The following is a 115,343-nucleotide window of genomic DNA, read 5'->3' as shown; positions in this document are numbered from 1 at the left end:
ATCAGGTGGATTGAAGTGGGTCTGAGCTATCGTCTCTGAAAGACCATACCCTTCAACAAATTCGAGGCCAGTCAGTTGATAGAGTTTTTCACCTAACGCTTTAGGAAAAGCTGCTCCTCCTCCTGAAATGGCGTATAAGGAATGCAGGTCTTCTGCTTTCACTTCCTGATTGGCAAGGAAATCGACCAGCATCGTACTGATCGTCACCCAGTGGCTGCATTTCTGATCACGGATCAGCTGGCGAGCGGTTTCACGGTTCCACCTTGTCATGACGACAATTTTATTCCCGCTGAAAATCGGCATGTGCATACTATGAACCATGCCTGTGACATGAAAGTAAGGTAAGGTAGCAAGCGTCCTCGAATCCGTCGTCGCACGTGCCCAATAGAATGCCCCCACGATATTTGCCTGGACCGTCCGATTGGTATGCATACATCCTTTCGGAAGTCCGGTCGTTCCAGAAGTGTAGGGTAAGACTGCCAAATCATCTGCAGAAACTTCCCGATCCTGAGTCTCTGTCCAAACATTCATTGCATCTGCCCACGGATGGATATGGACGTCTTCAAAGCTTACCCTCGGTTCCGCAACTTCCGGCGGCAAAAATTGGTCATGATCTTCACCTTTATAATCGGAATAAGCAGCAACTACCAGATCATTCAAGGTTGTGTGCTCAAGGAGAGGGGTAACTACATCAGCAAGTTCTTGCCCAACAATGGCCGTTTTAATCGAGCAATCTTTCACATAAAATTCGAGTTCAGCTGTCTTCAGCATCGGGTTGATGGGGACTACGACTGCTCCAGACTGTAAAATTGCGTAATAGCCGATGATGAACTGTGGTGAGTTCTGCATAAACAACAGCACCTTCTCACCCTTAACGACACCCAAATAATGCTGAAGGTAGCCGGCTAAATGATCGACTTCCTCTAATAACTCACGATAGGTCAAGGTCTGTCCGTAATAATAGATAGCTTCGTGATCCGGGTATCGAGTTGCCGAAACCTTCAAGTTGTCGTAGATAGACGTTTCCGGAACAGTTATGGACTTCGTCAACTTCGGCCAAAACTCATAATGTTTCGTTTGCAAGAGACCACTCCTTTTAATTTAAATAGCCATTTGTAAGCGTTATCATTAATTGCCAAAAAAATTTCTCCTACTTAATCATCCATCCTCCATCGACAAGTAAGTCCGAACCTGTCATATAGGAAGCTTCTTTTGAAGCAGCAAAGGTGATGACTTGGGCAATTTCTTCTGGCTTCCCTACCCGCCCTAAAGCAGTGTTTCTTTGAATCGCTTCTTCAAATTTTTTATTTCTTAACCCTTCCTCAGTTAGCGGGGTTGCCGCGAATCCTGGAGAAACGGAATTGACCCGGATGCTATAAGGAGCAAATTCCAATGCAAGAGACTTAGAAAAATTGATGACCGCCGCTTTTGAAGAACTGTAGTGTGGAATCTTGGCTCCCGCTTTATGGCCAGAGAGGGAAGCGACATTGACGATCGCTCGATTCCCCTCTTTCTCTTCCTTTTCACTTGCTTCAGCCATCACACGACCGAGAACTTTCGATACGAGATAGACACTTTTCAAATTCGTATTCTGGATGCGATCCCATTCTGTTTCTTCCATTTCCATTATGGTGGATTTCCCTGATGTGCCCGCATTGTTCACAACGACATGCAGGTCCCCATAAGTTCTTTGAACAAAATCTGCAAGCTTATTAACCTCGTTTTCTTTTGTTACATCCGCTTGAAAAATATCAGCTGCAGGCTCAGTTATGCCTTCGTTTATTCGGTCAGCCACCTTTTCCAATTTTGAAACGGTTCTGCCCACTAAGACGATTTTTCCACCCTCTCGAGCCATTTGAAAAGCTGTCTGTTCACCGATTCCACTCCCGGCACCTGTTACCACAGCTACCGTATTTTCGAATCTAGTCACGCGATCGATCTCCTTTCTTATCTAGTTCAATGCTAAGTGTGTTTCCAATATCGCCCTAAGTTCCTCAGAGATTGACTCACTCTTTTGCTCTTCATAATTGAAATGAACAATCGTCGCCTCCGCTTCAGCAATGTTCTCTCCTGTTTCCTTCACTCGGATATTATGATTAAAACGAAAGCTTTTGTTTCCGATGTTCGTAATCCAGGATTGGATGACTAATTGTTGTCCGAAATAGGCTTGACTTACATAATCACATTTCGTCGAAGCCAAAATGAATCGGCCGACTGTATTCAAGTGCTCAGGAAAGATATCACGGAAGAACTTTCCTCTTGCTTCCTCTAAGTAAATAAAGTAACTGGTATTATTCACATGACCAGCCATATCAGTTTCACAAAACCTCACTCTTATTTCTGATTCATGTGTCAATGAGACTGCCCCCATTCCGACCGGTCAGTATCTAATCCAGATGGCCCGATTGAAAAGGACCTTACCGATCAATCAACCTTTTTATTGATACCATTCAAAATCATATCGAGGTAAATCGTTGTCAGCTCATCTGCAGAGATGTCCCCTTCAGGATCGAACCAATAGTAGCTCCAGTTCGTCATGCCAAGGATGCCCCTTGTCACCATGTCAGGGTCCATTCCAGCTTGGAATTCACCTTTTTCGATACCCTCTTCGATGAGAGTTTGGAAGTTTTTTCTGAACTGGTCTCTTTTTTGAACGTTCTGTTCCAAGTAGGCTTCCTCAAGATTCCGCATTTCCCTGAAGAAGATGCGAGCACTTTTCTTTCGATCCTTGATGCTGTTGATAACCATGAAGATCATTGCCCGCAGCTTATCCTGGCAGCTTTTAGACTCATCGTGTAGGATTTCCTGCTGATTTCTCAATAAAAATTCGATGAAATTCAAGTGGATATCTGTCAAAAGCTCCTGCTTATTTTTGAAATAATAATAAAAAGAACCCTTTGTTACATCAAGCGCTTCAACGATTTCTTGCACGGATGTTTCTGTGAAGCCCTTTTTATCAAATAGATGAATGCTAGTATCCAGTATTTTCTGTTTCATAGATTGATGTTCCTCTCATTTAGGGGATGATGTAACAGTATAACATTCCTAAAGTCCCCCAAAGTGATGAAATCCTATCACTCTCGCTCAAGGATCATGGCAATCCCTTGACCGCCACCTATACAAGCAGTAATCAATGCATACCTCCCCTGGCGTCGCTGTAATTCATAAATCGCTTTTGCAGCGAGGATTGCACCGGTGGCTCCCAGAGGATGACCGTGAGCAATGGCACCACCATTGACATTCACCTTTTCCATGTCCATGTTCAATTCTACCTGACAGGAGAGGACTTGAGCGGCGAAGGCTTCATTGATTTCGATGATGTCCATTTCTTCAAGGGTAAGCCCAGTACGTGCCAAAACTTTTTGCGTTGCTGGTACTGGACCGATGCCCATGATATTTGGATCGACCCCTGATACCGTGCAGGCTCTTACTGTTGCGAGCGGTGTTGCTCCTACCTGCTGGGCTTTTTCTCTAGACATCAATCCAACAGCCGAGGCTGCATCATTCAGTCCAGAGCTGTTCGCAGCTGTGACAGACCCATTCTCCTTGAAAGCAGGGTGCAGTTTGTCCATCCCTTCTACGGTAGACTGTGGTCTGGGATGTTCGTCTGTGTCGAAAACGATCGGCTCTCCTTTTCTGACTGGAATGGTTATAGGCACGATTTGTTCATCAAAACGCCCCTCTTCCATGGCAAATGCCATTTTCTCCTGGCTGCGTTGGGCGAAATGGTCTTGCTTTTCTCTTGAGATCCCGTATTGTGCTGCCAGATTTTCTGCCGTGATTCCCATTGGCGGATCCCCGATTTCCTTCGGTGATAATTTGGATTTTCTGAATTTTGGAGGAGCGGGACTATAAGGACGTTCGGGTCGTTCCATCAAGTAAGGTGCACGGCTCATGCTTTCTGTCCCCCCAGCGATATACACGTCCCCGCTCCCTGCCTGGATCGCTTGCGCCGCTAAATGAATTGCATTCAATCCTGATCCGCACTGCCGATCCACGGTCAACCCTGGGATGCTCATCGAGAGACCCGTCTGCAATGCAGATAATCGCGCAATATTTCCCCCGCCACTCAATACGTTTCCGAAAATGACATCCTCAATCATGCTTGGTTCTATTCCTGAACGGGACACCGCTTCTTTAATGACTTCAGCGCCTATTACATGAGGAGGTACGGCAGCCAGTGCGCCCCCTTGCTTCCCGATCGCTGTCCGGACCGCAGATACAATAACAGCATCTCTTTGTGTCATTTTTCCACTCCTTTCTTTTCCTTACATTGCGTGGGTGCCTCCATCGACAATCACTACATCCCCTGTAACATGGTTCGATGCAGCTGAGCTTAAGAAGATAGCCGCCCCCTTCAAGTCATCCTCACTTCCGAATTTCCGTAATGGTGTCCCTTGTAGAAATGCTTCCTCCCCTTTATCCATCAAAGCTTTGGACATTTTCGTAGGGAAAAATCCTGGAGCGATGGCATTGACATGAATGCCTCGTGGACCCCATTTAACAGCAAGATCTTTAGTAAAAGTGAGCACAGCCCCTTTACTCGAATTGTAGCCGATCGTATCCATATACTTCGGATCAGATCCCTTCATGCCAGCAACGGATGAAATATTGACAATCTTTCCTGATCCTTGCTCCAGCATCACTTTTCCTACCATTTGCGACATAAGGAACGTCCCTGTCACATTGACATTGAACACTTTCTGCCATGCTTCAAGAGGCATCTCCTCAACAGGAGCTCCCCACGTTGCCCCACTGTTATTGATCAGTATGTCGATACGCCCAAAATGCTCGACGGTTTGATCGACGACCTTTTGCATACTATCCGGATTCGTCACATCACATTCGAACGCGAGAGAATCGACTCCGATCCGTTTCAGCTGCTCGCTTACCTCCTGGCATGCCTCCACTTTTCTTGAGCAAACCACGACATGGGCTCCTGATTCAGCTAAGCCTTCTGCGATTTGTTTACCAAGCCCTCTCCCACCGCCGGTGACGAGTGCAACTTTGCCAGTCAGATCAAAAAGTTCTTTAGCGTGCATACACTTCCCTCCGGTCTTGAGATTTGGCAAGCTCATATTTAGCAATCGCTCTTCGATGTACCTCATCAGGTCCGTCAGCTAGACGCAGTGTACGGATATTCGCCCATTTGGCTGCAAGTCCTATGTCAGCACTGACTCCCGCAGCACCGAACGCTTGGATCGCCCGATCAATGACTTTCAAGGCCATATTCGGTGCCACAACTTTGATCATGGCAATCTCTGATTTCGCTTCTTTATTTCCAACCGTATCCATCATATAAGCTGCTTTCAAAGTGAGTAAGCGTGCCTGCTCGATTTCGATACGGGAATCTGCAATCCATTCACGGATGACACCTTGATCAGCAAGCTTCTTACCAAAAGCCTCCCGTTCACTTACACGTTCACACAATTCTTCCAGAGCTCGCTCAGCCGCTCCTATTGTCCTCATACAATGATGAATCCGGCCTGGCCCCAGGCGGCCTTGTGCGATGGCAAACCCTTTCCCTTCCCCCCATATAAGATGAGAAGCAGGCACGCGGACATCCTTAAATTCAATTTCAGCATGGCCGTGCGGAGCATGATCATAACCAAATACCGAAAGCATTCGCTTGATTGTGACACCTGGTGTGTCCAGAGGTACGAGAATCATAGATTGCTGCTCATGCCTCGAAGCATCCGGATCCGTTTTACCCATCACGATACTGATCTTACACCGGGGATCTCCAGCTCCAGACGACCACCATTTCGTTCCATTGATGACATATTCATCTCCGACTTTTGTGATACTTGTCTGGATGTTTGTAGCATCAGAAGAGGCAGCATCAGGCTCTGTCATAGAAAAACAAGAACGGATATCACCATCCAGGAGAGGCTGCAGCCATTGCTCTTTTTGATTATCTGTTCCATAGCGGACGAGCACTTCCATATTCCCTGTATCAGGGGCTGCACAGTTGAAAACCTCTGGTGCCATTGTGGAGCGACCCATGATTTCACAAAGGGGTGCATATTCTGTATTGGTGAGTCCGGCACCATATTCACTTTCTGGTAAAAATAAATTCCATAAATCAGCTTCTTTCGCTTTCTGCTTCAGTTCATTCAGAATCGGTGGGATAACAGCAAAGCGGTCATGCCCGTCAAGCTGCTCTTCATACAAAGCCTCATTTGGATAAATGTGTTCATCCATAAATCGAGTCAATTTTTCCTGGAGATCTTTCACTTTCGGTGAATATTCAAATTGCATATCATCCCTCCTAATATGTAACCACTTCTGTTAAGCGCTTACAAAAAACGACATGACCTTCGATTACATTTTTTCCATCTTGATTTTTTGCACTGACGTCAAAAGTGATTACCTCTTCCTTGTTGGATTCAACGACTGCGTGTAAGGTGAGGATATCATTCAAGAACACCATCCCTTTGAAACGGATGGAATAGTCCTGGATAAATCCTTCCTCATAATAAGGGGTGAACAGTTTCGCAAGATTTCCCATCGTCCACATCCCATGGGCAATCACACCTGGAAGGCCAGCTTTTTTCGCCTCTTCGTCGATTGTATGAATCGGATTATAATCACCAGATGCCCCTGCATATTTAATCAAATCAAGCCTTGTAACCGCAGGAAGGGTGACAGTCTTAAGCGACTCTCCTGCTTGCAATTCTCCTAGCAGCGTCATACACGTATCTCCTTTCTTACAGCTTCGGTAATGATGACAACCTGCTCTTCAGAGAAAATCATCTTTCCTTCCAAATCTTCTCCGTACCGTTTCACCTTGAGAAAACCCATGTCTCCACTTTTCCCGCTTCTTTCAAAATAATCTTCCACAACTGCATAACAAAGGATGTCTTCTCCGACGAGCAGCGGACGTTCATAATGATAGTTCTGTTCCCCATGGATCAACCCTTTTTTCGGTAAATCCAGACCCTGGATCTTTCCATAATCAAACACGCGCGGAAAAGTAGGGGGAGCTATATTCCTGAAGAAGTTCACATCATCAATGAAAACAGGATGAGAATCCCCGATTGCTTCAGCAAATTTTTTGACCGCTCCCGCTTCGACCGTGTTTTTCACTTTGTTGGACCTCTTCCCAATAGCATGTTCAAACATCAGAAAGCCTCCTTTTCGATCAGTTTTTTGGACCGCCAGCGACATATAACACTTGGCCATTCACAAATGATGAATGTTCATCAGCGAAAAATGCGACCGCATTAGCGATATCTTCAGGTTTCCCACTTCGTCCGACCGGGATTTTATCAACGCTTGCTTTGACGAGGTCTTCAAAGGAAATGCCGATGCGGGAGGCGGTCTCTTTCGTCATTTCTGACTCGATAAAGCCAGGAGCAACTGCGTTTGCAGTAATTCCGAACTTTCCAAGCTCGACCGCCAATGTTTTCGTGAACCCTTGCAAGCCAGCTTTTGCTGTTGCATAGTTCGCCTGTCCACGGTTCCCTAGTGCAGATGTCGAGGAGATGTTGATGATTCTGCCATATTTATTTTCGACCATATACTGTTGCGCCGCACGAGCAGCGTTGAATGAACCTTTGAGGTGGACATCCATCACAGTACTCCAGTCTTCACTCGTCATTTTGAATAACATGTTGTCCCTGATGACCCCTGCATTGTTTACTAAAATGTCGAGAGAGCCGAATCGCTCGAAAGTCTCCTTCATAGCTGCTTCGACTTGATCGAATTCCACCACATTAGCTACTTTACAAAAAACATCAAAACCTTCTTCCCTGAATTCAGCTTCTGCTTCTTGTAAAGCCTCTTCATTCACATCGATGATGGCGACCTTTGCTCCTTCCTGCGCAAAGCGTCTTGTAATTCCTTTTCCGATTCCACGACTTCCACCTGTAACGAATGCGACTTGATTTTCAAACTTACCTGCCATGTTCTCATTCCTCCTTAAAATGACTACCCGATTTTCACATGTCCTTTTAATAGATTACGAGAGATGATCAGACGTTGAATTTCATCTGTACCATCGTAAATTCTCCAAAGTCTCGCTTCACGGTACCACCGTTCAATCGGTAATTCTCTGGTATACCCCATCCCGCCGTGAATCTGAAGGACACGGTCGATAACGTTATTCCCCATATTCGCTCCATACAACTTCGCCATTGAAGCGTAGTGACGGTTATCTTCGCCCTGATCCAGCGTAAAGGCTGCATTCAGTACAAGCCACCGCGCCGCTTCAATTTCAACAGCTGAATCTGCGATTTGCCATTGGATCGCCTGTCGTGTGGCAATCGGCTTCCCAAATGTTTCGCGCTCATTGGCGTAATCGATTGCCATATTGAGGAGACGTTCTGCAGCTCCGACCGCACGGGCACCAACAACCCAACGAGCAAAACCGATCCACTCGAGACCAAGATCATAACCATGGTTGATTTCTCCTAAAATATTTTCTTCAGGAACCCGGACATTTTCGAAAATAAGTGCCGCAGGTCCCCATTCACCCATCGTGTGGATATATTCGGATTCCCAGCCCATCGCACGGTCCACGATAAAGCAGGTTACGCCTTTTCTGCCATTTGAAGACTTATGAAGTTCTTTGTCAGTGATAGCAATAGCCATGACGAAATCAGCTTCGTTTCCACCAGTTATAAATGTTTTCTCACCGTTCAATACCCACTCATCGCCGTCTTTCACAGCGGTCATACGGAGGTTTCGCGTATCTGACCCAGCTCCAGGCTCTGTCATCGCAAAGCAGGATTTCTTTTCCCCGTTGATGGTTGGAATCAAGTATTTCTCCTTTTGTTCTTTATTTCCATAGTACAAAATATTATCTGCTGAACCTCCAAATTGGAACGGAACGAACGTGCGAGCCACTTCCATTTGCACGATGGCGAGCATCATTTGCCCCAAATCAGCCCCCCCATATTCTTCAGGTGTATTGATTCCCCAGAAACCAGCTTCTTTGGCTTTTTGCTGCAATTCGTCCATCTTACCTTCCGGGAGACTTGGTTTACCTTCTCTTTCGTTCCTTAATACATCATTTTCAAGTGGAATCAATTCTTTCTCCACGAATTTTCGTATCGTCTTTCTTACCATTTCTTGTTCATCAGTCAACCGCAAATGCATCCCATCATCCCCATTCTAATTTTTCGTGTAGGATCTTCCTCATTTTACATACCTACCGGTTGGTATGTTTGTTTTTATATTATTGTAAATTTTCTAAAAATACAACACCTATTGATAAATTATCCATATTTGTTAGATTGATCAGGGAGACCGTACCGTCGAGTTAACCGTTTTACAATCGGTTGTTACGCAGAGAATCGATAACATCTTCAGAAGATAGAAATAGAACCATTCACCAAGCAATAATTTCTAAAGCTGCAATAAAAAAATCATTGACGAAACATGTCCATACATTTGGAAACACACAGATAAAATTTACTACTAAAAGTCAAATGGTGTAACCCACACAATCATCAGAACTCCAGTCACGCTCAGCCTCCCTCCTATATGTCAATATGCGCAAAAAAAGCGCAACACCAAAGGGAAACCCCTTGGTGTTACGCTATCCTTTAATTCTTAGTAATTCACGATCAAGCCTCATCAAACTGGTTTCTTCAATACCGAATACATCTCATGTTCTTTTTCTTGATTGGAAGCTAACGTAATCGTCACTACAGTAATAATCGATATAGGCAGCCCTATGAAAACAGGGTGAAGTCCGAATGGATGACCGGCAATTTGCCATCCGACTGCGATAATGAGTCCTGTCCACATTCCAGCAAGACCTGCCGTTTTCGTAGTCCTTGGCCAAAACAAACCGAACATAACCGGTGCCAGCATGCCAGATACAAGCATGGCACTACCAGTGATCCATAGTGTGACAAGCTGAGGGATATAAAGGGCCAGCAGAAGAGAAATGACAGAGACGGCCACTACAGAAAATCTACTGTAAAGCAGCATTTTTTTATCGGTCACATCTCCAAGCCGAGGTTTGACAATATCATTGACTACAGAAGATGATGCGGCCAGAAAGAACGAATCCGCACAGGAAATGATTGTAGCCAATAAAGCAATCAGCATCACGATGACAAGCGAGAATGGTAAAATCTGACCTATGATTTCATAATAGATTAAAGCGGGGTCCGCGACAGTGATATTCAACCCGAATTTTCCAAGAAAACCAATAACGACCGTTACTGCTGCAGTCAGAAATCCAAGAACGATCGCTATCCAGAAACCTGTCTTTGCGACCTTATCATCTTTGGCTGCCCAGAACCGCTGCCATACGTCCTGTCTGACAAACTGATAGGCACCAATGGTAAACATATAGACAAGGAATTCTGAAGGGCTGATATTGAAGATGCTTAACATATTCCCGTTTTCAGCATTTCTTGCCTGATCAGCAAGTGCACCCCAATCCCCGACCATGAACATGATGACGATCAGCAGAAAGAAAATACCGACAGTCTGGATCGTTCCATGAATGGCATCCTGCAGCATGACAGACTTCAACCCGCCAAAGTAGGTCTTCAATGTTAAAAGCACCCAGCTGATAAGGATACCTGCCGTCATGCTCAGTCCAATGGTCAGTTTCAAGATGGTGGCAATAGCAACGAACTGCATCCCGGTGATAGCAGAATATGCACAGAGGATACTGAGTACTGTCGGCACCCTGGCCCCTTCACCGAACCGGAGTGCAGTGAAATCTCCCATTGTGACCATGTTATATTTTTGACCAAGAAGACGAATTTTCTTTAATAAAAATGCCGCGATAACAATGGAGGTAAGTGTAAATCCGATAGCCAGCCACTGCTGACCCATCCCGAATTGGTAGCCTTTCGTCATATACCCGAGCAGGATCGAGCCGCCTATGGCTGTTCCGACAAATGTCAGGACGAGCGGCATCAGTTTCGTAGAGCGGCCGGCTACATTGTAATCTTCATAGGTTTTGACATTTCGATTTACAAATAAAGACAATCCGAATAAAAATACGAAGTAAATGGCTATGATCGTAATCAATATGATCTCTTCCTGGTTACTGAACAATAGATTCACCCTTCCTGTTTGTTTGATTGTGATAGATTCTTCTGCCTTCCAGATAGGTACTCACAGTTTCTATTTCGAGCAGCTTTTCCACCTTGATTTCCAGCGGATTATCGGAAATGATCATTAAATCCGCCTTCGTTCCCGGCTTGATGACACCAAGTGTCTCTTCTTCAAAAGAACTGTAAGCGGCATCAACAGTAAACGCTTTCAGAGCATCATATACACGGATGCTTTCATCATCTCCTATTACTTGGCCGTTCGAAGTTTTTCTCGTGACTGCTCCATAAATTCCCGTCCAGGGGTTGCCATCGGTGACAGGCAAATCGGAATTACCCGGAGCTGTTACTCCAGCTTCCTTGAAAGAACGATGCGGGAAAGCATGCTCCATACGTTCTTCTCCTAATTTGTTCATATAATTGTCACCAATGTGGTAAAGGAATCCCACGGATGAGCCTGCCACCAGTTCTAAGTCTTTCATTTGTCTGATTTGTTGAAAGGTAGGAAAAATGCAGTGTTCAATGCGATTACGCATGTGTGTGATCGAGGTGGATCGATTGATGGCGGCATAGGAATTGATGGCTACGTCAATGGCTCGATCGCCGATGGCATGGATCGCTGTTCTTAAGCCGGCATCTATTGATTTATTGAGCAATGGAGCGATTTCCTCCATTGTATTATAGAGGATCCCTGATTCCTGAGTACCGAGATAAGGTTCGGAGACAGCCGCTGTTTTTCCACCAACACTGCCATCGAGCATGAATTTGAGCCCCTGGATTTTTACCATGTCGTTTCCAAAACCGCTTCTTAAGCCGACTTTTAGCACTTCATCCATCGCCCCGTCGAAACCATTCTGGTCGATCGCCCACAGCCATGGCCGCACCCGGACGTTCAGTTCTTTTTGTTCTAAAAGAGATTGATATAATTGCAGATCGGCTGTTTGGGTGGACATGCAGTGGACAGTCGTGACTCCCCATGAGGCAAATTTATCCTGGGCTAACTTCATTCCTTTGACCATATCGTCATGAGTGTACTCAGGGGCTTTCAGTAACCCTTGTGCTTTCTCCTGGAGCAGACCTGTCAACCTGCCTTGTTCATCCCGCTCGATATTTCCCCCATCAGGATTTAACGTATCTTCGGTAATTCCACTTAAAGTAAGGGCCTTCGTGTTCGCAACCGCCATATGGGCACAAGCCCTTTTTAAAACAACGGGGTGGTCGGGTGCTGCTTCATCGAGGTCCCAGCGTGTAGGATTACGCTTGTCCTCCATTTTGCTATCGTCCCAGCCCGATCCCATAATCCACTCTTCTTTTTCAGTAACTTCTGCTATTCTGCTGATTTTTTCCTTAATAGCAGAAATAGAAGGGGTGGTTTCCGGCTTACAATCGACTTCCAGTAGTGTTACACCATAAATAGACGGGTGGATATGACTCTCGATGAAACTCGGCATGAGAGTCTTTCCTTTTAAATCGACGATCTCCGTCTGTTCATTTTTCAGCAAAAGCGCTTCTTCAGAATCTCCGGCAAAGACTACTTTTCCACCTTTTACAACTACCGCTTGTTTTGGAGGTGTGTCATCTTCCATCGTGAGTACATGGCCGTTGATAAATATCAGATCTGCATCGTTCACAATGACTCCTCCTCTTAAATTGTTTTCAGTTGTTCTTGTACGGCAGAAATAGACTGATGCAATTGGTCTATGATTTCTTCGACTTGTCTCTCATTAATGATCAATGGGGGTGCAAAGCAAATAATATCGGTAGATTCATACGTGACCGACCGGCAAATGACACCGCGCTGATGCAATTCTTCAATCACTCTCGGCGCAACCTTCTGCTCTTGGGAAAAACTTTCATTCGTCTCCGGGTTTTTCATCAATTCAACAGCACCGAGTAAGCCCTTCGCCCTCACTTCGCCTACTATTTCCAAATCATCTTTAATCCGTTTAAACCCTTCTAACAGTTTCCCGCCCATTTTTCTTGAATTCTCAACTAGTCCCTCTTTTTCTATCAATTCAATATTCTTTAGTCCAACAGCAGCTGCTGTTGGATGACCACTGTAGGTGAAACCATGGAATAACGTTCCTTTGGATTTTTCTTTCAGGACATTATGGATGGCATCTGAAACGACCACACCGCCAAGAGGAATATACCCACTTGTCACCCCTTTGGCGAAAGTGATCACATCCGGCACAACCTCCCAGTTTTCCAGCCCGAACATGGTGCCCGTCCGGCCAAAACCGGTGATCACTTCATCTGCGATAAACAATATGCCATATTCATCACATAGCTTTCGCACTTCTGTGAAGTAATCATCCTGCGGAATCAAAACTCCCCCCGCACCCTGGATGGGCTCTGCCATAAAGGCAGCGATCGTCTCAGGACCTTCTGACTCGAATTTTTCACGGAGCGAGGCAATCGCCTCTTGAGTCGTGCTTCGGTAAGGAGTGGCTGCATGAAAAAAATCGTCTTTCATATGACCAGCCATCTCCCAGAACTCCGGGATGCCGGTAGCACTGGTCGATGCTGATGCTACTCCATGATAGCCACGCTTCAACGCCACGATTTTCCTGCGGTTTGGCTTTCCCTGGACTTTCCAGTAATGCCGTACCAGTTTAATCGCCGTGTCGTTGGATTCAGAACCACCAGATGTGAAGAAAACGGCGTTCAAATCCTTCGGTGCGAGTTTGGCTATTTTTTCAGCCAGGCGAATCCCCGGCTCATGACTGAATGAGGAAAAGGCTGAACTGAACGCCAGTTTTTTCATTTGAGCAGCAGCCGTGTCTGCCAACTCTTCGCGGCCATGGCCAATATGTACGTTCCATAGAGAAGACATGGCATCGATATATGTCTTGCCATCCCTATCTTTCAAATAAATCCCTTGTCCGCTTTCAGCTAGCAGCTTTACGCCTTGTTCCTGCTGCTGTTGAATAGATGTAGTCGGATGCAAAAAATGTTTTTTGTCGAGTTCAATTAGATTGTCCAAAGCGGCTCCCCCTGTTCTGTTATTGATCATACCCCTCCCCCGATGTTCGAACATAACATCCTAATATCATTCTAGTAATCATCCGGGGATGGAGCTGGTTGTATTAAAGAAACTTGGCTTCTCAACATTAGATCCTTATGGTGAGAGCATTTCAAACAAAGATAAGTTGAATAAAAAAACCAGCATTATGCATGGGATAGTATTAAACATACTTATCTCTGGGCATAAAACTGGTTACTTTCTAATGGTTCGCTCCACCTTGAGCCAGTAAAGTCGATTAGAATAGACAGTTTTCAACAATTACTCTGTAGTTTTTATAATTGTAGCAAGAACCAATAATAATATCAAACCATTATTCTAAATCTTCTAATAACTTTAGGGGACACAAGGTATTTGTTTAAAAAATGCTATGAATTGTTTACGCCTCCATTACGCTTGTATAATTCCCAGACCCTGTAGCCACAGCCACTTCTTTTATCATGGATAATAAAAGACGCAGCACCAACTGAAAAAACTTAGTGCTGCGCCGTCCCTTTAGTCCGATAATGTTTCGGGTACCTCTTGTTTGGTGGTTTTTTTTATATTTTCCAAAAGAAATAAAGGCTCCTTTCTCATGAGAGAGAAAGAAGCCTTTATTCATTGAGTTGATCTGAATTCAATTCATCAGAGCCAGTCCTAATACTTAAGGTGAAAATTCCTTAATCAGTCCATCTGTAATGGCTCTGGCTACTTTATCCGAATATCCATCCTTTTCTATGACAGCTAAATCAGAAGAGGTTGAAAGAAAACCTAATTCTACAAGAATGGAATTGTCGATGTTTTCCCTTAGGACATGGAAATTCCCGAATTGAGCACCATCATTTTGCAGGGAAACTTCTTGCGATAGCTCTTGTTGAATATTCCTGGCAAGACCTTCGCCTGAATCATGATAGAAATATGTACTTATTCCTTTTGCATAAGGGCTGCTTGCAGAATTAAAATGGACACTGACAAATGCGTCAGGGTCGGAAGAACGAGTGATTCGAACACGATCTTGTAATGAAACGTAGCGATCATTTTCACGCGTGAGTATCACAGTAGCCCCTGACAGACGCAGCTTCCGGGCAATATGATCCACCGCTTCTATGGTTGATCGTTTTTCCAACAGACCGTTCACGGCAACAGCCCCGGGATCATAACCCCCATGTCCAGCATCTAAAACAATGTTAACCCCTTGTAATGGAAGTTCTGAAGAAGGAGTTGTATCACTAGCTGTTACTAGCCAACCAGCAATCCATCCCACTTGCCCATTTTCAAGCCGGACTTTTATCCATTCGCCTTCTTCCTCTATCTTCTCTAAAGAATCCCCGTAATAACTTCCTGCAATAATTTCATGGTTTACACTTGGCCCAGACCGTATGTAGACGCTTTCTGCATTGACATGGACTTCTTTTGATGAAGAGGACTGTTCCCCATCTGTTTTATTAAGGTATTGGGAAGCCACCCAACCCTTTCCTCCTGAGTAATTCACATAAGCCCATCCATGTTTCTTTTCTTGCACTTCAACGTCCGTTTGTGCCGAAAGAGAACCGACTATACGTGACTGGAGAGTTGGTTCGCTTCGAACATTCAGAGAGGGGACGTCAACACGATAGCTTTCCTTCTCATGAGCAAAGACGATATTGGATGTCGACAAAAAAATAAACATAACAATGAATGAAACAGATAATTGAACCGTCCGAAGAATTCCGACTTTGACATGGTTAACAAACATAAAATCCTCCTTAATAGCAATGGTGTGATATATGAGATCGGTACCTAGACCGTTTTTTGGCAGCATATATATTTTTTTATATCCATAATTATTTCCTGAAGTATTTATCCATGAAGGATTTTTTAGTTTAGACTGCGGGAGTCCAAAGGGAAAATGGAGTTGTCCACTATTCGACAATATATACATCATTCTACGTTCCTCTCCCCATAGTGTATATAGGAAAAATGCTGTTAACCTACCTTACCTATAGAAGGAATAATACCTATAAATGATGTGTTTTCTTAAGGCTTTAAGCCCCTCCTCTATGACAAATCCGTTTTTCTTCTGTCCTCCAATATTCACTCTGTTGGATAGTGTGCGGAACACCGTGAAATGATAGATGGTTTGTGGACGCATGCAGATCCCCCCTGTTGTCGTAGCCCCCCCGACCAGCTTTGCAGTAATCTTCATGATATAAAAAAGCGTAGGATTAACCGTTACATGTTAATCCTACGCTTTTCTTTAATTCGCTGACGCGGTGGGCCAGTCACCATAGCTTATGTAATGGAAGAGGTGCCAACAGCTGCATCAAACAAGCTATCCATCTCCCAACCCTTGACCTTCCCAAGTGACACTTCCCCCTTTAATCAGCGTTATTCCCAAGGCGATCCGATGAATAAATGTGTACAAGCACCATTCCATTTACTGATTTAGCCTGGATTAAGACAGGCTGGTTGAATTCATTTTTGAAAGTGAAGTCAGGCCCGTACCAACTGACCGTCGCATCCCTTCCTGGCGGCACATAAGGGACTTCCTTACTGTGAGAATAGCGTGCCACAATGGTAAGACCAGCGTGATCGACGGCATTATATAAAGTAGAGGAGACTTGGCAAATCCCTCCCCCGATGTCTTCTGACAATTCGCCCCTGACAATGACAGGCGCACGGACGTACCCTTTTTCTTCTGTCCGTTTTCCAACCACCTTATTAAAAGAAAATACTTCTCCCGGGAAAACCACATGGTTATTAATCGCTTCAGTCGCTAGAGAGATATTATTCGTCCTTCCTTTGTTGGTCTTTTTATAGTATGTCAGATAATTACCGATTTGCTGTGTTCTTATGTCTGTCAGAAGTTCCGCATCTACTTGAGGATAAACAGGAGACATAGGTATGTTGGTGCTTCTTAAACGACTTGTATAGAAATATTGGTAAAATTGCGCTTTCAATTTCGCTCGGTCTACCCTGGTGCCATTTTCCCCCTGGACGATGCTGCCATTTTCATCAATGATTGCATTTTTGGGTGCTCTAGCCATTTTATCGTCTAATTCATCAAGGAAGGCATCAAACTTCTGTTGATCCACCATCCTTTCATCAAGATAGGGAATAATAAAATCTTCTTTATCGATCTGCTCAATGACTTGCCCTTCATGCTTAAATTCAAAAGTATCAGGTACATCTTCCTGTGGCATGATAAACAATAACAAAAAAGGTATATACATGAACTTCATTGCTGATCACCTCTACAGGTAGTATGAATGAAGCCTATGAATTCATGCATTGTAATCGGTGTGATTTGGAGTGGCTGCCTCTTAAAAATTATGCTTGATTTCGAATAATGACCAATAGTATAAAAAGCGCACTACCCAGCCTCCTTGCGCATATTCACCCATGGGAGAATAAATGATAAAATCCTATAAATGCGCTCCATTGATAAACTTCCCGTACTCCTTCACGAACTCAAGTTTCACACTTCCCACCGGACCATTCCGCTGCTTGCTGATGATCAGCTCCACCTCGTTCTCCTCGCCTCCATCGCGATTGTAGTAATCCTCACGGTATAAAAAACCGATAACATCAGCGTCTTGTTCGATGTTTCCGGATTCTCTCAAATCGGCCATCATCGGGCGCTTGTCTTTGCGCTGTTCGACCCCTCGGGAAAGCTGGGAAAGCAGGATGATCGGTACTCCAAGTTCGCGGGCTAACAGTTTCAGTTCCCTTGTCATCGCACCGACTTCAAGGTCGCGGCGTTCATAGCGGCTGCTTGAAGCTAATAGCTGCAGATAGTCGATGATGATCATCGGCTTCTGTTCGCCGTCTTTGCGGATCGACTGCCTGACTTGGGCACGAATGTCAGCAACCGTGCGGGCGTTCTCATGGACGTGGAGGTTCCAGTCGGCGATTTCCCCGACAGCGGTGAAGCATTTCTCATAATCTTCCCGGGAAAAATTCAGCGTGCGCCACTTTTGGCCATCGATGCCTGCTTCACAGGAAAGCATCCGTTTGAACAGTGATTTCCGTCCCATCTCCAAGCTGAACAAGTGAGCACTGCCGTTGTTCTTGCAATGGTGTGCGGCGAGGTTCAAGGCGAACGCCGTTTTTCCCATCGATGGTCGACCGGCGAGGATGATTAGATCGCCGCCCTGGGTGCCGCCTGTCATGTCATCGATTTCCTTGTAACCGGTGGCAAAGCCTGTCATCCCATCAGTTGGTGGATTTTTCAGTTCGCGGGTGATTTCGATTAACGTTTCGTAGGTGGTGGCCTCTTCACTGACCGTTCCTTCGCCGCGATAGTCTTCCAGCTGAGCCATCAGTTGATCGAGGGTTTCTTCATTGGGGTTTTGGACGTAACGGGTCGCTTCTTCCTTCGTCTTGCGGTTGCGGTAGGCATCGAGAACGAGGCGTTGATGATGCTTGAGGTTGGCTGTGGTGGGGATCGAACCCGCAAGATCCGTTAAATAACTCACACCTCCCACTGTTTGAATCTCCTTATTCAACTCGGTCGTGACGGTCACAAGGTTGACCATCTCCCCGGCTCGCTCAATTTTGCGCACCGCTTGATAAATCAACCGGTGGCGCTGGTCAAAGAAGTGCTCTCCCCTTAATGTCACGTCCTTGGCCAGTTCTCCTTCCAACAGCAATGTTCCAATGACGGACTGCTCGGCTTCCTGGTTATAAATCATTCGCCCTTCCTCCTGATCAGCTCTTCAAACTTCTCCAGAAATCGCTGCTTCGTCTCTTCCGGCACATTGGCGGCTTCTTCATCCCAGCGCCGCATCTTCTCCAAATAGTCGTTTTCCTTCGGTGGGTAAACCGCAATATCCGCAAGCGTCGGGGGATAGGGATATTGAGAGGCATAATGATAGAGCTTGTCCATCACAGGCGAGTATTCCATCTTTTCAAGTTCGGGCACAAACACCGTGAGCTTCCGCTTCGTAATCGTAAACTTCCCTTCAAACAGTTCCTCCATCGTCTCCAGCACATCTACCGCTTCTTCATACTTCATGCCTGACGCTCCTTCCGATACTCATTGACCATCCGCTTCAGTTCTGACGTCCGTTCTTCCTTTTTCCGCTTCTTGTTCGGTGTCTTCGCTTCCACCCGTTCGACATCGGCAAGCGTCTTCACCTGCTGGTTCTCCCAGCGTTTCAGAATCCCTTCACAATAGTTGAAAAACAGCTTGTTGTGCTGAGTGGCGATCTTCATCGCTTCCATCACCAGCTCATCGGAAATCCGGCGGCACCAATCGGTGAGCTTTTCGGCCATGAACGGTGTGAGCATCCCGAAATTTTGTTCGTAAAACGCAAACGGATTCCTCCCGCCCCCTTCACCTTCTTTTCTCTTCCTTTCTTTTCTTTTAAAAGAGTCCGTCGCGCTATCCTCCGTCTCATCCTTCACTTCATCCGCCGCCCCTTCCTTCACGATATCCTCCACTTGCCCGATCTCTTTGTCTTTTACTTGCGAAATCATCTGATAGCCAGGTGTCTGATGGCGACTCCCCGATTGGAAAAGGATGTACCTTTTCTCCTCCAATTCTTTTCGTGCTCGAAGAAACGTGCTCTCACTCAAGCCTGACTTCACTAAAATCGCAGCTGTCGGGACCGTAAACTCTTTCTTCCATCCTGTCTTGTTGTTGAACTGCATGAGCACATACCAAAGCAGCGAAGCAGAAGCCGAAAGTGAATTCAGTTCTACCTCATCATGAAATGCATTGATCTCTTTTAAATAATTCATCTCAAAACGCCTCCTTGAAAATTAAGAGCAATAAAAACACTCCTTCATATCAATAATCGAAAGTTTGGAGGGTTTTGGTGTCAAAGAAATTGAAATTTCTACAAAAAAAATTTATAGAAATCAAAAAAGCGAGGGAATTTTTCTCTTTATGAATATCTCAGCTCCCGAAAAATTTATTGCACAAAAAAAAGAACCCGAGAATGTCGAGTCCTTAACTTATGATTCAATATCATCTGTCGGATCAAAAATTTCATCTTGAACTGAAGCCCTTCATAGGATTCCATCATTTCACGAACCTCATCTATTACAATCTTAGTTACTAATAACATTCCAGTTCTAATACCTTTGGATAAAGTCGATTAGAAACCAATAAAAAGTAACCAAAATTCCACTTCTTCTTCAAACGACCCATCAAAGGTCACAAATGGTCGTTCATTTATAAGTAGCAATCCAAAGAATAAGGGGATTAAAGCAATATTGTAAATCGCAAAGCGGTTAGAGACAGATTTATATTTATCTTTACTGATGATTGCAATGATAAATACGGGGATTAATAATCCTATCGTTATACCAAGCATATTAGCAACAGCATCTAAAAACTCAGCACTCCTATCAGGCACCATATATTGTCTATACTCTTCAAGGATACCGATGAAAACCAATACCACCCATGCAAATTTTATCCTTCTTTTGAAAGACTGTTCATTAGAAAAAATGATAATGACGATCCCTGAAAATACTGCCATCATTGCATAACTGAAAAAGTGCATCTGCTTATCCATACCTAAAATCAGTCCATAATCCAGTTCCATATTCATCCCCCTTCATTAAAAAGGCTTGCCCAAATGAAGGCGGCCTAGACTTTAAATTACGAATGATGTTATTTTGCTCTGTCGCCCCTCCTCCTGAACTTCGAATGTTCCATCCACCTGCCAGAAGTGCTTCTACTACTACAATCGTCACCATAACTCGAATCGGTTCGTAATTCCTCATGGTTTGTAATAAAATGAGGGCGTACACTTAATTCAGAAAATGAGCCAAGCCAAAAAAACTAAAGGAGAGGTTCAAATGAAAAAGATCGTCAACGATCCAGAATATGTTGTACGGGATATGCTCGAAGGGTTGATCGCTGCTCACCCTGACACACTTAAGCAAATCCCCGAAACGACAGTCGTCGCGAGAAAAGATGCTCCCTTACAAAATAAAGTAGGGATTGTCAGTGGCGGAGGAAGTGGACATGAGCCTGCTCACGCCGGATATATCGGGGATGGAATGCTCGATGCAGCGGTTTGCGGGGAAGTATTCACTTCACCGACCCCAGACCAGGTACTTGAGGGCATTAAAGCGGCCGATGGTGGCGCAGGGGTGTTCCTGATCATCAAAAATTACACGGGAGATGTCATGAATTTCGATATGGCTGCTGAAATGGCGGAAGCAGAAGGTATAGATGTCGAGAAAGTCGTCGTCAATGATGATGTCGCCGTTGAAGACAGTTCTTCCACAACTGGACGCCGTGGCATAGCTGGTACCATTTTTGTTCATAAAATTGCTGGAGCTAAAGCTGCAGCTGGCGGATCATTGCAAGAAGTCAAAGACATTGCAGAAAAGGTTACAGGTAATGTACGCTCCATGGGCATGGCCCTTACTCCTTGCACTGTGCCTGCTGCCGGTAAACCAAGCTTCGTCTTAGATGAAGACGAAATGGAAATCGGCACCGGAATCCACGGGGAGTCGGGAATCGAGAGGAAAGAAGTGACTTCTGCAGACGAAATCGCTGAGGAACTTACGAACAAAGTCCTTGAAGACATTGAATTCAACCAAGGCGATGATGTAGCCCTTATCGTCAATGGCATGGGTGCTACACCTGAAATGGAATTGTATATTTTAAATAAAAAAGTGAATGAAATTTTAGTGGAACGCGGTTTGAATATTCATAAAACCTTAGTAGGGAATTACATGACTGCCCTTGAGATGTCGGGTTGTTCTGTGACACTCCTGAAACTGGACGAGGAAATGAAATCTTTGCTTGATGCTGAATCAAGTGCACCTGCTTACCATATCTGATAGGAAAGGAGAATCATTATGGAACTTACTGCGAATGACATCATTACATGGGTGAATAAAACCAATGAAAAAATTCAAAACAACAAGGAATATTTGACCTCTCTGGATCAGGCAGTCGGAGACGGGGATCACGGGATCAATATGGCCCGCGGTTTTAAAGAAGTCGTGGTGAAACTCGACGATAACAGTTACGTGAGTGCATCCGATGCTCTTAAAGATACAGCGATGACATTGATGAGTAAAGTAGGCGGCGCAGCTGGTCCGCTTTATGGGACAGCGTTCTTGAAACTGTCTACTTCGCTTAAGGATAAGAGTGCGGATTATACTCATTTCGTAAACGGTTTAGAAGAATCGCTGGCGGGACTGAAGCAGCGCGGAAAGTCGCAAGAATGTGAAAAAACCCTCATTGATGTCTGGGCTCCTGTCATTGAAAAAATGAAAGAACGGGAAGACTTCGATGCTGCTCTGCTGAAAGATACGGCAGAAAACGCTCTGGAAAAAACAAAAGATATCAAGGCCACCAAAGGCCGCGCTTCTTACTTGGGTGACCGTTCCATCGGCCATCTCGACCCAGGTTCCGTCTCTTCTTTTTATGTATTTGAAGCTTTAGCTGAAACGATCGAAGGAGGTAGATGATCCATGGAACCAGCAGGTATCGTACTCATTTCACACAGCGCAAAAGTCGCAGAAGGCATTAAAGAAATCATTCACCAGGTGGAAAAAAACGTACCTATCGCACTTGCCGGCGGTACGGACGATGACCGTATCGGGACAAGCGTTGAAAAGATCCAAACGGCCATCGATCAAGCTCATACAGAGGGCGGCGTTCTTCTCATTTACGATTTAGGAAGCGCCATGATGAATGCAGAAATAGCAGTGGAAATGAGTGATTTCGATGATATTGAAATTGCGAATGCTCCATTATTAGAAGGTGCCTATGTAGCAGCTGTCGAATCTGGAATGGGTAAAAGCCTCGCTCAAGTGAAGCAGGCTGCTGAACGGGCATTGCAAGAAGACTAATGATTTTAGCAGCACATTCAGTTAAATAGACTAAAATAAGTAACCGTCCGTTTTTCATCGGGAATACGGGCGGTTATTTTTTTAGCAATTACCTAAAAAAGCTACTTCCATCTTAAAAATGAATACAGGGTCTGGGAAACGACCATTTTCTGGGTTCTTAACGAATCTGTAAAAACTACACTCATACTGATTTTCTCTTGTTTTTCTTGTGGACGTTTCACAGACCCTGGTGCATGTGGAGATCATGAATGTCAGGTTCTGGCTGAGGATAGGCGGGGGGAGTCAAGCACATTAAAAAGGGATCCTAGCAAAACTAGGGTCCCTTTCAAATAATTTAAAATTAACGTAGTAACTGAAGTACACCTTGTGGTTGTTGATTTGCTTTCGCAAGCATTGCTTGAGAAGCTTGTGCAAGGATTGAATTCTTTGTTTGGTTCATCATTTCTTTCGCCATATCTACGTCACGGATACGAGATTCCGCAGCAGTTAGGTTTTCAGAAGATGTACCTAAGTTATTGATTGTGTGATCTAAACGGTTTTGCGTAGCACCCAGTTTCGAACGCTCACCCGATACCTGATCAATTGCATTCTGAATTTTAGTTACTGCAGACGCAGCAGCGTCATGACTAGAGACGTCAAGCGCCTGTTCTTTTATTTCATTACTAGTTCCATCGGTAACACCCAAAGCAGCTGTTGTTCCAGCTGTAGTAATACCAAGTGCATCTGCACGCATATCAGAAATATCTAATTTCATACTTTGATTTTCATTTGCACCAATCTGGAAACTAAGAACCTTGCTATCATCTTTTGTTCCTTCTGTAGTGGTAACTGTTTCAGCAGTAACATTATTTGCTGACGAAAGGTCTGCGGTCATGCCTTCCGAAGATGCATTTGATTTTGTTTCAATAGTCACTTTATTAGTAGCAACAGTTACAGAATATTCTGCATCTAATTCGGCATCAGCTTCAATAGCTGTTTTAATTGCTGTGGCAGTATTTCCTGGCGCAGTATCAAAATCTATTTCTTTCCCCATAACTTTAACAGAACCGCCATCCATACCAGTTAAATCAAATTCAATACTTGATGATGAAGTATACTCTGAAGCCTTGTCACCATTTAGTAGATTTTGTGTATTAAACTCAGTAGTATTACCAATACGGTTAATCTCAGAAGTTAACTGATTAACTTCTTTTTGTATTTCGCCACGGTCCGCTTTTGTATTCGTATCATTGGCAGCTTGCGTTGCAAGTTCACGCATACGTTGAAGGATATCAGTAGTTTCGCTTAAAGCACCCTCGGCAGTTTGTATCATTGAATTTGCATCTTGGGCATTCGCAGAAGCTTGATCCAAACCACGAATCTGACCACGCATTTTCTCTGAAATTGCAAGACCTGCTGCATCATCAGATGCATTGTTGATACGAAGACCTGAAGATAGTTTCTCCATTGAATTTTGTTGTGCGTTGTTTGCTTGACCTAGCTGACGGTGTGTGTTTAGCGCCGCAATGTTGTGATTAATTCTCATAATTAATACCTCCGTGTTTTTTTGTTTTTAGCAGAACACATCCATTTGTTCTGCGAATATATAATAACTCTAAATAGAGTCACTATCAGAATAAAGTTCTTCCCTTAAAACTTTGAAATTTCGTCCGGCTTCAATACCTAGCCGCAACATTCCATCATCTGTTTTGATAACCTCAATCTCCATCTTTTCTCCAAGATGCTCTACTATTAATTTTTCTCCCGGTTTTCTTCCTAATACTAGCGCCATACTTAACATCCTCCCTGATGTTTTTTATATCGGTTCTTCAATTGAATAGTTTAGTAATTTTATAAAAAATTCCTCTTTTGATTGTGTTTCTTATACTAGATCTCGCAAGTTTCAGTTATACACAAAAAAAAGAACCCGACCGCGTCGAGTCCTTAACTTATGATTCAATATCATCTGTAGGATCATAAATCTCCATCTTCAACTGAAAACCTTCATAGGATTCCATCATTTTGCCAACCTCATCCCACGTGTATGGCTTGCCATCAATCACAATCACCGGTCCGCCGTTTTCTCCCATCTCAATCTGACCGAAAAAACGATCATCTTTGAGAGAATGATAGGATTGACCATTAGGAAACGCTTTTTCTTCAATATAAGAAACATCTAACCCCTGTTTTACTTTTTCCATAAGTCGTTCAAATAAGGCCACCTGATCTTCATCCAATTCACCATGTATGGCAAACGTATAACCATATCCGTTCTTCTCTTCAGCCTCTATAAAAAGGCCTGCTGGATCAACTCTCTGCACTATAGAAAAATACCGGAGTACCCCTGCGTGATCTCTAAACGTCACTTCTTTCACCTGATCCAATAACTCCACGCCAAGTTCCTCAGCCAGTATCGCATTATAACAGTCTAGACAAAGGCTTATAGATTCTCCATCTATTTGAGTATGAATAGTCGAATCATTCTTCTTGCATTGATGACACCTTTCCATTCCTCCGCCACCTTTCAAAATTATTATTACAGGCTGATGTTACTAATATAGCAATCCTTAACTTATAAACCTATCATTCTCATTCGCTGTCCTCCACTACCAATTCAGTTCGATATATGGATACTGTCCATCTTTCTAAGGGATTTCTTCCGGCTGGTAAATATAGTCCGCTGCCGCCGCTTTCACATCGATTTACTTTTTCCCATTCTGCTAAAACACTAAAAAAGCGTAACATTAAATAGGAAGTCCTCTCGTGTTACGCTATCCTTCATTTTGTTAACGCAGTGGGAGCCAAAAAAACTGCCTCTGAAACTTGCAAAGATTTATTGGTTTTAGGTATTTACCAAATGACTTTTTTGCAGTATTCTTGTTTATTGGAATTGTACAAGGCCCCTGCGCTATCCATTATAAAGAATTTTGTCATGTAATAGAATAAGTGCTGGATGTTTTAATATTATCCTTCCAACGCTGGTAATCTATAAAATATTTATTTTTCATTCGGTGATGGAGGGTTGAATAATGAGAAAATTATTAGCGACATTGATTTGTGGGAATATTACCTCTATATGTTTTGCTATTTATTTTACAAAAGAATCAGATATGTTCCTTTTTAACTTATATGGCATTTCCTGTTTGGTCTTTTTAGGACTGTTTTTGTTGGCTTTCCCCTTTTCGTTTTTAATAGAAAAAGTGGGTGGTAAGCTTGATGTAGGAAGGTTTTTCATTAAATTAGGGTTATATATTCTGTTAGGAACTATTGCAATGATTCTACTTATACCAGTGTTGTTCCATTGTAGTTCAATGGCGATAGTAGTGGCTGTTGTTTTCCCTATCATTCTCATTCTGGTAGAGAAAATACCTGAAAAATATGTAAATGCGAGTGTTAAAATCAGTTTGATTTTCAGTCTAGGCTCATTTATCGTTTTATACTACACGATTAGATGAAACCGAATCAAAGTAAAATGTTTTGAATCATATCGTAATACCGCATCATTTATATGCCATTATTTCCAAGTGAAAACATCTTTATGGTTTGAAAAGATGAGATACGCTACTTACATAGTGAAGTCTGATCAAGTTCAATCCTCAGTAGTAAATGCCTAAGAAATTCGTATTATACAAAAAGGTGAAAACATGGGTTGAATAGAAATAATGGTTGGAAAGGCATCGTTATTTCTAACCGTCACATTTAGTTATATGGTCTGAAACTAAATGTAACGTCAATACGCCTCTTTATATGTGCATTTTGCTGGAAGGTCGATTCAAAGCACGAACATTGACCTTCCTTTCACTTTCTTCAATGAATGTTCCGTTCGTGTCGATTTGATCTTCCTTCATAATAAAAATACTCTTCATTTTTATTGCAAGAATTGTTTGCTAAAAGTTCCGTTCGATATATTCACGTTCTTCTTCTTCGCTCATAAGACCGTTCGCTTTTCCAATCGTCCCGTTTTGCCATTCCCAAATGGTATTGTGAACAGTCACGGCGTTCGAAAAGTCGCCTTCGTCCCATGCCTTCAATGTCTTCTTATAAAAATCAAAATTTTCGTAATATCTTCTCTATTTTCAACCGTCTTCAAAATTCCAAGCATACTGTCGATTTGTTCCGCCGTCATTTGTTGAGTTCCACGCTTTTCATTTGCCTGGACCTTTTGGTGCGTCATTTCGTGAAGTCTTTGCATGAAAGCACCTTCGGAAGGAACACCATCTTCTTTAACCGCTTTTATTTCCTTTTGTTCGGTCGGTTGGTTGACTTCCTTCATTTTCTCTTCTTGTTCTTTCGTCATGGCATCACCGGCTGATTGTAACCCTGAAAAGACGACCCAAACAATTGCCACAATTGCAATTAGAGATAATGCCCCCAACGAATACAATGACCATTTTAGAATTTTATCCAACATACAGTTCCTCATCTCCTTTTATTTTTTCTGCGCCACGCAAACAACCGCCGACAATGTACCCTTGTTCACTTCGAAATTCATGAAGGATGCATGCCCTATGATCATTTAACAAGCTCGTGATAGCACCTTTTTTCCTTGTCGATCACATAGCTGTTATTTTAAACAGCAACGAAATGACGTTTATAAGCCCTTACGCTATTTCCTTCCTCTTTCTCCCTTCAAGAAGACCCCGTTCAAAAACTTTTTAACCTCAAATTTATGTAATGCATAGAACTAATGTACCAAACCAAAAATCCCCTGCAAATGAAAGAGACTTCCCCCTTCTAATAATTAGACGATCCAATTCGAAAAAAGGACGGTAATTTTTTACATTTATTACTCAAAATACGCAGGGACGGTTCTCGTGCTTCCTCCCTTACTGAAAGAAATTTAAAACAAACGTTTGATTAACTGCAAGAAGAGGTTCCATCCGATCTAAATTCGGATCAGCCGACATACCCTACCCACGTGAACTTGCTAATTCCATTCATAGCTGCAAATTCCCTTGAAGATACTCCTTACCAATTATAAATGACCTGTTCTGCATCCCTTACTAATGCCCCAACGTCTTCCATTTCCCCACTGGATATGGTTCAATTAAAGAAGTGCCCTTTTATCTCCTTAAATGGGTTTTTAAAACTTAAAGTTCCATGAAGAGTACTTCTGAATTCACCCTGAAACGGTGATTTTTTTATCTATCTATTTACTAATCTAGGAACCGTGGTTAAACACCACACCTGCAGACACCGCCTAAAAGAAGTTTGCCCTATAAAAAGAGCTATTGCTGGGTTTAACGAAAGGGCTCGTTGAATCCCGAGACAGATCTCTTTCAAAAACAAAATAAAGGATAAATGTTTTGAAAAAAATAATGTTTATAACGTCTGTTTTTATGGTTTTCTTTTTGATTCCTAATCTTCAAATTCATGCTTCTCCATTTGAACCCGTCGATATTAAGGGTCATTGGGCATATGAAGAACTCGATCAGTTTGCGAAAGCTTCTCTTGTGCAAGGGTATGAATTGTCGGATGGCAGAAGAGAAATTCGACCTAACCAGTCAATTACGCGCTCAGAATTCGTTGTCATATTGAACCGTGCTTTAGACCTGAAAGAAGTAAATGGTGGAACGAATTTCAAAGATATTAAAGGAAAGTGGTATGAAGAGAGCATCCGTATTGCTTCCTCACATGGGCTCGTCTATGGAAATGGAGGAAATAAGTTCGAACCCATCCGTCCCATTACACGAGCAGAAATTGCTTCCATTGTTATTCGAGCGATGGAAGACAGTATTGATTTTTCAAAAGGATCTGTCAAAGCGTTTGAAGACGTCTCTCAGCACTGGGCATTAGAGGCGATTAACCAGTCTAGTAAAGTCGGCATTATTCACGGGGTATCCGCGACAGAATTCAAACCAAACCGAAACGCTAGTCGTGCAGAAGCCATTGTTATAATCAAGCGCGCCTTAGACAAAGAACAAAGTAATGCTCCTTCGAAAGAATATCTGATGAACCTCATTCACCAATTCTCCAAAGACTGGACTTCTGCTCTTGAAACGGAAGATTATGATAAGTTAAGAGCGACACAAGACCGGACCACTGGATATTATGAAGCGATGCAATCGATCGATATTTCATATGACATCAAAGGAATGGAAGATGGAACTTCGATTGATTATGAAGTTACTACTCCGAAACAAGGACATGCCGTTCATATTGCCGATCGATTCGCTGATGTGAAAATTACCCAGGGGGAAATGGAAAGAACGACAACTTTCCCATATGAACGAAATGGAAGTAACGTTTGGACTTCCTCAATCTCTGAGGTTGGGACCTATCGTTTTTATAAGGAAGATGGAACATGGAAGATTTACGCCATGCAATCCCAAGAGAAAGATGGTTTGCTTCTTTATTGAATGTACTCCAAAACCGCTCCAAAGCTAAGATGCTTTTGGAGCGGTTTTTTCATTTGAAAAAGCATTAAACTCAGGTAAATATAAGCTTTGTATCCCAATCGTTTCGGTTTTTTTAAAGCATGGGTAATTACAATGGCGCTCTCTTCTTCAGCTGAATAACAAAGGTAACTGATCAAAAGATACGACTCCGGTTTAGAACAGATCCCCGCCTCGACAGAATTGACATGGATATATTTACTTGCTGCAAGAAAGCAAGCCCTTGTATCGACCAATTTAGAATAGTACCTTCCTTGAAATACATGACCATATACTTTGGGACGGCTGTTAAAATATTTGGCATAACGGAATTCAATGAATTGCAAAATCTCCCCTGACAAATGGTTCTTTACCTCCACGAGCAGGTGAACATGGTACGTCATTAAACAGTAGACATGGAGAATGAACGGCAGGTCCTTCTGACACCAACGAATGAAGTTCAAATAGGATTCGTAATCTGCATCATCATAAAACAGATCACCTCCGCGGTTTCCCCGGGCTGTAATATGAAAACGCGCTTTATTATACCATTGGCGTGGATTTCTAGACACACCTTCCGCCTCCTTACCGATCGACTGTCTTTAGTATAGAAGCTCCTTCCATTTAACGAATCACGAAAAATGAGATAACTGGTGATAAAAGAATAAATTCCACTTTTCGTTAAGGAATAACGGCATTTTTGGCAAGGAATTCATTGCAAAAATATAAAATTTCTTCGGTTTTGAGTAGCACCATCATCAGCAGCACATAACCTCTCCATTATGTGTCTCCTAAAAAACGCACTAATATATAAACACCAAAAAAGCGTAACACCAAAGGGCAAAACCCTTGATATTACGCTATCCTTCATACCGATAATGCAGTGGGGTCAGGCATACCAGCCATTATCGTTTCGTTCTCGGTTGTTTCTCTTCTTTACGATCATGTTGTTGTGCGTTTTTATTCGAAAGTTTTTTGTTTCCTTGCGCCATGATTATCCCTCCCTCCACTCTTATTATTTCGAAAGTCAAATGTTTTATTAATTGAAGCGAGGACGGTTCTCCCTTGCTGAAAGAAATTTAAGCAAACATTTGATTAATTGCAAGAGGAGGTTCCACCCGATCCAAAATCGAACCAGCTGACATCCCTCTCTACAAATGTTCCTATTTACTTTGAAAAACGCACACAAGCAAATCTTGATAAAAACGGCTATCCAAAGGTTTATTAAACGGATCAAAGAAGAACATTCTACAAGCTAAGGACATCATTTGTCCTTAGCTTGTGGTTTTTACATAGTAATATGAACATACACACCTGTATAATCCATAAAACGACACGCAGCACCAACGGTAACCATTGATGCTGCGCCATCCTTTAATTGGATAACGTATCAGGGATCAGGCACTGACATATTTACATAGGAAGCACACGAGCCGTCCCCATGCTTTATACCACTTCTTATCTCATAAGCCGCACTGCCTGCGTTTCCAACAAAAATATATAATTTTCAATAGAGAAACGCTAAGAAACGTAAACAACCCAGGAATGCTTACATTAACCTATACATATATATAGATTATATATAAAGACTTAATAACACAGAAAAACATTAATGGTACTAAACCCTTTAACGCTTAACCCAACCGGGGTCAGTCACCATTTCGTACCATTAAAAGTAGATACTATAAAATTAGGAAGGGGGAATTTATTATGGCAATGGATAGAATTAGACGAGTTTACACTGTTAAAGAAATGGAAGCCGTGACTGATGACTATGTAACTATGGGATATGAAGTTCTATCAAGAGGTGAATCATCGATTAGTCTACGTCAACATGGTGGATGGGGATCAATAGGTATACATATCGTTATTGCTGTTTTGACACTCTGGTGGACATTTGGTATTGGTAATTTAATTTATGCATTAGTTAAACGTTATAGTGGAGAAAAAGTAATGGTCAAATTAACCGAAGAATGATGCAATTAAAAATGTGAGCTACATGAATTGTAACCGTCAAGCAATTTAGTCTAGCAGTTACAAACCTCCATAATGGTTATAGTACCTATACCTTTTCACCTGTTAAAACCAAAAATTATTTAGAATCTGTCTACACGACAAATACTGTGGCATATTGATAACTAACTTTAGAGAAATACTTCCTGGCCCATCGTTCGACTACTAAACTTCTCTCGATATGTTTATATTAGCATTTAAACATATATAGTTTATATAATGTAGCTCAATATCAGCCGTACAACTTGATATTACGATATCCTTTAGCTATCCAACGTGCCTTGGGCAGGAATTGTTTCCTTGCACCATTATCCCCCCTTCGCTCTTATTATTTCGAAAGTCAAACGTATTATTAATGAAGCGCAGGGACGATTCATTAGCTTCTTTCAAACATGAGTTTGTACACTTTTTAAAAAAATATGCCCAATATGTAAAATAATAACAGAATTTTACTCATAGTCTGGAAAAATTAAATCAATCTCTCATTCTAAATTCATTCGGTAGCCATTTAAAAAAGTCCGTCATGAAGTAGGACTGACACAAGAAGAATTGGCAGAAAATGCAGACAGCCATCCGACGTATATCAGTCATGTAGAAAACGGTAAACGTAACTAACTTTTACAGTCGTCTATCAAATTGCAGAAGCTTTAGGGGTTCAGGCACATTCTCTTCTCCCAGAACTTATCAACCAGGAGAAAGAGGAGGATTCCAATGAATAATACAAAAAAGAAAGAAGATTAAATGTGTGTAACGCCAATAGCTTAAGACCTTGGTGTTAAGCCATTATTTAGTTTGCTAACGCGGAGGGGCCAAGCTCCGGGTAACCTTTGACTTACATGGTTCAATATCATAGCATAAGTGGATCAAGAAGATGGCACACCCGGGTCATTTCGATGGCTGTAAACATTGTCGGAAAAAGATCTATTATATTTACATTAAATGTAAATATGTGCATCTCAGTCCGTGGCTGAAACATGCCGTCCATAAGAAGATTTTATTATGGATAATCAATTCAAAAAAGAAGTATTACAAGCCATCGGAAATCAGATTAGGAACCTACGCCTTGAGCGTGGTTTAACTCAACAAGAACTCTCTTTACGATTGGAAATAGACCGCACCTACATCAGTCGAATCGAGAAAGGAATAACAAATGCGACAAACCCGCTTCTTTACCAGATTGCCTATGAATTAGGAGTGAAACCAGCTGACATCTTTGTGTCGATTTATGATGACCCTGGTGAATGAAAATGAAAGGAAGATTAATATGCTCCACAAAGAATTGCTTTACTTCCAAATTCATAAGAAGCCTATATGGTTTGAAGTCATGAAAGCAGACGTTTATATCGTCATGACTAAGCATAACGATCGTCAGTATAAGGTGGAATCTCATGAAAAAAGAGAAGCTATCCAACAGTTGATTAAACTGATCAAGGACGAACATTCTACAAGCTAAGGGCATCATTTGTACTTAGCTTGCGATCTTTATATGATTATATGAACATATACACATATAAAGGCCATAAAAAAGACGTAACACCAATGGGAAAAGCATTGATGTTACGTACTCCCTTTTATTTTGTTTACTTTTTATTGTAATAATTAACATACCAATCAGCAAACTTCTGCAATCCTTCTTGAATAGAGGTCTCTGGTTTAAACCCTACCGCTTCTTGGAGTTGATTAGTGGAAGCATAAGTGGCTGGTACATCACCTGGTTTAATTGGTTCATATTCTTTATTAAACTCTACCTCTCTATTTAGTGCGTTACTTAACGCTTCCTCTAACGACTCAATAAATGTCATGAGCTTCTCCGGGCTATTGTTACCGATATTGAAAACTTTATGAGGAGCACCTTGTTCTGCTTTTGGCTCATTGCTTAACAAACGCTCAATACCAACTACAATATCATCGATATAAGTAAAATCACGGTAAAGGTCATTCTCGAAGTCACCATTGTTATAAACCTTAATAGATTCCCCTGAGAAGTATTTATCAGTAAAGCCGAAATAAGCCATGTCGGGGCGACCCATAGGCCCATAAACTGTAAAGAATCGCAGACCTGTTGCAGGAATATTGTAAAGATGACTATACGTATGGGCCATTAATTCATTAGACTTTTTAGTCGAAGCATATAAGGATACTGGGTGATCAACAAAATCCGTTTCTTCAAAAGGAACCTTTTTATTCGCTCCATACACGGAACTTGAAGACGCATAAACCAAGTGATCAACAGGATTATGACGACAAGCCTCCAAAATATTATAGAAGCCGATAACATTGCTTTCCATATACGCATCTGGATTTTCTATGGAATACCGGACCCCAGCCTGCGCTGCCAAATTAACAACAATATTGGGTTGATATTCTTTGAAGGCTGAATTAATAGCCTCTTTATTCGATAAATCTTCCTTAAGGAATGTAAACCTCTCATAAGGCTCTAGTAAACCAAGCCGTGTTTCCTTAAGACCCACATCATAGTAATTATTTATATTATCAAGACCAACAACCTTACATCCTTCTTCAAGCAACTTTTTAGAGAGGTAATAACCAATGAAACCAGCTGCGCCGGTTACTAAATAGGTTTTATTAGGATCTAGTGGATTGTAGCTCATAAACTTCTCCTCTCGTTACTTCCACTCTTCCTGGTTCTCTACCAACCGAGTGATATTCTACCTTAGCTTTTTTCATTTCTTCTATATCATAGATGTTACGTCCATCATAGACTAACGGCGTACGCATTAAGCCTCGGTACAACTCTGGAGTAACAGCTTTGACTTCGCCCCATTCTGTAAATACAAAACAAACATTTGCATCTTTTAATGCTTCTTCTACATTACTTACATAAGTTATAGAACCTTGACGGTTTGGGCCTTCAGGATAGACTTTTGCAAAGTTCTCTACGCCAACTGGATCATATGCATAAATGTCAGCACCTTGATCTAATAGTAAAGGTACATTGTCAAGGGAAGGCGCCTCGCGTAGATCGTCCGTTCCTGGTTTGAACGTTAATCCTAAAACAGCAACTTTCAAGCCATTGAATGTTATTAAACGATTACTTGCTTTCTTATATAGGGAAGTTTTTTGATTCTTATTCACCTCAATAGCTGCTTTAACTGTCTTAAGTTCATAACCATTCTGCTGAGCTAAATAATCAAGTGCCTGGGTATCTTTAGGGAAGCATGATCCCCCAAAACCGATACCAGCATTTAAGAACTTGGAACCAATACGTTCATCATAGCTCATACCTTCAGCCACATCTTTGATATCCGCACCAACTAATTCACAAAGGTTGGCAATATCGTTCATATAAGAAATCTTCAATGCTAAGAAGTCATTGGAAGCATACTTGATCATTTCAGCCGATCTACGATTTACAGATACGATTGGAAGGTTAAAAGGTTGATAGATTCCTTTCAACATTTGCTCTGCCCATTCTGTTTCTGTACCTATGATAATTCTCTCAGCAAATAAGGTATCGTGAACAGCAGAACCTTGTGCTAAAAACTCCGGGTTAGAAGCTACTTCAACATTTACATCATTAACTAGGAAATCTTGGATAAACTGTTCAACCTTATCATTTGTTCCAACAGGTACGGTGGACTTAACGACTACCAAGCAATCTTTTTCTACCGATTCAGCCACCTGTCTAGCAACGGTTGCTATGTAGGATAAATCAGCTGAGCCATCGGGATTTTCAGGTGTTCCTACACCTAGAAAGACAGAATCTGCATCTTTATATGCAGATTGGTAATCTGTAGTGTAATTAATTCGACCCGCTGCGTAATTTTTCTGCATAAGTTCTTCCAATCCTTCTTCATAGATAGGAGAAAACCCGGACTTCAATTTTGTTATTTTTTCTTCATCTATATCTACACAGGTTACCTGGCGGCCCATTTCTGCAAAACAAACGCCAGCGACTAAGCCCACGTATCCCGTTCCAGCAACCGCTATCTTATACATTTCACAACCTCCCAATTTTTAATTGATCATTTTTCCTATAAACTACTTTAACACAATAACGCAGTAGGGGGTCAGGCACCGACTTTTATTTAATGTTTTAATTCGTCAACATATGGTAAAGTAAGCCACTTACCCATTTCATCCTCAAATTCTATAGGATTAATTTTGCCCATACCACTTTGATGGAAAAAGGTAACTTCCCCAAAGATTATTTTACCTTCTATATAATAAAAGTCCACACGAGCGTGAGGAAATCGTTTTGATATTTTTCGACTTAAATTTATCATTTCATCTAACTTTTTTGGTTTCTCTACAGCTAAACTTATTTCTTTTGGATATGATATCTCCTCTCTCATCAAATTCCAGTCAAGATCATATAAATTCCTTCTTGTTTTAGACTTATTATTAATACTAAAATCAACAGTGATAAACTTTGGGTCACCATTAAAACAAAAAAACCTATAATCTCTTAATTCATTGCCTTTATCTTGTTTGATAAATCTTTCACAGATAATTCTCGGTTTGATATCCCTATAAACATTTTCTTTATTTTGCCAAAAATAGTTTTTTTTCAACCATTTTCTCATCTTCTTAAATTGTTTATCCCAATCCATTTTATATTTGTTTTCACAAATAATATTAAATCCAGACCCGTGGGTTCCTTTCAGAACAAATGATTCTGGCAACTTCTTTAAGTCTATTTCATCAACAGATTCATAAACAGCATAAAGTTCATTTAAATATTTTGCACCTATCTCTTCAGCAATTAAATTACGTACTTCGAACTTATCCGCATATTTTGTAGCAACAGGATCACTCCAATTTAATTTTAACCACTGTAATTTATCATTAAATCTCCTTGGGTTATTAAGATTTAGCTTCCTACCTAACCTTTTTTTGAAATTTCTTTTTAAGATAAACTTATCAGGTAAAAGATACCTATAAAATATATATTTAATTTTATCATAAATAAAACTTTTTTTAATACTTTTAACCAGAGAATTATACACTCTTGCGCCCCCTTTACAATAAAGTAACATTCTTCCGTTTTGATATATTTCTAGATGAATTTTTTTATTCTATTTTCACAATAATATATAGAATATAAAAATGTTACCAATATTGCCAAAGTTGTTCCTATAGCTGTTCCTAAAAGGCCAAAAAATTGAATTAATATAATGCTGAGAAGTATATTTATCACTGCTCTAATAATATTAATAAACTGTAAAACTTTGTATTTTCGATTTGTATTATAATAAAGAGTATAAAAGACTGCCATATATCTTATTAAACTTCCTATCATCAGAATATTAAATATTATAATAGAATTATTGTAACTGTCTCCATATAAAGTTAAAATAATTGGTTTTGAGAAAATAATAACAACCAAATGAGCAAAAATACTGAGGCCTATTATATAAAAGCGTTCTTTATAAAAAAATTGATGTATAGATTTTCCGTCATGTCTTGTAAAGTATGAAGAAACATTCGCGGCATAAAAACTCGAAATTACAAATGAGAAACCTGCTATCGCATTAAACAATTGATATGCTCCATTATAAATCCCTACATCTTTATCAGTCATAAAATACTTAATTACAGCAATGTCCCCAAAGTTTATTAAATATAACCCTGAAAACCCAAATAACTGCCATAATGAAAAATTCAAAACTTCTTTAAACCAAGACTTATCAAATTCAAACTTTCCAATATCCTTTTTATTAATTCCCAATATAAAAAGGATTACAGAAGCATGACTCACTATATATAAAATAATTAAAGTATTCACATCATAAGATACAAAAATGATTAAATTTATATATATTAATTTAGCTGTAATAGAGATCAAGCTAGAATATATTTGTTTGTTTACAGCTAAAAAATACTGATTAAGGTAATTTTCAAGTACACTCACATACAACCAAATTAGTAATAAAAACCAAATGTTTAATCCTATATAATCGTTGATTTGATTTCTGAAAATCATAAAACCTACTGTAGTTATAATTAAACTTATAAATATAATAATATTTCTAGACCAAAAAGTTTTATTAATACTACCGTATTTTTCCTTTTCTTTACTTCCATAATAGAGAATAGAGGAAGAGCTCCAGCTAAAACCAAAAGTAGTTAATAATCCAACCATCATTAATGCAACTGAAAACATACCAAAATCTTCAACACTCAATTCTCTAACAATAAATATATTAGTAATTAAGCTAAGACACATCGTTACTATTCTTAATATTGAAAAAGATATAAAACGCTTCCTTTTCTTTATAAAAACTAAAAGTTTATTCAACTTTGTATACCCACCTTTTAAATTGACTTTAAAAAATCTTATAAATATAAAAACACCTATACATTCTCAAGATTTGACTTTATTTATAATTTCTTTTTTGATGTTTGATAGGTAGATTCCAAATTATAAATATTACAATAAAAAAGGGTATTACACCATAAAACCAGTCTTTTAATAGTAAATGAAAATAGTTCCTTGAAACTGGTAATAAAGCATGTAAAGTAGAAGCCACAAAAAGAAAACGAAGTGGTTTATTTAAATAATTATACTTTGTGTCTATATATATTAACGATGAAATAATATAACCCAATATAAGCATTATAAAAGGAGCAAAAAAAGGACCACTATTTAATAATGCTTCTGCAACAATTGAAAATCCGGCCCCCCATGAAATACCTAGGTAATCTTGTGAAAACCAACTACTTATCAAGGAGAATGGAATATCGAATGCATAGATAACATTATTCGTTATCATCCCCATAAGGGCTAATAGATAAGTGTTAGCATAGGGCCATATATCCCATCCAAATTTTTGCAATACAATTGTTGTTTTCATAGATCCACCCATTTCAAAAAAGGTAGAAATAATAATAGAATTTTTAAAAGAAAAAGCATTAATAAAATCTGAAACTGAAAGGTTAGCTAGTCCAATGTGTCTCATCGATACTATAGCATCGGTAATATACAACCCTACAAAGGAAGTAATAAGATACTTAAATAAAGCTTTAAAATTTATAGGTTTATAACACTTATGACTAAGCCAAATTAAGATAACTATTTTGTACACCCAAGAGCCTCTATCACCAGCTAGTAAATGTAACAATAAGTAAATGAAGAAAATAATATAAACACTTATCCTTACTTTTTTATTAAATTTACTACCGATAAGTAACCCTACAAGACAAGGAAAAAACATCCTCGTTAGTAGTCCTAAAACCGTCGCTTCATTATTAGAGAATTCTGAATAATATAATGACTTATATCCTTGACTAGAAGCAATTTGCAGATCATTATAAGCATAATAAAGTGTTATAGGAATAACTACTATTCCTATAATTAAAGCCGAAATAAATATAGTTTTAATGATTGTAGTATCGTTATTTTTATATAATTTTCTGACCAACTTTACATTATACTTTAACTTAAGGTTTTTTTTAAAGGACAAAACCGCTCCTAAGTGAAACATCAATATCGATATGAGAGTTAAGGATTGGGCTTTAATTATATCTCCATCGGAAGGCACCCCTAATCCAGGAAACAATATAGTTTGGCCTATTTCCTTTGGTGTATGGATTCCTATTGCCCACATAAATGGTTGACCATAATTAAATAAAAAGAAGAATAACATAAAAATTGTATAAGGGGTAAATATAGAACCTGTTATTTTTTTCCATGAATTCACAATGAATATTGCGAGAAATATTCCAAACCAACTAAATGTAAGTATTAACAAACCATTTTCAGTATCAACTTTTATTATAGCTAAAGTTGCTAAATATGCTAAATACGAGATAATTGATAGAAATAGAGTTATTAGCCCTATTTCAAAGTTGTTATTTTTCTTAAAATTATTCCTTAACATTACTTGAGACTCCATTTTTGCCTCCATATACCTTATGAATATAGCCAATCCACATTTTTGCCACTACTTCTTGAGATATCTCATTTCTTATCTTCCTAGATTCGTAAGAGAGATCTAGAGCATACTTTTTGTCGGAGATTATCTTATCCATTGCACTTACTAATCCCCAGGTGTCTCCTACTTTGATAAGCATTCCGTTCTCTCCATCTCTAATAAACATTTTTGCCCCTCCTATAGGAGAGTCTGTCGAAATGACTGGGACTCCTATAGCTAACGCCTCCAACATGGAGTTTGAAATTCCTTCATAATTTGAGGGTATAACAAAAAGTGATGAGTTTACCATTTCAACATGTATGTTTTTTGAAAATCCAGGTAAGAATACATCATTTTCAAGCCCTTTTTGTCCTATAATCCTTAACAAGTCCTCCCTTAATTCTCCAACACCAAAGATTTTTAATTTATAATTAGGATACTTCTTCTTTATCTCTTCAAAAGCCTCTATTAACATTGGTAAATTTTTTTGTTTTGATAATCTACATGCAGTTATAATTGTGTGGCTCTTTTTACTTTCATTCCAGTAAGGAAGTGATGTGTTAATTGGATTTGGAATAATAGTACCAAGGTGTTGAATGGGTTGGACAAAGTAATTTTTAGCATCCTTGGTTTGGAAAACAAATCCATCTGCGAATTTATAGAGGATATCCCTTATAATTCTCAAGTATTTATTTTCCGGGTTTTGGTATGGGTCATTTCTTTCAGATACTATAAGTCTGTTCTTTAAAAGGAGATTAGATAATATAGTATAGATATTTATAATTGCTACAAATGAGATTATGATATTAGGATTAATTTTTTTTATTATTTTCCTTGTTTTATATATAATTTCAAATATCCTGATTATCTTATTCTTTGAAGAATGATCTAGAGAGTGGATATTAACTCTATCATCTAGTAAATAATCATTTTTATTTCCATAAATAGTTATAATATTTACTTCATACCCCATATCACAGAGCTGCTTTGCTAGTATAGATACTACACGTTCCGCACCTCCATTACTCAATACCCCTATCACAAACATTATTTTTTTCATTTCTTTAATACACTCCAATAAAAATCACGATTTTATATCATAATCAAATGTTTTTTTTGAACTTTTTCTTATGATATTTTTCTAATACAAATTTGGGTGTTAAGCCAGCTACTAAAGGTTTATAAGCGAATAATTCATAATAAATTGGTAAATTGAGACTACGTCTCCACATCTTTTTCATTTTATAGGAATCTAATCGATATTTAAACAGTCTCTTTTTATAAGCGGTTTTATCCTCCCTATAATATAATACGTAACCTTTCAATTTTTCCCCTTTAAGTCCTAACGAATATATTTTACACCATAAATCAAAATCTTGTCCTCGCCTTGTATAAGAAGCAACAGTATAGCCCTGCACGAGTTCTAAAACTGACTTTCTTATCATGGTCGTGGGGTGGGCTATGGGTTGATATTTAAATATATTCTCTTTCGTTAGGCTTCTACTACTATTTCTTTTTCCCCAAGTACCATTATCATCAAATAAATATACTCCTCCACAGACAAAAGCTGTTTGAGGGTTATTCTCTAAATGTAACACTTGTTTTTCAAATCTGTCTTCTACCGATAAATCATCTGCATCCATTCTAGCAATATATTCTCCTTTTGACTTATTAATACAACTGTTTAGAGAAGAAGCTAGTCCCTCATTAACTTCATTTCTAATAAGGATTATCCTATTATCTTTACTTATGTATTGATTGATTATGTCAATGCTATTATCAGTAGAAGCATCATCACATATTATAAATTCAAAATCCTTAAAGGTTTGATTCAAAACTGATTGGATTGATTCTGCGAGATGTTTCTCTCCATTATAGACACTCATTGCTACACTAACCTTTGGCATAATATCCTCCCCAGATATAATAGCTATTTATATATTGAATCTAAACACTTAATTACATTAGATAGATCGAACTTTTTTACACTTTCCACATTTTGGGCACCCATTCTAATACGCAATTCGGGTTCCTCTACTAATTTTTTTATCCCTGAAGCAAAACCATTAACATCAGCCGGGCTAAAGGAATAACCACTTTTATTATTTATCGAATAATCGACTATACCATGCACATTTGAAGTAATTAGAGGTAACCCTGTTGCCATAGCTTCTAAGGCTGCCATACCAAGACCTTCACGTCTTGAAGGGAATACGAAAATGTCTGCTGCTTTACAGAGCTGAGCTACATCGTTTCTATATCCTAGAAACTTAACTTGGTTTTCAATGCCTAGGTTTTTAGTTAAGTCCACTAAATGATCCTTCGATGGGCCTTCCCCGCAAATTAAATATTGGATATTAGGATTATTTAATTTTGCAACCGCTCTTATTGCAGTTTCTTGATTTTTATTTTTATTAAGTTCAGCAACAGTTAGTAAGACGATATTATTAACTTCTAAACCTATCTCATTAAACTTATCTTCTTTGTTCACCCTTACATTGCTAAATTCATTTGTATTAAGCCCAACACCTGGTATATAGCTAACATGTGCGGCATTAAAAAATTTTTTAGCTCTGTTAAAATCCTCTTCGTTAACAGTAATAATTTCGTCAGTATGTTTGGATAAATAATATTCAAGTGGAAAATATACCAGCCAATTTTTAAAAGGCGCTCCTTTATGAAAATGAAATCCATGTGCTGTATAGATTACTTTTACATTATTTAATTTTTTACATGATAACCTAGCTAAAACTGAAGCTACTGGAGTATGGGTGTGAACAATATCATATTTCTCCCTTCTTATAATTCTTTTTAATTTTTTATAAGAATCAAAATTACTTTTACTTAATGGAGATCGTCGTATGTTAAGGTTAAAAACCCTAACACCACGTTTAATGATTTTAGGGTTAATCTCATTAACTACATTACAAACTATATCCACCTTGTGTCCTTGTTGTAGTAATAATTCTATATGCGGAATCATAAATGCGTTAATTGTATTTGATAAAGTTGAAACATATAGTATTTTCATCAGCAAAGTCCTTTCGAAGTATTATTCTTTAATTAACACTTCATTATATTTCATCATATAGATACCGTGTTTATAATGACCAATTAGACTTTCATTTACTGTTCCATTTACATTTTTAATAATCATCTCTGGAATGTTAATTCCTACTTCATATGCATGAGGGTATCCACCGCCGAAACGGGGATTTACTTCAGATATATAATATTTATTGTTGATTTTAAAAATATCAATATCTATAATTCCTTTAAAACCTGCAATTTTCACAAATGACTTAATTAAATCAAATAACTCTTTATCAATTACAGATTTGGCTTTATCAGTCTCACCTGCACGCATTTTTAATTTTTCTTTTACAAAAATGCTGACTGTTTCGCCTGAAATCATATCAATGTAAACGTCCGCTCCATATTCCTCTCCGTCCATATACTCTTGAATCATTAAGTTATCGAAACGACTGAACAGCAATTCAATTTCCTCTTTTGAATTTACCATGCTTATATTGAGACTTGCACTTCCATTTAGAGGTTTAACAAATACTGGATAAGAAATATTTCCGTCATTTATATCTTTATAGAACTCTTCTTTATTTATATAACTTTTAGCTGTATTAAAACCACTTTCAACAAGAAATTTAAACATTTTATATTTATCAAAACAGATATCCACTATGTCTAAATTTGAAATTAGTGGTGTTATCCCATTATTAATAAACTCATGTTTATTTTCAGCAAGTAGACTAATTTCTGGATCAATTAGTGATAAAATACCTTTAACATTATTGTCTTGACAAATCCGAAAAATTTCTTCTAAGTATGAGTCATCATCAATTCGCGGAACAATGAAATGTTTATCTGCTTCATATAAGGCAGGGGCGAGAGGGCTACAGTCCGTAGCTATTACTTCGCCTTTCCCTAATATTTCCCGCCTAAAGTATTGCACTATTTTATTCCTCGTTCCACAACTTAGTATTAGTATATTTACATCCTCATTCATTGGAAATCTCCCCCAAACTATCGAAAAATAAAGGTGTACCGCCAGTATGTATAAAAAGAATGTTTTTACTATTTATATGATTTTTTTTAATATATTCCTTCATACCCCAATAGCCTTTAGCAGTATAAGTTGTGTCCATAGGAATACCCTCATTTTTCATCATATCCTCTAAGGTGTTTAATATGTGATCATTAAAATCTCCATAACCTTCAAGGACATATTCATCTATAAATTTGATTATATTTTCTTTTACGGAGTTTTCGTTTATGCTTTTCAAATAAGTATTCACGCTTTCAAGAACTACCTGGCGACCATAAGGATTTTTTCTAGCATTACTTATTCCAATAATTTCTCTGTCATCCCCATTTAGTACATTCCCGACCACAAGACCAGCTTGCGTGGTCCCTGTCCCAGAGGTATGAAATATGTAATCAAAATGGACATCTGTTATATTCTCAAACCTTAATATCTCATCATAAGCATCGATATATGCTTTAGTACCTAGATTTCCATGCCCTCCCCCCTCAATAAAGTAAGGCTTGTATCCTTTATCATTTAGTTCTCCTAATTTCCTATCAATTGTAACTTTCACATCACTTATCGAACAATTTGTAACTTTTGCGTTAAATAAGTTAATTATTTTAGAATTAAATGTAAGATGATTAGATTCACTCGGTGAAATGATATAGCAGGGTATCTTCTCTGAAGCTGCAATGTTGGCTATTACCCGACAATGATTAGAACTACTACTGCCATACGTTACTATACAATCACACTCTTTTTGTATTAAATCTCTAAAGAAATACGAAGCTTTTCTAGCCTTGTTACCACCGAATGAAGTCGGCAGAAGGTCATCACGTTTAATATATAACGTATTGTTGTTTAATTTTTCATCTATCCTTTGAACAGGCGTATCAGTTAATTTATTTAAATCCATGTTTCACCACCTATTTCCCTACTGGATATACCTTTCAACATCTAATCCATAAACATATCTATCAATTTGTTTCCCATTATGAAACAAGTCATTTTTTAGTAGTCCTTCCCTATCAAAGCCAATTCTTTCAAAAAGTCTCTGGGCTTTAATATTCTCGACTTCTGTATAAAGGTATATTTTATTTAAGCCTATCTTTTCATATGCTATTTTTATTAATAACTCTGTAGCAACGTTAGCTATGCCCTTACCTTTAAACCTTTCTTCACCAAGAGTAATATAATATTCTGCTTTTTTATTCTTATAATCAATGTTTAGTAGTCCAACTAATCCAGCAGGTTCACCTTCGTAAGTAACGGTGTAATCAACCCGGTCTTCTCTTTCTTTAGCTTTATTAAACCATGTCAAAGTCTTATCTTCACGCAAGGGTAAATCAAAATGAAGATACTTATTGTTGTTTTCATCGTTAATCCATTTAACTTTGTAAGGGATATCTTTTTCCTGAAACTTTCGAATATCTATCATACTTTTTCACCCCAATATTACTATATTAGTTTGAGCCTTTATTATTATTTTCTAAATAAATACTTTCTTTGACAAATATTTTTTTGAAGGTTTTAAGTAGGATTTTTATATCTAAGAGGATATTAAAATCCTCTACATATTTTACGTCAACAGGTATTCTTCTTTCCCACGGAACAGAGTTTCTTACCGTAACCTGTGTCAACCCTGTTATTCCAGGTTTCATACTAAACCTCTTGACTTGAAATTCATTATAATCATTATATTGATATGGATGATGGGGAACTGGTGGTCTTGGTCCCACTAGGCTCATTTCACCAATTAAAACATTCCAGAGTTGGGGAAGTTCGTCAAGACTATTAGCACGCAAAAATTTACCGATTTTTGTTATACGGTTATCATTTTCTGTTTTAATAAACAATCCGTTTCCTATTTTTTCAGCATTTATAACCATAGTTCTAAATTTTATAACTTTAAATCTTTTCCCACTCTTCCCAAGTCTCTCTTGTTTAAAAAAAAGCGGTCCACGCGAAGTTATTTTAATTAAAATTGCTATTATAATTAAAATTGGTGATATTGTAATTAAACCAAAAAAACTTCCAATAAAATCAATCAACCGTTTAATAAATAAATTTGAAGTTCTCACTATCACCATAACCCCTTAATAATTTCTACAATTTTCTTAAGACCGTTATCGCTTATCTTCGTATCACTCGGTAGACATACCCCGTTCTCAAATAATTTCTCCGCTACATTTTTCCCTACATATGCGTACTCACTAAAATATGGTTGCTTGTGCATTGGTTTCCAGATAGGTCTTGCTTCTATGTTTTCTTTTTCCAAAGCTTCTATAATTTCAAATGGTCTTACTTTTCCTTGCAAAGTTATACAACTCAACCAATAGTTAGATTTATTTTTTTCTTCATTTGGCATAAACTCTATACCTTCTAAGGAGCCTAATTCTTGTTTATAGTAATTGTAGATATAGTTTTTCTTTGCAACTCTATCATCTAATACTTTTAGCTGTCCTCTTCCAATCCCTGCCGAGATATTACTCATTCTATAGTTATATCCTAGTTCGCTATGTTCATAATGACGTGCTTGATCTCTTGCCTGTGTTGCCCAAAAACGAGTCTTATTAATTCTTTCTTCATTATTGGAAACTAGCATCCCACCGCCAGAAGTAGTAATTATTTTGTTTCCATTAAATGAAAAAACTCCATAATCCCCAATTGTCCCTGTGTGGAACCCTTTATAGTAACTTCCTAGCGACTCAGCAGCATCTTCAATGACTTTAACGTTATGATGTTCACAAATTTCCATTATTGCATCCATGTTTGCTGATAACCCGTAAAGGTGGACTACAATTACAGCCTTCACATTCGGATACTTTTTAAATGCTTCATCCAGGGCTTTAGGACACATATTCCAAGTCTCTTCGTCACTGTCGATGAATACCGGAGTAGCGCTTTGATATATAATTGGATTCGCAGTTGCAGAGAATGTTAGCGTAGGACAAAAAACAATATCCCCTTCTTCTACACCAATCGCTTTCAGTGCCAAATGTATTGCTGCAGTACCTGAACTAAGTGCAGCTGCATGTTTGATACCGACATTTATAGCAAATTCATTTTCAAACTCATTAACGTTTTTCCCTAAAGGAGCTATCCAATTTGTATCAAAAGCTTCTTGTACATATTCCATTTCATACCCTTCATCGCTCATATGTGGTGATGATAGAAATATTTTATTTACCATTTAAAAACGTCCTTCCTCTTTCAACTGAATCTTTTTATTAATAAAAGTGCTAAGTTACTTAGTGCTTAATTATAATATAAGTATTTTTTCTAAATAACCACCACATGACAGTGTCTCCTGCAGTAATTTGAGGAGACACTATATACATTTAGAACCATTATTATAATAATATGTTTCATAATATGATAGATTGGCTAACCCTTTCAGTAATTGTTAGTCTACCTACTAAGTGATATTCTATATTTAAGACTTCCTATCTTCTAAGATAAAACAATGTCTATCGTCTATTTATAGAGGATATTCCCTAGAAGAATACACATCTACCCCCACATTACATAATTCTACATTTGACATCTTATTTACTTTATTAAGCAAATCGCACTTTCCTTTTTACGTAAGGTTATCCTCTAGATCGAAGTTTTTATCAAAGTGACCTTCAATGGCACGGTTGCTTTTACCTGTGACAATAATAATATCTTCAAATTGCTTCTTCTACAATGTATTGAATCGTCGGCTTATCAACGATCGGCAACATTTCTTTCGGCATCGCTTTTGTCGCTGGCAGGAAGCGTGTCCCTAATCCAGCAGCCGGAATAATAGCTTTTTTCACTTTCCCCATAATGATACCTCCCTTTTAAAAACCTATAGGACCTTTTCAATAACCTTTTCACTAGCTTCCAGTCGGTTATTAGCCAAATCAATCGCATATTTCCTTAAGTCTTCTACACTGCTATCTCCATGATGATGAACTAAATAATCTACCAGTTCATAGTCAAACTCCACCGTCTTCCCAATAAAGATTTTAGGAAACACTGGGTTCTTATCAACTTCTTTTTCACTCAGAAGCTCCTCGTACATCTTCTCACCAGGTCTGATTCCATTGAACTCAATCGGAATCTCATTCTCCGTAAACCCGGACAAGTGTATCAAGTTCCTCGCTAGATCAACGATCTTCACCGGTTCACCCATATCAAGAACAAACACTTCTCCGCCACGGGCTAGTGCCCCCGCTTGAAGTACCAACCGTGAAGCTTCTGGAATTGTCATGAAATAACGCGTCATGTCTGGATGAGTTACGGTAACTGGACCTCCAGCAGCAATCTGTTTCTTAAACAATGGAATCACACTGCCTCGACTTCCGAGAACGTTCCCAAACCGTACCGCGACAAAATTCGTCCGGCTTCTTTTACTCAGGTTCTGGATCACCATTTCCGCTATCCGCTTCGTCGAGCCCATCACGTTCGGTGGGTTTACCGCCTTATCAGTTGAAACAAGCACGAATGTTTTCACACCGGCATGGTCAGCTGCTTCAGCGACATTTTTCGTCCCAATCACGTTATTCTTCACCGCTTCTTTCGGATTCGCTTCCATCAATGGTACATGTTTGTGGGCCGCTGCATGATAGATATAGGTAGGTGCATAATCCCCCACGACTTGGAAGATTCGCTCTCGATCCTGAACATCAGCGATAACGGTGACAAGTTCTGTATCGATGTCGTAATGTTTTAATTCCATATGAATCGTATAAATGCTGTTTTCTCCATGACCGAGTAAAATGAGACGCTCTGGCCCAAACTTGACGAGCTGACGACAAATTTCTGAGCCGATACTGCCACCGGCGCCTGTAACCATAACCGTTCTCCCTTTTACTTCGGACTCAATCGAGTCGATATCAAGTTCGACAGGGTCACGTCCTAACAAATCTTCTATTTCTACATCGCGGATTTGATTGACGGACACATTACCAAGTGCGATATCTTCAATCATCGGTAGTGTCTGAACATTTTTCACAACACTTTTTGCATTTTGAATAATTTCCTTCACACGTTCGCGCTCTACTGATGGCATGGCGATAACAATGTGATTGACCTGATATTTTTCTACAATCTGTTTTATTTTTTCTGTATTACCAAAAACCGGTAACCCACTGACCGTCAAATGGTGCATCGTGAAATCATCGTCTACAAAGCCGGTGACTTCCCCATTGAATTCCTTAGAGCTGTTCATCTGTCTTGCCAACATCCGCCCGGCTGCTCCTGCTCCGACAATCAATGTCTTTTGGCGGTTAGGATTTTGACTGAGAATCTTCGCTTTTCTCAGTTTCGGATTCACCGTAATTCCATAGGTTTTATAATACTGCCATGCGAACCTCACTCCACCGATCAATAAGACATGTAACATCCACGTGATCGTGAGCGCTCGTTCATAAATCATTCCAAAAGCTAAAACTTGAATGATTGCTGTCGATATAATAGATAGAGTGACGACAGTAAAGATGCCGAGCAGTTCTTCTGTACTCGCATAACGCCATTTCTTCTTATACATACCGAGCATGCTTGAAAATAAATGATGTGAGATTAATAGAGCAAGAGATGATACAACCATGATCCCGTCGAAAACGGCGACATATGGATTCAAGAAGAAATGCGACATGTAGATGGAAAAGGAAACGATGATTGAATCAATGGCAATCAGCAGGAATAAACGTCTTCGATAAGCTGTTGTCATAAACTATCCTCTCCTTTCTTGTGTATGGTTCTTGTTAGTACTTCTTTATTCACCCGAATATACCGAGCAATTTCTTTTTCTTAACAGGCTGTGGCTGGTCACTCATCAGTGCTTCACCTGAAACGACAGCTTCACTGTTTTCCAAAAACAAATCGACAATTTCCGGACCGAACTCTTTTTCCACTTCATCAAAAGCTTCGCTCATACAAAAGCCTCTCGACGTCGTATTATGAGCATCAGAAGCGATGAGGTGAGTTAGATTCGATTCGATTAATTGGTGAGTGAATTTCTTTATTTTTTTGCCGAATCGGCCAATGACACTTGCGGCGGTCACTTGGGTGTAGGTTCCTTTTTCGACCATTTCCAACAAAAGATCTGGCTCCTGGATGAGCTGGGTGTTCCGTTCTGGGTGGACGATGATTGGTTGATAACCGGCGACCTGGATATCGAAAAGCATCTGTTTTGCATACCTCGGGGCGTGATTAGAGGGAAATTCGACAAATACATAGCCATTTTCTTTGTCGTTCAATGGCAGGATGACAGTTTCCTTCAATCCCTCGATCATTTCGCCATGAATCCGTGATTCCTGGCCTGGCAGCACGTTCAGCGGGATGTTGTGGTTTTCTAGATGGTTGTTGAGATTTTCGACAAGTGGAAGGACCTCCTGTCTAGCGTTTATGTACCGGCCATTTTGATGGTGGGGGGTCGCTATTATGGTATGGATACCATCTTCTACCGCTGCCCTTGCCATAGCTATGCTGTCTTCAATTGTCTGAGCTCCGTCATCGACACCTGGCAAAATGTGGTTGTGAATATCTATCAAAATGTACCTTCTCCCTTGTCTGCAATATGCTTGATTGCTATTTTTCCATTTCCGTCACTTTATTGTAATAAATTCATTATAGCAGTTTGCGTTGTCGCATTGAAGGGTGGAATTGTAGTTATTTGCAATATTTTCATATAAAATGTAATAAATTATTGATAATCCGCTTACATTGTTAAAATTCAACGAAAAAAAGAGTAACTCTAGCATATAACTTCATACTAAAAGTTACTATAGTTTTCCATCCTAAGAGATCTATCGATTGAAAATCCCTAGAATCTTGCTTTTTTTCACATGTGCAGGAGGTTCTGAGGTAAGAACGTCTCCAGCGATGATGTCTTCTGCATTTTCTGACAACAAATAGACCATATCAAGCCCGAAATTTTTCCTCACTTCACTGTAAGCATCTTTCAGACAGAAGCCTCTTGTTGAATCATTATGGGCGTCAGTTGCAATTACATGGGCCAAGTTCGCCTCGATCAATTGCTCAGAGAACTTTTTAATTTTCTTCCCGAAATGACCGCAAACACTTCCGGCCGTCAGCTGTGTGAAGGCTCCCCGTTTGACGAAGGAATACAACAAATCGGGATCTTCGATAAGTTGCTTGTTACGCTCGGGATGCACGATAATCGGCTGATAGCCTGCCACCTGTAAATCAAAAAACAGCTGTGACGCATAGCGCGGAACAGCGTTCGATGGAAACTCGACAAATACGTATTTTGTATCTTCATTGATGGTTAGGATTTCATTCTTTTCTATCCCATCGATCATCTCACCATAAATTCTTGTCTCTTGACCTGGCAGTACTTCGAGCGGAATATTCCGTTCTTCGAATGTACGGTTCAGTTCCCCAACTTGAATCAGTACATTGTGTTTGAAATTGTCATACGCACCATTCTTATGGTGCGGGGTAGCGACTATTTTATCAATGCCGTCTGCTACGGCCGCTTCCGCCATTTTTATACTTTCATCCATCGTCTGGGCTCCATCATCGACCCCAGGCAGGATGTGGCTATGAATATCTACCAAAAGAACTACTCCCCTTCCGTTTCATAATCCTATACTTTTCTCTTTTTATAATACTATATTTGATTATACCAACATGCAATTAGTAAATAAAGGTTATTCACTTATTTATCATTCGACTTTATATTTATTTTTTCTACAAATTTTTAATTATTTATAGGTCTTTAGGTATATAAAAAAGAGAGAATGGAGTCTAACTACCCATTCTCTCTTCGCTTATTGTCCATAATAATAATAATAGTTACTTGATTTCAAGTCTTGATCGTTCAAGACCGCACCTAGTAGATTCGCATTAGATTGCTGCAAGTGTTCTTTCGCTTTCACAGCTGCTTCTTTCTCTGTCTGTTTACTTCTGACGACGAGTAGTACACCGTCGACAAAGCTTGATAAGACTTGAGAATCAGTGACAGCTAGTACCGGTGGGGTATCAAAAATAATCATATCATACGTTTTCTTCGCTTCTTCGATGAATGCCTTCATCTTTTGCGAACCGAGAAGCTCAGACGGGTTCGGCGGGATTGGACCACATGGCAGTAAATCCAAGTTTTTGACTTCGCTATTCGTTGCCAAGTCGGTAACCGCTTGTTCACTGACTAAGTAATTGCTCAATCCTTTTGTATTTCCAATCCGGAATGTGTAATGGATGGTCGGTTTACGCAGGTCGGCATCGACAAGCAGGACTTTCTTCCCCTGCTGGGCAAAGACCACGGCCGTATTCGCTGTCGTAATCGATTTTCCTTCAGATGGGCTCGCAGATGTGACGAGCATTGTTTCTAAATCATGATCGACGGTCGTAAATTGTAAGTTTGTGCGGATTGTTCGGAACTGTTCAGCAATCGGTGATTTCGGATTCTCATCAGCAATCAACCTTCTTGCTCTCGTATTAAGGGCTATATTCTTTTTACGTGCCAACTGATTCACCCCTCATTTCGGTTACTTCCGGCTTTTTTCTTGTACGAGCCGTCCGGGTTGGAATGTCGTTTTCTGTAATGGTAGATACAACACCAAGGACCGGCATGCCTAAGGATTCTTCAATATCCGTTTCCGACTTGATCGTGTTATCAAGGTATTCCAGTAAGAAAGCGATTCCTACTCCGACCATCAACCCGACAACGAGCGCAATAGCGATGTTCAACACCGTATTCGGACTTACTGGTGATGGGTTCGATCCGACATTCGCGCTTGATAGAACGTTGACATTATCGACACTCATCAACTGTGGAATCTCTTCTTTGAATACATTGACAGTCGTATTGGCAATCTCCGCCGCTCTTTGTGGATCAGGGTCTGTTACTGTGACATTTACAACCTGCGATTGCTCGGCATTTGCAACCTGCAGCTTGTTCGACAAATCCCCTGATGTCATATTCAATTCCAATTCTTCCACTACCGCGTCCAGGATTCTCGGACTTTGGATAATCACATTATAAGTATTAATGAGTTCCACATTTGTCTTTATATCATTGATATCATAGGGAGAATTCTCCGATTGTTCTTGAGACTGATTGACGATGAACTGTGTTGATGCTTCATACGTCGGTGTTAAAACAAAAAGCGTAATGGCTGCACTGATGATGGCTGCTCCTGCTGCTAAGCCGAGGATCAACCAGATTCTCTTCTTTAAAACCTCGAAAATTTCTTTCAAGGATATGGTTTCTTCCATGAATGAACCTCCAATATTTTGTCGAATTATAGATAGAAATATTATAGCATACTACTTTCATAGTTTAAGTACTTGGTAAGTATTTTCTTGAAATTTAGGTATACCTGTTCATTTAAACTATGATAATGATGCCCCATTATACAACATCGGCCAATTCCCGCATTTGTTTAGTAGGTAATTATTAGCAATCTTCTTTTAGTGCTTGGGTTCGTTACTATATAAGATTTAGGGGGTGGTTGAGAAACAGCTCGCTTCCAAGGCATTTGGTATGAATATGTGGCTCAACGTTTGTTGTTGCTTCTCACGAATCGCTTGTCGGTGGATGCTTGCCGCGGGCACGGCCTCAGCTAACTTGGTCAAGAAGATCCCTTGACCAAGTGGATCTTCGGCTCGTGCTGTTCCCGCAGGCGTCACCACCGAACGCTCATCGTGGAATCAACGAGGTACATCTGAAAAGAGTGATTTTCTTGTCCATTGAAAGAGAAGCGCTAAAATGTCTGCTGTCGAAACATTTCTGAAAAACCTCTTAGAGTATTGGAGCAAAAGTTACGTTCTCTTATGAAATTATTATAGAGCCTTTTCTGGTAAGTACACGAATCTTATCTAGGAAGAATGGTTTCGTTCTTCACATTAACGATATGGGGTCAGGGGAACCATGAGACTCCTGTGGGAGGATAGTACATGGTGAGATCCCGCAGGGCTTTTAAGCCCGAGGAAGCTCACCGTACGCCCACGGAAAGCGAGTGGTTGCCCAGACCCCATTCACACCAATAAAATTACGAAACCGTTCTTATAGAAAAAACGAGCATGCCATTGAAGGCTGCTCGTTTTAATTGTTATAAAGGTCAATAATTCGGTTCAATAACACCTGCTCATCATTTTTCTCCGCAATCTTATCGCCTTTACGGATCATTTCCTCTCTTAGCTCACGAGAACCCATCGCTTGTTCAATGCCCTGTTGAATTGATGAAGCGTCCTTCGGTTCCACGAGAATGCCGGCACCATCGCCGAGCAAGTAATGCAAACCTCCGACATCGGTACCGACCACAGGTGTATGGCAGGACATCGCTTCTAAAGCGACGAGACCGAAGCCTTCAATGTGGGAAGGGAGAACGAAGAGGTCAGCTGCTGCCATCCAGCGGCCGAGTGTCTGCTGATCCTTCGTGCCATGAAAGTGAACGGCATCCTTATATTCACTTGTAACATCTGATTTAAGCTCATTCAAAAAGCCTTCATCCTTCATGCTGCCGATGATGTGAAGCTCCGCATTTTTATCTGGGAGGCGTTGGAAGGCTGCGATCAGTTCCTTCAGCCCTTTCGCTTTGATCAGGTTGCCGACGAAAAGGATGTGGAAACGATCATGAGACAGCTGCAGCTCTTTCTTCACTTCTGCTGAATCGGTAGGCGCAAAGACGGTCCGGTTCACACCCATGTTGATCAGAGACACCTTGTTTTTATCTACCCCGAATTCCTCTGTCACTTCCTGTTTCAATGCTTCACCGACGACGATGACATGGTCGGCTTCTTTCAGGATGTACTTGGTCATCCGGAAGATCAACTGGTTCTTTTTTGCCATTTGATCGAGGTCGCCACCGTGAGAGGTGACGATCAGTTTGCTTTTGAACAGTTTCTTGAATAACAGCGCCGGCAGTCCGCTCGGAAAGATGTAATGGGCGTGCACGACATCATATTTCCGTCCGTTCGTAATCAACCGGATGAGAATCTTCACCAGCCAAAGAATGTATTTGCGCAACAGGTTGATTTTCCCTCCGCGGTTATCCTTGTTTACAGCCGTATCGATCTGGACACCCTTTTCCCGTAGTGCCTGTACCTGGTTTTTGACGAAAATGCCATACGTCGGTGTTCGATTACTCGGGTACATATTGCTGATGACTAACACACGTTTCCCCATTACAAACTCCTTCCTGAACAAACCCTTTTTTATGTAGTAATGCCCGGTTACTGTTGGTTCATGGTACATGGCGCATCCCTTAAAGGCGTGAAGCCCTGGGGCAGGGTAACGGAAAACAATCCGTCCCCTACCCGGAGAAGAGACTAAATGGTCTGGCGGTATAAATCCTTTTTCAAGCCATAGTTTTTGAAAATCGCCCACAGCAATGTATCCGTTCTGTTCACCTGTTTGAATCGCTTCGGAAACTTTCTCGACATCGATTCATGTGCTACACAGTGACGGATGAACCCTTCTGTTTTCCATTCGATGAATCCTTCCGCTGCCTGCACCTTAGGGGAGGTGAGATAGCCTTTGATTTTGTTGAGTTCTAAAAAGCCGTCAAATGCAATCGCCTGTGATGCGAATACATTTGTCGCTTCCACCTTCTGGTCATGCTGTTTGGAAGTATCCACGACAAAATTGATCACATCCGGCGGGAAGGCACAGTTGATTTCATAAAGTCTGACTACCTGCTTGCGGTCCATCTCATTCAATGTATCGGCAAGTAATTGCGCTGTCGCTGTGTGATCAGGGTGCGCGTCGATGTAAGGCGTGCAGTAAATGACGTCAGGATTGATCGTCTCGATTTTTTCTTTGACGTAATCGATGTTGGCCGCACTGCTGCTGACGTGTCCATCGGGGATGTTCATATAAGAAACATCTGTCAGACCAAGAATTCCTATGACCTGATCGATTTCCTCTTTGCGCTGCTGCTTCAACTCTTCCACACTCAAATCACTGACACTGCTTCCGCCATCCGTCATGAACAGACAATGGATTTCCGCTCCATGATCAGCGTGTTGACGAAGTGTTCCGCCAGGCCCGATCGTTTCATCGTCCATATGGGGAGCGAGGACGAGCACTTTTTTTTCGTTTTCTAGAGATGCCGGTGTCCGCTCACCCTGGTAATGGTTCGTCAATAAAGCTTTCGTCACTGGATAATTGACCGGTTTGACAATATTCATGACAAGTTCTTTTTTATTCATATAATCTCTACCCCTTTTTATTACGCTTTCTGACGTTGTTTAATAGGAATAAAAATGCATGTGTCTTCAATAGAAACGCGACTGCGGCAAAGGCGATGGCCCCCACAACTGCTACGATGATGATTTCGACGATGTTCGGCCAGCCTCCGATCAGCTGCTGGACCCCGAGGACGGCGCCACTCATGACGATAGCCGCTGCGGTGATTTTCACATAATCAATGGCAAGATATTTGAAATCGAGCCCGCCGACGAGCTTCACAAATACGACTAAACAGGCCGCTGTATAGAATAAAGCCATCAACGATGCGGCAAGTGGAATGCCTAAATAGCCGAGCCACTTGGAAAAGATGAAATTGAATACGACATTCAAAAGAATCGAGCCAATGCTGATCATCAGGATTAGATGACCTTTTTTCATTGTATAGAAGCCTTTGTTGATGACATTGTTCAGGCTGAAGAACACGACAGAACCGAAGTACAGGTAGGCGACCTGTGTCGTGGCTGTTGTCGCTTGATTGCTGAAGGCTCCTCGTTCATAGAAAAGCTCAATCAAATTCGGCATCAAGAGCATCATGCCGAGCACCGATGGCAAGAGCACCAGGTACATCGTCGTCAGCCCTTTTTCAATCCCCTTCTTGAACTGTGGTGTATCATCAGCTGTCACTGCTTTTGATAGCAGCGGGAAGATGATCGTCGCAATCGTGACGCCGAAAATCGCTTGCGGCATGTGCACAAGGTTCTTCGCGTAGTTGATGTAGGTAACGGCACCCTCCCCCTGGTAACTGGCGAAGATCGTCCCGACCATCAAGTTGACTTGACCGACCGCGACCGTCAGACCGACAGGCAGGAAGATCCAGTAGAACTGCTTCACTTCAGGCCAATCGATCTTCTGCTTCACATCCATAACCTTCCGTGGTACGACGAGGAACAGTTTGAAAATCAGTGACAATACCGTTCCCGCCAAATAACCGAGCGCCAATGAATAAGCACCGATTTGATTGGCGAATAAGAAAGCAGCGAAAATCGAGCTTAAAATGACGATGATCTGGGAAACGATCGATAACGAAAATTTACTCTCCGCATCAAAGAACGCTTCTAACACCGAATTCATCCCCACGAAGGAGATACAGGCGAAGAAGATGACCGTCACCCATGTAGCGATCTCTGTCGCTTCCGGACTGAAATCCGGATAGAAAAGCGGGATAAGATATGGAGCAAGAAGCATCCCGATGATCGACAGGATGAAGGCTAAGACGAAGGTGCCTTTGAACACCTGTCCTAAATACCTCTTCCCGTTATTTTCCTCGACGGATTCGATGTAGCTTGGGACGAGGGCATTTTTCATCCCGTTCGTCATGAATAATATCAGCATATTCGGAATGATGAAGGCGGCCAAATAAGCATCCGCCACGTAACTGTCACCGAAGTAATATGCGATGACCATGTCCCGGATCAACCCGGAAACTTTGAGGAGCAATGTCGCTCCAATGAATAAAATACTGGCAAGTCCTAGTCTTGATTTCAATGTATATACCTCTTTCAATGCTGTGCTGTGATTGCGATTTCCGATAGTTACCACTATAAATCATATCGGAGCATTTTACCATAAACGATAAACTTCCGTAATCTCTCCGTAACCTTTTTGCCACATGATGACGATTGGGGGAAATTTCAACTATCTTTTCCCGTCCCTAAAGGATAGAATGAAGTCGATAGAAAGGGGCTTATCATGAAACGGACAATGATTGACGAAATCTTCTTCATTCGATTTATTGCCTGTTTAACTGTTGTATTCATCCATTCAATCACAGTCACGCAGCACCATTACACATTGCCCGACTTCACTGTTGAAAGCTTCTATATGTTCAAAATGACCTTGATGTTCGCGACACCTGTTTTCGTAATGATCTCTGAATTTCTCTTATCCTATTCCTATCCGGATCGTTTGCCAAAGTCCTTTTGGAAAAAGCGGATACTATATATACTTGTTCCTTATCTCGCTATTGCCTTCATCTATTCAGCCTATCCGCTGATCATGGATGCCAGGTTCAGCTGGGGTGTTTTCTTTGATACCTTCATCGCAAAGACCCTGTTAGGAAAGTGGCACGGGTATTTCGTCCTGATCATTTTTCAATTTTATGCCCTTCACTTTCTATTGAAGAGAGTGTTCGACCGCTTCCACCCTGCCCTGATGATTGGGTTGTCTCTCGCTATCAATCTATTCTATTTGGCGATGTTCAACTTCCAGTGGTTTCAACAAATCCCGTGGATTGCCGTCATGCTCGATTATTACAAACTCCCTTTCCTCGGCTGGATCTTTTACTTCACCATTGCTTATTACGCAGGGAAAAATATCGACACCTTTCTTAATCTATTGAAAAAGTACAACTATGTAATTATCGGCGGAGTCTTGCTTACTGGGCTTGTGCCATTGTTGATGAGGTATAATAAAATCTATTCTATCGTTTCTTCCAAACGATTCGACATTGTACTCTATACGTTGTGTATTTTTTGTATACTCTATTTACTAGCACAAAAAATCAAGAAGAATCCTGCGTTTGTCATGTGGATCAGCAGCAGCTCTTATAGTATCTATTTACTACATCCATTGTTCCAATATAACGTCAAAGATCTTTTGCAAAATGCGCCCTTCTATACAAATCTAGGCGTACACATCCTGCTGTTATTCGTGATCGGCGCAGGTGGACCTTTGCTCGTATCCTATCTGCTCAACAAGGTGCCCTTCGGCGCATTTATTGTCGGAAAGTTCAAGGTACCTAAATCTATTTCTCCAGAACCAGATAAGCTCAAAGTTTCATAGAATTCAAAAGCGCAAGCGCCTTGGTCAGCCCCGACAAGCTTAAGAACGATCATTACAGGAAGCGTCCTTCTTCCTGAAATGATTGGACTTAAGACCTCGAGGGGCTAGGCGCTGGAGCTGGATGAAGCAAAAGCGCAAGCGCCTTGGTCAGCCCCCACAAGCTTAAGCAAACCTTTGAAGTGGCGTTTCTTTGCCACAGCAAAGGGAAAGATGAAGTTCGGCTAAGTTCGCAACATCCTATTGCAATGCCGAACGACCCACATCGTGTGGGGCCAAGACCTCGAGGGGCTAGGCGCTGGAGCTAGCAGGGGCATTATGTCGCACAACATTATTCACTAGATTACGAACGAAAGGCCTGCATATTATGTCGCAGGCCTCTTTTTTATGGATGAAAAACGTTGATTTGTTCCCATTCTATCAGGCAGTAAAACCTATGAAACTTAATTGTTACACAAATGTAAAATTGTGACGAAAGATGTTGTGTTAAGCTTGAAAAGGATTAAACGGAGAGATAAAAACACACAAGGGGAGTATTACTAGAATGAGAAAATTACTTACGTCACTAGTCGCTTTTGCCACGGTTTTTCTACTATTTACACCCAGCTCTTTTGCAGATCAAAAGACTCGGAACCAAGTAGTAGATTTAGCACACAAATATTCATATGCACCATATTCGTACGGCGGAACCTCACCAAGCGGATTCGATTGCTCTGGTTATGCACAGTATGTATTCAGTAAAGCGGGCATCAGCTTACCAAGGACTTCTCGTCAACAAGCGACAGTCGGTGATTACGTAAGTCGTTCTGATTTGAAACCTGGTGACTTGGTCTTCTTCGGCAGCCCGATTTGGCACGTAGGGATATACATAGGAAACAACAAAATGATTTCTGCTGAGAATCCTTCTGATGATGTTACAGTCGCTTCTCTTTCAGGTTACTGGGGACGCAATTACTCAGGAGCTCGCCGTGTAATCGACGACGAACCTGTAGAAGCTGCTGAAACACAGCCAGAAACACTGGATCAGTTCAATGACGTTGAACTTGGTTACTGGGCAGCAGATCAAATCGATTACATGGGCAACAAAGGAATCGTTGAAGGTTACAAAGGTCAATTTATGCCTACAGAAAACGTCACTCGTGGCGCTGTAGCCAAAATGCTTACAGAAGCTCTGGGAATCTCACCATCTTCCGACAAGCAATTCTCTGACGTACCTTCTTCTCACTGGGCATCCGGACATATCAATGCACTTGCAGAAAAAGGTATAATCAAAGGTTATGAAAATGGACAATTCAATCCAGACGCGAACATTACGCGTGAAGAAATCGCTGCTCTTTTCCATGAGACATTCAATTTGAACGGTTCTGCTGGAAACTTTACAGATGTAGATGAAAATCACTGGGCTTACGATCAAATCCAAAGCATGGCAGCATCATCCATCACTACTGGATATCCTGATAACAGCTTCAAACCGACATCTGAAGCAACCAGAAGTGAGTTCACTGTATTCCTATATCGCGCAATCAAATAGTTTTCCACTAAAGACTCTCCTATCATGGAGGGTCTTTTTTAATATATTCCCAGGTTTGATCCACACTTAAACACATACTCCCCCTATTATTGGAAGTTTTTTTAAAATAGCTGTTCTATATGGATTAACAAAGAGACTTTCACACAGCTAGAGAGATCATCAAGGGAATCTTCTTATCTTTTTCTTTCTATATAATTAGACGAACAAGTTTTATATAGGTTACAAGAAAAAGATAATTTTTTTCGAGAGTTGAATAACTACTCGATTAGGGACTGTTGTTTTCTTCTTTCACAGTGTCGATAGCTTACTGGCAACAGGAACAATGCATGCATTTATACTCGGGGCTCTAAATCTATAATAGTCCGCAGCATGGATAGGGATAAAGCTATGAAAGAATTCAGGTTTATACCAATCTCCTTATGGGAATGACCTATATATGGCTGATAGAAGCAAGCTGCCGTTCTTATCCATGTTCTTCTCCTAATATGAACACATGACCTCCCCCTCTCTCCATTTGTCCATGAAGGAAGATAGAGCATTGGTACAAGAACGCTAGCATACCCTATGATTTTTCACACAAAAAAGCGGGCAACCAATGCCCGCTTTTCACTGTGATTAACCTTTCCAATTGTAATAGTCGATAATTCCTTGATAAATCGCCTTTGCTGCCCGGTCTCTCCAATAGCTTGACCCTAGCTTAGAGGCATCTGAATCATTTGTGAGAAAACCCATTTCCACCAGCGCAGATGGAAGAGGAGTATCGTCAATGACCTTGTAAGGGACATCTTTCACTCCGCGGTCATTAGAATCCATCGCCTTAACCAAGCGGTTCTGGATGAATGTCGCTAACTGCTTACTATCTGCAGCTCTTTCACTCAAAGCGGAAGAAGAGTAGAATGTTTCCACTCCGGAAACGTCAGGATTTGAGAAGGAATTCGAATGGATACTTACGAACGTATCTGCATTGTGATTGACAGCATAGGTGACACGGTCTTCTAATTCGACAAATGTATCATCCGATCTTGTCATCACAACATTAATGCCGCTATTTTCCAGGTAGTCCTGAACCCGCTTAGCAACATTCAAATTGACTTCTTTTTCTAACACTCCATTTGCATTCGCTCCGCCGTCACCATCTCCATGCCCTGCATCGATCGCAATGATGTGGGATCCTGAAGTTTTCGGTGCCGTATAGTCTTTGTGCACATATCCTTCTAAATTACCATAAGAGAACTCCAACCAATCGCCTTGTTCACTGTACACTTCAATGGTTGTTCCTCTGGAAAGCTTGCCAATGATACTATGAGAAGTACTCGGGCCAGAACGCGCATTTAAGATACCAGCCGTCACTACTCTTTCCTCAAGAGGGTTATTGTGCTGCGAAACTCTGAAATTAGCATTCAATCCTCTTGCTACTAATAAAGAAAACTCTGTCCTTGTAATCGAATGGGTCGGTTTATATGTACCATCACTATACCCATTGGAGATTCCAGCTGTTGTCACTTTATTGATCGCTTCATATTGAGAGCCGCTGCTTTGCAGATCATCATAATGAACAGGGCTTTGATCACTGAGGGAGAAAGCTTTAGAGATCAGATACGCCATTTCCCCTCTTGTCATCTGTTTCTTTGGACGAAATGTACCATCTGTGTAGCCTGTAATAATTCCTTTTTCATATGCTGACTGTATGTATCCTGATGCATAGGAGTCCGAGTCTACCCCATAAAACACAGTATTCCTGCGATCTCCATCCAAACCTAGTGCTCTTCCGACCATCGTAGCCGCTTGTTCCCGTGTTACAATCTGGTCCGGTGCAAAGTCGCCCCCTGGTACCCCTTTGACAATTCCCCGGTCAATTAAATACCTGATTTCTGTCTCATATTTACTAGGGACATCATGAAACGCCAATGCCTTTCCCTGCGGAATAAGCACCCCTACTACAAAAAGTAAAATACCAAAAAATCCATATAACCATTTTTTTGACATGTTCGACTACACTCCTCCTTTATTTTGCGAACCTATGTATATACATATCTATTATACTATTTTTCATCCGCTATAAAAGGGGATAAATAGACTTATTTCGATATTTTTCCAACATTCCCTACAATATCCCCCTCCAACGGTGGGAACAACTCACCTCCCAGCGTCCTTCTCTATACTGAAGTACATAAGCCTTAAACACCTGAGAGAGATTTCGTTCCCCTCCATGTGGCAATGAGTGAATGGTCACCAGAAATCCATTTTGAATGAAGGTTCCGATGCACTCATAATGCAAAGGGAGACTTTTAAGATGGACCTCTGTTGCTTCCACGATGAGCGTTCGGTGGTGACTCCTGCGGGAAAAGCGCGAGCTGAAGATCCACTTGGTCAAGTGTTCTTCTTGACCAAGTTAGCTGAGGCCGTGCCCGCGGCAAGCATCCACCGAAAAAGCGATTCGTGAGAAGCAACAACAAACTTTAGCAGCTCCTCTAGATTGAACCCCTACCTCCATCTAGATATCGGAATTTCAAATCAAAAAAAGTGGCCCATTCAGTAGAATGGGCCACCCCTTTATTCACTTATTGCTTGAAACGATCATCTTCCGCTCTTGCTAAGAACATAGCAAACTCAGAACGTCTCGTTTCATTTCCCGGCTTGAACGTACCGTCTGTGTAACCAGTCGTAATCTTGTTAGCTGAAAGCGTGTTGATGTAAGGCGCCGCCCAACTATCAACAGCCACATCTTTGAATCGTTCAGAAGTACTTCCCTCAAGGTCATAAGCTTCTACAACGATCTTCGCCATTTCCGCACGAGTAAGGGTCTTGTCAGGCATGAATTCACCTTTATCAGATCCTACCATAATGCCGGCATTAGCAATGGCTGCGATTTCTTCATACGCCCGGTCTCCTGGATTCACATCAGACAATCCTGGATTCTCTGGGTTTGAAGTATCAAGATCGAATGCGCGGACGATCATCTGCGCCGCTTGACGACGGTTGATTGGATCGTTGATTCCGAAATCACCATTCGGATAACCATTGATGACTCCAGCTACATTCAATTTCTGAATCGCTTCTTTACCCCAGTAGCCGTCAGAAATATCGTTGAAGTCCACTGGTTCCTCATCGGAGTGGTAAATCGTAACCGTTTGCTTTGTGACATTACCGCCATAGTCGACAGCTTCTACTTCAAACGTATTTTTGCCGTCTTCCAGTTGGACTGTGTGCTGATACTCTTTATCCAATGCTCTCATTTTAAATGGCTCTTTGAATTCTTTGGCAAATACTTCACTGCCATCGACATTCAAACGTAAAGCATCAAAATTATCTTTCACATGAAGATTTAAGTCTACTTCACTTTCAGATGTTACATGAGGACCTTCTACAGTCAGCTCAGCGCTTGTAGAGTCAATCATGAAACGACGAGTGAAGGAGATGTCATTGCCACTGTCATCGACAGCTGCAAACTCAAGCTCTTTAAATCCGTCTGTCTTAAAGCTGATTTCTTTATTGAAGTTGTAACGTTTGGTCTTAGAATCCCAAGCCAATTTCACATCTTCGCCATTGATTGTTAGGGATTCGACTTTTGAGTCATCCGTGACATGACCAACGACTTGTACTTTTTTATCGTTATAAACTTCAAGAGCTTCTGGTGTCAATGCGATGACAGATGGTATTGTGTCATCTTCACTTTCCATCGCACTGTCTGTCGTCACGTTACCCGCATAGTCATGGGCAATGACTTTAACACTTTCGACTTCTTCTGTTTCAAGTGTATAAGATTTTTCATCAGCCGCTAGCGGTTGTTCCAGGACACTCTCACCATTGACAAGGACATCATAGTGGGAAATTCCGGCACCCTGGTCAGCTGCCTGCCATGACAATTCCTTGCTGGAAGCATCATAGTCCACCTCAAGAGAAGGTGTTTCCGTGTCGACTCTGACTGGAATCACTTTCGACTGCCATTCAGCGTCTGGATAGTCTACGACAGATTTGATTTCATAATAGTAAAGTCCATCTTCCACGACTTCACCTTTCACTTTTCCATCCCAGGAGCTCTGGTCAAATACCGTGTAGCTCGGGGACGCTCCGCCGTCATAATAGTGTTTTCTCACTTCATCCTGTGTACGGAGAGTACGTAATTTTTCCTTATCTTCATTCAAAATGTTGAACTCGACTTCTTTGGCGTTTCTCAGGAAGGAGACAACAGGTAAAACCGTGTCTGCCAATCCATCTTCATTAGGTGAGAAGCCGACATTCAATTCTGAACCAGTCAGAACTTCTTCTTCACCAAGTAATGGATCGACCCCCAGATAATGAAGTTCCGCTCCTAATGGTGTTAACAAACCTGTTTGTCCATAGAAGGATTCGCCATCGACTTCATAAATCGTGTCATCAACGATTGGAGCTTCATCCCATTCGCCATCAAAACCGACATATGGAACGTTGATTTCCGGGTTCGTATCATTCGGATCTTCCAGCGTAATGAAGCCTTCTACGAAATAGCCATTTTCAAAGATTTCATCAAGTGGCTGATTTCCGAACCAGTCAATTCCACCTTCTAAATCGACGGTAACATCGATTTCAATAGAAGAGTTAGCTGGGACAATGACCTGGTAGTCATCATTGACTTGGCTTCCGTTAGCTGAAGTGATTTCAATCGGGAATTCACCAGCATATGGTTCCTCTTCACTGATGGTACCTTCTTTGTAGATTCCTTGTGTTTCCCCTTGGTTCTGACCATCAGCGACTAAATCTGTTTGGACAGTTCCTTTGACATTATAGGCAGTGTTTTCATCACTGAAGTTATCTACCGTCAATGTGAATGATTCTTTTCCATCCATTTCTTTCAGTGCCACTTTACCAAGACCGGTTTCTTTCTCAGTTGCTACAACCGGTGTACTCATGGCTGCATGCAAGTCCATCAATCCAGCACCCTGCCTTCTTGGTGAGAAAGCTAAACCAGATTGGTAGAAATCGTTATATAATCCAGTATCGAGCTGTGGTACGGACGTGTTCATCAAAATGTTCTTCGTCATTTCGACACGATCCTCACCAGCAAGATCGAAATCCTCTTCAATGCGTTGCATAACAAGTGCAGAACCACCCGCAACGTGTGGTGCAGCCATTGATGTACCACTCATCAAGCCATACTCATCGTCTTGAAGAGTCGATAGGATGTTTCCACCTGGCGCTGTGATTTCCGGTTTGAAATCAAGGTTCGGTGTCACACCCCAGGAAGTGAAGGATGATAGGTTTCCGAATTCAGGGTTGATCGATTTGACTTCTTCCCCTGTAAAGGAAATTTCAACCGTTTTTCCTGCTTGCAATTGATCACGCAGCTCTTCCCCTTGGACTTTCAAAGTAGAAAGTTGAGGAATGTTAATTTCTCCACTAGAGGCCATGCTGATATAGCCTGCTACATTGTTGAAAATGATGACACCTTTCGCCCCGCGTTCCTGAGCGTTCAATGTTTTACTTACGAATGTAGATTCCCCACGTTGGATCAACGCGATTTTGCCTTCTACATCCACACCTTCAAAGTCATTGGCATCAGGGTTTACATCAGAATCACCCGGCGTTCTGCCTAAGCCGGCATACACTACTTCATGGTAACCCTCGTCCAATGAATTCGGTGACACTTCACTCGCCGATAAGAAAGGTACAGGGAGACCTTCTTCTCCATCGACCTTCGTGTTGAAAGCATCAAGCATCAAATATTCGTTCTCGAAAGAAGCGACTTGCAATGAATCTGTAGATAGTCCAGGAGCACCGACAAGACCGATGTCAGGGTTGGACGCTAATGGATTGCCGAAGCCTTCTCCGAATTTCGCAGAGTTACCTGCAGAGATGGCCATCATCACTCCATTATCAACAGCTCTTGCAATCGCCTTCTGTTCAGGATCTTCAGAATCTACGAAACTAGCTGTCGATCCAAGGCTCATATTGATGACGTCTGCTCCAAGAAGGATGGCATCGTCAATCGCCTTCACATAAATATCACCATAGGTTGATGGCATTTCAGGGTCATTACCGAACACTTTCAATCCGAGGATTTGTGCTTCTGGTGCTACCCCTTTGATTCCGCCATTTTCTTCATCCCCATTGGCACCGACTGTTCCAGATACGTGCATCCCGTGCATGCTGGCTTCCGGCCCAAGGTCCAATACGGTATCATTTTCATCCGCATAGTTGTAACCATAAGGGACTTTCTCCGTAAAGTATTTCCCTTTCAGTTCTCCTGATGACTTCAACGCATCGACATCATCTTTACTGATCTCAGGATCTGTTTCATCGCTCAAGACCATATCTCTATGTTCTGGGTCGATTCCCGTATCGATGACACCTACCGTCATGCCTTCCCCTTTATAGCCATAATCCTGCCAAGTTTTCTGTGCATTGACAAGCTCTTTACTATAAAGCATCTCCGGCTGTTCCGTCGGACGCTCGTATTCGTTTGTGATATGTACTTTGCCAACGTTCGGTAAGCTTTCTATCACATCAACGGATTTGTAGGAAACTGTGCCACTGAATCCATTGACGACGGTTGTAAAGCTTTGTTTGTAATCCATCGGAATGGATTGGCTTTGAATGGATGATTTCACTTGATCCTGGGCATCCAAAGCTGCTTTTCTCAACTTATCCTTGTTGGAATCTGATAGTTCACTAAAGCTCTTACCTAAACTCTGTGCAGAATAAATCGTTGGCTCATCTTCCAATTCGACGATGATACGGACCTCTTCATTCGCATCATACTTCTCATCTTCTCCATCAGCCTTCAGGACATTTTCTGTCACTTTCTTAGCCGGCGACGATTCTCCTAAACTCTTATTCGGGAGACCCGATGCGGCGAAAGCGGAATTCGAAAATGCTAGAAGAAAGATGAAGAACAATACTAAACTCTTTTTCACGTTCAAATGACATCCTCCTCGTAAATTTTATCTTTTTACTGAAAATTACACTCCTTTCTTTATTTTACATTCCTAATTATATTCAAATTATTCACACAAATCAATCGATTCGACAATATATTTAGAGAATCGAAGTATATTAGATGGGAGCATTGTAGAAAAGAGGACTTCTAACATGGTAGACTGTAAGATAATGACTACTATTTCAAGGAGCGTCTAATAGATGATCGAATCGATGAAAAAGATTTTACCAGCCAAGAGCGACCGCCAACTGAAGAAATATTACCAATCTATCCAGTCGATCAACAACCATGAAGAGGACATGAAAGCATTGACTGACGAGCAATTAAAAACGAAGACCACAGAATTCCGCACCGCTCTACATAATGGAACAACGATTGACGAAATCAGAGAGGAAGCGTTTGCCGTCGTTAGAGAAGCTGCCAGACGTGTACTGGGTCTGCGCCACTTCGATGTACAGCTGATCGGCGGCCTGGTTTTGACAGATGGCGACATATCGGAAATGGCGACAGGAGAAGGAAAAACCCTCGTCGCCACCCTTCCCAGCTATTTGAAGGCACTCGAAGGAAAAGGTGTCCATGTCATTACTGTCAACGAATACTTGGCACGGCGCGACTTTGAAACAATGGGTCCTGTCCACGAATTCCTCGGACTGAAGGTCGGCTTGAATGTTCCGCAAATCTCCCAAGCAGAAAAGAAGGATGCCTACCAGGCTGATATCACTTACGGGATCGGGACAGAATTCGGCTTCGATTTCCTGCGCGATCATATGGTCAAAGATATCAACGAGAAGGTTCAACGCCCTTACCATTTTGCGATCATTGATGAAATCGACAGCGTCCTGATCGATGAAGCGAAAACGCCGCTCATCATCGCGGGAAAAATGGAGTCAAGCGCTAATCTACATAAAGTCGGTGCAAAACTCGCTCGTTCATTTAAAGCAGAGGTTGACTTCCAATTTGACCCGGAAACGAAAAGTGTCACCTTGACGGAAGAAGGCATGACAAAAATCGAGCGCGCTTTCGGCATCGACAATTTATTCGATATCGAGCACCAGACCCTCAATCATTACATGGTCCAGGCACTCCGGGCTCGCGTCATGTTTGAGCGCGATGTCGATTATATCATCGAGGATAACGAATTGAAGCTTGTCGATATGTTCACAGGACGCTTAATGGAAGGCCGGACGATGTCGGACGGTCTGCATCAAGCGCTGGAAGCGAAAGAAGGTTTGGAAATCAGTGAAGAAAACAAACCACAGGCATCCATCACGATTCAAAACTACTTCCGCATGTACCCAACACTCTCAGGGATGACAGGGACTGCCAAAACAGAAGAGAAAGAATTCCAGACGGTGTACGGAATGGATGTCATTCAAGTACCGACGAATAAACCCGTGTTACGCGAGGATCGAACAGATAAAATTTTCCTGACAAAAGAGCAGAAATATCAAGAACTCGTCCGGGAAGTGAGAGATATCCATCAAACCGGCCAGCCGATTTTGATCGGGACGACTTCCATTCTCCAGTCAGACAAAGTCGCCGGATATTTGGATGAAGCAGGCATTGACTACGAGTTGTTGAACGCAAAAAGCGTCGAACAGGAAGTCCGATTGATCTCCCTTGCCGGTCAGCAAGGTACGATTACCATTGCCACGAACATGGCCGGCCGTGGGACTGACATCGTTCTTGGTGAGGGAGTGACCGAGCTTGGCGGACTGCACGTCATCGGAACAGAACGTCATGAATCCCGCCGGATCGATAACCAGTTGAAAGGAAGATCGGGGCGTCAAGGCGATCCCGGCTCTTCGCAGTTCATCATTTCCCTTGAAGATGACATGATCGAACGCTTCGCCCAAGTCGAACGTGATCGTAAAATGAAGACACTGAAAACCAATGCCAATGGCAAAGCGATGAACAAGGATCTTCATAAATTCATTGATACCGTTCAGAAAATCAGTGAAGGCAGCAATTATAACATCAGAGAATATACATTGAAGCTCGATGACGTCATCAATGATCAGCGCAAAGTGATTTATGACCTTCGCGATCGAATTTTAGTAGATGAAGATATCATCAAACTGCTTGCGCCAATGGTGGAAGATTACGTCCACCATACCATTGACAAATTCTGTCCGGACACCGTGGTCCCGGAAGACTGGCCGCTTGAACATTTACAGGCTGAATTACATCGCGGCATTCCGTTCATGACAGATATCGATATATCTGAACAAACCTATGAAAATGTAGAAGATTTAAAAGCAGACCTCCATCCGGTTTTAGAGCGTTATCATAAACATCTGAATGAAACCGAAGCTTCAACAGCTCTTCAAAGCCGCTGGAAGCAGGGAGCTGTCATCATTCTCGATAAACTGTGGGTCCGTCACCTTGAGATGATGAACCGTCTTAAAGAAGGAATCGGTATCCGCCAGTACCAGCAAGAAGATCCGCTGCGTCTTTACCAAAAAGATGGTTTCGACATCTTCCAGCATAATTTCTATGAAATCAGAAAAGAGCTTGTCGTTCTGATGGCCGGAATGCTGCACGCAGCCAACAAGAAGAGCGCAAAGGAGGGGAAAGCTGATGTTTAATTTTCTGAAGAAAAAAGAAACTGAGGATCACGTCCAATATGATGAAAGTGGTATCGATGCCGGAGAACTCGTCGATAAAAAACGCCTTTCTGACAATAAGGACGAAGAAGTCTTCACAGATCTTTCGATTCATCCTGAATGGCAGTTGCCTGAAGAAGAGGTCTATGTGTACCGCTTCCTGAACAATGACCTCCCCCCTCTCCGGCCAAACCAGGTAAGTGTGCACGGGGTTGAAATCAAACCGAAAGATGGCGGGCTCGTCGTCGAATCGTTCGTCCGGAATTCACTGGCTAAAGGCATCCAGCTGAAGCCCGCTGCGATCCTCGTCCTCGATAAGCAAGGCGAAACGGTGGCCCGAAAAACCTTTGATCTGAATGCCGTCGGGACCATCCCGGGGAGATCAAGCCGACCATGGTCATTCCTGTTCCCCCCTTCAAGTATCATCAACAAGGAAGGCGAGATCCCTGTCCACGGCTGGCGCCTCGCAATCGAATTGAAGAAGAAACCAGCCAAGCATAAGCTTGATTTGGAAGAAAGCTGGAGCGAGACATTGGAAAGTGAGGAAGTCGAGAAGCTCGACCGTTTTGTCGATTCCATCACGCCGCCCAAACCGGGCGAAATGAATTTTCTCAGCCTGGAAGCCAAACAAGTCGACACCGGCGACCTCCACGTAACACTGCTGCTTCGTAATGGAAGCGACCGGGACCTGGCCATGAAGCATCTCTCCCTACGGGTCGAAGATGCTTCTGGAGAAGTCGCCGCAGAAGGAGGGTTCAAGCTGAAAGACTTAGAAGTGAAAGCAAACACAAGTAAGCCATGGACCTTTATCTTCCCACCTAAGTCCATCAAGAAAGATGAATTGGATTTATCGAAATGGAAAGCCTACCCACTGCAAAAGTAATCCCCTTTTGCTTAGTTTGCTGTTCCGTCACCGTGTAAAAGTAAAAGGTGGCCGGGAAAATAACTCGCTTTCCGTGGGAGTCCGGTGAGTCTCCTCAGGCTATGCCTTGCGGGGCCTCACCATGGACTCTATTCCCACAGGAGTCTCGTCATTTTCCCGACCACCTTACCATGGGTATGAATGACGGAACACACTTTAAAAATCAGAAATACTTTCCTGCGAAACTACTGGGCTGTTAAATAAAAGTAAAGTAGGGGCAAGGAAAATAGAGAGACTCCCTGGAGGAGAAGCGATTCAGTTGAGACCACACAGGGCGTATGCGAAGCTACTGAAGAACTGTTTTACAAGAAAATCACTCTTTTTAGATAGACCACTGTTGTTTCCACGATGAGCGTTCGATGGTGACGCCTGCGGGAACAGCGCGAGCCGAAGATCCACTTGGTCAAGTGCTTTTCTTGACCAAGTTAGCTGAGGCCGTGCCCGCGGCAAGCACCCACCGACAAGCGATTCGTGCGAAGCAACAACTAACGTTAACAGCTTCTCTAGATTGAAAAGGTCTTTTCAGTGACTTTGGCGTAGGTCCGAGTAAACTCATAACGCCCTCGGAAAGCGAGCTGTTTCCCCCTCCCAAACTCCATACGGTAAATCGACCAACACAAAAAAGAAGCACGCTGATCCTTGAGGAGGATCGGCGTGCTTTATTTAATTGACCTTGTTATCAGTCATTCTTATATTGGTTTTCAAGATTAGTCTTTATCATTTCATACATGTTGACCTGCTTGGAAGCGGAAGAGCTTTCTGCGTGGTTTAATTGATGAAGGAAGAATTGCGCAGAAAATGACAGGAAGGCACTCTTACTGATTCCCAACTCTTTAACCCTCTGTTCTAATTCATTGTTCAAACGTTCGTCCAATCGAACACTGACCTGTTTCTTCATTAAATGGATCCTCCTACAAAAGTCTAAGGTGTAAATCAAATCTCGGAAATATTCATCATGATCATTTATGCACCTTTTCTATTATACTTAGTTTTCCATTTATTTGCTAGTATTCCATGGATATTCGTTCCGCATCCATCCATAATATGGTACTCTAGGACTAGAGAGTTTATAGATTGAGAGGGGACTTACATATGAAACGAATCATTACCAGTTTACTAGCCTTTACAGGAGTATTCTTTCTCTTTTCCGGGCAAGTAAATGCGGAGAGTACAATTGCAGAAAAATGTGGACTTGAAAAATTACCGGAAGAAAACCCTGACCTCCAAGTCACGAATTGTTTATTAACAGAAGCCGCTTTGAAATACGACATCCCGCCGGAAATCGTCAAAGCTGTTGCTGAAGAGGAAAGTGGAGATTGGCAGCACTTCAATGATGAAGGCGAACCGATTGTTTCTGATGACGGCGGAATCGGTCTTATGCAGGTGACCAATAAACCATTGTTGGATGAAAAACGCCTGAAGTATGACCTGCCCTATAACATTGAAGCAGGCGTCCAAATCTTGAATGAGATGTTCGACCGTAACGACCTGCCGACAATCAACGGCGGAGAAAGAGATGTTATTGAACATTGGTATTTCGCTGTGATGGCTTACAATGGCATCAAACCAGTGAACAGTCCGATCGACCGTGATGGGAATTATAACGCTGATGCCTACCAGGAGCGGGTGCTCAATAATATGAATACGTTCGGAAGCGTCCATCCTGTCCCAATGCCTTTTGAAAAAGATGATTTTGATTACGAGCGCAGCAGCAGTGATAACATCACCTTCAATACGATGAAATACGAATTCAACCTGCCTTTGAATAAATCGAGACACCTTCTTGAAGACGGCTACCAGGCAGAAGCGGTCACCGATACAAAAGTGAGAGAGCTTCCGACGAGTGATAGTCAGGAAATCACAGAAATAGCACAGGGCGAAAAAGTCGAGATTACCGGCCCATTCGTCTATGAATATAATGGAGAACGGAAAAACCATTTTGTCTGGTATCCTGTCGAGACGAGTGAAGGAAAAACCGGCTTCATGACATCCAGATATATAAAATTCTCATTCAGTGATGTGAGTGATGGTTACTATGCAAGTGAGGAAATCAATTATTTATACAATCGCAACATCATCAACGGAATTCCCGGCGGTAAATTCGGAATCGGAGATCCTTTGACACGTTGGCAAGCCGTATTGCTGATTACAAGAGCGAATTATACAGAACTCGGTGACAGTCCTGATCCTGGCTTCAGTGATGTGCCACAAGATTACACCTACTATGAAGAAATCGCGGCTGCCGTAGATGAAGGTTTATTTGAAGGTACGGGTGACGGTAAATTCAAGCCTGGTGCTACCTTGACACGTGCGGAGATGGCCGTTGTCCTTCAGCGCTTGTATGAATTTCCAGCCACAGATGCCGGGAACCCATTTACAGATGTACCTGATTCATGGTATACAGAAGAAGTGAATCGCTTATACCATGCGGGCATCACCAACGGGTATGGAAGTCCATCGACTTTCGCCCCTTCTGAGATTGTGACGCGCGATCAATTCGCTGTCTTCATGACACGTTCCATCGCTGACGAGTACCGCATCCAATAATAGAAACATAGAAGAAGCCCCAAACGTTTTGGGGCTTTTTCCATGTTCATGATCCAGGAGGAACCAGGGTGTCGAAACAAAGAATAGACTCGATATTTTTATTAAGGACGATGGCCATGATGATGGTTGTGCTCGTCCATGTCACAGCCACCTATCTCAGCGCACTGCCTGACGGGAGCTCGATCTATCAGTTTTACCATTTCGTGAATTGGTCGATCCGGGTCGAAGCTGGGGTTTTCATCATGCTGACCGCCCTTGTATTTTTCTACAAATACAAGGATCAGCCCATGGATCGCGCCGAGCTGATCACCTATTACAAGAAGAGAGCGCTGTACATCGTGTTACCCTATCTTATCTGGGCGCTGTTTTATGAGGGGTATTCGATTTGGACAGGAACGAGGAACTTTGATTGGATTGCGATTCTCTCAAGGATCGTACAGGGAAAATCCTACTATCAGCTTCACTTCATTTTTCAAATTGTTCAATTGTACATGGTTTTCCCGCTTCTTTTGTACGTCATCCAGCAGTCCTTCTTGGTGCGGAAATATCTCTGGCTCATCGGACTAGTGCTCGAGGCGGGCTTCCATATTATCAGTGAACGTTATTCACTGCTTCCTCCAGAACTGTTCGTCGGTCATATTGGTACTTATTTCCTGGGCGGGTGGATCGGTCTGCATTATGTAACGCTGAAAGAGAAGTTGAGCCTCACCAGGAATCTTTGGTTAACAGCGGCAACCGTCGTGTCAGGATTCATCTTTCTCTATACAAGCTATTACATTTACACCTACGATATTCACCTGCTATCAAGAGGGATTTACTTGATCGGCAACATGCTTTATTTGATCAGTGGCAGCTACCTGCTATTCCAGCTCAGTGAATGGATATCGAAAAAATTCCCACCATTCATTGCCTCTATCCGCAACATCGCGATTTATTCTTTCGGTTTTTATTTATTGCATCCGGTAGTATTGAATGGGGTGAGGAACTTCATTCCGATTTATCCGGGGGGATGGTTTCACCTGACCATCCTATTCAGATTTTCAGGTACGATTCTGTTTTGCTTTATCATCATCTGGACCTGCCATCGCTTCTTTCCATGGCCGGGGCTTTTCTTCGGAAAACTGCCCGAACGTCCGAATGTATGGAAAAAGCGAGGCGCTCTATAACAGAGCCCTCGCTTTTTTCATTTTCTATCCTTATTCCCCTGCTTCATCGACAATACGTTCTTCGGTAACAGGTGTGACCGTTCCCTGTTCTGCTACATAGTCACGGAAAACTTCCCAGTCGGATTGACCAAGGTCTGTGACACGACCTTCATCATAAGCATCCGCAAAGACGTCATATCCATCTCCACCTTTAGCAGTGAAGGCATTTGTTGCGATCACGTATGTCTCATCATCAGCGAGAGTGACCCATTCGCCGTCTTTATTCACGGTAACACTCTGGACACGCTCACCTGCATCAAGAGAGCTGTCATACGTAAAGTTCAGACCGGATACTTGCAAGAATCCGCCGCTTTCTTCTGGAGCATTGCTGACACTATGCTCCAATGCTTCTTTCACTTCCGCTCCTGTCAATTCCATCGTTGCCAACGTATTACCGAAAGGCATGACTGTCAGAATTTCACCGATCGTAATTGGACCTTCATCAATGGATGTACGGATCCCACCGGAGTTTTGGAAAGCAGCGATCGTATCCGGATTGAATTCTTTCGCTTTATCCAGCATACCATCTGAGATCAAGTTACCAAGAGCTGTTTCACTGTTTCTGACACTGACAGTGCCGCCGTCCCCTGTACGTGGATTCGGGAAGGCTTCCGCAGCAACCCCTCCACTTTCTTCATTTCTGACTTCTTCAACTTGAGAAGAATAACCTTCAAGGATCTCAGCCGCTTCCGGATCTGCTTCTTTGTCAGAGACGTCAATCAACTCACCTGCATAGCCGACAACGACACCATCTTCGTCAAACTCGACGTCAAGTGTTCCTAAATCGCCACCATACTGCCCTGCCTGGACAATAACCGTAGGGTCTTTCGGATCGCCGTTTTCATCTGTCGTCACTTCTGTAGGTTCATCTAACGCTGTATGACTGTGGCCGCCGACGATAACGTCAATCCCGTCAACTTCCGCGAGGAGCTTATCATTGTCATAATCTGGATTATCATCATAGCCGATATGAGTAAGGGCGACGATTTTGTCGACTCCTAACTGTTCCAATGCTTCCACACGATCTTCAGCTGATTCAATATACTCGTCAAAGGTGATTGCTTCAGGACTTGAAATATCTGCTGTTTCTTCTGTCGTCAATCCGAAGAAACCGACTTCTTCTCCATCCACTTTTTTGATGATGCTGTTGTAAGCCATCCCATCAGAAGGAAGTTTACTTACATACTTCTTATATAAGCCGTCCATATTCTCATCATCTTTGAAATTCACATTTGAACTCACGAATGGAAACTCTGCTTTTGTTACGAAATCAGCCAGTGCCTGATGTCCTTCAGGGCTTGAACCGAGATCGAACTCATGGTTTCCGAAGGTCATCATATCGTAATCCATCATGTTCATGAATTCCAAATCTGCTTGTCCTTTGAACTCGTTGAAATACAGTGTACCTGAGAAGACATCACCAGCATCAAGAAGAAGAGCTTCAGGTTTCTCTTCCCTTACTTCTTCTACAGCTGTCACACGTTTGGCGATATCGTCGAGGTGGCCATGGGTATCGTTCGTGTGCATGATGGAAAGCTCGAAGTTTTCTTCTTCCGGCTTAGGAAGCTTGTCCCCGAATTTGTAATCCGTCGTTGCCAGTAACCACGCGAAATCTCCACGCTTGATCTTATGGTCTGGTCCGAATTCCGTTTCAGAAAGACCGGAAATCAGTCCATTCGCGTAAAGCGTTTCAACAGCTGACTCATACCAGGAGCCTTTTTCCAAATCTTCAAAAGGATGTTCGATTTCTTTTCTTTCCATATCATAAGCATCTACGATCAATTCAGCAAACTCCGCACGGGACATCTCTTTCTTAGGAGCGAACATGCCTTTGCCGACACCATCGATGTACCCGGCTTCATGCAAAGCATTAACCGCCCCTGCATACCAGGCACCTTCATGGACATCAGAGAAGGAGGATTCTGTCTCACTTGTATCTAAATCAAGCATGCTCGCCATCATCATCGCAGCCTGGGCCCTTGTGACCGGGTCTGCGGAACTGAACGTTCCATCATCATACCCATTGACTACTCCAGCCTCATGTAAGTCATTGATGACGTCATGGTACATGTGATCATCCGATACGTCCGGGAAGATGTGGTCTGCGGAAACGCTTACAACAGGTGTTACAGCAGCTGCCAATAGTGCGGCACTCGCAGATGATAAATACAGTTTACCCTTATGTTTTTTCAAGTTCTTCATTGTGATGATTCCTCCTTGAATAGTTTAGAAAAAGCTCAACGTCCCTTCATACGGAGAGAAAACCTATGTATGTGGATCGCCCCTCAGATCGCTCAGAAACTATGAACCTGTAACTCTTATATTACAAGAATTTTCATTTAATTCCTACATGTTTCTCATAATTTTACAAGGAGTTTACTTAAAGCGCTCCCAAAAGATAGGTAAAATGATAGATTTCACACATAAAAAAAGTGGGATCCGCATTCACGGATCCCACCTTTAGTTAAAGGGTATTTTTTTAGACGTCAGTACCACCAGTGGATGCGTCCACTTCAAATACCGCACCGTCGTCTTCATTCTTGAACACGTGGATATCGGTATTGTAAGATTCTCCATCCATGTCCTGTACTTCTTTTTCGTACGTGCGCACGAAAGTGACCTCGTTCACATCAAACTGATCATAAATTCTCTGCTCTGCCTGTTCTACAGTCAGATCCAGGTGACGATCAGCGTCAAAGACTTCACCGTCAATTCCATCCAGCTTCCATTTGCCGTCCTCTTTGATCAGAGTAACCGTTTCAAATGAACCCAGGTATGTGAAAGCTTGGAGCTGTGCCGTTTCAACGACGACCTTATTGCTGTTATTCTCAGTTACATCCATAAGAATATCCCATGCGAAGTTATTGTCATAGTACAAAGTATCACAGCTTAAGCATGCTTCATAATAAGTTCCTTCGACTTCTTCGTTGAAGTCACTTGTTACATACTCAGCCATTTCATCTTCAATTCTTTGATAATCACGGTCTTCACTGTCCGCACCGTGTTCCTTCAAATCACCGTATAAAGTATTGAAAACTTTCTCCTGCAAAGCTTCCGTTTTTTGAGCGATTTCATTCTCACTCAATTGATCAGATCGGAAGGAAGGCTCAATCGTTGCAGCCAGTACTTTTGCGAATGACGCACGCGTAATATCTTCAAAAGGAGCGAACGTTCCATCAGGTTTACCATTGATAATATGCTGGGAAGTCAAATCAAGGATGCTTTCAGTTGCCCAAGGAATATCATCAGAGTCAGGGAAACCATCGACCTCTCCATCTCTTTCAATGTCATAGGCCCGATCAACCATAACCACTGCTTCTGCACGGCTGATTGGATCTTCAGGTCTCATGTTTTCACCGTCACCTTTGAGGATGCCTTGTTCATAGGCGACAGATACTTCATCATAATAATACGCACCTTCAGATACATCGTCGAAGGGTACGTCCCCTTCATGGGTCTGGTTTGGATACATGTCACGGACTATCATGATAGCCACCTGTGCGCGTGTCACATTTTTCATCGGACCGAACGTACCATCCGGCAATCCGTTAACAATTCCTTCTTCATTCAAATAAGTTATTTCATCCTTTGCCCAGCTTGCTTTATCCAGGTCCGGGAAAGAGTCTGCAGCGCTTACACTTGTAATGGAAAGTGAGAAAATAAACGACAGTGATAATGCCAAAGTCAAAAGTTTCTTCATACGTACACATTCCTCCTTACAATTTTTTACCAATTCCATTGTACTACAAATTAAGGAAAAGATGCCATACTATTCATATATTCGTAGAGTATTAGAGTGAACTGAATAAATAGACTTAGTTATATATTCACAAAAAACAGTTCAGGATATAAGGTGGACTTACATTTTTTGCACCATTAACTGATCTGCTATCTGTCTCATTATTTTTCTATATCGTCCGCTTGCTGATGAAACTGTTCAAACGTCCTTTCTTCAAATGTGCTGTCAACGATCCCCGTCTCTTCAACCTCATTCCTGACAGCATCAATGATCCGATGAAGATCTGATAAGGTATTTACATCAGAAAGATCCTTGAGGAGTAACTTTTCCGCCACTTTACCAGCTAACAGGTCACTCTCGAATGTAATATCCAATTCTGAAAGCCGCCCCATAAAACCTTCCGCTTTGTCGTGTTCCTTCATTAAAAAGAGATGCTCTTTCAATAACAGGATTTTCTCATTCAACTGGCTTTCGATTTCATGTTCAGGCGCTGACTTGATCTCTTCCTCGACAAGCCGCTCCACTACCCATTTGCGACCAAATGAGCCGATATTGATGAAACTCTCGATCTTTTGATTGATCAAAAAATCCTGGAGCGTCTCCGGCTTCTGATCTACCTTTTGATTTTGATTCGCTTTTACTTTTTTCTTCAGCTTACGCAGTTTGAATTGGCCTTCTGCATACTTATCTGAATCCGCGGCTAGACGTTCCACCATTGAACGGAATTCATTCAATTCTTCAGTGGTGATGTTTTCTTGATTGTAGAGCGTTTTATAGCTTTCAACCATAGATGAATACAGACTCTGTGGATTGGAGTATGGGGTAGATGTAACAGTTATGTTTTTTAAATTTCGATCGATGGGTTGAGTATGGACTGAAGCTATGGTTCCAGTCTTCGTTGTATTGGCAGTCATCCGATCAGCTCCTCCATTGTATGTAAGTAAAGAAGCCAACCAATTAAGGTTGGCTTCTTAAATATAAAGTCTAGATTAGAAGTTTGCAACGATTGAAGAAATGGAAGTGTATCCATCTTCAGGTTGGTTGTTCCATACGTTTTCAGCTGCATCAAGTTGCTCAGCAGCAGAAAGTGCTTCGTACTCTTCAATGTTAAGAGCTTCTAAGGCTTCATCTGTAGTAGTAATAGAAGTTGCTCCGTTAACATCAGCAAGTAGGTCTAGGTAACCATCTCCGTCAACGTTAGAAATTTCATCTGAAAGGTCAGTAGAAATTACTGTTGAGTCAGAGTAAGCTGGGTCTTGATCTTCTACAGTAGTCATGAACCACTCAGCAACTTCTAGACGCTGTGTGCTAGTAAGGTTGTTGAAATTATCATTTTCAAGGTTTACAAGTGCTGTTGCAAGATCTTCAGCTGTTTCAGCATCGTTTATAGAACTTACAAGCTCAAGCTCTGCAGTTTCAGTTTTAAGAGCAGTTGTCGCTGATTCAATGTCAGCTTCTACTTGTGGATCAGCATCAAGTGCGTCAGATACAGCTTGATAAAGACCATCCTCTTCATCGCCACCTGCAGCTAGATAAGCTTCCTGAGCAGATTCAGCTGCTGTTACAGCTTCATTAAGAGATGCCATGTTATCAGTAGCAGTTTCAAGCGCTCCAGTTGCAGTAGTAAGTTCACCAGTTGCTGTGGTTAGAGATGTTTCGCTATCGAAGTCTACATTTTCAGCATCTTCAAGTTCAGCTTCTACATCAGTATAAACTGTATCTTCTTCGTCACCACCAGCTGCAACATAAGCATCAAGTGCAGCTTCAGCAGCTGTTACTGCTTTAGTTAGATTTTCAGTAGCTTTAGCAAGGTCTTCGAATGATTGTTGGTAAACCGCAACCGCGTCAAGTAGTGCTTGTTCTTCAGGGGTTGCTGTTGAATTACCATCTTCATCTTCTTCACCAGTCATAGGTACTAATGCTTCTAGAGCATCAATGTCTTCTTGTGTAGTGTCAGCGTCAACTTCAAATGCATCAATTGTTTCGGAAGCATTCACAAAGTTAATCTCATACTGCACTTCTTCAACAGTTGTGAAATCTGTGAAATTATATTCACCGATGTTCTCTTCAACAACATTGTCAAAGTTCTCTACAAGAGCATTGTATAGATCAACCTGATTACCAGCATCTACTACTGGTTCAACAACGTTCTGGTAGTTAGAAGCAAGCTCTACAGCTTCATCCAAATCATTTTGTAGAGTTTCAGCTAATGGAGCATCATCGTCTTCGTCTACTTTATAATCAGAAGGCAGCTCATCGATAGCAGCTTGAGCTTCGTTTACTAACACATCGAAGGCATCTTGATCGAAGTTATCAGCAGTAAAGTCAACTGCTTCTACACTATCGACAGCATCATTAGCAGCGTCTACATCAGATTTAAGCTCTGCATCAAGGTTAGTTTTGTTTACAGCATCGATTACACCTTGGATATCAGCAGCTGTTTCGAATTCACCATTAGCTGTTACATAGTCATCAAGGGCTGTTACATAATCAGTGATGTAATCTTCGTTAACATTTTCAAATGGTTTCACATCAAGAGCGCGGAAAGTTTCTAGCTCACCTTCTGCTGTATTCACTGTTTCAATGATGCTATCCAATTGCTCTTGTACATTTACAAGACGAGCGTTCAATAGAACTTTATCGTCAGAGTCAGAAAGCTCAGCAACAAGCTCTTGAGCGTCAGCAAGATCTTCTTCTAGAAGAGTTTCTTCAGCAGTTTCAACTGCTTCCGTAGCTTCTGCTACTGCTGCAGCTTCTGCTTCAAGTGCTGCAATCGTTTCTTCTGCTGTTACTAGAGTTTCAAGACCTTCGATTTCAGCATCTTCGTCAAGTTCATAAACAGCTTCTACAAGTGCGCGAGCAGCTTCTACTGTTTCAGCGTCTTCTAGAGTCAATTCTTCTGGAAGTTCAGCAATTGCTGTTTCTGCCGCTTCAACAGCTGGAGTTACTGCATCGTAATTAACAGTTACAGTGTACTCTTCTCCATCAACTTCGAAAGTTACTTCGTTTTCACCGTTAACTAGAGCTTCTTCAAGGTTTACTTCTGTAGTTTCACCATTGCTCCAAGTAACTTCAAGAGTATCAGCATCAACGACAGTTGTGTTTTCTACAGTCATATCTGGTGTTGGCTCGCCCATCGCACGGTAAACCATTACCGCGAAGTCTTTACGAGTAACTTTATCTTCAGGCATGAATTCGCCTTCGCCATTACCTTTGATGATTTCGTTCTCGTAAGCAATTGCGATATCATCTTCAGCCCAGCTGCCTTCTTCAACATCAGAGAATGGGTGATCTTCTCCGCCACTCAAGTCATAAGTACGAACGATGATCGCTGCTGCTTCCTGACGAGTAAGTTCACGATCTGGTACGAACATACCATCGCCGTTACCTTCGAAGATTGCAGGAGAAGTAGCGCGGACTGCATTGTAGAACCAGTCATCTTCATCTACATCAGAGAAATCTTCAGTTCCTCCAGGAGTAAGACCCTGTGCTTTCATTAGTACTTCAGCTGCTGAAGCACGGATGATGTTTCCGTCTGGATTGAATGTGCCGTCCCCAGGTCCCTGTAGGACTGCATTGTCAGCAAGATACTGAACAGCATCAGAATAATATTTCCCATCTTCAACGTCACTGAAGACGTGATCTGCGGATACTGCAACTGGTGCTACTGCAGAAGCTACCACCGCTGTAGTAAGGGCTGTTGCGTAGAATTTACGATTTGATTTAGGTTGGTAAGACATAAAATTTGTTTCCTCCTAAAAGATATTTTCAACTAATCCTATTCAACCTCTTTTTTAGAAGGATGAGGAAGATTAGTAGATTTCGCTAAGTCATTAAACCCAGACCACCATATTTATGTAGGTTTCTCAGGTGTCATATAAGCATATATGTTCAACAAATTGGTTTATTTTGTTTTTGGTGGGTTAAAATTCCTCACTTGTTAATGATACAAGATTTCAATTTTATTTCAATAGTTTCGCTCATATTTTTCAAAAAACACTGAAATATCGACATGGTATTTCTCTCAACCACTAGTTATATCGGTGTTTTTATTAACTTTTTAACAAAAACCTAAAAATTTTCATTAAATTTATTTTCGAAACCAGCACGTAACAGTTCAGAATATTAAGCAATTATTAAGAGTCTATCAGCACAGGTCTCTAGTCCCCACTATTCAAATCTTTTCTTTCAAACCTTCATTCTTTGACAAAAAGTGATAAAATATAGATTGGGAATTTTTGTCCTATTTCCACACATAATGACAGTATATAATATATTCAACAGACTTCCGCCCCACTCCCATACACCCCGTCTATTAAAAAACGAGGTAAACCGAAAAGTATGAGGAAAGGGACAAGTTAAGCTAACTTCAAGTCTCGATGCTTTGCTCGCTGGAGTCTCTCAACCTTGCAATCTAATAATTAATTAGGTTTTCCTCTATGTTAAAGAGTTCTTCACCTTGTTCAGATATTTTATAGGTTCCGTTTTCCTTCAACGCAAAGGACGGTGGGAAACAAGCGAGGCACTGCTCTTTCTTTTTTACAACAACGGAAGTCTTGTATAGGAAAGAAAACCTGGCGTTGGCCGGGGTGGAATGTGCGAAACTCCTAACTTGAAAGCGAAAACACTCTTTTAAGATGAACCACTGTTGATTCCACGATGAGCGTTCGGTGGTGACGCCTGCGGGAAAAGCACGAGCCGAAGATCCACTTGGTCAAATGATCTTCTTGACCAAGTTAGCTGAGGCCGTGCCCGCGGCAAGCATCCACCGATAAGCGATTCGTGAGAAGCAACAACCAACGTTAACAGCTCCTCTAGATTGAAAAGCGTTATCCAGGGGCTTCGCGAAAAGCTCGAGGAGGCTCAGCGTACGCCCACGGAAAGCGAGTCGTTTCCCTGAGCCCTTTCCGTTTTTTAAATCAACGGAACCAGTGTTTCGAACAAAGCCTACATAAAAGGTGGACACAACATGGTATTCAGTAACTTAGTCTTTCTGTTCTGTTTCTTGCCTATCATTCTAATGGCATACTTCATCTCGCCTAAACCTATTAAAAATATCATCCTATTGATCGCCAGTCTGTTCTTTTATGCCTGGGGAGAGCCAGTCTATATTTTTCTCATGCTCTTCTCCATCCATATGAATTACTTTCTTGGCAGAATGATCGGCAAGGATACAGCACGGAAGAAGGCTTACTTAGCTTTAGCGATCATCGGAAATGTGGCGATTCTCGGTTACTTCAAATATGCCGATTTCTTCATTACAAATGTGAATCGCTTATTCAACACGTCATTGGAATTGACAGAGCTTCCGCTTCCGATCGGGATTTCCTTTTTCACTTTCCAGGCGATGAGCTATGTCATTGATGTTTATCGCAAGCAGGTAGAACCGCAAAAGAACCTGATTTCTTTAGCTCTTTACATATCCTTTTTCCCGCAATTGGTCGCCGGACCGATTGTCAGATATAACACCATCAATGAACAGCTGATGAAGCGGAAGGTCACGTTGGATAAATTCTCTGATGGTGTCAGACGTTTCATCATCGGCTTAGCAAAAAAAGTCCTGCTTGCGAATGCATTCGGTGAGGTCGCTGATGGAGTCTTCACGAGTTCGACAGATGATTTGAGTTTAGCTACGGCGTGGATCGGTATTCTCGCTTACACCCTGCAGATCTATTTCGATTTCTCCGGGTATAGTGATATGGCGATCGGTCTTGGTAAAATGTTCGGCTTCGACTTTCTCGAGAACTTCAACTTTCCTTATATCTCATTGAATGTCACGGAATTCTGGAAACGCTGGCACATTTCATTAGGAGCCTGGTTCCGGGATTATGTATATATTCCTTTGGGTGGGAACCGGAAAGGCGGGGCTAAAACGATCCGCAATTTGTTGATCGTCTGGACGATCACCGGCTTCTGGCACGGAGCCAGCTGGACCTTCATGGCATGGGGGTTTTATTATGGGGTACTGATCACTCTGGAACGGCTCGGGGGAGCGAACCTTCTCTCGAAATTGTGGCGTCCCTTCCAGCATCTTTACCTTCTATTGATTGTCATGATCGGATGGGTTTTCTTCCGTGCCGATGATTTCACCTATTCCCTCTCCTATCTCGAGCGGATGTTCGGGATGGGGATCAACGGGCTGATGGACAGCCAAAGCTACATCTATTTGAACGATTACTGGTATATCTTCGCCTTAGGGATTCTATTCAGCATGCCGGTTCTGCCCTATTTGAAAAAGAAGACCAGTTCCATCCAGAAGAAAAAGCCTTTCCAAGTCACTTTTCCATGGATGTCGACCGCTTTTTATATGCTATTGATGATCGCTTCTATGATCCAATTGGTGAATTCGACTTATAACCCATTCATTTACTTCAGATTCTAGGGGGGAACGAGATGAAAAAATTGAGGAATGCCCTTACTTCCATCGGATTTGTAATCGCGCTTTTCACAATCGGTCTTTATATGATTTTCAGTCCAGTCAGAGAAACATCTTATATCGAAAACCGCTCGCTCGCTACAGCTCCCCCTATAGAAGGAAATCAAATTGTGAACGGGGAATTCATGAAACGGTTCGAGCAATTTTTCACCGACCAGTTCCCGGGCAGGGATGTTTGGCTGAAGGCATATTTGAACATCCAGTCAACTCTCGATAAGACCTTTTTATTGGGATACTATGTATCTGAGGATGCGTGGATTACGACAGAACCGGATCATTCCTTCCCTGAAGATCAATTGGCAGAAGGAGCCGAGCACGTCAATGCCCTCAACGAGGAATTACAAAATAAAGGAATGGATTTCTACTATATCAATACGCCTCATAAAGTGACGAACATGCAGTTCCTGCTACCTGATTACATTGAACGGGGCGCATACGACCAAGTCCGGCACTACTTTTTGAACTCTTTGGATCGTTCAGTGGAAAAAATGGACATGATCGAACAGTTCAATGAAGACTATAGTGATTCAGAGATGAAGCAGCTATTTTTCAAAACGGATCACCATTGGAACAGCTATGGCGCCTTTGAAGGGTACCGAAAAATCATTGAATGGCTGGCTGAGCAGAACCAGGAATTTTCACCGGTTACAGAAAAGCTTACACATGATGCCTATGAACGTTCCTGCCTTTCTGAGAAGGAATTCGTCGGCAGCTTCAACCGCCAGCTGTATTTATCTGTCGATACCGAAGAAAGAAAATGTGCGTTTTTCCCTAAAGACGATGCCTATGATGATTTTGTAGTAGAAAATGAAGGAGAGCGTGTCGATAACCAGAACATCTACGGCCGCGCCTTCCACGATACCGAGGAAAAAGTTTATTATAGTACCCTCCATACGACAGATTTCAGGGAATTGAAAATCACCAACCCTGCTCGACCTGAAGGTGAAAAAGTGCTGATCATCAAGGATTCTTATGTCAATGCGTTATCATTCCTGATGGCCCAGCAATTTCAGGAAACAACGTATTATGACCCTCGTCATAACAAAGACCGCTCCTTAATGGAGTATATTGAGAACCACGATTTCGACATCGTCATGGTGATGTATAATGACCCATCAAGTGCTGGAGCGATTTACGAATTCAATCAGCCTCCGGAGTCCCAGGACTAAAACATCATGGTGCACTTAGCCATGGTGGCTCATTTGGAGCAAAAAAACTCATATATAAAAACGTCCTCCCCGTAATTACCGGAGAGGACGTTTTTCATGTGTTTATTCAAGTGCCCGATCTAAAACGGCAGCAAGTTCAGAACGCGTGATGTTTTCATCAGAACCGAATGTGCCGTCAGGGAAACCATTGACGATTCCTGCAGAAGCTACAGCTGTTACCGCTTCATAGCAGTAGCAGTCTTCAGAAACATCCGGGAACGAGACTGTTGTGTCTGGAGAAAGTTCAAATACCCGGTCGATGATGACGGCGACTTCGCCTCGGGAAATCTTCTGTTTCGGTGCAAATGTACCATCAGGAAGACCTTTGATGAACCCTTCCTCGACCGCCGATGCGATATAACCAGAGCCAAAGGTGGAAGCATCCACATCAGGAAAATGGGAGGCCCGTTTTGTTCCGTCAAGACCGATCGCACGACCGATCATCGTCACGACTTCTTCGCGGGAAATTTCACCGAGTGGTGCATACCTTCCGTCTGCCACTCCTTTGACGATTTCCTCTTTATATAAACTGCGGATGTATGGATAATGCCAATCACCAGGACGGACATCTGCAAACGGACGATCTAGCGATTGAACCAGCCCATATCCGTAGTCGAAATCTTTTCCAGCTTCACCAAGATCGATGACCCTGTCAACAAGGAGGTCTTTCACTTCTTCCTCTGTGGCATGAGGATAAGCCTCTAGTGTCAAAGCCAAAACCCCGCTCACATAAGGAGCTGCCATCGATGTACCATTCATACTCCTATAGCCATCCGGGTGTTTATCTGTCGTGATGTAGGAACTGTAAATGCTTGTCCCGGGAGCTACAAAGTCCAAAGATTCGCCGCCATAGGAAAATAACGCGCGTGCATCCTTCTGATCGACAGCGCCGACACTGATGACACTCTCGTAGCGTGCTGGATACATGACATCATTCAAATATTCCCCGCTGCAGAGAATTCCGTTTCCTGAAGCTGCGACAACCGTGATTCCAGCATTTTCTGCGCGCTCAAGTGTCTGCTTCATTCCAGTGGATGGCTTACAGGAAGTCAAGCTCAAGTTGATGATATCAACCTTCTGCTCGATCGCCCACTCGACACCTGCGACGATTTCACTTTCCCAGCCATCCCCTTCTTCATCAAGGGCTTTGACGGCATAAATTTCTGACTGTGGTGCAACACCTACGATTCCTACATCGTTATCCTGGGCACCGATCACTCCTGCCACATGGGTGCCATGGCCATTGTCATCCTGCCAGCTGTCTGTTTCATCCAAAACACTGACACCTTTTTTAATATTCAAGTCGGGGTGACTGCTATCTACTCCTGTATCGACAATAGCGACTTTGACCCCTTCACCTGCGAGGCCCCATTCCCTGGATTGTCCGATTTTCGTAGTTTCATAGCCCCATGTCTGCTTTTGAGCACTCGTTTTCACTTTCTGATCTTCTTCGAGCCATTTCACCTCTGGATGTGAACGTAACTCTTTGACTTTATCCTTTTCGAGGGATGCAGAAACAACATTCATTTTTTCATATGTATGATGGACCTCGGCGGAAATCTCTTCTAGCAGTCTTTCATCGATAGAGTCTTCAAATCCGATCATCATTCGCTCAGATGACGGTAAACTTTCAGCTGAGGCCGTAGTCCCTAATGATGAGACCAGCAGGATGATGAAAAAACCAAGCCAAATCTTGTGTGCGTGTTTCATGAACATTTCCCCTCTCGGATCCTAAAATAAATAGAAGCGAACAATATGTTCGCTTCTATTCCTTATTCTTTCCAATTATAATAGTCAACGATTCCAAGAGCAACAGCTCTGGATGCTGCTTCACGATACTTCTGAGTTTTAAGTTTAGAAGAATCTTCCTCATTGGTCAAGAATCCGATTTCAGTCAGAACAGCTGGTAGTGGATTCGCTTTGACGACACGGTAGCCGACGTTCTTCACACCACGGTTCGACATATCCATTTCCTTGTACAGACGATTGTTGATGAATGAAGCCAGCTTCACACTCGCATATTCGCGGTCGGATAAGCCCGCAGCATAATAGAAAGTCTCCACTCCAGTTGCACTGCTAATGAAGGCATTGGCGTGGATGCTGACGAATGCATCGGCATCGTTTCTCGTAGCGATCGCCACCCGGCCGTCCAGTGATGGATACCAGTCAGACTGACGTGTCATGACGACATCAATTCCTGCATTTTCTACAATTTCTCTTGTTTTCAGACCAACATCAAGAACGACATTTTTCTCAATCAATCCATTCGCACTTGCGCCAGGATCACTGCCGCCATGTCCTGGATCCAAAGCTATTTTCCAATTCTTCGTCGGTTTGTCAATTAAATAGTAGGAATTGACATATCCTTTCGTGTTTCCAGAGGAGATGTAAACCCAATCTCCTTCTCTTTTGTAAACAGAAACTACCTCACCCGGATCCAATTTACCGACTTTTTCGTGGTTGACACCAGGGCCTTGGCGGACATTCAGGAAATCCGCGTCGACGACTTTTTCATCAATCACCTCTAAAGGCTCTTCCTCTTCTTGGGAAACCTTGAAGTCCGGGTTCATCCCTCTAGCTACGAACAAAGCGAATTCTGTACGTGTGATTGTTTTTTCCGGCTTGAAATACCCGCCCGGCACACCTTCAGAGATTCCAGCTGTTGTAAGCAGGTTGACCGAGTGATAAACATTGTTCTTATTGCTGACATCTTTATAGGAAACATCACTCGTCTCTTTCAAGTTGAAAGCATTAGAAATCAAATAAGCCATTTCACCACGTGTCATAATTTCTTTCGGTTTGTAGGTACCATCCGGATAACCCTTGATGACTCCCTCTTCAACGGCAGACTGTATGTACCCAGAAGCAAATGAACCTTCGTTTACATCAGGAAAGGAAGTACTTCTTTGCTCCCCGTCAAGATCCAAAGCACGTCCGACCATTGTAGCCGCTTGTTCTCTTGTCACTTCATCAGAACCATGGAAAGCACCATCAGGCATACCCTTGATGATCGATTTCCCTGTCAGATAAGTGATTTCATTTTCATAAGCAGATGGAATACCCTCTATTGACGATGCTGAAACTTTATCATATTGACCTAAAACCAAACTCAGTAAAAGAAGACCTACAAGCAAACCAGACATTTTCTTTACCATTTATAGTCGTACTCCTTTATGTATTTTATCCCCGTAAGCAGAAACAGCAGAAAAATGAATTTCCTAGAGTTCTCCTCGTACCACCTTTCCGAATTACAATAATTGTCATTGTAACCATCATCTAGTTGCTTATTATATCGGAAAATACGACAGGTTTTTTATCCAACGAATTTCCTATTTTAATATTTTTGTCATAAAATCTTAAAATTTAAGTTTTTTTGGCGATAAATCTGGGTAGGAAAGATATTTTTCTCAAAGGCTGATATTTTAGTAAAAATAGGTAAATCGAGCGCTATTCAGATTTCGGAATTTTTGTTAGATTAAGAGATGATTACAAAACATGACAAGGAGGAAACAATTATATGAAGAAAATACTTCTAATGTGTCTGACGGTCGTCCTTTTTGTCGGAATAACGACTCCAGCAACTGCCTCGGCAGAAGACGATATTACAGGCACGCTATTTGAAGAAGAAATGAGAGCCCTCGTAGAAGCGGGCATCATGAAGGGTTACGGTGACGGTACATACGGACCAAAAGACAAGGTGACACGCGCCCAATTTACGACATTCATCGTAAGAGCGCTCGACATTCAGCTCGGAGAAGATACAGTTGCTGATGTGGCCGCTTCTGAAGATTATAATTACGGGGATGTCGATCCGCAGAAATGGTATTATCCATATATCATCGCTGCAAGTGACGAAGGTCTGATCAAAGGGTATCCGAACGGAAACTTCGGACCGACCGATTACATAACACGCCAGGATATGGCAATGATTATGGTAAGTGCCGCCGAATTGAAAGGTGTCATTAGTGAAGCAGAGGACCTTAAGTTTGAAGATACGGATGAAATCAAATCTTACGCAAAGGATGCTGTCAAACGATTGACGGACCTTGGCATCATCAATGGGAAAGAAAGAGATGGAAAAATTTATTTCGCACCTTTTGACAAGACTTCCCGTGGAGAAACTGCGGCTGTCATCAACCGCCTGTTGAATGTGCTCGAGCCACCTGAAGAGTTGGATTACCGGGTAGCTACTCTATCTCAAGATGACGATCCTACGATTCACGGAGACTATGAAACATACGAAGAGGCCGTTGCTCATGCAGACGGAGACCAGGTCGTCCTGAAAGGAAGTAACATTGTTTGGATCAATGAAGGAAAAGGAACAACCAACGCCTTTACGATTCTATATACTTCTGAATCTATGACATCTAACACCACCTATACAACGAGTGGAGTAGATGTAGAAGTCCTCGAAATCAGTGAAGACTGGGTTAAAATCCGCCTTGCTGATACAGTTGGCTATGTCGACCCGAAAAAAGTCAACTTGACGCCAGATCATATGGTCAAAGATGAATCCTATTACTATGTAAGCGATGGTAATCTCTATCACCGCTTGTACAATGCCATTACAGACCGCACATCCTCGTATATGTACGGTGCTGCACCAGACTTCATGAAAGAAAATGCGAGATACTACAGTGAAAACGGAAATACATTCTACAATCAATCAGGGACGTTGGCAGGCGAAGCTTACCAATACTTCAACAGAATGCCCCTTTATACAGAAACAGAGTATACAGGCGAACAGCTTGATGAGTATGTAGCACACATGGTCCCTGATAGTCCATTGATCGGTACTGGAGATTCTTTCAAGAAAGCGGAAAAAGAGCATGGCACAAACGCCCTTTATCTTCTTGCCCACGCAATCCACGAAAGCAGCTGGGGCCAAAGTAAAATCGCGAAAGACAAAAACAACCTGTTCGGAATCGGAGCAAACGACGGAAACCCTTACGAAGATGCTTGGGAATATGAAAGTTACGAAGAAGGTATTCTGGAAGCTGCAGAAGAGTTCATCGTACCCCGTTACTTCGATTCAAGCACTTCCATTTACAATGGCGCGCACCTCGGCAACAAGAGCAGCGGAATGAACGTGAAATACGCTTCTGATGCTTACTGGGGTCAAAAAATTGCCGGTCATATGTATCGAGCAGATCAGTACTTGAGCGGCCAATATGAAACCGGACCAGAAGGGGAAGCCTATGAACTTGCTCAAACTGTTGCTTCTTACGTAAATGTCCGGGCGAATCCGGAGGTTGGCGACAATAAGCTGTACCAACTGCCAAGAGTGGGGACGACAGTTCAAATCCTCGATGAAATCGAAGCGAACGGCACTTGGTATGAAATTGCACCTAAGAATATCGGCGAAGATTCATATGAAAAAACATTCGCCTACAGTGATGGTTTCTCCTCCTACGGAACCAGCTTCAAAAAGCTGCCTGTCGCAAAATAACCATGTTTATAAAATGAAGGAGCAACAACTATATTGTTGCTCCTTTTTTATGTTATATTATGGAGAGCAGGAATGTGTTAATTAAAGGAGTCACATCATAAAATGAAGCAGGTAAATATATTAGGAATACCTTTCACAAATATGGACCACGTCACTCTAGTCCAACAACTACAACAACATATCGAGCAAAGGGAAAAATCTTTCGTCGTCACCGCTAACCCCGAGATTGTTATGCGTGCTCATGACGATTCCTATTATATGGATTGCTTACAAGCCGCTTCGTACATAACTGCTGATGGGATCGGCATCGTAAAAGCTTCTAAGCTCCTGAAAGATCCCTTGCCTGAACGGGTGACCGGTTATGATATTATGATGGAATTCCTCCAAATAGCCGAACAAAAAAAGTACCGCGTCTTTTTACTGGGCGCCCATGAAGATATATTGCAAAGAGCCGTCCGCAACATCAATGCCCATTACCCTAATATAGAAGTAGTCGGTTCACGGAATGGCTATTTCGAGTGGGACGACCATACCGTTGCTGAAGATATTCACCAAGCCCAGCCGGATATCGTCTTTGTCGCATTAGGTGTCCCTAAGCAGGAAAGATGGATTGCTGAGAACTATAATAAATTCAATCAAGGCGTCTTCATCTGTGTCGGCGGAAGTATCGATGTCGTTTCTGGAGATGTGAAGAGGGCACCGATGCGGTGGCAGAACATGAATTTAGAGTGGCTGTACAGACTTATGAAACAGCCGAGCCGCTGGAGAAGAATGCATGCTCTCCCCCGCTTCACTTACAAAGTCCTTCGGCAAAAGGCCGGGAAACAGCCATGAAGCCTTCCCTGTTTCTTAAGAGTACGCTCATTCTGACCATTGCGACGTTGACTTCCAAGCTTTTAGGAAGCCTTTTCCGCGTACCGCTGCAAAACATCGCCGGAGATGAAGTGTTAGGAATTTTCAGCCTTGTTTATCCAGTTTATATGGTGGCCCTTATCCTGTCAGTTGCAGGCATTCCGATCGCCATTTCCAAGCTGATTGCTGAGGCACGTTCGTCTGGAACAGAAGCTGACATTCACCACATTCAAAAGACTGCACGCATTTTGGCCCTATTGCTTGGAATAAGTAGTATGGGCTTTCTTTTGGTGTTCTCACATCCGATTTCGCAAATGATCGGTGGAAGCGCGACCGAGCCTTCGTTGATTGTTGTATCCTTCACCCTGCTGGTCGCTCCTTATATGGCTGTCGACCGTGGCTATTTCCAAGGCTTTGAAGACATGCGTCCAACAGCCATCTCTCAAGTGATCGAACAATTTATCAGGGTGCTCATCATCTTAGCCGCTGCCTACGCGTTAACAGCGATGAATTATAATGACACGACGATCGCTGCCGGCATTATGATCGGCTCATTTATCGGGGCAACCGCCTCATTGATTTATTTAAAAAAACGTTTGCAGAAGTCCACGATTCAAGTCCAGGTTGTGCAAGGATACAGTTTTTCCATTTTTAAAAAGTGGGGGAAGAAGATTCTTTCCGTATCGCTTCCGATTGCCATAGGCACCCTGACTATGGCTCTTTTTAACGTCGTCGACTCGGTCACAGTTCCTTATAATCTGCAGGTCCACCACGGAGGAGATGACCAGGTCACCTTCCTTTATGGAATCTATGGACGAAGCCTCGCCCTTGTTCAGATCGCGACAGTTTTTGCTACATCAGTCATACTCCCTCTGATTCCTTCTTTAACGAAGCACGTCAATGATGGAGAGCTGAAGGAGGCCGGGGCTCTGATCGAAACCACCCGCGGGCTGACTCATGTCCTATCATGGCCTGTCGCCATCTTACTGATCGTCCTGACGGTTCCGATCAACATCGCCCTCTTCACTGATACGGAAGGAAGCCTGATGATCAGTATAGTAAGCTTGAGCTCTGCCTTCATTTCCTTGACGCTCGTCGGTACAGCGATCCTGCAGGGAATGAACGCTACCCGAATCGCTGCCATCATCATCCTTGGTGGTGCCGCTGTCAAAGGGATCAGCAACTTCCTTTTTGTCCCCGCGTTTGGTATTGAAGGAGCAGCACTCGGATCGCTGGTTACTTATATGCTCGTCGTCATCATCAATAGCCGGATGATCCAGCAGCGCATCCAACTAAATCCCGACCATGGAAACTTAGCGAAAGTCATAGGGACAGCCACCATGCTTGGGGGAATCACAGCACTCACTTACCTATTTATAGAACCAGCTGAATGGTCACGTGGCGGGGCTCTTCTTTTCGTTGTGCTCGCTTCATTCACCTATATGATCCTTTACGGGTTCAGCTTGTTGCAGTGGAAAGCCATCGATCAGCGCATGTTACAACAGGTTCCATTCTTATCTAAATGGAAACGTTAATACCACAAGGAAGGGAGCCGGAAAATGAAAATCGTCCTATCCGGTTATTACGGCTTTGACAATACTGGAGATGAAGCGATCCTAAAGGCAATGATCCAGCAGTTGAAAGCTATCGAACCGACCATCCACATTACAGTACTTTCTCAAAACCCCGCCCATACGGTGGAAACGTATGGCGTCGATGCCGTAAACCGATGGCGATTCAAGGAAATCGCTAAGGTTTTGAAGGAGTCTGATGGGTTGATCAGCGGCGGGGGAAGCTTACTGCAAGACGCGACCGGTCCAAGGTCCGTGCTTTATTATACAGGGATCATCCACCTCGCCAAATGGCTGAAGAAACCCGTCTATGTCTATGCACAAGGAATGGGCCCCTTCTATAAGAAATCGAGCCGCCGTTTAGTGAGGTTCGCTTTGAATCGAGTCGACGGATTATCCGTCCGGGATCAACATTCACGACAATTATTAGAAGAAATCAAAGTCTCCCCTCCGGTCCACCTTTTCCCGGATCCTGTTTTCGGTTATGACTTCCATCCGCAAAGCATTGGAAAGCCCGCGAAAAAACCAGTGCTCGCCGTCAGTATTCGTGAGTGGAAGGGCGGAGAGAAATATCGCGATAAGCTGACATCAGTCCTCGACCATTACAGTAAAAACGGTTTTGTGATCCATTTCGTTCCGATGCATGGCACGTCCGATGAGGCATTTTCTGCAAAGGTGGCCGCCTCCCTCAGCGAGGAAACTGTCGTCCATTCCGTGGATCTGTCCATCGATGAGAAGTTATCGATCATCTCCCGATCCCATCTGCTGATCGGGATGAGGCTCCATGCGCTTATCTTCGCAGGGATTTGCAACGTTCCTTTTGCAGCCCTTTCCTATGATCCAAAAATAGATGCGTTAGCCGAGCAGCTGGACTTCCCTGTCACCGCTCACGTCGACGATGATTCTTGGTCCCCACAATCGCTGATCGAGGAAATCGACCGCCTTTATGCCAGTCTGGAATTTTATAAAGAGAAATTGAGCGTCAGGGTGCGTCCGCTACGCTCAGAAGCCACTCAGGCAGCCAAGGAAGCGCTCGCCTGTTTCAGACATAAAAAATAGAGAGCATGCCGTCCCCTTGACGGCATGCTCTCTATTTTCTTGATTTCCAAACTTTCACTAAGAAAGTAGGAAGCTTTATTTGTCTTTTGATTCTCCACGGTTCCTTGATCAAACGATACAACCATTCGAGGCCGACTTTTTGAAAAGCACCAGGGGCGCGCTTCACTTTTCCTGAAAGGACATCAAACGATCCACCTACACCCTGGAAGACCTTCACATCCAATTCATCCATATGATCGACAATCCAATGCTCCTGTCTGGGGCTACCGAGAGCAACAAAAATAATATCAGGTTTTGCTTCATTAATTGTTTCCTTGATGTATTCATAGTCTTTCACATACCCATCAAGAACTCCTGCGATTCTTAATTCTGGGTACATTTCTCTAAGACGATCTTTCGCTTCATCTGCCACGCCTGGCTTCGCACCATATAAGAAAACGGATTTATCATGGAGGGAAGCTTGCTCACAAAGGGCAAGCAGCATATCAATACCAGTGACCCTTTCTCTGATCGTCCCGCCGTTGAGTCTGGAAGCAATAAGTATACCTACTCCATCCGGTATTTGATAAGTGGCTTGATTCAGGAGATACAGCAAACTTTCATCCCTTTGCGCCTGCAGAATCTTTTCAGGGTTGATGGCCACAATAAAGGACTTCCGGTTCTCATCTATATCCGTTATTATATTTTCTTTAAGCTGATCGTATGTGAAATTACTTACGTCAACCCCTAAAAACTTTTCCTTCATGTTTTCACCTAGACCCTTATCCGTTTTTTGAATCTCCTAAGCGTTTCGCTATGAAGCCAGCATTTTTCCATTCATCTAACGATAACGCATTTTTCGTATCAAAGACAAGTCTATTCTTCATTTTACCTTTAATATTTGCAGGATCAAGTTGTTTGAATTCATCATGGTCAGTCAGGATGACAAGGATATCTGCATCTTCTAATGCCTCATCCATACTCTGTGTCTGATTCGATGCGACATTTTCTTTGATATGCGGGTCAAAGGTCTTGAAGCTGATACCTTTTTCAACTAACTCCATAATCACCTTAAGAGACGGACTCTCTCTTTGGTCGTCGATATTCGCCTTGAAAGAAAGGCCGAACAAAGCCACCTTCGGGTCATGGATGAATTGTTCTTTGGCGATTTTTTGGATTTGTTCTGCCGCATAAACCGGCATATGGTCGTTCGTGTTGCGCGATAGCTGAATGATTTTGGAAAGGTCCGGCTCGATCTCAGCCAGGAACCAAGGATCGACTGCGATACAGTGACCGCCCACTCCCGGTCCTGGGGTGTGGATATTCACACGCGGGTGATAATTCGCCAGTTTGATTGCTTCCCATGAATTCACACCGATTTTATCACTGATCAGTGCGAGCTCATTAGCAAATGCAATATTGACATCACGATAAGTATTTTCAATGACTTTAGCCATTTCCGCTGTCGTCGCATCCGTCAGATGGATGTTCCCTTTGACAAAAGATTCATAAAGCTCTTTTGTCATCGTTGAGGACGTTTCGTTGATGCCGCCTACGATGCGATCATTGTCCACCAGCTCTTGGAAAACTTTCCCCGGGATCACGCGTTCTGGAGAATGGGAAATGAACAGCTCTTTTCCGATATCCAAGCCCGTCTCCTTCAAGACAGGGACCATGACGTCTTCCACAGTTCTTGGCGGTACCGTCGATTCCAGGATGACAAGGTTACCTTCTTTCACAAATGGAACAATAGCTTCCGTGGCTTTTCTTACATAATCAAGATTGGCTGTCTTATCTTCACGAATAGGTGAAGGGACGGCAATCACAAATACGTCCGCTTCCACTGGCTCAAGCCCTGCCTTGAAGTTTCCAGCATCCACAGCTTCCTCCAGACGTTCCTGTAAACCATTCTCTTCAATATGAAGCTGTTTGTTATTAATCATTTCTACAGCTTTATGGTTAACATCCACCCCGTGAACTTGGTGGCCATGAATTGCAAACATGACAGAAGTCGGAAGGCCGATATAACCAAGCCCTACGACGCAAAGTGACTTCTTCATTCCATATACTCCCTTTCTCATTCCAGGCATTCTTAGCTGTTGATCTATATATTTAAGTACATAGTTATCCTGCCGTTCCACCTGACCCGTGGCGGCAGTTTGAACCTATGCAGTTGAAAACCCCTGACGTTTCCTATAAAAGTGATAGCTGACGAAACACTCCATCATATTGTTCGATATCTTTTCATCTTTATGACGTTTGAGCAATAATATTCTTAAGCTGACACTAGATAAAAATCCAATCAGAATGTAAGATATACTCAAAAATCAATTGTATCTTATTTTCCATCATTTTTCTATTATGATCACTGATTCACATAACTCAATTATACTTCCTTTTCCCTCTTCGATTCAATAAAAACTTCATTAACTAATTATCTTTACACAGGCTGGATTATGGATAGACAGTGTCTTGTTAATAGTTTATACTTCAATGTGGCTTCTACCATTACTTAGGATCAATTTATTGGGGTGTTCTATATGTCCAAACTGATTAACAAAGATCTCTTTAAAAAGCTGTTATTGCTTTTTATCGTTCTTCAACCGATCTTAGATGTCCTCACATACTTTTCACTGAAGGCGACGGACTTGAGCTTGACCATCGGCATCATTGTCCGCGTGCTTTTCATGGGAGTGTCCTTGTGGTTCATCTTTTTCGGTAATTCGAGTAAGCTGAAAAAATATGTCATCGGATATTTAGTTGCTCTAGCTGCTGTCTTAACCATCGGCCTTGTTTACAACTATTTCGCAAAGCCGATCTTCGACCCATTCTTAGAGCTTCAATTCTTAGCTAAAACAGTCTATTTCCCAGTGATGCTGGGTGCCTACCTCTTAATGTTTACCACAATGAACCAGGTATCATTCATGCGTTCACAAATACTGAAGGCTATTTCATTAGCCATGCTTATTGTATCTTTATCTTTATTCCTGGCTATTATCACAGGAACTTCTTCAGATACTTATGAGTGGAACAAATTCGGCTTCAAAGGCTGGTTCAATTCAGGAAATGAACTTGGATCGATTGTAGCGATCGCTTTTCCACTCGTCTATATATACACATTGAATAAAGTCGACCACCTGCGTAAATGGTATTACTTCATTCCAATGTTGATGCTTGCCTCTGTCTCTATTCTACTTGGTACAAAAGTCGGCTTCTTTGCCGTCTTAGGTGCTGCGATCATTGTATTTGCCAGTTACTTGATCTATTGGATCATCTATCTGATCAAGAAAAAAACAAAAGAGCCTCACCTGCAATTGAGATTGATCGCCTCGCTTCTGTTCTTGGCTATTTTCCTGATTGCTACTCCATTCTCTCCTACTTTCTCCAACGTTTCCGGAGATGTCGGACAGATCAATGAGCAACGGGAAGAAGCTGAACAAGGCGGCGAAGGTGGTTTCGGAAGTGAAGACGGAGAAACGGATTCAGGAGAAAACGGCGGAACAGTCGGCGGTGACGATGCTGCTGCAGCGCTTGGAGAGCAGAACTTGATCCAATCGCCGATTTTGAAGATTATCTTAAGCTCACGGAATATCTATTTCACCCATATATTCGGGATGTACGAGGAAGCTGATGTGATTCAGAAAACATTCGGCATGGGTTATGCCGGAAACTACGAAGAAATCCGCAAATTAATTGAAATGGACTTCTTTGATTTGTTCTTTTCATTCGGGATTTTAGGAATAGCTTTGATTCTGCTGCCGTTCTTATTGATCGCCGGTCTGGTTATCAAGTTACTCTTCCAGGCTCCTGGCAGGGTGCTGCATCCTCAAAACATACTGATCATGCTATCAATCGGGTTCGGAACAGGGATCGCCTTCTTGGCTGGCCACGTCTTATACGCACCAGCAGTAAGCTTTTATTTGGCGATCAGCATGGTGCTGCTTCTTACCAACATGCTTAACTTGAACAAAGAAATCCGCAAGTCAAAAACATCTGCATAAATGAACGTAAGAAAGGAGAGTACCACTATAGAGGGTCTCTCCTTTCTTTGGATTATATAGTTACAAAAGAAAGGAAAGAGATCTCCCATGACAGTCAGACATTACCGGAGCGGGGATGAAACTCTCATCCAGTCCTTGTTCCAAAAAACATTCGATCAGGAAATGACTTTTTCAACGTGGAAATGGAAGTTCATCGACAATCCTAAACAAAAGCAGCCTTTCATCCTTGTTTATGAAGAAAATGGTCACATCCTTGGACATATCAGCTTATGGGTGACAGACGCCTTTATCAATGGAGAAAAAAAGAAAATCGGTTTACGTGTCGACACAATGGTGGACCCGGATGCGCGTGGAAAAGGGATTTATAAAAAACTCAACACTTCACTAATCGAGGAAGCAGACCAGGCAGGTATCGATTTTCTCTATGGATTCCCTGCCCCGAAAGCCAAGGAGTTGTTTCTAAGATACACTGGTGGTACACATATGACAGACATGCCTCGCTGGATGTATGTCCAAAAGCCCATGTCGCTTTTGGCATCAAAGTTCAAACCGTTGAAATTACTGCAGCCTTTAGACCGGCTCTACACCAGCATCCGCCAATCAAAACAGGTGGAAAGTGACTATGAAATCCGCACCATCCATCAATGTGACGAGACTTTCGATCAGCTGGCCGAGCTGGCCAAACATCAAAGCCATGCCATGATCGTGCGCGATTCCCAGTATTTGAATTGGCGTTTTTTCGACCATCCTACCAAAGATTACGTCATGCAAGGCTTATACCGCGAAGACGAGCTGCAAGGTTATGTCGTCACCCATCAAGCGCAGGGCGCCTTTCACAATGGACTGATCATTGACTGGCTCGCCATTGAAGAAGCTACATGGCCGCACCTCCTTCACCACGCCATGAACGAATTGCATCAGACGGACGTCATTCAAACATGGGCATTGACCCATACGACAGCGGCAAAAGCTTTAAAAGCAAAAGGGTTTGTCCATAAAGACAGCCCGATGCCTCTTGTCGGTAAAGAGGTAGCAGGCCATGCTGCAGAATTGAATGATGCTGAGAAGTGGTTCATCACTCCAGGGGATGTCGATTCATTTTAAACGAAATAAAGCGCAAGCGCCCTGGGGATGACCAAGGCGCTTGCGCTTTTGATTCAATTATATTTTCTATAATTTCCTAGAAAATAAAAAAGGAGCATGCTGACGAATGAAGTCAGCATGCTCCTTGTATTTATGATTTTTCTTTTTGTTTCTTCTTTTCTTCCCTGGTGAAAAGTCCAATCAGTGGACGTTTCCCCCTGTAAACGACTCCAGTCATTTCCGCAAACAAATGAAGGAGCAGAAGGATAACGAATGTAATGATCAATGATATTCCGAATGAAGTCAAAGAAAACAGCAAAGCTAACAACCCGAAAACAGCACTGAAGGCATAGATAATCAAAACAGTCGTCCGGTGACTGAAGCCTGCCGCTAAAATCTGATAGTGGATATGCTTGTTATCAGGCATCATGATTTTCTGTTTGTTGATCAACCTTCTTAAAATCGAAAACAATGTGTCGAAAACCGGAATAGCCAGCACGATAATCGGGATGACGAAGCTGAATAATGTAACGTTCTTAAACAAGCCGACCATGGAAATTACCGCCATCGAATAGCCTAAGAAAAGGGATCCCGTATCGCCCATATAAATGCGCGCCGGGTAGAAATTATGGAACAGGAATCCGATGTTACTTCCGATAAGTACAACACATAAATAAACGATAGCAATTTGAGGTTCAATGGCCAGCGCCATTACTGCAATACTGATCAGGGAGATCGTAGAAACACCTGCAGCTAATCCATCCAGTCCATCGATCAAGTTGATCGCATTCGTAATCCCGATAATCCATAGGAACGTAAAAATGATGCTGATCGGCTCACCTAAAGAAACCATTCCGATAAACGGGATACTCATCACATCAATTTTCAAACCGGAAAGAATCAAGACTGCAGCAGCGGCTACTTGACCGGAGAGCTTGAAAATCGGGCGGATTTGATAACGGTCATCAAGCAGTCCTGTCAGAACGATAAGGAAAGCGCCGATACAAATAGGAATGATATATGGAAGGTCCGGACGGATATAGAGCATTCCTGCAACAGCTCCACCGAAGATTGCAAGACCTCCCATCCGCGGAGTTATCTCTTTGTGGATCTTTCTCAATTCTGGATAGTCCATCATCTTCCATTTCACCGCCAGACTCATTACTGGAAAAACGAGCAGATAGCTGACAGCCATAGAAAGAAGAATGGCAATGGTTATATCTAAGTATATGTTCATAAAAATCCTCACTTACTTATTAGGTTTACATCTTTGTGGCGGTTTCATTATATCACACGCGTGCAAGAAAATTGTCAAACGTTGTCTTGATTTTTTCTGACACCGGCTGATCTTTTTTCATATTTGAAGGAAGTCGACGGCACTTCTCAAAAAATCGACGCCCACCTAACCGGTGCGCGCCTTATTTCACTTTATATATTAACGCTGCAACTGTTCAATCAACTGATCAATGACTTCTTTTGATGATAGCAATTCCGAGTCTTCTGTTTTCTGAATGATATTTTGCAAAATTTCTTTTAAATTATCCATGCTACCCACCTTTTCTTGGAAAAATTCTATTACTCTTCTATTTACTTAAATCTTCGTTTCTAAACGACTTTTTCTGACGGCATCCTATGTATCTAATCCATTAGACGGTTCGTCCAAGGAAAAGTTTCATATTTTCATTATTTCCGGGGAAATATGCCAAAATGTTTCAATTATCTTCATTCATCCTATACTATTTCTCGATAGAAGAAAAGAAAATTTTTATTTTGCTATCAATATATGAATTTTAAAAGACATTGTGATACAAACAAGGATAAATGCGCGAATGCCCTGTTCGCCCGCCCACAAACTTATGCCATAACAGCGGGAACGATGCATTCAGGTGTCAACCTGCTTATGTAAAGCCTAGCCCATGAGAAAGCCTGACTCTTGTAGTTCCAGAGCCAGGCTTTTTACGAATAGCTATGAGACGGTCGCCCATGTCCTTTGTAAAGTTTTTAACGTGTAACTGACATAGGCGAAGCGATGGACGTGCTTCTGGATCACTTCCAAGCCCTCTTGATGATATGTGAAAAAAATGACGGCGGGATGCAACAACGAATCGTAAAAGAAGATAGGGTTGAAGCTGCGCTCTAATTTCCCGAACCTCCAATGACCGAATAAATCGAGCTGGCAGATGTATGAATCATCGAGAATAGCTGTCGATATGACATCTGTTTTCCGATTGCTATATTCCATCAGATGGTGATAACAGACCGCTGCTTGCAGATAGGAAAGCGGAGATTCATCTCCCATGATTCCTTCCATGATTTCTGCCTCGGGGATCGTCCTTCCCTCCGCTTCCCCATAAACTTCCCCATCACGGCTGAAAATCTTCCAGCCAGCTCTGAGACGGAGTTGTGAATACTGGTCCACGATCGAACTCAGTTCACTGACCAAACAAGAGCCTTTCATATAAGCTGGAGGACTCTTCGCAGTGATATTCTTCCGTGCGGCTTCCCTTGTAAATACCGTTTTATTCCTCAACACCACCATCCTCCTTATTGTTTATTTTTCACGAGATCCGGGACTCTCCCTTCTTCCAGGAAGACTTGGACTTCTTCCATGCTGAGTCCCAACTTTTTCGCTTCTTTTATCAATAACATCCATTCTTCATCGTATTCCTGAAGGTCCCGTCGCACCATAACCTAACCCCTTCAGTCGTATCACTTCCACTCTCTCTATTTATTGTTATTCGCATACTTGTGAGTCAATAACTCTTCTAAAGGGACATCCAATGTCTTCGCCAATTTCCCCATAACAATCAATGATGGGTTTTTTTGGACCCCTCTTTCTATATTGCTGATATAGGACTTTGACACGCCGGATTTTCGAGCAAATTCATTAACTGATAACCCTTTTTCCATGCGTAACACTCGTATTTTCTCTCCGATGGGCGACAATAGCACCTACCTCACCTTCTCTAGTCAGCAGCCTGACTTTATTAACGTTCGTTTTATTTCGTTCTCTATTAAGAATATTATAAACTTATCGTTCTTTAAAATAAACAGTTAAATTTCTTTATTAAGAACAAAATACTGCTAATTTCCTTTATTTCTCTCATTATTCCTTTATTTTATCCTTTTTTTAGAATACAAACTTATTTTAAAGTGGTAAAACTAGATGCTGCTATCTTAAAATCGGCACAATTATATAGAAGTATTCATGAAGACCGATTCCGAAATGTTTTGGAGAGATAGGGGCTACGGAAAACGGATCGCTTTCCGTGGGGCGTGCGCTGAGCCCACAGGGCGCAGTGAGTCTAATGAAAGAACTGCAACTTTCTGAGTTATCCATCAAAGAAAAAAACGAGTAGGACGATTTTATCGTTCAACCCGGCTTCTTCATTTCGCTGAAACATTTGGGCTCTTGCTCCCCCGTGTGCTTTAGTATTCATTTGAGAGTGACGGTGAATATAGCCACCGTCCCTTGTACTCGCAGAGTGATTTTCTTTTTATTAATCAAAGGAAATCCCTCTTTTTAGATGGACATCGTTGCTTCCACGATGAGCGGTCGGTGGTGACGCCTGCGGGAACAGTGCGAGCCGAAGATCCACTTGGTCAAGTGATCTTCTTGACCAAGTTAGCTGAGGCCGTGCCCGCGGCAAGCATCCACCGACAAGCGATTCGTGAGAAGCACATCAAACGTTCACAGCTCCTCTAGATTGAGCTTTTATGTGAAGAAAAAAACCAGCCGGTGTCCGCTGCCCGGCTGGTTACTATTCACTTGCACGATATTTTTGCCTGAACTCCTTCGGCCCTATCCCCTCGACACTCTTGAAGACCCTTGTAAAATAACTCTGGCTATTATAGCCGAGCAGAATACTGATTTCCATCAGCGAATGGTGCGAAATACAGAGAAGTTCTTTCGCCTCTTTGATCCGCTGTTGATTAATGAAATGAGTAAGCGGAATCCCCGTTTCCTTCGTAAATACACCTGATAAATAATTCGGATTGACATTGAGGGATTCTGCGATATCTTTCAGCGTCAAATCCGTGGTGAGGTTTTGAAAAATGTAACGCTGCGCCCTTACAACAAGTGGAGAATGTTGAGGCGGATCTTCCAGCTTCCTTGCTCTTTCCAAGAAGGAGCGGAGAATGTTGATTTCCAGAGCCTGTAAATCATCGATCTTTTCTTTCGTTTCCAGGAAGTTGACATAAAAATCACTGAGCGATTGAACCTCATCCACTTGTGCCCCCAGTTCTTCACATACAAAGCTTAACTCTGTGACAAGACGGATCAACTGATTCTTAAAGGCTCTTACGTCTTCTTGTATGTCAATGAAATGTTTTTTATAAGATTGATAGGCATCAATCGCATAGTCGTCCCCTTTTTTGAACCACTGCAGGAAGGCTTGTTTAGAAGCAATCGCTTCAGAATACGAAGGTTGTGTTTGCGTATACGCCTGGTACCGTTTACGCATCTCAGGTTCTTCTCTTAGTGAAGCCTCTTTCTCGTGATTTTTCTTAGGCAGTAACGTATGCAGCAAACGTTCAATGGAGCTTATTTGAACTTGATTCATGATGGGAATCTGTTCGAAATATCGGATAAACTGTTCTTCATAAGAGAGATTCAATTTATTCATAACCAGGTGCATTTTCACCTGCATCCTACCGATTTCGTGCTGCAAAAATGGACCGATGCCTATGACTAACTCCTGACCCTTTTGGTTTTTGAGTGGATAAAGGAACAATTGCTGGTCATAAGGATCTGTAAAAGTTTGCAATGTATAGGGGAGTTTACGACTTTCTTCTATATAGTTCTTATGTAAATCCCGCAATACTTTAGGCGGTTTTTGAAAGCTGTCAGGAAAGTAATAGATCAGCTTATTTTGTTGGTTGATCAAAAGGACCGGGGTTTGAAGCGAGATCGAACAATCTTTAAGCAGGTTGATCAATTCATAGTTAGTCACCATCATAATTCCCCCTCATCCTTTATGAATCTTTATACTCATTATACATGCTCACCAGGTTGAAAGGGAAGGCGTATGGCAGTTATTGGAAAGGGGATATATACTTTTGTTCTTTCTACATATCCATCCCTTTTCATACTGAAGTAAGGAACATCGGTTTTTATGCCATTAAACAAAGAACACCCCTTCAAAAGAAGGAGTGCTAGACAGTCTTTCTGTTTTTTGAACCATTTCTCAAATAATTTTTGACCTCTTCTGCACTCAGACCGAGATCCTTAGCTTCCTTCAACAATGAAACCCACTCATCATCTAATTTACGATTTCTAGGCAGTGTTTTCATTCGGTCAACCTCCCTAATTATCAAATCGTTGCGTATAGCTCCATGCTTCGTGTTTTTTATCTGTCACAGAGCCCGATAATTTCCTATACCTGTAAGTCTATTTCTATTATAATGGACAAATACAGAAAAGATTTTAACTAAATTCACTATTCTAGTACTTTTTTCAGATAATTTTCAATTTTCATTATAATAATGTTGTAAGATTTTGTAGAATGTAGTATTAGGACAAAATGCTTAAAAATTTGCCATCATGTTCAGCATCTATGCCTGATTGTTTTCACTTTTATTATTTTTCCACGAGACACAAAAGAACCAGGTATGCGTTCATACCTGGTTCTTTCATGAGTACATTTTATTCCACTTTTGTGTAAGAAGACGGAAGGTGTCTTCATCTTTTTGATCGATCGCCTTATCAATGAGGCGACGAAGGTTGTTTCTTTCTAATTCGCGGATGATTTCTTTCACTTCTTCTGATGATTGCTGACTAATTTCAATCCCCTCTTCGTAATACGGCGACACAATCGTGTGGAGGTGCGTCAAAAATTCCGGGAGCTGTAACAAATCGGCAACTGAGACATAGACCATATTTTTGCCTCGTTGAAAGACGAAAATATCAAAGACGTTATGCACCCGTTTACGATTGCGGTCGATAATGATTTCTCTAGACTCCATAGGAATGAACTGATATAGCTCGTTATCGATGAACATTGAAAAGTACTGGTAGGCGAGCACCACTCGAATGAAGCGTTTGTCTTCCTTAACATAATATGGTTTCAACATTTTTATGTTCAACACGAGGCCCACCCCTTTTGAAATTAAATCTGAATTTTCAGTATTTTATTCTATTATCGCTTATTTGTCAATAAAATGAAAGCCCTTTCTCTTTATTCTTTGGATGTTTGATACTTCACCTGGGCAGTAGCCTGAATACCAGTCATTATGTCCAGATGACTGAACGCTCCGCTGTTGCGCCATGGTGTTTAGAAGGAAAGTGACCTGATGAAGTACACCTCGTCATTTCTCATTCCCGCTTCGAAAAGCCTAGAAAAAAGTCCAGCTTCCGACGAGGGAAGCTGGACTTTATCATTAAATCAGAGCATGTAAGCGTTCGTTGACAGTGGCTTTGACAGCTGCCAGCAATTCTTCGCTTTCTTTCTTCGCTCCGGATTTCACACCATAATAAAATTTGATTTTCGGCTCTGTACCTGAAGGGCGCAGGCAGAACCAGCAGTCATCTTCAAGAGTGAATTTCAAGACGTTAGAAGATGGCAAATCGATGACTTCTTGTTTATCTTCCTGCACGTAGTGACGAACAGTCGTTGCGTAATCTTCGACGGTGAGGACTTTCTTGCCACCGGCTTCTGCGATATCTGCCTCACGGAAGTCGTTCATGATCGTCTGAATCGTGTCTGCTCCTGATTTCCCTTCAAGCTTCATGGATTGAAGGTCTTCAAGGAAATAGCCGTGTTTCTCATATAAGTCATCAAGAGCGTCAAGCAGAGTCTTGCCCTGGTTCTTCCAATGGGCACCGACTTCTGCAATTAAAACGGCTGCCTGCACCGCATCTTTATCACGGGCGAAGTCTTTGACGAGGTAACCATAGCTTTCTTCATAACCGAACATGAACTTGTGGTCACCTGTACGCTCATATTCACGGATTTTCTCACCGATGAATTTGAAGCCTGTCAGTGTATCAAGCGTACTGATGCCATAGGAATCAGCAATGACGCGGCCGAATTCGGAAGTAACGATCGTTTTGATCAATTGTCCGTTTTTCGGTAAGCTTTTTGATTGACCAAGGATGTAATCAAGCATCAACGCACCTGTTTGGTTTCCTGTAAGCACTTTATATTCTCCATCGCTGTCCGGAACAGCTACTCCGAGGCGGTCTGCGTCAGGGTCTGTCGCCATCAGCAAGTCCGCTCCAATCGCTTTTCCTTGTTCAATGGCCATTTCAAAGGCCTGGTGTTCTTCTGGATTCGGCGAGGCGACTGTTGAAAATTCCGGGTCAGGCTGCGCTTGTTCTTCGACAATGTGAATGGAGGTGAAGCCGCTTTGTTCCAACCCTTTTTCAACAAGATGACGGGCCGTGCCATGAAGGGGTGTGAAAACGAGTGAAAGGTCCTTCGGAATGTCCGGCTGGACGGTCACTGTCTTCATTGCTTCCAGATAAGCGGCATCCACATCTTCGTCTACCCAGCGAAGTAAGCCGTCTCCTTCCAGCTGTTTCTGATCAGCGACTTCTACATTCAGTTCATTCTCCACTTTATTGACAAAGTCGATCATGATTTCCGCCTGTTCAGGAGGGAGCTGACCCCCATCTTCATTATAGGCTTTGAAGCCGTTATATTCAGGAGGGTTATGACTTGCTGTGACGACAACACCGGCCGCTGCATTCAAGTGACGGACCGCAAATGATAGTTCCGGCGTCGGTCTTAATGAAGTGAATACATAAGAAGGAATGCCGTGATGACCAAGGACCCTAGCTGTTTCAACAGCGAATTCTTTTGACATATAACGTGAATCGTAAGCAATCGCTACACCGCGATTCGATAGACCCTGATCGTTTACGTATGTGGCTAATCCTTCGGCAGCTTTACGGACGGTATAAATGTTCATCCGGTTCGTCCCTGGACCGAGCTTCCCTCGCATCCCGCCAGTACCGAATTCTAAGTTTTTGTAAAAAGCATCTTCTAATGATTGCTCATCAGACGTCAATTCTTCTAGTTTTTTTGAAAGATCTGCATCGAGATCCATAAATTCTTTCCAGCGGTTGTAACTATTTTTCCACATGCAAACACTCCTTTGGTTTATTTGTCTTTATTGGAGGTGGAAACGATCAAGGATGCGTTTCCTTTCAAATCGAATGAGTCGACTGTAGCAGGAATAATCAAGTGATCCCCTTTTTTGAAAGGATAGGAACGGCCTTCAATGACGACCTCCCCTTGTCCCTCAATGACACTCAATAGTAAATAGGGGTCAGTGAGCAAGCCTTTGCATTCGCCCTCAAGGTCCCAATGATACACAGAGAAATATTTCTCCTCGACCAATTTTTCTTTTCTGAGATCTTCATGGTATAACTGGGTACGTTCAAGGCTTGGGTCCTGATGAGGAACATTGGTGACTTCCAATGATTTCTCTAAATGCAGCTCACGTTTCTGACCGTCTTGTCCGACACGATCATAATCATAGACACGGTAAGTGATGTCTGAACTTTGCTGGGTTTCAAGAATTTGAATCCCTGCCCCGATGGCATGAATCGTTCCACTCGGTACATAGAAAAAGTCGCCCGCATTCACTTTGATTTTACGTAATAAGTTCTCCCATTCCCCATTCGCCACCATACCCTCTAAATCCTGTTTATTCGCGGCATGATGGCCAAAAATAATTTCTGCGTCATCTTCGCTATCAATGACATACCAGCACTCGGTTTTCCCATAATTCTCTCCCTCGACATAACGGGCATATGTATCATCAGGGTGGACCTGGACGGATAGATCTTTTTTGGAATCTAAAATCTTCACTAATAGAGGAAATTCTTCCCCTTCTTCATTTGCGAAAAGCTCACGGTGGTCGTTCCACGCTTCCGCTAATGTCTGTCCTTCTAACGGGCCATTTTTGATTTTATTCGGGCCATTATGGTGCCCGGAAATGCACCAGGCTTCTCCTGTTTGCTCAAAAGGAATCGCATAGTCAAAGATCTCTTTCAACTGTGTCCCGCCCCAGAGGCGTTCTTTGAATTCTGGCTGCAGGAAAATCGGTTCGTTGTACATGAAGTCACCTCTCTACCAGTAATTTTTACAATCATTGTATCACATCACAGCCCTGAAGAAGCGAAAAAATAAGACCAGGCCACAGATGGAAATATCTGGTTGACCTGGTCATCTAAGAATTTACAGTTCTATCGGTTTGAATTGATGAACCATTTGGAAAATAATGTTATACCTGAGGTGGCAAATAATGTTATACCTGAGGAAGAACTTATTGGTCTTCAAGCATTTTGTCTGTGTAGCCGAAGATCCACGTGAGAGCGAAGGCGACTCCGATAGCGATCAGGTTCGTCACTAAGTAGAGGACGAATGAACTCATCTCATCGATATAGAGAAGGAAGCCTGGCAGCACAGTGATCGCCATACCTGAGGCCGTGATATTCGTCAGGGAGGCGAAGAAACCGCCGGCAGCTCCACCGATCAATCCCATGATGAATGGACGCATATAACGCAGGTTGACACCCAAGATCGCCGGCTCAGTAATCCCCAAAAATGCGGATAATGCGGAAGGTAAAGCCAATGCTTTCATTTTCTTAGCTTTTGACTTCATACCGACAGCCAGTGCCGCACCGCCCTGGGCAGCGATCGCAGCTGTAATCAGTGGGTTGAAAGCATTTTCTCCCACACGCTCAAGCAACTGGATTTCAAGCAGGTTGAAGATGTGATGGACCCCTGTGATTACGATCACCTGGTGCAGCCCACCGACGATCAGTCCACTCAAACCTAGTGGCAATTCAAGCACAGCACGTGTACCTGCAAAGATTCCGTTTTCTACGATATGGAAAATCGGTCCGATAACGAATAATGCTAAAGTAATCATAATCAAAAGGACTAAGAAAGGCGTCAAAATCAGGTCAAGGGCTTCAGGTACCTTTTTCCTCAACCCTTTCTCTAACTTAGCTCCGACAATACCTGTGATAAAGGCTGGAAGTACAGAACCCTGGTAGCCGGTAACAGGGATGAAACCTAGGAAGGTCAATGGCTCCGCATCCCCACTTGCTATGTCCCATGCGTTCGGCAAAGCTGGTGAAACGAGCATGAGACCTATGACAATACCGAGGATCGGGCTGCCTCCAAACACTTTGAATGTGGACCAGGCGACAAGTGCCGGCAGGAAGATGAATGCTGTATCCGTCAATACTTGTGTAAACAAAATGAAGTTCTCTGGAATGCTCTCCGGTGTCAATCCGAAGAAGGCTAAGATTTCAGGTTGGGTAACGAGACCACGCAATCCCATGAACAGTCCTGTCGCAACAAGGGCTGGGATGATCGGCACGAAAACGTCCCCGAATGTCCTGATCCAGCGCTGGAAGGTATTCCCTTGTTTCTTCGATTCTTCTTTCACTTCTGCCTTGGAAGCCCCTTGCACTTCTTGCTTTGTCACTTCTTCATAGATGCGGTTGACCGTACCTGTTCCGAAAATCACTTGCAATTGTCCAGAGTTATAAAAAGCACCTTTGACCTTATCGATTCCTTCAATCGCAGAAATATCCGCCTTCTCTTTATCATGCAGCATAATCCGCAAGCGAGTAGCACAGTGTGCTACAGACGAAATGTTCTCCTGCCCACCAGCAGCTTCGATGACCTGCTTAGCAATCAGTGAGTTATCAGTCATTTGATCACTTCCCCTTCCTAAATATAATTTGCACATGTAATCGATTACACATTTCATAAAAAAAAGAAGATAGTGTATATCTTATAAATATAAGTGCTGTAATAGAATGGTTCGCTATGTCTGTATGAACCATGTGTGAACGATTACATGTTTGCGCTTTCAACTAGCACTATACACTATCCCTTATTATGAGTCTATAGGTCAGATCGAATTTCTCGTTTGAATTTTGTTTCTTTATTTGGCTCAATAGCATCTTAGCAGCTTTCCTGCCGGCTTCTTTATTATAATAATCTACGGTTGTAAGAGATGGGCTGATATACTTAGACATGTTTGAAGCCCCGATGCCGACAACAGCCATATCTGCTGGAATCGCATACCCTTGCTCCTTCAAATATTCCATTGCCCCGATCGCCATGCGGTCGGTAACAGCAAAAACAGCCGTCGGCCTGTCCTCTCTGCTGTTTTTCAAGATGCGTTTCATCGATTCGTATCCTGACTCGATGCTGAAGTCCCCTTCATCGACCCACTCTTCCCTAATGGTAAGGTTTTTCCTTGTCATCATGTCACGGTAAGCTTGCTCCCGCTGCTGACCGACGGATGGGTCTTCAGGATCCACACCGATGAATGCCACCTTTTCATGACCTTTGTGAATCAGCATGTTCGTCAAATCACTGGCGGCATGGTAATCCTCATATACGAGCGAAGTGACCCCGGGTAGATCTTGTCCAATCGCTAAAAATGGGATGCCGGTATGATGGATGGTGTCGATCAGCTCATCATTCACATTCGTAGCAAGCAGGATGATGCCATCAACATGGCGGCTTTTCAGCAGTCGGATGTATTCGATTTCTTTTTTCTTATCAAGCTCTGTATCTGTCAACAGAATTTGAAAACCTTCTTTGGCTAATGTTTCATTGATGCCATTCACTACCCTCGTTGATGTTTCTGTACTAAGCCGTGGCAGTATGATGCCGATGACGCCCGAGCGTTTCGTACGCAGTGATTTGGCAGATTGGCTCGGCATATAGCCTGTTTCATCGACAATCTTCATGATTCGGTCTCTCGCTTCTTCACTTACATACCCACTACTGTTCAAAGCTCTTGAAACAGTGGTGCGTGAGACACCGGCAAGCTCGGCAATATCATTGATTGTTGTCATTGCTTTCATCCTCCATGGAATCCTTTTCACACCATATCGTAGTGAAAATATAGGCTTTTGTCCAGAAATTAAAACAGGAGAAGGTAAATGATGGAATGCTAGTCGGGGGGAATTGAAGAGATCAAAAGATGTAAAACCCCAGAAACAAAAGTCCCCAGGGAGCTTATCAACCCTATGAATACTATTATTACACTTGAACGACGATGAATTTTAGAAGATGGTTTTTGATGCTCCTGTAAACAAATGTATCTTTAGCTGCTTCATTCATTTTTGAATATAATTCATTTTCAATGTTATAAATAGCCACTTTCCCCTCCCGGACAAACTCATCCGTTTTCCCCGTCACACCCAAATCCCAGATTACTTCCTTAATCATCGGTTCATATTTACGAAGTGGACCCGGCAGTGGACCTATACCAATTTTCATCCTCCTCGACCTCCTCATTTACATATTATGGTTCTTTTGTCACAAATTATTTATAATCTATCTTCCATTATTCGTCAAGTTATCCCTTTTTTATTAAAAAAGATAATTTATTAGAAATTTATGTCGAATTCCTGACAAACCATCTATTTTCCTTTATTTCAAGCTGTGAATCTAAAATTTTTGCACTTTGTTCATTCTAAAAGGCAAATTCACTTCCTTGATATATTTTTCAAAGATACTCTTTTCTTCACGGAATATTATATTTAATTGGAATTGTCGGATAATTCACTCTTGTACAATGATTCCCTTTCCGTTACAATGTCCTTTATATAAAGAAGCATGTATATTTCAAGTGGACAGGAGTGTGAACGATGAAAAATACCATTACCGTAGGACTACTAGGATTAGGAACGGTCGGAAGCGGAGTCATTGAAATCCTTCGCGATCATAAGGAACGCATTGAACATAAAACAGGGTGCGACGTCACGATTAAATCAGTGCTTGTCAATGATTTGTCGAAACCGCGCGAACTCCCGGCTGATACCCAGTTGACGGATCGCTCTGAAGATATTACGAGAGATCCAGAGATTGACGTCATCGTAGAGGTAATGGGTGGGATCGATCACACATTAACCATATTATTAGAAGCGATTGAACATGGAAAACATATCGTCACAGCCAACAAGGATTTAGTCGCCCAGCATGGTGAACAGCTTTTCGAAGCTTGTCAAAAACACAAATGCGATCTCTATTATGAAGCAAGTGTCGCCGGAGGCATTCCGATCATCCGTTCCATCATGGATGGGCTTTCGTCTGATCGGATCCGTAAGATGATGGGAATCGTCAATGGTACGACAAACTATATCATGACGAAGATGGCCCAGGATGGCGTCGATTTTGACAGTGTTTTAAAAGAAGCTCAGGACTTAGGTTTTGCTGAGGCGGATCCGACAGCAGATGTCGACGGTCTGGACGCGGCCAGAAAAATGACGATCCTTTCGATCCTCGGTTTTTCCATGCCTTACAGTTTAGAGGATGTCGATATTAAAGGCATTCGGGGAATCTCTTCCGATGACATCACTTATGCGGAAGAACTGGGTTACCGCATCAAACTGATCGGCATTGCTGAGAACGATCACAACGGTGTGTCTGTCAGCGTAGAACCGACGTTGCTGCCGATCCAGCACCCGCTTTCTTCGGTCAACGATGAATACAACGCGGTCTATGTCCATGGAGACGCCGTCGGGGAAACGATGTTTTACGGCCCTGGGGCAGGAAAGCTGCCGACAGCGACAGCGATTGTTGCCGATCTTATCGCCGTACTGAAGAACATTCGTTTAGGAACGACAGGGACAGCTTATGTCCAACCTCAGTTCCCTAAACAGGTCAAAACCAAAAAAGAACAGCTGACAAAGAAATATATCCGTCTGCATGTTGATGATCAAGCAGGCATGTTGAATGATTTGACGAACATTTTTGCAGAGTATGATATTTCCTTCGATCAGTTCATCCAGCGGCCCACCGAGCAGGAAGGTGAACGCGAATTGATGTTGGTCACACATCGAGTGAGTGAGGAAGATTTTGAAAAAGCACGTCAGGACCTTGAGTCACTAACATCCGTACGCAGTATCAACAGCATATTCCGAGTAGAAGGAGGCGAATGAGATGTGGAAAGGGCTGATTCACCATTATGGTGAGTTTTTACCGGTTAATGAAAAAACGCCACGTCTGACATTACATGAAGGAAACACACCTCTCCTCCCGATACCGACGATCTCCCAAGACCTCGGTATCGAAGGATATGTGAAAATCGAAGGGGCCAATCCAACGGGATCGTTCAAAGACCGTGGGATGGTGATGGCGATGGCTAAAGCGATTGAAGAAGGTTCGGAAGCTGTCATTTGTGCGTCGACCGGCAACACTTCAGCTTCGGCTGCTGCCTTCGCTGCTCGTGCAGGTTTACGCTGCATCGTCGTTATACCAGATGGAAAAATTGCAGAAGGCAAACTTGCGCAAGCCGTCATGTATGGTGCTGAAATTTACGCCATCAAAGGGAACTTCGATGACGCCTTGAGAATGGTACGTAAAATTGCGGAAAGTGAACCGGTCACATTAGTGAATTCTGTGAACCCTTACCGGATCGAAGGACAAAAGACAGCTGCCTTCGAAGTTTGTGATGAACTAGGAGAAGCTCCTGACATACTCAGTATCCCTGTCGGCAACGCCGGAAATATTTCAGCTTACTGGAAAGGCTTCAAAGAATATCATGAGCGCCATGGCTATGGCCTGCCTAAAATGATGGGCTTTGAATCAAGCGGTGCAGCGGCCATCGTCCACAACCGGGTGTTTGAAGATCCCGAAACACTGGCGACAGCAATCCGCATCGGTAACCCGGCGAGTTGGAATCAAGCACTTGTTGTGAAGCAGGAGTCCCAGGGGCTGATCGATGAAGTAACAGATGAAGAAATCGTCCAGGCTTACCAGCTGCTAGCTGAAAAGGAAGGAGTATTCGCAGAACCCGCTTCCTGCGCTTCCATTGCTGGTATGATCAAAAAAGTGAAGGATGGCACGATCCCGCAAGGTTCTAAAATCGTCCACGTCCTCACAGGAAACGGATTAAAAGATCCGACAACAGCCATGGAACAGAGTCCTGTCAAACCGGCGAAAATTGAAAATGATTATGACAAGTTCGCTTCCCTGGTAACAGGAGTCCAATCATGAGCGGCTTTCAAATCCGGGTGCCTGCAACCTCAGCAAACTTAGGTCCTGGATTTGATTCTGTCGGCATCGCCCTTTCAAAATTCGTCACCCTCGACTGCCAGCCTGGTGAGGATTGGTTTTTTTCCGTTCCTGTGGAGGACCAGCCCTACATTCCTTCAGGGAAAAGTAATCTGATCTATAAAACGGCGCTTCAGACAGCGGAGGCATTCGGTTATGAGACCCTCCCTCCCACTCATGTGGAACTGACCAATGATGTGCCGATCGCCCGCGGGCTTGGAAGCTCATCTACCGCTGTTGTAGGTGGGATAGAACTGGCGGATCAATTATTGAACTTAAAGCTTACGAAATATGACAAATTCAAAATCGCCTGTGAAATCGAAGGTCATCCGGATAATGTCGGCCCTGCCATTTACGGTGGTATCATGGTCTCCAACTATGATGGAGACCACTTGGATTACGTCCACTTCACCGAAGGATTAGATGGGTTGACTTGGCTTGCAATTGTGCCGAGCTATCATTTAGAAACAGAAAAAGCTCGTGGTCTTCTGCCCACAGAAATCGATTATAAACAAGCCGTCAAAAACAGCAGCAGCGCCAATGTATTGATCGCTGCCCTTGCCACGAAAGATTGGGTGCTTGCAGGTAAGATGATGAAAAGCGACCGATGGCATCAGCCCTACCGCCAAGCTTTGATTCCTGGTTTTTCAGATGTCACGGAAGCACTTGAACACGAAGGCTCGCTTGGTCACTACATCAGTGGAGCCGGACCGACGATGGTCGCTGTTTTCGATGAATGGTCAGCAGCAAAAGAAGAGAGACTGAAAGGTGCGCTTCCCTCTTATCTAGTCGAACCTTTGCAGGTGCATCTCACAGGGGTAGAAACTTTTCAGAAGAAAATGTGCTGATATAGAGGATTCTTTTTCACAATGAATCAAACAAAAACGGATCAGCGGAATAATAATCATCCGCTGATCCATTTTCTATTTTCCAATGACTTTGTTAAAGGTTGTTGTTGATTTTTCATATGAGATTGATTCAGTTATATAGCAGGATTCTTGAAGACACGATTTCGAGATACTTTGTGAGAGGATCGGGGCGGCGGGGAATGCTTCGCTTTCCGCGGGAGCGCGTTGAGCCTCCTCGGACGCTGTCCTGTGGGG

At 42.2% G+C, this 115,343-nt stretch carries 99 protein-coding genes and 2 pseudogenes (1 of these 101 running past the window's edge); 29 read left to right on the top strand and 72 right to left on the bottom strand.

What is annotated here, in order from left to right:
* From ACTWPX_RS09905 to ACTWPX_RS09810, 20 genes are all read right to left on the bottom strand, one after another.
* Nucleotides 1-1,083, bottom strand: the 5' portion of a protein-coding gene (locus ACTWPX_RS09905) for a long-chain-fatty-acid--CoA ligase (protein ID WP_443119617.1). It extends 597 nt beyond the left edge of the window; only the first 1,083 of its 1,680 coding nucleotides appear in the window; the start codon lies at nucleotides 1,081-1,083; the stop codon falls past the left edge of the window.
* A 67-nt stretch (nucleotides 1,084-1,150) separates the two neighbouring features.
* Nucleotides 1,151-1,930 (bottom strand): SDR family NAD(P)-dependent oxidoreductase, encoded by a 780-nt coding sequence (locus ACTWPX_RS09900; protein ID WP_443119616.1) that lies wholly within the window; start codon nucleotides 1,928-1,930, stop codon nucleotides 1,151-1,153.
* 21 nt (nucleotides 1,931-1,951) lie between these two features.
* A complete protein-coding gene (locus tag ACTWPX_RS09895) occupies nucleotides 1,952-2,356 on the bottom strand; it encodes an acyl-CoA thioesterase (RefSeq protein WP_443119615.1) in 405 nt (134 codons plus the stop codon).
* Between the two features lie 68 nt (nucleotides 2,357-2,424).
* Nucleotides 2,425-2,997: a TetR/AcrR family transcriptional regulator gene (locus ACTWPX_RS09890; RefSeq protein ID WP_443119614.1), complete on the bottom strand. Its 573-nt coding sequence runs from the start codon at nucleotides 2,995-2,997 to the stop codon at nucleotides 2,425-2,427.
* Between the two features lie 77 nt (nucleotides 2,998-3,074).
* On the bottom strand, nucleotides 3,075-4,247 hold the full coding sequence (locus ACTWPX_RS09885) for a thiolase family protein (RefSeq protein ID WP_443119613.1): 1,173 nt from the start codon (nucleotides 4,245-4,247) through the stop codon (nucleotides 3,075-3,077).
* A gap of 21 nt (nucleotides 4,248-4,268) precedes the next feature.
* On the bottom strand, nucleotides 4,269-5,042 hold the full coding sequence (locus ACTWPX_RS09880) for an SDR family oxidoreductase (RefSeq protein WP_443119612.1): 774 nt from the start codon (nucleotides 5,040-5,042) through the stop codon (nucleotides 4,269-4,271).
* Nucleotides 5,032-6,261 (bottom strand): acyl-CoA dehydrogenase family protein, encoded by a 1,230-nt coding sequence (locus tag ACTWPX_RS09875; RefSeq protein WP_443119611.1) that lies wholly within the window; start codon nucleotides 6,259-6,261, stop codon nucleotides 5,032-5,034. The genes ACTWPX_RS09880 and ACTWPX_RS09875 overlap by 11 nt, the downstream gene beginning before the upstream one ends.
* A gap of 10 nt (nucleotides 6,262-6,271) precedes the next feature.
* Nucleotides 6,272-6,694: a MaoC/PaaZ C-terminal domain-containing protein gene (locus tag ACTWPX_RS09870; RefSeq protein WP_443119610.1), complete on the bottom strand. Its 423-nt coding sequence runs from the start codon at nucleotides 6,692-6,694 to the stop codon at nucleotides 6,272-6,274.
* Nucleotides 6,691-7,125: an FAS1-like dehydratase domain-containing protein gene (locus ACTWPX_RS09865; RefSeq protein WP_443119609.1), complete on the bottom strand. Its 435-nt coding sequence runs from the start codon at nucleotides 7,123-7,125 to the stop codon at nucleotides 6,691-6,693. The genes ACTWPX_RS09870 and ACTWPX_RS09865 overlap by 4 nt, the downstream gene beginning before the upstream one ends.
* Nucleotides 7,126-7,144: 19 nt before the next feature.
* Complete coding sequence (gene fabG, locus ACTWPX_RS09860; RefSeq protein WP_443119608.1) at nucleotides 7,145-7,909, bottom strand: 3-oxoacyl-ACP reductase FabG; 765 nt, start codon at nucleotides 7,907-7,909, stop codon at nucleotides 7,145-7,147.
* Nucleotides 7,910-7,932: 23 nt separating this feature from the next.
* Nucleotides 7,933-9,102, bottom strand: coding sequence for an acyl-CoA dehydrogenase family protein (locus ACTWPX_RS09855; RefSeq protein WP_443119607.1), 1,170 nt, complete (start codon nucleotides 9,100-9,102; stop codon nucleotides 7,933-7,935).
* Nucleotides 9,103-9,582: 480 nt separating this feature from the next.
* Entirely contained in the window at nucleotides 9,583-11,028 is a 1,446-nt protein-coding gene (locus tag ACTWPX_RS09850; RefSeq protein ID WP_443119606.1) for a sodium:solute symporter family protein, read from the bottom strand.
* A complete protein-coding gene (locus ACTWPX_RS09845; RefSeq protein ID WP_443119605.1) occupies nucleotides 11,018-12,655 on the bottom strand; it encodes an amidohydrolase in 1,638 nt (545 codons plus the stop codon). Before ACTWPX_RS09845 ends, ACTWPX_RS09850 begins: the two co-directional genes overlap by 11 nt.
* 14 nt (nucleotides 12,656-12,669) lie before the next feature.
* Nucleotides 12,670-14,040 carry an aminotransferase family protein gene (locus ACTWPX_RS09840; RefSeq protein ID WP_443119604.1) on the bottom strand — a complete coding sequence of 457 codons (1,371 nt, stop codon included), beginning with the start codon at nucleotides 14,038-14,040 and terminating at the stop codon, nucleotides 12,670-12,672.
* A 652-nt stretch (nucleotides 14,041-14,692) separates the two neighbouring features.
* The gene (locus ACTWPX_RS09835) at nucleotides 14,693-15,763 is read right to left on the bottom strand and encodes an N-acetylmuramoyl-L-alanine amidase (protein ID WP_443119603.1); all 1,071 of its coding nucleotides are present in this window, start codon (nucleotides 15,761-15,763) and stop codon (nucleotides 14,693-14,695) included.
* Nucleotides 15,764-16,385: 622 nt separating this feature from the next.
* Nucleotides 16,386-17,249, bottom strand: a complete 864-nt coding sequence (locus ACTWPX_RS09830; protein ID WP_443119602.1) for a VanW family protein — start codon at nucleotides 17,247-17,249, stop codon at nucleotides 16,386-16,388.
* Nucleotides 17,250-17,432: 183 nt separating this feature from the next.
* Nucleotides 17,433-18,701, bottom strand: a complete 1,269-nt coding sequence (gene dnaB / locus ACTWPX_RS09825) for a replicative DNA helicase (RefSeq protein ID WP_443119601.1) — start codon at nucleotides 18,699-18,701, stop codon at nucleotides 17,433-17,435.
* Nucleotides 18,698-19,024, bottom strand: coding sequence for a hypothetical protein (locus tag ACTWPX_RS09820; RefSeq protein ID WP_443119600.1), 327 nt, complete (start codon nucleotides 19,022-19,024; stop codon nucleotides 18,698-18,700). Before ACTWPX_RS09820 ends, dnaB begins: the two co-directional genes overlap by 4 nt.
* Nucleotides 19,021-19,752 carry a DnaD domain protein gene (locus tag ACTWPX_RS09815; RefSeq protein WP_443119599.1) on the bottom strand — a complete coding sequence of 244 codons (732 nt, stop codon included), beginning with the start codon at nucleotides 19,750-19,752 and terminating at the stop codon, nucleotides 19,021-19,023. Before ACTWPX_RS09815 ends, ACTWPX_RS09820 begins: the two co-directional genes overlap by 4 nt.
* Before the next feature lie 359 nt (nucleotides 19,753-20,111).
* Nucleotides 20,112-20,564, bottom strand: coding sequence for a VanZ family protein (locus ACTWPX_RS09810; protein WP_443119598.1), 453 nt, complete (start codon nucleotides 20,562-20,564; stop codon nucleotides 20,112-20,114).
* Nucleotides 20,565-20,820: 256 nt separating this feature from the next.
* Between ACTWPX_RS09810 and dhaK the strand changes: the two genes are divergently transcribed.
* The 3 genes from dhaK to dhaM are packed head-to-tail and all read left to right on the top strand — an operon-like array spanning nucleotide 20,821 to nucleotide 22,836.
* Nucleotides 20,821-21,816, top strand: a complete 996-nt coding sequence (dhaK, locus tag ACTWPX_RS09805; protein ID WP_443119597.1) for a dihydroxyacetone kinase subunit DhaK — start codon at nucleotides 20,821-20,823, stop codon at nucleotides 21,814-21,816.
* A gap of 18 nt (nucleotides 21,817-21,834) precedes the next feature.
* Entirely contained in the window at nucleotides 21,835-22,452 is a 618-nt protein-coding gene (gene dhaL, locus ACTWPX_RS09800) for a dihydroxyacetone kinase subunit DhaL (RefSeq protein ID WP_443119596.1), read from the top strand.
* 3 nt (nucleotides 22,453-22,455) lie between these two features.
* Entirely contained in the window at nucleotides 22,456-22,836 is a 381-nt protein-coding gene (dhaM, locus tag ACTWPX_RS09795; protein ID WP_443119595.1) for a dihydroxyacetone kinase phosphoryl donor subunit DhaM, read from the top strand.
* A gap of 340 nt (nucleotides 22,837-23,176) precedes the next feature.
* Here dhaM and ACTWPX_RS09790 read toward each other — a convergent pair whose 3' ends face one another.
* The 3 genes from ACTWPX_RS09790 to ACTWPX_RS09780 form a co-directional block, all read right to left on the bottom strand.
* Nucleotides 23,177-24,361 carry a flagellin N-terminal helical domain-containing protein gene (locus ACTWPX_RS09790; protein WP_443119594.1) on the bottom strand — a complete coding sequence of 395 codons (1,185 nt, stop codon included), beginning with the start codon at nucleotides 24,359-24,361 and terminating at the stop codon, nucleotides 23,177-23,179.
* 69 nt (nucleotides 24,362-24,430) lie between these two features.
* Complete coding sequence (locus ACTWPX_RS09785; RefSeq protein ID WP_443119593.1) at nucleotides 24,431-24,607, bottom strand: carbon storage regulator; 177 nt, start codon at nucleotides 24,605-24,607, stop codon at nucleotides 24,431-24,433.
* Nucleotides 24,608-24,764: 157 nt separating this feature from the next.
* Entirely contained in the window at nucleotides 24,765-25,325 is a 561-nt protein-coding gene (locus ACTWPX_RS09780) for a DUF7713 domain-containing protein (RefSeq protein WP_443119592.1), read from the bottom strand.
* A gap of 519 nt (nucleotides 25,326-25,844) precedes the next feature.
* On the opposite strand from ACTWPX_RS09780, the gene ACTWPX_RS09775 reads away from it, so the two are divergent.
* Entirely contained in the window at nucleotides 25,845-26,270 is a 426-nt protein-coding gene (locus ACTWPX_RS09775) for a hypothetical protein (protein ID WP_443119591.1), read from the top strand.
* Nucleotides 26,271-26,702: 432 nt separating this feature from the next.
* On the opposite strand, the gene ACTWPX_RS09770 is transcribed toward ACTWPX_RS09775, so the two are convergent.
* Together ACTWPX_RS09770 and ACTWPX_RS09765 are read right to left on the bottom strand one after the other, a co-directional pair.
* Nucleotides 26,703-26,846, bottom strand: coding sequence for a DUF6241 domain-containing protein (locus ACTWPX_RS09770; protein WP_443119590.1), 144 nt, complete (start codon nucleotides 26,844-26,846; stop codon nucleotides 26,703-26,705).
* Nucleotides 26,843-27,226, bottom strand: a complete 384-nt coding sequence (locus ACTWPX_RS09765; protein WP_443119589.1) for a DUF6241 domain-containing protein — start codon at nucleotides 27,224-27,226, stop codon at nucleotides 26,843-26,845. The genes ACTWPX_RS09770 and ACTWPX_RS09765 overlap by 4 nt, the downstream gene beginning before the upstream one ends.
* Nucleotides 27,227-28,121: 895 nt before the next feature.
* Between ACTWPX_RS09765 and ACTWPX_RS09760 the strand changes: the two genes are divergently transcribed.
* Nucleotides 28,122-29,174 carry an S-layer homology domain-containing protein gene (locus tag ACTWPX_RS09760; RefSeq protein WP_443119588.1) on the top strand — a complete coding sequence of 351 codons (1,053 nt, stop codon included), beginning with the start codon at nucleotides 28,122-28,124 and terminating at the stop codon, nucleotides 29,172-29,174.
* Here ACTWPX_RS09760 and ACTWPX_RS09755 read toward each other — a convergent pair.
* On the bottom strand, nucleotides 29,168-29,761 hold the full coding sequence (locus ACTWPX_RS09755; RefSeq protein WP_443119587.1) for a transposase: 594 nt from the start codon (nucleotides 29,759-29,761) through the stop codon (nucleotides 29,168-29,170). The genes ACTWPX_RS09760 and ACTWPX_RS09755 overlap by 7 nt on opposite strands.
* Before the next feature lie 1,138 nt (nucleotides 29,762-30,899).
* Between ACTWPX_RS09755 and ACTWPX_RS09750 the strand changes: the two genes are divergently transcribed.
* The 4 genes and pseudogenes from ACTWPX_RS09750 to ACTWPX_RS09735 all read left to right on the top strand — a co-directional run bounded on the left by ACTWPX_RS09750 (nucleotide 30,900) and on the right by ACTWPX_RS09735 (nucleotide 32,655).
* The gene (locus tag ACTWPX_RS09750) at nucleotides 30,900-31,166 is read left to right on the top strand and encodes a hypothetical protein (RefSeq protein ID WP_443119585.1); all 267 of its coding nucleotides are present in this window, start codon (nucleotides 30,900-30,902) and stop codon (nucleotides 31,164-31,166) included.
* 558 nt (nucleotides 31,167-31,724) lie between these two features.
* A pseudogene (locus ACTWPX_RS09745) lies at nucleotides 31,725-31,817 on the top strand (helix-turn-helix domain-containing protein); the annotation flags it as partial.
* A gap of 384 nt (nucleotides 31,818-32,201) precedes the next feature.
* Nucleotides 32,202-32,447: a helix-turn-helix domain-containing protein gene (locus ACTWPX_RS09740; protein ID WP_443119584.1), complete on the top strand. Its 246-nt coding sequence runs from the start codon at nucleotides 32,202-32,204 to the stop codon at nucleotides 32,445-32,447.
* A 19-nt stretch (nucleotides 32,448-32,466) separates the two neighbouring features.
* Complete coding sequence (locus tag ACTWPX_RS09735) at nucleotides 32,467-32,655, top strand: hypothetical protein (RefSeq protein WP_443119583.1); 189 nt, start codon at nucleotides 32,467-32,469, stop codon at nucleotides 32,653-32,655.
* Nucleotides 32,656-32,782: 127 nt separating this feature from the next.
* Here the strand turns inward: ACTWPX_RS09735 and ACTWPX_RS09730 are convergent, their stop codons facing one another.
* The 23 genes and pseudogenes from ACTWPX_RS09730 to murJ all read right to left on the bottom strand — a co-directional run bounded on the left by ACTWPX_RS09730 (nucleotide 32,783) and on the right by murJ (nucleotide 56,799).
* Nucleotides 32,783-33,814 (bottom strand): GDP-mannose 4,6-dehydratase, encoded by a 1,032-nt coding sequence (locus ACTWPX_RS09730; RefSeq protein ID WP_443119582.1) that lies wholly within the window; start codon nucleotides 33,812-33,814, stop codon nucleotides 32,783-32,785.
* Nucleotides 33,789-35,162: a UDP-glucose dehydrogenase family protein gene (locus tag ACTWPX_RS09725; RefSeq protein WP_443119581.1), complete on the bottom strand. Its 1,374-nt coding sequence runs from the start codon at nucleotides 35,160-35,162 to the stop codon at nucleotides 33,789-33,791. The genes ACTWPX_RS09730 and ACTWPX_RS09725 overlap by 26 nt, the downstream gene beginning before the upstream one ends.
* Before the next feature lie 89 nt (nucleotides 35,163-35,251).
* Nucleotides 35,252-36,172, bottom strand: coding sequence for an ATP-grasp fold amidoligase family protein (locus ACTWPX_RS09720; protein ID WP_443119580.1), 921 nt, complete (start codon nucleotides 36,170-36,172; stop codon nucleotides 35,252-35,254).
* A 50-nt stretch (nucleotides 36,173-36,222) separates the two neighbouring features.
* The gene (locus ACTWPX_RS09715) at nucleotides 36,223-37,464 is read right to left on the bottom strand and encodes a lipopolysaccharide biosynthesis protein (RefSeq protein ID WP_443119579.1); all 1,242 of its coding nucleotides are present in this window, start codon (nucleotides 37,462-37,464) and stop codon (nucleotides 36,223-36,225) included.
* A 79-nt stretch (nucleotides 37,465-37,543) separates the two neighbouring features.
* A complete protein-coding gene (wzy, locus tag ACTWPX_RS09710) occupies nucleotides 37,544-39,061 on the bottom strand; it encodes an O-antigen polysaccharide polymerase Wzy (protein ID WP_443119578.1) in 1,518 nt (505 codons plus the stop codon).
* A complete protein-coding gene (locus ACTWPX_RS09705; RefSeq protein ID WP_443119577.1) occupies nucleotides 39,033-40,139 on the bottom strand; it encodes a glycosyltransferase in 1,107 nt (368 codons plus the stop codon). The genes wzy and ACTWPX_RS09705 overlap by 29 nt, the downstream gene beginning before the upstream one ends.
* A 43-nt stretch (nucleotides 40,140-40,182) precedes the next feature.
* Complete coding sequence (locus ACTWPX_RS09700; protein WP_443119576.1) at nucleotides 40,183-40,986, bottom strand: glycosyltransferase family 2 protein; 804 nt, start codon at nucleotides 40,984-40,986, stop codon at nucleotides 40,183-40,185.
* Between the two features lie 23 nt (nucleotides 40,987-41,009).
* On the bottom strand, nucleotides 41,010-42,110 hold the full coding sequence (locus ACTWPX_RS09695) for a glycosyltransferase family 4 protein (protein WP_443119575.1): 1,101 nt from the start codon (nucleotides 42,108-42,110) through the stop codon (nucleotides 41,010-41,012).
* A 21-nt stretch (nucleotides 42,111-42,131) separates the two neighbouring features.
* Nucleotides 42,132-43,103 (bottom strand): ATP-grasp domain-containing protein, encoded by a 972-nt coding sequence (locus tag ACTWPX_RS09690; RefSeq protein ID WP_443119574.1) that lies wholly within the window; start codon nucleotides 43,101-43,103, stop codon nucleotides 42,132-42,134.
* On the bottom strand, nucleotides 43,096-44,040 hold the full coding sequence (locus tag ACTWPX_RS09685; RefSeq protein WP_443119573.1) for a 1-aminocyclopropane-1-carboxylate deaminase/D-cysteine desulfhydrase: 945 nt from the start codon (nucleotides 44,038-44,040) through the stop codon (nucleotides 43,096-43,098). The genes ACTWPX_RS09690 and ACTWPX_RS09685 overlap by 8 nt, the downstream gene beginning before the upstream one ends.
* 18 nt (nucleotides 44,041-44,058) lie before the next feature.
* Nucleotides 44,059-44,562 (bottom strand): GNAT family N-acetyltransferase, encoded by a 504-nt coding sequence (locus ACTWPX_RS09680; protein WP_443119572.1) that lies wholly within the window; start codon nucleotides 44,560-44,562, stop codon nucleotides 44,059-44,061.
* A 25-nt stretch (nucleotides 44,563-44,587) separates the two neighbouring features.
* A complete protein-coding gene (locus ACTWPX_RS09675; RefSeq protein ID WP_443119571.1) occupies nucleotides 44,588-45,214 on the bottom strand; it encodes a sugar transferase in 627 nt (208 codons plus the stop codon).
* Entirely contained in the window at nucleotides 45,208-46,317 is a 1,110-nt protein-coding gene (locus ACTWPX_RS09670) for a DegT/DnrJ/EryC1/StrS family aminotransferase (protein ID WP_443119570.1), read from the bottom strand. Before ACTWPX_RS09670 ends, ACTWPX_RS09675 begins: the two co-directional genes overlap by 7 nt.
* A 393-nt stretch (nucleotides 46,318-46,710) precedes the next feature.
* Nucleotides 46,711-46,936 (bottom strand): annotated as a pseudogene (locus tag ACTWPX_RS09665) (sugar phosphate nucleotidyltransferase); the annotation flags it as partial.
* 23 nt (nucleotides 46,937-46,959) lie between these two features.
* Nucleotides 46,960-48,825 carry a polysaccharide biosynthesis protein gene (locus ACTWPX_RS09660; protein WP_443119569.1) on the bottom strand — a complete coding sequence of 622 codons (1,866 nt, stop codon included), beginning with the start codon at nucleotides 48,823-48,825 and terminating at the stop codon, nucleotides 46,960-46,962.
* A 49-nt stretch (nucleotides 48,826-48,874) separates the two neighbouring features.
* Nucleotides 48,875-49,648 carry a tyrosine-protein phosphatase gene (locus ACTWPX_RS09655; RefSeq protein WP_443119568.1) on the bottom strand — a complete coding sequence of 258 codons (774 nt, stop codon included), beginning with the start codon at nucleotides 49,646-49,648 and terminating at the stop codon, nucleotides 48,875-48,877.
* Nucleotides 49,649-49,903: 255 nt separating this feature from the next.
* Nucleotides 49,904-50,677 carry a tyrosine-protein phosphatase gene (locus tag ACTWPX_RS09650; RefSeq protein ID WP_443119567.1) on the bottom strand — a complete coding sequence of 258 codons (774 nt, stop codon included), beginning with the start codon at nucleotides 50,675-50,677 and terminating at the stop codon, nucleotides 49,904-49,906.
* A 213-nt stretch (nucleotides 50,678-50,890) separates the two neighbouring features.
* Nucleotides 50,891-51,586 (bottom strand): CpsD/CapB family tyrosine-protein kinase, encoded by a 696-nt coding sequence (locus ACTWPX_RS09645; RefSeq protein ID WP_128525714.1) that lies wholly within the window; start codon nucleotides 51,584-51,586, stop codon nucleotides 50,891-50,893.
* Nucleotides 51,576-52,337 (bottom strand): YveK family protein, encoded by a 762-nt coding sequence (locus ACTWPX_RS09640; RefSeq protein WP_443119566.1) that lies wholly within the window; start codon nucleotides 52,335-52,337, stop codon nucleotides 51,576-51,578. Before ACTWPX_RS09640 ends, ACTWPX_RS09645 begins: the two co-directional genes overlap by 11 nt.
* A gap of 225 nt (nucleotides 52,338-52,562) precedes the next feature.
* Entirely contained in the window at nucleotides 52,563-52,754 is a 192-nt protein-coding gene (locus tag ACTWPX_RS09635; protein ID WP_443119565.1) for a hypothetical protein, read from the bottom strand.
* Nucleotides 52,755-53,166: 412 nt separating this feature from the next.
* Nucleotides 53,167-54,249 carry a glycosyltransferase gene (locus ACTWPX_RS09630; protein WP_443119564.1) on the bottom strand — a complete coding sequence of 361 codons (1,083 nt, stop codon included), beginning with the start codon at nucleotides 54,247-54,249 and terminating at the stop codon, nucleotides 53,167-53,169.
* A 143-nt stretch (nucleotides 54,250-54,392) separates the two neighbouring features.
* Entirely contained in the window at nucleotides 54,393-55,274 is an 882-nt protein-coding gene (locus ACTWPX_RS09625; RefSeq protein ID WP_443119563.1) for a PIG-L deacetylase family protein, read from the bottom strand.
* A 7-nt stretch (nucleotides 55,275-55,281) separates the two neighbouring features.
* The gene (gene murJ, locus ACTWPX_RS09620; RefSeq protein ID WP_443119562.1) at nucleotides 55,282-56,799 is read right to left on the bottom strand and encodes a murein biosynthesis integral membrane protein MurJ; all 1,518 of its coding nucleotides are present in this window, start codon (nucleotides 56,797-56,799) and stop codon (nucleotides 55,282-55,284) included.
* A gap of 204 nt (nucleotides 56,800-57,003) precedes the next feature.
* On the opposite strand from murJ, the gene ACTWPX_RS09615 reads away from it, so the two are divergent.
* Nucleotides 57,004-58,095, top strand: a complete 1,092-nt coding sequence (locus ACTWPX_RS09615; RefSeq protein ID WP_443119561.1) for an acyltransferase family protein — start codon at nucleotides 57,004-57,006, stop codon at nucleotides 58,093-58,095.
* A 541-nt stretch (nucleotides 58,096-58,636) separates the two neighbouring features.
* On the top strand, nucleotides 58,637-59,623 hold the full coding sequence (locus ACTWPX_RS09610; RefSeq protein ID WP_443119560.1) for an S-layer homology domain-containing protein: 987 nt from the start codon (nucleotides 58,637-58,639) through the stop codon (nucleotides 59,621-59,623).
* 615 nt (nucleotides 59,624-60,238) lie between these two features.
* Here ACTWPX_RS09610 and ACTWPX_RS09605 read toward each other — a convergent pair.
* Nucleotides 60,239-61,609: an N-acetylmuramoyl-L-alanine amidase gene (locus tag ACTWPX_RS09605; protein WP_443119559.1), complete on the bottom strand. Its 1,371-nt coding sequence runs from the start codon at nucleotides 61,607-61,609 to the stop codon at nucleotides 60,239-60,241.
* Between the two features lie 307 nt (nucleotides 61,610-61,916).
* Between ACTWPX_RS09605 and ACTWPX_RS09600 the strand changes: the two genes are divergently transcribed.
* Complete coding sequence (locus ACTWPX_RS09600) at nucleotides 61,917-62,066, top strand: hypothetical protein (RefSeq protein ID WP_443119558.1); 150 nt, start codon at nucleotides 61,917-61,919, stop codon at nucleotides 62,064-62,066.
* Between the two features lie 118 nt (nucleotides 62,067-62,184).
* Here ACTWPX_RS09600 and ACTWPX_RS09595 read toward each other — a convergent pair whose 3' ends face one another.
* Nucleotides 62,185-66,516 carry a S8 family serine peptidase gene (locus ACTWPX_RS09595; RefSeq protein WP_443119986.1) on the bottom strand — a complete coding sequence of 1,444 codons (4,332 nt, stop codon included), beginning with the start codon at nucleotides 66,514-66,516 and terminating at the stop codon, nucleotides 62,185-62,187.
* A gap of 223 nt (nucleotides 66,517-66,739) precedes the next feature.
* Between ACTWPX_RS09595 and secA2 the strand changes: the two genes are divergently transcribed.
* From secA2 to ACTWPX_RS09580, 3 genes are all read left to right on the top strand, one after another.
* Nucleotides 66,740-69,127 (top strand): accessory Sec system translocase SecA2, encoded by a 2,388-nt coding sequence (gene secA2 / locus ACTWPX_RS09590; protein ID WP_443119557.1) that lies wholly within the window; start codon nucleotides 66,740-66,742, stop codon nucleotides 69,125-69,127.
* Entirely contained in the window at nucleotides 69,120-70,028 is a 909-nt protein-coding gene (locus ACTWPX_RS09585; protein WP_443119556.1) for an accessory Sec system S-layer assembly protein, read from the top strand. Before secA2 ends, ACTWPX_RS09585 begins: the two co-directional genes overlap by 8 nt.
* A 398-nt stretch (nucleotides 70,029-70,426) precedes the next feature.
* On the top strand, nucleotides 70,427-70,579 hold the full coding sequence (locus ACTWPX_RS09580) for a hypothetical protein (protein ID WP_443119555.1): 153 nt from the start codon (nucleotides 70,427-70,429) through the stop codon (nucleotides 70,577-70,579).
* A 167-nt stretch (nucleotides 70,580-70,746) separates the two neighbouring features.
* On the opposite strand, the gene ACTWPX_RS09575 is transcribed toward ACTWPX_RS09580, so the two are convergent.
* Entirely contained in the window at nucleotides 70,747-70,965 is a 219-nt protein-coding gene (locus tag ACTWPX_RS09575) for a hypothetical protein (RefSeq protein WP_128525703.1), read from the bottom strand.
* A 194-nt stretch (nucleotides 70,966-71,159) separates the two neighbouring features.
* Here ACTWPX_RS09575 and ACTWPX_RS09570 point away from each other — a divergent pair, with 194 nt between their 5' ends.
* A complete protein-coding gene (locus ACTWPX_RS09570) occupies nucleotides 71,160-72,614 on the top strand; it encodes an S-layer homology domain-containing protein (RefSeq protein ID WP_443119554.1) in 1,455 nt (484 codons plus the stop codon).
* Between the two features lie 68 nt (nucleotides 72,615-72,682).
* Complete coding sequence (locus ACTWPX_RS09565) at nucleotides 72,683-73,780, top strand: acyltransferase (protein ID WP_443119553.1); 1,098 nt, start codon at nucleotides 72,683-72,685, stop codon at nucleotides 73,778-73,780.
* Nucleotides 73,781-73,810: 30 nt separating this feature from the next.
* On the opposite strand, the gene ACTWPX_RS09560 is transcribed toward ACTWPX_RS09565, so the two are convergent.
* From ACTWPX_RS09560 to ACTWPX_RS09545, 4 genes are all read right to left on the bottom strand, one after another.
* The gene (locus ACTWPX_RS09560; RefSeq protein ID WP_443119552.1) at nucleotides 73,811-76,021 is read right to left on the bottom strand and encodes a 5'-nucleotidase C-terminal domain-containing protein; all 2,211 of its coding nucleotides are present in this window, start codon (nucleotides 76,019-76,021) and stop codon (nucleotides 73,811-73,813) included.
* 277 nt (nucleotides 76,022-76,298) lie between these two features.
* Nucleotides 76,299-77,519 carry an S-layer homology domain-containing protein gene (locus ACTWPX_RS09555; protein WP_443119551.1) on the bottom strand — a complete coding sequence of 407 codons (1,221 nt, stop codon included), beginning with the start codon at nucleotides 77,517-77,519 and terminating at the stop codon, nucleotides 76,299-76,301.
* Nucleotides 77,520-77,719: 200 nt separating this feature from the next.
* Entirely contained in the window at nucleotides 77,720-78,472 is a 753-nt protein-coding gene (locus tag ACTWPX_RS09550; RefSeq protein ID WP_443119550.1) for a hypothetical protein, read from the bottom strand.
* A gap of 75 nt (nucleotides 78,473-78,547) precedes the next feature.
* Entirely contained in the window at nucleotides 78,548-81,298 is a 2,751-nt protein-coding gene (locus ACTWPX_RS09545) for an S-layer homology domain-containing protein (protein WP_443119549.1), read from the bottom strand.
* Between the two features lie 1,229 nt (nucleotides 81,299-82,527).
* On the opposite strand from ACTWPX_RS09545, the gene ACTWPX_RS09540 reads away from it, so the two are divergent.
* Both ACTWPX_RS09540 and ACTWPX_RS09535 read left to right on the top strand, forming a co-directional pair.
* A complete protein-coding gene (locus ACTWPX_RS09540; RefSeq protein ID WP_443119548.1) occupies nucleotides 82,528-83,940 on the top strand; it encodes an MBOAT family O-acyltransferase in 1,413 nt (470 codons plus the stop codon).
* An 11-nt stretch (nucleotides 83,941-83,951) separates the two neighbouring features.
* Complete coding sequence (locus ACTWPX_RS09535) at nucleotides 83,952-85,163, top strand: DHHW family protein (protein ID WP_443119547.1); 1,212 nt, start codon at nucleotides 83,952-83,954, stop codon at nucleotides 85,161-85,163.
* 102 nt (nucleotides 85,164-85,265) lie between these two features.
* Here the strand turns inward: ACTWPX_RS09535 and ACTWPX_RS09530 are convergent, their stop codons facing one another.
* On the bottom strand, nucleotides 85,266-86,912 hold the full coding sequence (locus tag ACTWPX_RS09530) for a S8 family serine peptidase (RefSeq protein ID WP_443119546.1): 1,647 nt from the start codon (nucleotides 86,910-86,912) through the stop codon (nucleotides 85,266-85,268).
* A gap of 62 nt (nucleotides 86,913-86,974) precedes the next feature.
* Nucleotides 86,975-88,357 (bottom strand): N-acetylmuramoyl-L-alanine amidase, encoded by a 1,383-nt coding sequence (locus tag ACTWPX_RS09525; protein ID WP_443119545.1) that lies wholly within the window; start codon nucleotides 88,355-88,357, stop codon nucleotides 86,975-86,977.
* 362 nt (nucleotides 88,358-88,719) lie between these two features.
* Between ACTWPX_RS09525 and ACTWPX_RS09520 the strand changes: the two genes are divergently transcribed.
* From ACTWPX_RS09520 to csaB, 4 genes are all read left to right on the top strand, one after another.
* Nucleotides 88,720-90,651, top strand: a complete 1,932-nt coding sequence (locus tag ACTWPX_RS09520) for an S-layer homology domain-containing protein (protein ID WP_443119544.1) — start codon at nucleotides 88,720-88,722, stop codon at nucleotides 90,649-90,651.
* A 102-nt stretch (nucleotides 90,652-90,753) separates the two neighbouring features.
* Nucleotides 90,754-91,485: a WecB/TagA/CpsF family glycosyltransferase gene (locus ACTWPX_RS09515; protein WP_443119543.1), complete on the top strand. Its 732-nt coding sequence runs from the start codon at nucleotides 90,754-90,756 to the stop codon at nucleotides 91,483-91,485.
* Nucleotides 91,482-93,038 carry a putative polysaccharide biosynthesis protein gene (locus ACTWPX_RS09510; protein ID WP_443119985.1) on the top strand — a complete coding sequence of 519 codons (1,557 nt, stop codon included), beginning with the start codon at nucleotides 91,482-91,484 and terminating at the stop codon, nucleotides 93,036-93,038. Before ACTWPX_RS09515 ends, ACTWPX_RS09510 begins: the two co-directional genes overlap by 4 nt.
* Before the next feature lie 24 nt (nucleotides 93,039-93,062).
* Nucleotides 93,063-94,133 (top strand): polysaccharide pyruvyl transferase CsaB, encoded by a 1,071-nt coding sequence (csaB, locus tag ACTWPX_RS09505; RefSeq protein ID WP_443119542.1) that lies wholly within the window; start codon nucleotides 93,063-93,065, stop codon nucleotides 94,131-94,133.
* A gap of 31 nt (nucleotides 94,134-94,164) precedes the next feature.
* Here csaB and ACTWPX_RS09500 read toward each other — a convergent pair whose 3' ends face one another.
* Together ACTWPX_RS09500 and ACTWPX_RS09495 are read right to left on the bottom strand one after the other, a co-directional pair.
* Nucleotides 94,165-94,878, bottom strand: coding sequence for a WecB/TagA/CpsF family glycosyltransferase (locus tag ACTWPX_RS09500; RefSeq protein ID WP_128525688.1), 714 nt, complete (start codon nucleotides 94,876-94,878; stop codon nucleotides 94,165-94,167).
* A gap of 16 nt (nucleotides 94,879-94,894) precedes the next feature.
* A complete protein-coding gene (locus ACTWPX_RS09495) occupies nucleotides 94,895-96,172 on the bottom strand; it encodes a nucleotide sugar dehydrogenase (RefSeq protein ID WP_443119541.1) in 1,278 nt (425 codons plus the stop codon).
* Between the two features lie 480 nt (nucleotides 96,173-96,652).
* Between ACTWPX_RS09495 and ACTWPX_RS09490 the strand changes: the two genes are divergently transcribed.
* Nucleotides 96,653-98,113: an O-antigen ligase family protein gene (locus tag ACTWPX_RS09490; RefSeq protein ID WP_443119540.1), complete on the top strand. Its 1,461-nt coding sequence runs from the start codon at nucleotides 96,653-96,655 to the stop codon at nucleotides 98,111-98,113.
* 87 nt (nucleotides 98,114-98,200) lie between these two features.
* Nucleotides 98,201-99,217, top strand: coding sequence for a GNAT family N-acetyltransferase (locus ACTWPX_RS09485; RefSeq protein ID WP_443119539.1), 1,017 nt, complete (start codon nucleotides 98,201-98,203; stop codon nucleotides 99,215-99,217).
* A gap of 130 nt (nucleotides 99,218-99,347) precedes the next feature.
* On the opposite strand, the gene ACTWPX_RS09480 is transcribed toward ACTWPX_RS09485, so the two are convergent.
* From ACTWPX_RS09480 to ACTWPX_RS09465, 4 genes are all read right to left on the bottom strand, one after another.
* Nucleotides 99,348-100,433: a glycosyltransferase family 4 protein gene (locus tag ACTWPX_RS09480; RefSeq protein ID WP_443119538.1), complete on the bottom strand. Its 1,086-nt coding sequence runs from the start codon at nucleotides 100,431-100,433 to the stop codon at nucleotides 99,348-99,350.
* Nucleotides 100,434-101,162: 729 nt separating this feature from the next.
* Nucleotides 101,163-101,729 (bottom strand): hypothetical protein, encoded by a 567-nt coding sequence (locus tag ACTWPX_RS09475; RefSeq protein WP_443119537.1) that lies wholly within the window; start codon nucleotides 101,727-101,729, stop codon nucleotides 101,163-101,165.
* A gap of 11 nt (nucleotides 101,730-101,740) precedes the next feature.
* Nucleotides 101,741-101,884, bottom strand: coding sequence for an anti-repressor SinI family protein (locus tag ACTWPX_RS09470; RefSeq protein WP_443119536.1), 144 nt, complete (start codon nucleotides 101,882-101,884; stop codon nucleotides 101,741-101,743).
* A gap of 36 nt (nucleotides 101,885-101,920) precedes the next feature.
* Nucleotides 101,921-102,148, bottom strand: coding sequence for a helix-turn-helix domain-containing protein (locus ACTWPX_RS09465; RefSeq protein WP_443119535.1), 228 nt, complete (start codon nucleotides 102,146-102,148; stop codon nucleotides 101,921-101,923).
* A gap of 607 nt (nucleotides 102,149-102,755) precedes the next feature.
* Between ACTWPX_RS09465 and ACTWPX_RS09460 the strand changes: the two genes are divergently transcribed.
* Entirely contained in the window at nucleotides 102,756-102,902 is a 147-nt protein-coding gene (locus ACTWPX_RS09460) for a hypothetical protein (protein ID WP_443119534.1), read from the top strand.
* A gap of 55 nt (nucleotides 102,903-102,957) precedes the next feature.
* On the opposite strand, the gene ACTWPX_RS09455 is transcribed toward ACTWPX_RS09460, so the two are convergent.
* From ACTWPX_RS09455 to ACTWPX_RS09420, 8 genes are all read right to left on the bottom strand, one after another.
* Nucleotides 102,958-104,154 (bottom strand): helix-turn-helix domain-containing protein, encoded by a 1,197-nt coding sequence (locus ACTWPX_RS09455; protein ID WP_443119533.1) that lies wholly within the window; start codon nucleotides 104,152-104,154, stop codon nucleotides 102,958-102,960.
* Between the two features lie 199 nt (nucleotides 104,155-104,353).
* The gene (locus ACTWPX_RS09450) at nucleotides 104,354-104,491 is read right to left on the bottom strand and encodes an anti-repressor SinI family protein (RefSeq protein WP_443119532.1); all 138 of its coding nucleotides are present in this window, start codon (nucleotides 104,489-104,491) and stop codon (nucleotides 104,354-104,356) included.
* Nucleotides 104,492-104,830: 339 nt separating this feature from the next.
* Entirely contained in the window at nucleotides 104,831-105,286 is a 456-nt protein-coding gene (locus ACTWPX_RS09445) for an IDEAL domain-containing protein (RefSeq protein ID WP_128525678.1), read from the bottom strand.
* A gap of 291 nt (nucleotides 105,287-105,577) precedes the next feature.
* Complete coding sequence (locus ACTWPX_RS09440; protein WP_443119531.1) at nucleotides 105,578-107,284, bottom strand: phospho-sugar mutase; 1,707 nt, start codon at nucleotides 107,282-107,284, stop codon at nucleotides 105,578-105,580.
* Between the two features lie 17 nt (nucleotides 107,285-107,301).
* Complete coding sequence (gene manA, locus ACTWPX_RS09435; RefSeq protein WP_443119530.1) at nucleotides 107,302-108,264, bottom strand: mannose-6-phosphate isomerase, class I; 963 nt, start codon at nucleotides 108,262-108,264, stop codon at nucleotides 107,302-107,304.
* A 208-nt stretch (nucleotides 108,265-108,472) separates the two neighbouring features.
* On the bottom strand, nucleotides 108,473-109,876 hold the full coding sequence (locus ACTWPX_RS09430; RefSeq protein WP_443119529.1) for a sucrose-specific PTS transporter subunit IIBC: 1,404 nt from the start codon (nucleotides 109,874-109,876) through the stop codon (nucleotides 108,473-108,475).
* A gap of 169 nt (nucleotides 109,877-110,045) precedes the next feature.
* Complete coding sequence (locus ACTWPX_RS09425; protein WP_443119528.1) at nucleotides 110,046-111,035, bottom strand: LacI family DNA-binding transcriptional regulator; 990 nt, start codon at nucleotides 111,033-111,035, stop codon at nucleotides 110,046-110,048.
* A 187-nt stretch (nucleotides 111,036-111,222) separates the two neighbouring features.
* Complete coding sequence (locus tag ACTWPX_RS09420) at nucleotides 111,223-111,462, bottom strand: hypothetical protein (protein WP_128525673.1); 240 nt, start codon at nucleotides 111,460-111,462, stop codon at nucleotides 111,223-111,225.
* A 371-nt stretch (nucleotides 111,463-111,833) separates the two neighbouring features.
* Between ACTWPX_RS09420 and ACTWPX_RS09415 the strand changes: the two genes are divergently transcribed.
* From ACTWPX_RS09415 to thrB, 3 genes are read left to right on the top strand one after another with little or no spacing between them, the layout of a single operon-like run.
* Complete coding sequence (locus tag ACTWPX_RS09415) at nucleotides 111,834-113,126, top strand: homoserine dehydrogenase (protein ID WP_443119527.1); 1,293 nt, start codon at nucleotides 111,834-111,836, stop codon at nucleotides 113,124-113,126.
* Between the two features lies 1 nt (nucleotide 113,127).
* Nucleotides 113,128-114,183: a threonine synthase gene (thrC, locus tag ACTWPX_RS09410; RefSeq protein WP_443119526.1), complete on the top strand. Its 1,056-nt coding sequence runs from the start codon at nucleotides 113,128-113,130 to the stop codon at nucleotides 114,181-114,183.
* Complete coding sequence (gene thrB, locus ACTWPX_RS09405; protein ID WP_443119525.1) at nucleotides 114,180-115,088, top strand: homoserine kinase; 909 nt, start codon at nucleotides 114,180-114,182, stop codon at nucleotides 115,086-115,088. Before thrC ends, thrB begins: the two co-directional genes overlap by 4 nt.
* The last annotated feature ends 255 nt before the right edge of the window (nucleotides 115,089-115,343 follow it).

This window comes from Halobacillus sp. H74 (assembly GCF_052246715.1).
In the GTDB taxonomy this organism is placed as follows: Bacteria; Bacillota; Bacilli; order Bacillales; family Halobacillaceae; genus Halobacillus; species Halobacillus litoralis_A.
This window is presented reverse-complemented; position numbering and strand designations above follow the sequence as displayed.

Coding starts and splice junctions, on each gene's coding strand:
- ACTWPX_RS09890 (WP_443119614.1), bottom strand. CDS start 2,997: ATGAAACAGAAAATACTGGATACTAGCATTCATCTATTTGATAAAAAG.
- ACTWPX_RS09885 (WP_443119613.1), bottom strand. CDS start 4,247: ATGACACAAAGAGATGCTGTTATTGTATCTGCGGTCCGGACAGCGATC.
- ACTWPX_RS09880 (WP_443119612.1), bottom strand. CDS start 5,042: ATGCACGCTAAAGAACTTTTTGATCTGACTGGCAAAGTTGCACTCGTC.
- ACTWPX_RS09875 (WP_443119611.1), bottom strand. CDS start 6,261: ATGCAATTTGAATATTCACCGAAAGTGAAAGATCTCCAGGAAAAATTG.
- ACTWPX_RS09870 (WP_443119610.1), bottom strand. CDS start 6,694: ATGACGCTGCTAGGAGAATTGCAAGCAGGAGAGTCGCTTAAGACTGTC.
- ACTWPX_RS09865 (WP_443119609.1), bottom strand. CDS start 7,125: ATGTTTGAACATGCTATTGGGAAGAGGTCCAACAAAGTGAAAAACACG.
- fabG (WP_443119608.1), bottom strand. CDS start 7,909: ATGGCAGGTAAGTTTGAAAATCAAGTCGCATTCGTTACAGGTGGAAGT.
- ACTWPX_RS09855 (WP_443119607.1), bottom strand. CDS start 9,102: ATGCATTTGCGGTTGACTGATGAACAAGAAATGGTAAGAAAGACGATA.
- ACTWPX_RS09840 (WP_443119604.1), bottom strand. CDS start 14,040: ATGATCAATAACAGAACAGGGGGAGCCGCTTTGGACAATCTAATTGAA.
- ACTWPX_RS09835 (WP_443119603.1), bottom strand. CDS start 15,763: ATGTTTGTTAACCATGTCAAAGTCGGAATTCTTCGGACGGTTCAATTA.
- ACTWPX_RS09830 (WP_443119602.1), bottom strand. CDS start 17,249: ATGAAGTTCATGTATATACCTTTTTTGTTATTGTTTATCATGCCACAG.
- dnaB (WP_443119601.1), bottom strand. CDS start 18,701: ATGATTTATAACCAGGAAGCCGAGCAGTCCGTCATTGGAACATTGCTG.
- ACTWPX_RS09820 (WP_443119600.1), bottom strand. CDS start 19,024: ATGAAGTATGAAGAAGCGGTAGATGTGCTGGAGACGATGGAGGAACTG.
- ACTWPX_RS09815 (WP_443119599.1), bottom strand. CDS start 19,752: ATGAATTATTTAAAAGAGATCAATGCATTTCATGATGAGGTAGAACTG.
- ACTWPX_RS09810 (WP_443119598.1), bottom strand. CDS start 20,564: ATGGAACTGGATTATGGACTGATTTTAGGTATGGATAAGCAGATGCAC.
- dhaK (WP_443119597.1), top strand. CDS start 20,821: ATGAAAAAGATCGTCAACGATCCAGAATATGTTGTACGGGATATGCTC.
- dhaL (WP_443119596.1), top strand. CDS start 21,835: ATGGAACTTACTGCGAATGACATCATTACATGGGTGAATAAAACCAAT.
- dhaM (WP_443119595.1), top strand. CDS start 22,456: ATGGAACCAGCAGGTATCGTACTCATTTCACACAGCGCAAAAGTCGCA.
- ACTWPX_RS09790 (WP_443119594.1), bottom strand. CDS start 24,361: ATGAGAATTAATCACAACATTGCGGCGCTAAACACACACCGTCAGCTA.
- ACTWPX_RS09785 (WP_443119593.1), bottom strand. CDS start 24,607: ATGGCGCTAGTATTAGGAAGAAAACCGGGAGAAAAATTAATAGTAGAG.
- ACTWPX_RS09780 (WP_443119592.1), bottom strand. CDS start 25,325: ATGGAAAGGTGTCATCAATGCAAGAAGAATGATTCGACTATTCATACT.
- ACTWPX_RS09775 (WP_443119591.1), top strand. CDS start 25,845: ATGAGAAAATTATTAGCGACATTGATTTGTGGGAATATTACCTCTATA.
- ACTWPX_RS09765 (WP_443119589.1), bottom strand. CDS start 27,226: ATGTTGGATAAAATTCTAAAATGGTCATTGTATTCGTTGGGGGCATTA.
- ACTWPX_RS09750 (WP_443119585.1), top strand. CDS start 30,900: ATGGCAATGGATAGAATTAGACGAGTTTACACTGTTAAAGAAATGGAA.
- ACTWPX_RS09740 (WP_443119584.1), top strand. CDS start 32,202: ATGGATAATCAATTCAAAAAAGAAGTATTACAAGCCATCGGAAATCAG.
- ACTWPX_RS09735 (WP_443119583.1), top strand. CDS start 32,467: ATGCTCCACAAAGAATTGCTTTACTTCCAAATTCATAAGAAGCCTATA.
- ACTWPX_RS09730 (WP_443119582.1), bottom strand. CDS start 33,814: ATGAGCTACAATCCACTAGATCCTAATAAAACCTATTTAGTAACCGGC.
- ACTWPX_RS09725 (WP_443119581.1), bottom strand. CDS start 35,162: ATGTATAAGATAGCGGTTGCTGGAACGGGATACGTGGGCTTAGTCGCT.
- wzy (WP_443119578.1), bottom strand. CDS start 39,061: ATGGAGTCTCAAGTAATGTTAAGGAATAATTTTAAGAAAAATAACAAC.
- ACTWPX_RS09705 (WP_443119577.1), bottom strand. CDS start 40,139: ATGAAAAAAATAATGTTTGTGATAGGGGTATTGAGTAATGGAGGTGCG.
- ACTWPX_RS09700 (WP_443119576.1), bottom strand. CDS start 40,986: ATGCCAAAGGTTAGTGTAGCAATGAGTGTCTATAATGGAGAGAAACAT.
- ACTWPX_RS09695 (WP_443119575.1), bottom strand. CDS start 42,110: ATGAAAATACTATATGTTTCAACTTTATCAAATACAATTAACGCATTT.
- ACTWPX_RS09690 (WP_443119574.1), bottom strand. CDS start 43,103: ATGAATGAGGATGTAAATATACTAATACTAAGTTGTGGAACGAGGAAT.
- ACTWPX_RS09685 (WP_443119573.1), bottom strand. CDS start 44,040: ATGGATTTAAATAAATTAACTGATACGCCTGTTCAAAGGATAGATGAA.
- ACTWPX_RS09680 (WP_443119572.1), bottom strand. CDS start 44,562: ATGATAGATATTCGAAAGTTTCAGGAAAAAGATATCCCTTACAAAGTT.
- ACTWPX_RS09675 (WP_443119571.1), bottom strand. CDS start 45,214: ATGGTGATAGTGAGAACTTCAAATTTATTTATTAAACGGTTGATTGAT.
- ACTWPX_RS09670 (WP_443119570.1), bottom strand. CDS start 46,317: ATGGTAAATAAAATATTTCTATCATCACCACATATGAGCGATGAAGGG.
- ACTWPX_RS09660 (WP_443119569.1), bottom strand. CDS start 48,825: ATGACAACAGCTTATCGAAGACGTTTATTCCTGCTGATTGCCATTGAT.
- ACTWPX_RS09640 (WP_443119566.1), bottom strand. CDS start 52,337: ATGGAAGAAACCATATCCTTGAAAGAAATTTTCGAGGTTTTAAAGAAG.
- ACTWPX_RS09630 (WP_443119564.1), bottom strand. CDS start 54,249: ATGGGGAAACGTGTGTTAGTCATCAGCAATATGTACCCGAGTAATCGA.
- ACTWPX_RS09625 (WP_443119563.1), bottom strand. CDS start 55,274: ATGAATAAAAAAGAACTTGTCATGAATATTGTCAAACCGGTCAATTAT.
- ACTWPX_RS09615 (WP_443119561.1), top strand. CDS start 57,004: ATGAAACGGACAATGATTGACGAAATCTTCTTCATTCGATTTATTGCC.
- ACTWPX_RS09610 (WP_443119560.1), top strand. CDS start 58,637: ATGAGAAAATTACTTACGTCACTAGTCGCTTTTGCCACGGTTTTTCTA.
- ACTWPX_RS09605 (WP_443119559.1), bottom strand. CDS start 61,609: ATGTCAAAAAAATGGTTATATGGATTTTTTGGTATTTTACTTTTTGTA.
- ACTWPX_RS09600 (WP_443119558.1), top strand. CDS start 61,917: ATGGACCTCTGTTGCTTCCACGATGAGCGTTCGGTGGTGACTCCTGCG.
- secA2 (WP_443119557.1), top strand. CDS start 66,740: ATGATCGAATCGATGAAAAAGATTTTACCAGCCAAGAGCGACCGCCAA.
- ACTWPX_RS09585 (WP_443119556.1), top strand. CDS start 69,120: ATGTTTAATTTTCTGAAGAAAAAAGAAACTGAGGATCACGTCCAATAT.
- ACTWPX_RS09580 (WP_443119555.1), top strand. CDS start 70,427: ATGGTGACGCCTGCGGGAACAGCGCGAGCCGAAGATCCACTTGGTCAA.
- ACTWPX_RS09575 (WP_128525703.1), bottom strand. CDS start 70,965: ATGAAGAAACAGGTCAGTGTTCGATTGGACGAACGTTTGAACAATGAA.
- ACTWPX_RS09570 (WP_443119554.1), top strand. CDS start 71,160: ATGAAACGAATCATTACCAGTTTACTAGCCTTTACAGGAGTATTCTTT.
- ACTWPX_RS09560 (WP_443119552.1), bottom strand. CDS start 76,021: ATGAAGAACTTGAAAAAACATAAGGGTAAACTGTATTTATCATCTGCG.
- ACTWPX_RS09555 (WP_443119551.1), bottom strand. CDS start 77,519: ATGAAGAAACTTTTGACTTTGGCATTATCACTGTCGTTTATTTTCTCA.
- ACTWPX_RS09550 (WP_443119550.1), bottom strand. CDS start 78,472: ATGACTGCCAATACAACGAAGACTGGAACCATAGCTTCAGTCCATACT.
- ACTWPX_RS09545 (WP_443119549.1), bottom strand. CDS start 81,298: ATGTCTTACCAACCTAAATCAAATCGTAAATTCTACGCAACAGCCCTT.
- ACTWPX_RS09540 (WP_443119548.1), top strand. CDS start 82,528: ATGGTATTCAGTAACTTAGTCTTTCTGTTCTGTTTCTTGCCTATCATT.
- ACTWPX_RS09535 (WP_443119547.1), top strand. CDS start 83,952: ATGAAAAAATTGAGGAATGCCCTTACTTCCATCGGATTTGTAATCGCG.
- ACTWPX_RS09530 (WP_443119546.1), bottom strand. CDS start 86,912: ATGAAACACGCACACAAGATTTGGCTTGGTTTTTTCATCATCCTGCTG.
- ACTWPX_RS09525 (WP_443119545.1), bottom strand. CDS start 88,357: ATGGTAAAGAAAATGTCTGGTTTGCTTGTAGGTCTTCTTTTACTGAGT.
- ACTWPX_RS09520 (WP_443119544.1), top strand. CDS start 88,720: ATGAAGAAAATACTTCTAATGTGTCTGACGGTCGTCCTTTTTGTCGGA.
- ACTWPX_RS09515 (WP_443119543.1), top strand. CDS start 90,754: ATGAAGCAGGTAAATATATTAGGAATACCTTTCACAAATATGGACCAC.
- ACTWPX_RS09510 (WP_443119985.1), top strand. CDS start 91,482: ATGAAGCCTTCCCTGTTTCTTAAGAGTACGCTCATTCTGACCATTGCG.
- csaB (WP_443119542.1), top strand. CDS start 93,063: ATGAAAATCGTCCTATCCGGTTATTACGGCTTTGACAATACTGGAGAT.
- ACTWPX_RS09500 (WP_128525688.1), bottom strand. CDS start 94,878: ATGAAGGAAAAGTTTTTAGGGGTTGACGTAAGTAATTTCACATACGAT.
- ACTWPX_RS09495 (WP_443119541.1), bottom strand. CDS start 96,172: ATGAAGAAGTCACTTTGCGTCGTAGGGCTTGGTTATATCGGCCTTCCG.
- ACTWPX_RS09490 (WP_443119540.1), top strand. CDS start 96,653: ATGTCCAAACTGATTAACAAAGATCTCTTTAAAAAGCTGTTATTGCTT.
- ACTWPX_RS09485 (WP_443119539.1), top strand. CDS start 98,201: ATGACAGTCAGACATTACCGGAGCGGGGATGAAACTCTCATCCAGTCC.
- ACTWPX_RS09480 (WP_443119538.1), bottom strand. CDS start 100,433: ATGAACATATACTTAGATATAACCATTGCCATTCTTCTTTCTATGGCT.
- ACTWPX_RS09470 (WP_443119536.1), bottom strand. CDS start 101,884: ATGGTGCGACGGGACCTTCAGGAATACGATGAAGAATGGATGTTATTG.
- ACTWPX_RS09455 (WP_443119533.1), bottom strand. CDS start 104,154: ATGGTGACTAACTATGAATTGATCAACCTGCTTAAAGATTGTTCGATC.
- ACTWPX_RS09450 (WP_443119532.1), bottom strand. CDS start 104,491: ATGAAAACACTGCCTAGAAATCGTAAATTAGATGATGAGTGGGTTTCA.
- ACTWPX_RS09440 (WP_443119531.1), bottom strand. CDS start 107,284: ATGTGGAAAAATAGTTACAACCGCTGGAAAGAATTTATGGATCTCGAT.
- manA (WP_443119530.1), bottom strand. CDS start 108,264: ATGTACAACGAACCGATTTTCCTGCAGCCAGAATTCAAAGAACGCCTC.
- ACTWPX_RS09430 (WP_443119529.1), bottom strand. CDS start 109,876: ATGACTGATAACTCACTGATTGCTAAGCAGGTCATCGAAGCTGCTGGT.
- ACTWPX_RS09425 (WP_443119528.1), bottom strand. CDS start 111,035: ATGACAACAATCAATGATATTGCCGAGCTTGCCGGTGTCTCACGCACC.
- ACTWPX_RS09420 (WP_128525673.1), bottom strand. CDS start 111,462: ATGAAAATTGGTATAGGTCCACTGCCGGGTCCACTTCGTAAATATGAA.
- ACTWPX_RS09415 (WP_443119527.1), top strand. CDS start 111,834: ATGAAAAATACCATTACCGTAGGACTACTAGGATTAGGAACGGTCGGA.
- thrC (WP_443119526.1), top strand. CDS start 113,128: ATGTGGAAAGGGCTGATTCACCATTATGGTGAGTTTTTACCGGTTAAT.
- thrB (WP_443119525.1), top strand. CDS start 114,180: ATGAGCGGCTTTCAAATCCGGGTGCCTGCAACCTCAGCAAACTTAGGT.